Annotated in this window: 97 protein-coding genes and 8 pseudogenes (1 of these 105 only partly in view); 80 read left to right on the forward strand and 25 right to left on the reverse strand. The window is 23.8% G+C overall.

From position 1 onward, the window contains the following. The first annotated feature begins 4 nt into the window (after positions 1 to 4). The 8 genes from JNO41_RS00280 (at position 5) to JNO41_RS00315 (ending at position 9826) form a co-directional block, all read left to right on the forward strand. Positions 5 to 1099: an ABC transporter ATP-binding protein gene (locus JNO41_RS00280; protein WP_121463950.1), complete on the forward strand. Its 1095-nt coding sequence runs from the start codon at positions 5 to 7 to the stop codon at positions 1097 to 1099. A gap of 56 nt (positions 1100 to 1155) precedes the next feature. Further along, entirely contained in the window at positions 1156 to 2019 is an 864-nt protein-coding gene (locus tag JNO41_RS00285; RefSeq protein ID WP_432729545.1) for a carbohydrate ABC transporter permease, read from the forward strand. A 26-nt stretch (positions 2020 to 2045) separates the two neighbouring features. After that, the gene (locus JNO41_RS00290) at positions 2046 to 2957 is read left to right on the forward strand and encodes a carbohydrate ABC transporter permease (protein ID WP_121463952.1); all 912 of its coding nucleotides are present in this window, start codon (positions 2046 to 2048) and stop codon (positions 2955 to 2957) included. Next, entirely contained in the window at positions 2941 to 4452 is a 1512-nt protein-coding gene (locus JNO41_RS00295; protein ID WP_161554980.1) for an extracellular solute-binding protein, read from the forward strand. The genes JNO41_RS00290 and JNO41_RS00295 overlap by 17 nt, the downstream gene beginning before the upstream one ends. 122 nt (positions 4453 to 4574) lie before the next feature. Continuing rightward, positions 4575 to 5522 (forward strand): DHH family phosphoesterase, encoded by a 948-nt coding sequence (locus JNO41_RS00300; RefSeq protein ID WP_121463954.1) that lies wholly within the window; start codon positions 4575 to 4577, stop codon positions 5520 to 5522. 41 nt (positions 5523 to 5563) lie between these two features. Continuing rightward, complete coding sequence (gene mnmE / locus JNO41_RS00305) at positions 5564 to 6937, forward strand: tRNA uridine-5-carboxymethylaminomethyl(34) synthesis GTPase MnmE (protein ID WP_121463955.1); 1374 nt, start codon at positions 5564 to 5566, stop codon at positions 6935 to 6937. A gap of 126 nt (positions 6938 to 7063) precedes the next feature. Beyond that, on the forward strand, positions 7064 to 8995 hold the full coding sequence (gene thrS / locus JNO41_RS00310; RefSeq protein WP_121463956.1) for a threonine--tRNA ligase: 1932 nt from the start codon (positions 7064 to 7066) through the stop codon (positions 8993 to 8995). A 228-nt stretch (positions 8996 to 9223) separates the two neighbouring features. Next, positions 9224 to 9826: a nitroreductase family protein gene (locus JNO41_RS00315; RefSeq protein ID WP_121463957.1), complete on the forward strand. Its 603-nt coding sequence runs from the start codon at positions 9224 to 9226 to the stop codon at positions 9824 to 9826. A 113-nt stretch (positions 9827 to 9939) separates the two neighbouring features. On the opposite strand, the gene JNO41_RS00320 is transcribed toward JNO41_RS00315, so the two are convergent. The 7 genes and pseudogenes from JNO41_RS00320 to hrcA form a co-directional block, all read right to left on the reverse strand. Then, positions 9940 to 11631 carry an ABC transporter ATP-binding protein gene (locus JNO41_RS00320; protein WP_121463958.1) on the reverse strand — a complete coding sequence of 564 codons (1692 nt, stop codon included), beginning with the start codon at positions 11629 to 11631 and terminating at the stop codon, positions 9940 to 9942. 532 nt (positions 11632 to 12163) lie between these two features. Beyond that, positions 12164 to 14047, reverse strand: a complete 1884-nt coding sequence (locus JNO41_RS00325) for an ATP-binding cassette domain-containing protein (protein ID WP_432729549.1) — start codon at positions 14045 to 14047, stop codon at positions 12164 to 12166. Between the two features lie 393 nt (positions 14048 to 14440). Continuing rightward, positions 14441 to 15433: a lipoate--protein ligase gene (locus tag JNO41_RS00330; RefSeq protein ID WP_121463960.1), complete on the reverse strand. Its 993-nt coding sequence runs from the start codon at positions 15431 to 15433 to the stop codon at positions 14441 to 14443. A gap of 63 nt (positions 15434 to 15496) precedes the next feature. Beyond that, positions 15497 to 16615 (reverse strand): molecular chaperone DnaJ, encoded by a 1119-nt coding sequence (dnaJ, locus tag JNO41_RS00335; RefSeq protein ID WP_121463961.1) that lies wholly within the window; start codon positions 16613 to 16615, stop codon positions 15497 to 15499. A 98-nt stretch (positions 16616 to 16713) separates the two neighbouring features. Next, positions 16714 to 18608: pseudogene (gene dnaK / locus JNO41_RS00340) on the reverse strand (molecular chaperone DnaK). Beyond that, positions 18574 to 19389 (reverse strand): nucleotide exchange factor GrpE, encoded by an 816-nt coding sequence (locus tag JNO41_RS00345; RefSeq protein WP_121463963.1) that lies wholly within the window; start codon positions 19387 to 19389, stop codon positions 18574 to 18576. The pseudogene dnaK and the gene JNO41_RS00345 overlap by 35 nt, the downstream one beginning before the upstream one ends. Positions 19390 to 19412: 23 nt before the next feature. Further along, positions 19413 to 20441: a heat-inducible transcriptional repressor HrcA gene (gene hrcA, locus JNO41_RS00350; RefSeq protein ID WP_121463964.1), complete on the reverse strand. Its 1029-nt coding sequence runs from the start codon at positions 20439 to 20441 to the stop codon at positions 19413 to 19415. A 456-nt stretch (positions 20442 to 20897) separates the two neighbouring features. Here hrcA and JNO41_RS00355 point away from each other — a divergent pair, with 456 nt between their 5' ends. Continuing rightward, on the forward strand, positions 20898 to 23699 hold the full coding sequence (locus JNO41_RS00355; protein ID WP_161554981.1) for a trypsin-like peptidase domain-containing protein: 2802 nt from the start codon (positions 20898 to 20900) through the stop codon (positions 23697 to 23699). A gap of 595 nt (positions 23700 to 24294) precedes the next feature. Here the strand turns inward: JNO41_RS00355 and JNO41_RS00360 are convergent. From JNO41_RS00360 to JNO41_RS00400, 9 genes are all read right to left on the reverse strand, one after another. Further along, on the reverse strand, positions 24295 to 24669 hold the full coding sequence (locus JNO41_RS00360; protein WP_121463966.1) for a hypothetical protein: 375 nt from the start codon (positions 24667 to 24669) through the stop codon (positions 24295 to 24297). Between the two features lie 615 nt (positions 24670 to 25284). Next, complete coding sequence (locus JNO41_RS00365) at positions 25285 to 25578, reverse strand: hypothetical protein (RefSeq protein WP_121463967.1); 294 nt, start codon at positions 25576 to 25578, stop codon at positions 25285 to 25287. Between the two features lie 88 nt (positions 25579 to 25666). Further along, positions 25667 to 26620 (reverse strand): hypothetical protein, encoded by a 954-nt coding sequence (locus JNO41_RS00370; protein ID WP_121463968.1) that lies wholly within the window; start codon positions 26618 to 26620, stop codon positions 25667 to 25669. Beyond that, the gene (locus JNO41_RS00375) at positions 26613 to 26954 is read right to left on the reverse strand and encodes a hypothetical protein (protein WP_121463969.1); all 342 of its coding nucleotides are present in this window, start codon (positions 26952 to 26954) and stop codon (positions 26613 to 26615) included. Before JNO41_RS00375 ends, JNO41_RS00370 begins: the two co-directional genes overlap by 8 nt. Before the next feature lie 42 nt (positions 26955 to 26996). Beyond that, positions 26997 to 27443, reverse strand: coding sequence for a hypothetical protein (locus tag JNO41_RS00380; RefSeq protein WP_121463970.1), 447 nt, complete (start codon positions 27441 to 27443; stop codon positions 26997 to 26999). After that, entirely contained in the window at positions 27440 to 27724 is a 285-nt protein-coding gene (locus tag JNO41_RS00385; protein ID WP_121463971.1) for a hypothetical protein, read from the reverse strand. The genes JNO41_RS00380 and JNO41_RS00385 overlap by 4 nt, the downstream gene beginning before the upstream one ends. Positions 27725 to 27761: 37 nt before the next feature. Then, positions 27762 to 28016: a hypothetical protein gene (locus tag JNO41_RS00390; protein WP_121463972.1), complete on the reverse strand. Its 255-nt coding sequence runs from the start codon at positions 28014 to 28016 to the stop codon at positions 27762 to 27764. A 426-nt stretch (positions 28017 to 28442) separates the two neighbouring features. Next, the gene (locus JNO41_RS00395; protein ID WP_121463973.1) at positions 28443 to 28934 is read right to left on the reverse strand and encodes a hypothetical protein; all 492 of its coding nucleotides are present in this window, start codon (positions 28932 to 28934) and stop codon (positions 28443 to 28445) included. Then, a complete protein-coding gene (locus tag JNO41_RS00400) occupies positions 28925 to 29323 on the reverse strand; it encodes a Panacea domain-containing protein (protein WP_121463974.1) in 399 nt (132 codons plus the stop codon). The genes JNO41_RS00395 and JNO41_RS00400 overlap by 10 nt, the downstream gene beginning before the upstream one ends. 1513 nt (positions 29324 to 30836) lie before the next feature. Between JNO41_RS00400 and JNO41_RS00405 the strand changes: the two genes are divergently transcribed. The 4 genes from JNO41_RS00405 (at position 30837) to JNO41_RS00420 (ending at position 32839) form a co-directional block, all read left to right on the forward strand. Beyond that, the gene (locus JNO41_RS00405) at positions 30837 to 31412 is read left to right on the forward strand and encodes a hypothetical protein (RefSeq protein WP_121463975.1); all 576 of its coding nucleotides are present in this window, start codon (positions 30837 to 30839) and stop codon (positions 31410 to 31412) included. A gap of 116 nt (positions 31413 to 31528) precedes the next feature. Continuing rightward, entirely contained in the window at positions 31529 to 32119 is a 591-nt protein-coding gene (locus JNO41_RS00410; protein ID WP_121463976.1) for a hypothetical protein, read from the forward strand. A 327-nt stretch (positions 32120 to 32446) separates the two neighbouring features. Beyond that, positions 32447 to 32572 carry a hypothetical protein gene (locus JNO41_RS00415; RefSeq protein WP_268876789.1) on the forward strand — a complete coding sequence of 42 codons (126 nt, stop codon included), beginning with the start codon at positions 32447 to 32449 and terminating at the stop codon, positions 32570 to 32572. A gap of 9 nt (positions 32573 to 32581) precedes the next feature. Continuing rightward, on the forward strand, positions 32582 to 32839 hold the full coding sequence (locus JNO41_RS00420; RefSeq protein ID WP_121463977.1) for a hypothetical protein: 258 nt from the start codon (positions 32582 to 32584) through the stop codon (positions 32837 to 32839). A 307-nt stretch (positions 32840 to 33146) separates the two neighbouring features. Here JNO41_RS00420 and JNO41_RS00425 read toward each other — a convergent pair whose 3' ends face one another. Together JNO41_RS00425 and JNO41_RS00430 are read right to left on the reverse strand one after the other, a co-directional pair. After that, the gene (locus JNO41_RS00425) at positions 33147 to 33947 is read right to left on the reverse strand and encodes a DUF2963 domain-containing protein (RefSeq protein WP_121463978.1); all 801 of its coding nucleotides are present in this window, start codon (positions 33945 to 33947) and stop codon (positions 33147 to 33149) included. A 149-nt stretch (positions 33948 to 34096) separates the two neighbouring features. Beyond that, entirely contained in the window at positions 34097 to 34813 is a 717-nt protein-coding gene (locus JNO41_RS00430) for a hypothetical protein (protein ID WP_121463979.1), read from the reverse strand. Positions 34814 to 35812: 999 nt separating this feature from the next. Here JNO41_RS00430 and ychF point away from each other — a divergent pair. The 5 genes from ychF to holA all read left to right on the forward strand — a co-directional run bounded on the left by ychF (position 35813) and on the right by holA (position 42514). Further along, complete coding sequence (ychF, locus tag JNO41_RS00435) at positions 35813 to 36916, forward strand: redox-regulated ATPase YchF (protein WP_121463980.1); 1104 nt, start codon at positions 35813 to 35815, stop codon at positions 36914 to 36916. A 55-nt stretch (positions 36917 to 36971) separates the two neighbouring features. Next, positions 36972 to 39731: an isoleucine--tRNA ligase gene (gene ileS, locus JNO41_RS00440; RefSeq protein WP_236628344.1), complete on the forward strand. Its 2760-nt coding sequence runs from the start codon at positions 36972 to 36974 to the stop codon at positions 39729 to 39731. A gap of 134 nt (positions 39732 to 39865) precedes the next feature. Continuing rightward, complete coding sequence (locus JNO41_RS00445; RefSeq protein ID WP_432729557.1) at positions 39866 to 40546, forward strand: YitT family protein; 681 nt, start codon at positions 39866 to 39868, stop codon at positions 40544 to 40546. 39 nt (positions 40547 to 40585) lie between these two features. Next, positions 40586 to 41494, forward strand: coding sequence for a tyrosine recombinase (locus tag JNO41_RS00450; RefSeq protein WP_121463982.1), 909 nt, complete (start codon positions 40586 to 40588; stop codon positions 41492 to 41494). A 42-nt stretch (positions 41495 to 41536) separates the two neighbouring features. Continuing rightward, a complete protein-coding gene (holA, locus tag JNO41_RS00455) occupies positions 41537 to 42514 on the forward strand; it encodes a DNA polymerase III subunit delta (RefSeq protein ID WP_161554982.1) in 978 nt (325 codons plus the stop codon). Here the strand turns inward: holA and JNO41_RS00460 are convergent. The 7 genes and pseudogenes from JNO41_RS00460 to rpsF all read right to left on the reverse strand — a co-directional run bounded on the left by JNO41_RS00460 (position 42511) and on the right by rpsF (position 49302). Continuing rightward, positions 42511 to 43062, reverse strand: coding sequence for an L-threonylcarbamoyladenylate synthase (locus JNO41_RS00460; RefSeq protein WP_201736605.1), 552 nt, complete (start codon positions 43060 to 43062; stop codon positions 42511 to 42513). The two genes, holA and JNO41_RS00460, sit on opposite strands and share 4 nt — an antisense overlap. A 2-nt stretch (positions 43063 to 43064) precedes the next feature. Continuing rightward, positions 43065 to 44124, reverse strand: a pseudogene (locus tag JNO41_RS00465) (PCRF domain-containing protein). 50 nt (positions 44125 to 44174) lie between these two features. Continuing rightward, positions 44175 to 45521, reverse strand: coding sequence for a replicative DNA helicase (gene dnaB / locus JNO41_RS00470; protein ID WP_121463986.1), 1347 nt, complete (start codon positions 45519 to 45521; stop codon positions 44175 to 44177). Positions 45522 to 45546: 25 nt separating this feature from the next. Beyond that, positions 45547 to 48060: a 50S ribosomal protein L9 gene (rplI, locus tag JNO41_RS00475; protein WP_121463987.1), complete on the reverse strand. Its 2514-nt coding sequence runs from the start codon at positions 48058 to 48060 to the stop codon at positions 45547 to 45549. 204 nt (positions 48061 to 48264) lie between these two features. Continuing rightward, complete coding sequence (gene rpsR / locus JNO41_RS00480; RefSeq protein WP_121463988.1) at positions 48265 to 48504, reverse strand: 30S ribosomal protein S18; 240 nt, start codon at positions 48502 to 48504, stop codon at positions 48265 to 48267. A 64-nt stretch (positions 48505 to 48568) separates the two neighbouring features. Further along, a complete protein-coding gene (locus tag JNO41_RS00485; protein ID WP_121463989.1) occupies positions 48569 to 49015 on the reverse strand; it encodes a single-stranded DNA-binding protein in 447 nt (148 codons plus the stop codon). Further along, complete coding sequence (gene rpsF / locus JNO41_RS00490; RefSeq protein WP_121463990.1) at positions 49015 to 49302, reverse strand: 30S ribosomal protein S6; 288 nt, start codon at positions 49300 to 49302, stop codon at positions 49015 to 49017. Before rpsF ends, JNO41_RS00485 begins: the two co-directional genes overlap by 1 nt. A gap of 720 nt (positions 49303 to 50022) precedes the next feature. Between rpsF and JNO41_RS00495 the strand changes: the two genes are divergently transcribed. From JNO41_RS00495 to JNO41_RS00800, 62 genes and pseudogenes are all read left to right on the forward strand, one after another. Beyond that, a complete protein-coding gene (locus JNO41_RS00495) occupies positions 50023 to 50871 on the forward strand; it encodes a YitT family protein (protein WP_121463991.1) in 849 nt (282 codons plus the stop codon). A gap of 45 nt (positions 50872 to 50916) precedes the next feature. Continuing rightward, positions 50917 to 51639 carry a TrmH family RNA methyltransferase gene (locus JNO41_RS00500; RefSeq protein ID WP_121463992.1) on the forward strand — a complete coding sequence of 241 codons (723 nt, stop codon included), beginning with the start codon at positions 50917 to 50919 and terminating at the stop codon, positions 51637 to 51639. 526 nt (positions 51640 to 52165) lie between these two features. Continuing rightward, positions 52166 to 53449: an exodeoxyribonuclease VII large subunit gene (locus JNO41_RS00505; protein WP_121463993.1), complete on the forward strand. Its 1284-nt coding sequence runs from the start codon at positions 52166 to 52168 to the stop codon at positions 53447 to 53449. Between the two features lie 89 nt (positions 53450 to 53538). Beyond that, positions 53539 to 58083 carry an exonuclease domain-containing protein gene (locus JNO41_RS00510; RefSeq protein ID WP_121463994.1) on the forward strand — a complete coding sequence of 1515 codons (4545 nt, stop codon included), beginning with the start codon at positions 53539 to 53541 and terminating at the stop codon, positions 58081 to 58083. A 127-nt stretch (positions 58084 to 58210) separates the two neighbouring features. Continuing rightward, a pseudogene (locus tag JNO41_RS00515) lies at positions 58211 to 59553 on the forward strand (FAD-dependent oxidoreductase). 389 nt (positions 59554 to 59942) lie between these two features. Then, positions 59943 to 62455 (forward strand): annotated as a pseudogene (gene secA / locus JNO41_RS00520) (preprotein translocase subunit SecA). 31 nt (positions 62456 to 62486) lie between these two features. Further along, entirely contained in the window at positions 62487 to 63572 is a 1086-nt protein-coding gene (gene prfB, locus JNO41_RS00525) for a peptide chain release factor 2 (RefSeq protein WP_121463996.1), read from the forward strand. A gap of 106 nt (positions 63573 to 63678) precedes the next feature. Next, positions 63679 to 64410: a YitT family protein gene (locus JNO41_RS00530; protein WP_121463997.1), complete on the forward strand. Its 732-nt coding sequence runs from the start codon at positions 63679 to 63681 to the stop codon at positions 64408 to 64410. Between the two features lie 162 nt (positions 64411 to 64572). Next, positions 64573 to 66336, forward strand: coding sequence for a nitrilase-related carbon-nitrogen hydrolase (locus JNO41_RS00535; protein WP_121463998.1), 1764 nt, complete (start codon positions 64573 to 64575; stop codon positions 66334 to 66336). A gap of 12 nt (positions 66337 to 66348) precedes the next feature. After that, entirely contained in the window at positions 66349 to 67521 is a 1173-nt protein-coding gene (gene mnmA, locus JNO41_RS00540; protein ID WP_432729693.1) for a tRNA 2-thiouridine(34) synthase MnmA, read from the forward strand. Between the two features lie 61 nt (positions 67522 to 67582). Continuing rightward, on the forward strand, positions 67583 to 69313 hold the full coding sequence (locus tag JNO41_RS00545) for a RelA/SpoT family protein (RefSeq protein ID WP_121464000.1): 1731 nt from the start codon (positions 67583 to 67585) through the stop codon (positions 69311 to 69313). Positions 69314 to 69412: 99 nt separating this feature from the next. Further along, complete coding sequence (hisS, locus tag JNO41_RS00550) at positions 69413 to 70690, forward strand: histidine--tRNA ligase (protein WP_236628345.1); 1278 nt, start codon at positions 69413 to 69415, stop codon at positions 70688 to 70690. Position 70691: 1 nt separating this feature from the next. Continuing rightward, positions 70692 to 72437: an aspartate--tRNA ligase gene (gene aspS, locus JNO41_RS00555; RefSeq protein WP_121464001.1), complete on the forward strand. Its 1746-nt coding sequence runs from the start codon at positions 70692 to 70694 to the stop codon at positions 72435 to 72437. A 42-nt stretch (positions 72438 to 72479) separates the two neighbouring features. Next, entirely contained in the window at positions 72480 to 73748 is a 1269-nt protein-coding gene (gene tilS / locus JNO41_RS00560; protein WP_121464002.1) for a tRNA lysidine(34) synthetase TilS, read from the forward strand. 91 nt (positions 73749 to 73839) lie between these two features. After that, on the forward strand, positions 73840 to 74595 hold the full coding sequence (locus tag JNO41_RS00565; RefSeq protein ID WP_121464003.1) for a hypothetical protein: 756 nt from the start codon (positions 73840 to 73842) through the stop codon (positions 74593 to 74595). Positions 74596 to 74617: 22 nt separating this feature from the next. Next, a complete protein-coding gene (ylqF, locus tag JNO41_RS00570; protein WP_121464004.1) occupies positions 74618 to 75469 on the forward strand; it encodes a ribosome biogenesis GTPase YlqF in 852 nt (283 codons plus the stop codon). 55 nt (positions 75470 to 75524) lie between these two features. After that, a complete protein-coding gene (gene topA, locus JNO41_RS00575; RefSeq protein ID WP_121464005.1) occupies positions 75525 to 77477 on the forward strand; it encodes a type I DNA topoisomerase in 1953 nt (650 codons plus the stop codon). 93 nt (positions 77478 to 77570) lie between these two features. Next, positions 77571 to 78527, forward strand: coding sequence for a signal recognition particle-docking protein FtsY (gene ftsY / locus JNO41_RS00580; RefSeq protein ID WP_121464006.1), 957 nt, complete (start codon positions 77571 to 77573; stop codon positions 78525 to 78527). Positions 78528 to 78571: 44 nt separating this feature from the next. Next, a complete protein-coding gene (ffh, locus tag JNO41_RS00585; protein ID WP_121464007.1) occupies positions 78572 to 79921 on the forward strand; it encodes a signal recognition particle protein in 1350 nt (449 codons plus the stop codon). A gap of 49 nt (positions 79922 to 79970) precedes the next feature. Next, on the forward strand, positions 79971 to 80822 hold the full coding sequence (locus JNO41_RS00590) for a 5'-3' exonuclease (RefSeq protein WP_121464008.1): 852 nt from the start codon (positions 79971 to 79973) through the stop codon (positions 80820 to 80822). A 136-nt stretch (positions 80823 to 80958) separates the two neighbouring features. Continuing rightward, positions 80959 to 82605, forward strand: a complete 1647-nt coding sequence (locus JNO41_RS00595; RefSeq protein WP_121464009.1) for an AAA family ATPase — start codon at positions 80959 to 80961, stop codon at positions 82603 to 82605. 192 nt (positions 82606 to 82797) lie between these two features. After that, the gene (gene pduL / locus JNO41_RS00600) at positions 82798 to 83379 is read left to right on the forward strand and encodes a phosphate propanoyltransferase (protein WP_201736606.1); all 582 of its coding nucleotides are present in this window, start codon (positions 82798 to 82800) and stop codon (positions 83377 to 83379) included. Between the two features lie 167 nt (positions 83380 to 83546). Continuing rightward, positions 83547 to 84845 (forward strand): HD domain-containing protein, encoded by a 1299-nt coding sequence (locus tag JNO41_RS00605; protein ID WP_236628346.1) that lies wholly within the window; start codon positions 83547 to 83549, stop codon positions 84843 to 84845. 2 nt (positions 84846 to 84847) lie between these two features. Further along, complete coding sequence (gene rsmA, locus JNO41_RS00610; RefSeq protein WP_121464011.1) at positions 84848 to 85666, forward strand: 16S rRNA (adenine(1518)-N(6)/adenine(1519)-N(6))-dimethyltransferase RsmA; 819 nt, start codon at positions 84848 to 84850, stop codon at positions 85664 to 85666. A gap of 153 nt (positions 85667 to 85819) precedes the next feature. Continuing rightward, positions 85820 to 86083, forward strand: a pseudogene (gene spoVG, locus JNO41_RS00615) (septation regulator SpoVG); the annotation flags it as partial. A gap of 12 nt (positions 86084 to 86095) precedes the next feature. Then, a complete protein-coding gene (locus JNO41_RS00620; protein ID WP_121464256.1) occupies positions 86096 to 86446 on the forward strand; it encodes a SpoVG family protein in 351 nt (116 codons plus the stop codon). 100 nt (positions 86447 to 86546) lie between these two features. Further along, positions 86547 to 88496: a heavy metal translocating P-type ATPase gene (locus tag JNO41_RS00625; RefSeq protein WP_236628347.1), complete on the forward strand. Its 1950-nt coding sequence runs from the start codon at positions 86547 to 86549 to the stop codon at positions 88494 to 88496. Positions 88497 to 88737: 241 nt separating this feature from the next. Beyond that, a complete protein-coding gene (locus JNO41_RS00630; RefSeq protein ID WP_121464013.1) occupies positions 88738 to 89055 on the forward strand; it encodes a hypothetical protein in 318 nt (105 codons plus the stop codon). An 89-nt stretch (positions 89056 to 89144) separates the two neighbouring features. After that, complete coding sequence (locus JNO41_RS00635) at positions 89145 to 89750, forward strand: sigma-70 family RNA polymerase sigma factor (RefSeq protein WP_121463923.1); 606 nt, start codon at positions 89145 to 89147, stop codon at positions 89748 to 89750. 232 nt (positions 89751 to 89982) lie between these two features. Continuing rightward, positions 89983 to 90316: pseudogene (locus JNO41_RS00640) on the forward strand (single-stranded DNA-binding protein). A gap of 273 nt (positions 90317 to 90589) precedes the next feature. Next, a complete protein-coding gene (locus tag JNO41_RS00645; protein WP_121463818.1) occupies positions 90590 to 90859 on the forward strand; it encodes a DUF2963 domain-containing protein in 270 nt (89 codons plus the stop codon). Further along, positions 90843 to 91091, forward strand: coding sequence for a hypothetical protein (locus JNO41_RS00650; protein WP_201736622.1), 249 nt, complete (start codon positions 90843 to 90845; stop codon positions 91089 to 91091). Before JNO41_RS00645 ends, JNO41_RS00650 begins: the two co-directional genes overlap by 17 nt. A gap of 198 nt (positions 91092 to 91289) precedes the next feature. Then, positions 91290 to 91580, forward strand: coding sequence for an HU family DNA-binding protein (locus JNO41_RS00655; protein WP_121463924.1), 291 nt, complete (start codon positions 91290 to 91292; stop codon positions 91578 to 91580). A 29-nt stretch (positions 91581 to 91609) separates the two neighbouring features. Then, the gene (locus JNO41_RS00660) at positions 91610 to 91897 is read left to right on the forward strand and encodes a hypothetical protein (RefSeq protein ID WP_121463925.1); all 288 of its coding nucleotides are present in this window, start codon (positions 91610 to 91612) and stop codon (positions 91895 to 91897) included. 2 nt (positions 91898 to 91899) lie between these two features. After that, positions 91900 to 92520 carry a hypothetical protein gene (locus tag JNO41_RS00665; protein WP_121463926.1) on the forward strand — a complete coding sequence of 207 codons (621 nt, stop codon included), beginning with the start codon at positions 91900 to 91902 and terminating at the stop codon, positions 92518 to 92520. Between the two features lie 60 nt (positions 92521 to 92580). Beyond that, entirely contained in the window at positions 92581 to 92961 is a 381-nt protein-coding gene (locus JNO41_RS00670) for a hypothetical protein (protein WP_432729570.1), read from the forward strand. Between the two features lie 559 nt (positions 92962 to 93520). Then, positions 93521 to 95194, forward strand: coding sequence for a group II intron reverse transcriptase/maturase (ltrA, locus tag JNO41_RS00675; RefSeq protein ID WP_236628348.1), 1674 nt, complete (start codon positions 93521 to 93523; stop codon positions 95192 to 95194). A gap of 164 nt (positions 95195 to 95358) precedes the next feature. Further along, on the forward strand, positions 95359 to 96294 hold the full coding sequence (locus tag JNO41_RS00680; RefSeq protein ID WP_432729572.1) for an AAA family ATPase: 936 nt from the start codon (positions 95359 to 95361) through the stop codon (positions 96292 to 96294). Further along, complete coding sequence (locus tag JNO41_RS00685) at positions 96294 to 97916, forward strand: DNA double-strand break repair protein Rad50 (RefSeq protein ID WP_121464016.1); 1623 nt, start codon at positions 96294 to 96296, stop codon at positions 97914 to 97916. Before JNO41_RS00680 ends, JNO41_RS00685 begins: the two co-directional genes overlap by 1 nt. Positions 97917 to 98039: 123 nt before the next feature. Further along, positions 98040 to 99170, forward strand: a complete 1131-nt coding sequence (locus tag JNO41_RS00690) for a hypothetical protein (protein WP_121464017.1) — start codon at positions 98040 to 98042, stop codon at positions 99168 to 99170. 23 nt (positions 99171 to 99193) lie between these two features. Beyond that, positions 99194 to 99604, forward strand: a complete 411-nt coding sequence (locus JNO41_RS00695) for an SVM family protein (protein ID WP_121464018.1) — start codon at positions 99194 to 99196, stop codon at positions 99602 to 99604. Positions 99605 to 99677: 73 nt separating this feature from the next. Continuing rightward, positions 99678 to 99872: an SVM family protein gene (locus JNO41_RS00700; protein WP_236628349.1), complete on the forward strand. Its 195-nt coding sequence runs from the start codon at positions 99678 to 99680 to the stop codon at positions 99870 to 99872. Between the two features lie 194 nt (positions 99873 to 100066). Continuing rightward, positions 100067 to 100264, forward strand: coding sequence for an SVM family protein (locus JNO41_RS00705; RefSeq protein ID WP_236628350.1), 198 nt, complete (start codon positions 100067 to 100069; stop codon positions 100262 to 100264). Between the two features lie 3 nt (positions 100265 to 100267). Next, positions 100268 to 100483 carry a hypothetical protein gene (locus tag JNO41_RS00710; RefSeq protein WP_236628351.1) on the forward strand — a complete coding sequence of 72 codons (216 nt, stop codon included), beginning with the start codon at positions 100268 to 100270 and terminating at the stop codon, positions 100481 to 100483. Further along, the gene (locus JNO41_RS00715; RefSeq protein WP_236628352.1) at positions 100464 to 100628 is read left to right on the forward strand and encodes a hypothetical protein; all 165 of its coding nucleotides are present in this window, start codon (positions 100464 to 100466) and stop codon (positions 100626 to 100628) included. The genes JNO41_RS00710 and JNO41_RS00715 overlap by 20 nt, the downstream gene beginning before the upstream one ends. Before the next feature lie 53 nt (positions 100629 to 100681). Then, entirely contained in the window at positions 100682 to 101017 is a 336-nt protein-coding gene (locus JNO41_RS00720; RefSeq protein ID WP_121464019.1) for an SVM family protein, read from the forward strand. Positions 101018 to 101564: 547 nt separating this feature from the next. Next, entirely contained in the window at positions 101565 to 102203 is a 639-nt protein-coding gene (locus tag JNO41_RS00725) for a YqaJ viral recombinase family protein (protein WP_121463931.1), read from the forward strand. Between the two features lie 256 nt (positions 102204 to 102459). Then, complete coding sequence (locus JNO41_RS00730) at positions 102460 to 102804, forward strand: SVM family protein (protein WP_121463932.1); 345 nt, start codon at positions 102460 to 102462, stop codon at positions 102802 to 102804. Positions 102805 to 102955: 151 nt separating this feature from the next. After that, entirely contained in the window at positions 102956 to 103237 is a 282-nt protein-coding gene (locus JNO41_RS00735; RefSeq protein ID WP_121463933.1) for a hypothetical protein, read from the forward strand. Between the two features lie 125 nt (positions 103238 to 103362). Then, complete coding sequence (locus JNO41_RS00740) at positions 103363 to 104583, forward strand: hypothetical protein (RefSeq protein ID WP_121463934.1); 1221 nt, start codon at positions 103363 to 103365, stop codon at positions 104581 to 104583. 61 nt (positions 104584 to 104644) lie between these two features. Next, a complete protein-coding gene (locus tag JNO41_RS00745) occupies positions 104645 to 104926 on the forward strand; it encodes a hypothetical protein (protein WP_121463935.1) in 282 nt (93 codons plus the stop codon). 240 nt (positions 104927 to 105166) lie between these two features. After that, positions 105167 to 105808, forward strand: a complete 642-nt coding sequence (locus JNO41_RS00750) for a YqaJ viral recombinase family protein (RefSeq protein ID WP_121463828.1) — start codon at positions 105167 to 105169, stop codon at positions 105806 to 105808. A gap of 77 nt (positions 105809 to 105885) precedes the next feature. Next, a complete protein-coding gene (tmk, locus tag JNO41_RS00755) occupies positions 105886 to 106524 on the forward strand; it encodes a dTMP kinase (RefSeq protein WP_121463829.1) in 639 nt (212 codons plus the stop codon). Then, on the forward strand, positions 106508 to 106657 hold the full coding sequence (locus tag JNO41_RS00760; RefSeq protein WP_201736602.1) for a hypothetical protein: 150 nt from the start codon (positions 106508 to 106510) through the stop codon (positions 106655 to 106657). The genes tmk and JNO41_RS00760 overlap by 17 nt, the downstream gene beginning before the upstream one ends. A gap of 37 nt (positions 106658 to 106694) precedes the next feature. Beyond that, a complete protein-coding gene (locus JNO41_RS00765) occupies positions 106695 to 107318 on the forward strand; it encodes a hypothetical protein (RefSeq protein ID WP_121463830.1) in 624 nt (207 codons plus the stop codon). A 1-nt stretch (position 107319) separates the two neighbouring features. Then, positions 107320 to 108813, forward strand: coding sequence for a replicative DNA helicase (locus tag JNO41_RS00770; RefSeq protein WP_121463831.1), 1494 nt, complete (start codon positions 107320 to 107322; stop codon positions 108811 to 108813). Positions 108814 to 108824: 11 nt separating this feature from the next. After that, positions 108825 to 110149, forward strand: a pseudogene (locus tag JNO41_RS00775) (toprim domain-containing protein). Between the two features lie 139 nt (positions 110150 to 110288). Then, positions 110289 to 110663, forward strand: a complete 375-nt coding sequence (locus JNO41_RS00780; RefSeq protein ID WP_121463938.1) for a DUF2963 domain-containing protein — start codon at positions 110289 to 110291, stop codon at positions 110661 to 110663. A 22-nt stretch (positions 110664 to 110685) separates the two neighbouring features. Continuing rightward, positions 110686 to 111315 (forward strand): phase variable surface lipoprotein, encoded by a 630-nt coding sequence (locus JNO41_RS00785; protein ID WP_432729577.1) that lies wholly within the window; start codon positions 110686 to 110688, stop codon positions 111313 to 111315. Positions 111316 to 111730: 415 nt separating this feature from the next. Next, positions 111731 to 112671 (forward strand): annotated as a pseudogene (locus JNO41_RS00790) (IS3 family transposase). A 942-nt stretch (positions 112672 to 113613) separates the two neighbouring features. Further along, the gene (locus tag JNO41_RS00795; protein ID WP_121464021.1) at positions 113614 to 114105 is read left to right on the forward strand and encodes a hypothetical protein; all 492 of its coding nucleotides are present in this window, start codon (positions 113614 to 113616) and stop codon (positions 114103 to 114105) included. 822 nt (positions 114106 to 114927) lie between these two features. Further along, positions 114928 to 115343: the 5' portion of a hypothetical protein gene (locus JNO41_RS00800; protein WP_121464022.1), read on the forward strand. It continues 115 nt past the right edge of the window; 416 of the gene's 531 nt are visible here — the first part of the coding sequence; the start codon lies at positions 114928 to 114930; its stop codon lies beyond the right edge, outside the window.

A 115343-nucleotide genomic window follows, 5' to 3' on the forward strand; every position in this document is an offset into this window, starting at 1 on the left:
AATTATGGGAATAATATTAGATAACGTTTCTAAAGTGTTTATAAATAAACAAAATAAAAAAAAATCTTACGCAGTTGACAAAATTAAATTAGAAATCGCTACGGGAGAGTTAGTAAGTCTTTTAGGACCTTCAGGATGTGGAAAATCAACTATTCTTTATATGATTGCAGGATTATCAAAAGTTTCTGAAGGAAAAATTTTTTTTGATGATAAAGATGTTACCGATTTACCTCCTGAAAAAAGAGGAATTGGTTTGGTGTTTCAAAATTATGCATTATATCCGCATATGACAGTACTTCAAAATATTATCTTTCCTTTGCAAAATTTAAAATTTTCAGATGAACAAATTAAAAAAGAAGTCGAAAGAATTTCTGTTTTAGCTTCTATTGAAGACTATTTAGATAAAAAACCTTCTGAACTTTCTGGAGGACAACAACAAAGAGTATCATTAGCTAGAGCTTTAATTAAAAATCCTAAAATTTTATTATTAGATGAACCTTTATCTAATTTAGATACAAGACTTCGTTTAAAAATGAGAGAAGAAATTAGAAGAATTCAAAAAAAAACAAAGATTACAGCTATTTTTGTAACTCATGATCAAGAAGAAGCAATGTCTATTAGTGATAAAATTTATGTAATGAATAAAGGTGTTATTCAACAAAAAGATATTCCTAAAAAAATTTATGAAGATCCAGTTAATTTATTTGTAGCATCTTTTTTAGGTGTTCCACATATTTCTATTTTTAACGGACAAATTAAAGATGGTAAATTGATGATAGGCGATACAGTTCTTTTGGCTCATTCTCGATTTAATAATATGAATCAAGAAGTTCATGTTTCTGTAAGACCGGAAGGATATACTATAGAAAATAATGGTATTTTTGAAGTAGAAGGAATAGCTTTAGAAAATATCGGAAGAGAATTATTTTTATTAGCAAAACATCCTAATTCAGTTCATAAAACCTTTCAAATTATTATTCCTACTTATAAACAAAAATTATTAGATTTATCTAATGTTTATAAAAAAAAATTTCGCTTCAATATTGTTGAAAATAGATTTTTTATTTTTGATAAAAAAAGTGGTAATAGGATTTATTAAATGTTGAATATTATAAATCAAAAAAAAATAATCATTGGTTTTATTTAGCTCCTGCTTTGATTATTTTAACTATTTTTAGTTTTTATCCTTTAGTTAAAATTTTAATTATTTCTTTTACTCATTATGATAAATTTAGCGATACTTGCGATGTTCCTATAACTTTTAGTAATTATGTAAAAGTTTGCAAAGATGAAGAATTTCTTTATGCTTTGAAAAATACTTTAATATTAGTTTTTTTAGTAGTTCCGATTTCTATTTTTATTTCTTTAGTGATTGCTTTAACTTTAAATAATGTTAAAAATTATTTTTTTCAAAATACTTTTAAAACTTTTTTTTTCTTGCCCTTAATTTCTAATAATGTTGTTATGGGAATGATTTTTGGTATTTTCTTTTATTATAATTTTGGACTTATTTCTGATAAACCAAATGGTTTATTTAATTTGTTTATAGGAAAATTAGGTTTTGGTTCTGAACATGAATGGATTAATAGAACAGCACCATATAGTCATAAAATATTTGTTTTAATTTTATATAATATTTGGAATAGATTGTCGTTCAAAATTTTTGTTTTTATTTTAGCTTTGCAAGAAATTGATAAATCATATTATTCTGCGGCTAAAATGGATGGAGCTTCTAGATGGCGTATTTTTTCCAAAATAACTTTGCCTTTAATCGCGCCTGTCATTTTTTATCAATTTATTATAGAGATGTTAGCTGTTTTTAAAGAATATGAATCTGTTGTTGGTTTATTTGGGCATAATCATAATTATAAAATAAGAACAATAGTGGGTTATATTTATAATCAATTATCTAGTTCTACTTTAGAATCTTATTCCAAAGGGACAACAGCTGCTATTATATTATTTATTATTTCTATTTTATTTACAATAACAAGTTTTATTTTTTCTAAAAAAAAATAAGTTAATTTAAAGGCCATAGAAGTATAATGAATAGTATAAAAAAACCTTTATTAAATTTTTGGAATGATTTAGTAATTAGAATTAAAAAAATTGATTTTTTATCTCTTTTTAAATATTTATTTTTATTTTTAGTTACTTTTTTATTTATTTTACCTTTTTACTTGATGTTTGTTACATCTATAAAAACACCAACAGAAATTATGCAAGATAATGCATTATCATTACCTAAAAATGGATTTCATTTTATAGAAAATTACAAAGAAGCTTTTGTAGGGCAATTTAAATTTATGCCTTATTTTTGGAACACCTTTAGAGTTACTTTTTTATCTACTTTATTAGGAACTTTTTGTTCTATTTTGACAGCTTATGCTTTAAGTAATATTTTTCATTTTCGTTCTAAGTCTGTAATAATATTGTTGTTATATTTAGGGTTAATGACGACTAGCGAAACATTAACAATAATTAATTATAGAATTGTTTCTAATTTAGGTTGGGTTGATTATGGCAGAGGGCCGCAAGTAATATTTGGTACTGATTACGCTTTAATTATTCCTTATTTGATTAATATAGTTCATGTTATTCATTTATTAATAACTTTTAATAATATTCCTAAAGAATTATATTATAGCGCTAAAATAGATGGCACTAGTAATTGGAAGTATCTTTGGAAAATATTAGTTCCTATTACTAAATCTTCTATTATTGTGACTGTTATTTTTAGAATAGTAGCTGCTTGGAATGCTTATGCTTGGCCAGAATTAATGGGAGCTAAATTATTAACTAATATGGCAAGAAAAACTTTTGATAATGAAATAGGACAAAATATAAATATTCAAATGGCGGTTGCTTTTTTAATTAATATACCTTTGATTTTGATTTTTATTTTTTTTAGAAAATATATCGTCTCAGGAGAAAATAAAAGTGGTATCAAGGGATAAAATTAAAAATTTTTTATTTCTTTTCGGTTATTTTTTATTGTTATTTAATATTGCTTTTATTTTTAATATAATTGCTATTCGTAAAAAAAACAATTTAAAAGAAGAACCTTTTCAATTAACAATAGACGAATTCAAAGACGCTAAAGAATATTTCAAAAATTCTAAAAAAAAGGTTAAAATTACTTTTTGGCATAATTTATATGCGGAAGAAAGAAAAGTATTAAACAAGATTATTCAAGATTTTGAAAAAGATTATCCTGGTATCGAAGTTTTAGAAGATAATAAAGGAAATTGGGGACAAATATTTAAACATGTTTCTAACGCTTTAACTGTTGATAAACAACCTAATTTAGTTGTTTCTTATCCTGATCATGTGGGATTTTATCATAAATCTAATAAAGTACTTCCTTTAGATGCTTTTATAGATAAAGATGAAGATTTTAAAAACAATAAACAAAATGATTTTTTACCATATTATTTCGCACCGATTCAAATAGAAGACAAAATAAAACATTATTATTATTTACCTTTTTTAAAAACAACAGAAATTATGTTTTATAATAAAGATTTATTAAAATCTATCCATGATAAAATTCCTGAATTAATAAATGACAAAGGGGAAATAGCAAAAGATTCATTGTCATGGGTTCAAATGGATGAAATATCTAAAATATTAAAAGATTCAAATAAAAAAGATTTTATACCAATAGTTGTTGATAGCGAATCTAATTTATTTATAATTTCTACTCAACAAAAAGGAATAAATTACCCATTAACAAAAGAACAAACTCAAGATTTTTTACATAACTCTGAAGTTCAAGAATTACTGCAAGAATTTAAAACCAGATATGATAATAAACATTTAACTTTAGGAAAATTGACTGGCGAAGAAGATAAAGTTCCTGAACTTCTTATTAACAACAATATTGCTTTTTATATTACATCAACAAGAAGGTTAGACAATTTATGCATAGACAATGCTTTTATTCCTAAATTGGGTTATACAAATGTGCCTACTGTTAATTCTGAATCAAATAAAAATATTTTACAAGGTTCAAATGTTAATTTATTTTATTCTAAAAATAAAGACGAGATGTTAGCTTCTTGGTTTTTTTTAAAACATTTAACTTCTGAAGACGTTTATAAAGATTTTTTAAAAGAAAATAAATTTTTTAATATTACACGTGATAACAAAAAAACTGAAAATATTAATATAGAAACAATACAAAAAGAACAAACAGAAAAAAATAAAGAAGAAACAGAAGAATTAAAATCTCTAAGGAAAAATTTTTTTAAAGAATTTATTGTAAAGAATGCAGAAAAATCTGAAAATAATTTTTTTACTACTTCTATTTTTGAAAATTCGGATTTTTTTAGAAATATTATATCAGATTTATTTATAGAAGTTTTAACGATTGATAAAGATACAAATGACAAAGATGTACGAATTAAAGAATTATTGACAGAAGCTATAAACAGAATATTGACAAATTAAAAAAACATTTATATATCGATATTTTGTGATAAATATCACTTTTTTATTCGATTAAAATTATAAATTTTTTTAAAATCAAACCCGAACAATTATGAAATGTTATCAAAAAGGATTATATTAAAATGGAATTTATTAAAAAACAAATTGAACTTAATGATACAATTATTATTCATGGTCATAAAAAACCTGATGGAGATTGTTATGGTTCTCAATTCGGTTTGAAAGATATAATTATGACAACTTATCCAAATAAAAAGGTTTATGTTGTCGGAGAAGAAGAACCGAAATTATCTTTTTTAGGTATAAAAGATCAAATAACAGATGACACTTATAAAGAAGCTTTAGTATTTGTTGTCGATTGTGGACAAAGTTCAGTTATAAGTGATCTTAGATATAAATTAGGAAAAATGATTATTAGAATTGATCATCATTTATTTATAGAAAAAATTGGTGAATACGAATGGATAGATAGTAATTTTGCTTCTTGTTCAGAAATGATTTATCATTTTAAAGAATATCATAATTTAAAATTAACTAAAAAAGGAGCTTTACCTATATATACAGGTATAGTAACTGATACAGGTCATTTTCGTTTTGAAAGAGTAAATTCTAATACTTTCAAAATTGGAGCTAGTTTATTGGAATATGATTTGGATGTTTTCGAAATCGATCAAAAAATAAATTTTAAAAGTTTAGGTTTATTAAAATTTCAAGGTTATGTATGTAATAATTGTGTTGCTGAAGAAGGTTTAATTTATTTTAAATTTTCTGAACAAATAATTAAACAATTTAATATAAATATTGAACAAGCTTTTTCAATTTTGAATATGTTAAGTTATGTCGAAAATAATCCAGTATGGGCATTTATTTTAGAATTACCAAATGGTAGTTGGAAATTAAGCATTCGCACTCAAGGCCCAGAAATAAGCGATATTGCTCATCAATTTGGCGGCGGCGGCCATAAAAAAGCTTGCGGAGTTATTGTTGACACAATCGAAAAATTAAACGAAGTTGTTAAATTAATAAAAGATTCAATTAAAAAATTTAATTTAGAAAATAATAAAAAATAAGTTTATTTATTTATATTAAAATGAGGTAAAAAATCCAGATTATGTTTGATCATGATAATATTGCTGCTATTGCCACTCCTTTAGGAACTGGAAGTATTAGTGTTATAAGAGTTAGTGGATCTGGAGTTATAGAAAATATTAGTAAAATTTTTAAAAGTGTTAAAAAAAATTTTGATTTGTTAAAAGCGCCTTCGCATACTATTCATTATGGTTTTATTTTAGATAAAAATCAAAATATTTTAGATGAGGTTTTAATTTCTGTTTTTAAAAAACCTCATTCTTTTACTGGCGAAGATATTGTCGAAGTTCAGGGACATGGTGGTATTTTAATAACTCAGTTGTTATTAGAGAGAATTTTATCTTTAAATATTAGATTAGCTCAACCAGGAGAATTTAGTAAAAGGGCTTTTTTAAATGATAAAATAGATTTGATTCAAGCAGAATCAATTATGGATTTAATTTTCGCTCAAAACGAAAATGTCGTTAAATTATCCAATTTAGGTTTGCAAAAAAAAAATTCTCAATTAGTAGAGAATTTAAATAAGAAAATTATGAAAATAATAGGTCAAATAGAAGTTAATATTGATTATCCTGAATATTTAGATATTGAACAAATGACTAATGAAATTATTTTACCTCAAATTAAAGAATTGATTACTCAAATGGAAGAACTTTTAAATTTATATTTTAAAAATCGTTTTTTAAAAAACGGAATTAAAACTTTAATTATTGGGAAACCAAATGTAGGCAAATCTAGTTTATTAAATGTTTTGTTACAAGAAAAAAGAGCTATTGTTTCTGATATTGCAGGAACTACAAGAGATTATGTAGATGGATTTTTAAATATTAAAGGCGTTTCTTTATTTTTGATAGATACAGCAGGCGTCCATGAAACTAATGATCCGATAGAAAAAATAGGAGTCGAAAACACTAAAACACTTTTACAAAAAGCAGATTTAGTTTTATTATTATTAGATAAAAGTAATTATTTAGAAAAAGATGATGAAATATTACTTGAATTAACTAAAAAATATCCTAGAATTATAATAGGCAGTAAATCCGATTTACCTTCAAAAATTAATTTTGATAAAAATTTAAAAGAAATGGTTTCGATTTCTAATCATACCCAAGAAGGAATTGAAGATTTAAAAAATAATATTTTAAAGATTTTTCAATTAGATACAATTCAAGATAAAGATTTCAATTATTTATCTAACGCTAGACATATTAAACAAATAAATATTGCTTTAGAATCTTTGAGAAGTATTATTTTAGATATTGAAAAGAAAATACCTATCGATATACATACAATCAATTTAAAAGAAGCTTATGATGCTTTAAATAATATTTTAGGCAAAAATATTCCAGATGGATTACTAAACGAATTATTTTCTAATTTTTGTTTAGGAAAATAAAAATATTAAAATTAATAGTAAATACAATACTTGATAAAAATTTATTTTTGTATTTTATTTAATATTAATTTTATATATAATTTCCGTCATTTCCATAAAAATAAAAAAGGAATTATATAATTTAAAATGATTAATATCAAAATTAAAAACGGTTTAACTAGAACATTTGCGCAAGGAATTAATGTTTTAGAAATTATAGATCAAAATAAAATGAATTTTTCTCAAAAACCAATAGCAGCTTATTTTAATGAAAAATTAATTGATTTAAAAACAAAATTAAATACTGATGGCGATTTAGAAATTATAACTTCAGAACATCCAGAAAGTTTCAAAATTTTGAATTATAATACGGCTTTTTTAACATTACAAGCTATTAAAAAAATTTATCCTGAATCTCTTTTAGTTACGATCTCATCTCATAAAGAAGGTTTTTATTGTGAAGTAGATTTCAAAGATATTGTTTTTTCTCATAATGATTTATCTATAATAGAAAAAATGATGCAACAAATTTCTCAAGAAAAATTAAATATTATTAAAAAACAAATAACTCATAAAGAAGCATGTGATAAATTTACTTGCAATAAATATAAACTGTCAATATTAGAAAAAAATAAAGATAGTGAATTAATGAATATTTATTCTTGCCAAGATTTTGAAGATTTACATTTAGAAAATGTTCTTTTAACTAATACTCATATTATGAAAAATTTTAAATTATTAAAAATATCTGGTTCTTATTTTGAAGGCGATGTCCATAATTCTTCTTTAACGAGAATTTACGGAGTTTCTTTTTTTAATAAAAAAGATTTAAAAGAGCATTTAAATTTATTAGAAGAAAGAAAACAAAGAGATCATAAAAATATTAATAAAGAACAAAATTTTTTTATGTTATCTTCAGAAGTAGGTTTGGGCCTGCCTTTTTGGTTACCTAATGGGGCTACTGTAAGACGTATTATAGAAAGATATATTATTGATAAAGAGCTTAATTATGATTATCAACACGTTTATACTCCTATTTTAGCTAATACTAAATTATATCAACAATCTGGTCATTTGGAACTTTATAAAGAAAATATTTTTCCTATAATGGATCTTGCTAATAAAGAAAAATTAGTTTTACGTCCTATGAATTGTCCTCATCATATGATGATTTTTAAAAAACAATTACGTAGTTATAAAGAATTACCTTTTAAAATTGCAGAGTTAGGAATGATGCATCGTTATGAACATTCAGGAGCTGTTTCGGGTTTACAAAGAACAAGAGAAATGACTTTGAATGATGCTCATATTTTTGTTCATGAAGGGCAAATTAAAGAACAAATTACTCAAATTATTAGTTTTGTTTTAGAAGTTTATAAAGATTTTGATATTACAGAATATAGTTTTAATTTAAGCACAAGAGATGTTTTAAATAAAAATAAATATTTTGATAATGATTTAATGTGGCGCAAATCAGAATCTATTTTAAGAGAAATATTAGTAGAGAATAAGATTCCTTTTAAAGAAGTTCAAGGCGATGCTGCTTTTTATGGTCCTAAATTAGATATTCAAGTTTTAACTGCTTTAAAAAATGAAGAAACTTTATCAACTATTCAATTAGATTTTTTATTACCGCAAAATTTTAATTTAAGTTTTGTAGGTCCTGATAATAAAAAAGTTACTCCTATTGTAATTCATAGAGCTATTATTTCTACTTTAGAAAGATTTGTTTCTTATTTGATGGAAAAAAATAAAGGAGCTTTCCCTTTATGGCTTGCTCCTATACAAATTGTTTTAATCCCTGTGAATAATCAATTTCATTTAGAACATGTTCGAAAAATTAAAAATTTATTAATTAAAAATAATTTTAGAGTAGAATTAAATGATAAAGAATCAAGTTTAAGTTATAAAATAAAAGAAGCGCAAACAAGAAAAATCCCTTATCAAATAGTTATAGGCGATCAAGAAATCAAAAGTAATTTTATAACTTTTAGAAAATATCAAAGTAACAAACAAGAGACATTGTCTGTTGATGATTTTATTCAAATGTTAAATAAAATTATCATAGAAAAAAAATAAATTTTTCAATTAAATCTTTAATTTTTATTTGCAAAATATGTTAAAAAAATAAATTCCTCAATTATAAAAATATTTTTTCTATTTTATTAAATTGATGGAATTATTTTTTTTAAAAAAATTCGTTTTAATTAAATAATTTTGTAATTTAAATTGTTTTGCTTATTTCATTTTTTATTATTTGATGTTTTGATTTAAATAATAAAAAAAATATTTAAAGGAAAATATTTTATGCGTATTGAAACAGTTAGAATATTTCAAAAAAATCATAAAATAACTTATGATACATGGTTAAAAATTTTTGATGATATTCGTTATACCCCTTCTTCTTTTAATTTGCAACCTTGGCGTTTTTTTGTTTTCGAAAGTGAAGAAAATAAAAAAAAATTAAAAAAAGTTCTTCAAGGTAATACGATTCAATTAGAAACTAGTTCGGCTATAGTTTTAGTTTGTGGAAATTTAAATAAAAAAAATTCAGGAGAATATATTTATAGTCAAAAGGTATTAAATGGAGAAATGACTAACGAAACTAAAGAACTTATAATGAATAAAATGAATTATTATTTTGATAATGTAAGTTTTAATCGATTACAAAATGAAATTTTTTTAGAAGGCGGAATCGTTTCTCTTAATTTTGTTGTGACTCTTCAAAAATTTGGATATAATTCTTGTTTTATGGGTGGTTGTGATTTTGACAAAATAAACGCTCTTTTTGATATTCCTGATTTTTATATTCCTATGATTTTGATTGCCGTGGGTAAAGCCGAAAAAGATGTTATAAAAAATAAAAAAGCTTTTAAATTAGATCCTAAAGAATTTGTTTCTTTTTTATAATAAAAACAATAAATAATTGAGATGACATATATGTTTTTATTTCTTATTCTTAATTTTTTTCGCTTTATATATAAATAAAAAACCACTTAATAGTGGTTTTTTAAAATAACTATCTATTTATTTAAAATATCAATTGGTTTTTTAGTAGACCATTTGTAAATAATAAAAGATGTAAAAATAATTGTTAGAAAGAAAATAAAACTAAAATTTAAAAGAATAAAATATAAAACTCTTAAAATAGGGTGCCAAATTAAAAAAGGATAAACTATATTTCGTATACAATTAGCAACATAATTAGAATTATTTTTATCTAATAACGTTTGGCCTCGACTGATTTTGTCTGGATTAGTAAAAAAATCTCTTATATCTTCCACATGATCTGAAAAATAACTATTTATATCTTCGATGCTTATCTTTTCTATAGGGATAGAACCAAACAATAAAGAAGATCCGTTTGCGTAAAATAAAAAAAACGATGTTAAAACAAAAATGAAAAATGTTTGCACAATTGCGAAAATAAAACCTTCTGTCACAAAAATTTTGCCAACATTAATACCATTAGAACCTAAAGATCTTAAAATCCCTATTTTACGATTTTGTAGTTTAGCGCTCATATTAAAATAAAGCAAAATCATTATACCAGGGATGAATGTGATATAAAACAAAAAAAATTTATTAGTAAGTACATTAGTTATCCCAAGATACATTTGAGATGCCTCATATACTAGTTCCATGAATTCATTACTATATCTTGTTTCTGTGTTCCAATTCGATATTATTTCCATGTGGGTACTAATTCTGTTACTTTTATAAGCTAAAAAATAAAAACATATAACACTGAAAATAAGTGTCGCAAATATAGTGACTATAGTAACTAAACTTAAAAAGAATTTTTTATTTTTAAAACTATTTAAAGCATTTTTGAAAATAAACTTCAAAGGCAAACGGCTAGGAGAAGAAATAAAATCGTTTCTTTCTTGGATGATTTGGTTTGGATCAGTTGGTGAGAAATTATTTTTCAATTGAGATTTTTGATTTATTTGTTGTTGTAAATTATTTAACATTTCTTGAGTTAAAATTCGCTCTTTTTTTAAATAAATTTTTTCTTCTACTTTATTTTTAGTATTATTTGTACGTATTAAATCAGATATTATTTGGCCATCTTTTAATTCAATTATACGATCTGCGTATTTATAAGAATTTTCATTATCATGAGAAACAATAATTACTAATTTTTCTTTGGATAAATCTTTTAATAAATCAAAAACTTGACTAGCTGATTCACTATCAAGATTACCAGTAGGTTCATCTGCGAAAATAATATTAGGGTTTTTAACTAAGGCTCTTACAATTCCTACTCTTTGTCTTTGCCCTCCTGAAAGTCTATTGATTTTACGATTTAACAAGCTTTTATCTAAATCTACTTTTTCAAGTAAACTGTGAATTAAATTCATATCAGGTTTTTTATTTTGTAATTGAACAGTTAAAATAATATTTTCCAATACAGTCATGTCGTCCATTAAATTAAATTCTTGAAAAACAAAACCAATCATCCCATTACGATAGTTATCTAATAGTTTTTGATTAAATTTAGTAATATCAGTTTTAGCAACACTAATTTTTCCATTACTAGCAGTATCTATTCCAGTTAAGATATTAAACAAAGTAGATTTACCAGAACCTGATTTACCTACAATAAAACACATTCCTGTGTCAGGTAAGGTAAGTGAAATATTATGTAAAGCTGGCGCGATAAAATCATCTTTGGTAACATAACTTTTATTTAAATTATTTATTTGAAACATGTAATATTCATTTCCTTTTTTTATAAAAATAATTTTAGCTTATTTTAATAAATATAATTTGTTTTAATATAAAAAAATAATGGCGAAATATAAATGAATTTTTGAACAAAAATTTAGAAAGTTATTTTTTATTTAATATTTTTAAGTAAAAAAGAGGATTTTTCTTTACGTTTGATTAAGCGCTTAAATTTTATTTTGATATAAAATATAATTTTTTAAAATATTTTTAAAAAAATTTTTTTATTCATCTTATTTTTTTAATATGAACTATTTATATTATACATTTTTTTAAAAAAAGAATTAAATTTAATTATTTTTTTAAAAAAAATAATATTTTTGTAAAACGTACAAAAAATATTCTAAAAATAAGACTGTGTTTTTTTGTTATGGTATTTGCCCAAAAAAAATGTTTTTATCAAAATTACCATTGAAAGCAAATTCTCAAAGACTAATTATTCATAGTATATATTATTTTTTTCATTTTATATATAAATAAAAAAAACCACTATTAAGTGGTTTTTTGATAAAATAATTATTTATTATTTAAAATATCAATTGGTTTTTTAGTAGACCATTTGTAAATAATAAAAGATGTAAAAACAATTGTTAGAGAGAAAATAAAACTAAAATTTAAAAGAATAAAATATAAAACTCTTAAAATAGGACTCCAAATTAAAAAAGGACTAAATGTATTTCGCATAAAATTAATAACATAATTAGAATTATTTTTATCGAAAAAAATTTCACCCATATATTCTTTACGACCATATCTGTCATCATTATAATATGATTGTATATCAATTATTTTATTCAAAAAATTATTATTTACATCTGTGTCTGTTATCTTGTTTATATTGATAGAACCAAACATCAAAGAAGATACGTTTGCGTATAATAAAAAACACGATTTTAAAACAAAAACGAAGAATGTTTGTACAATCGCGAAAATAAAACCTTCTGCCGCGAAAATTTTGCCGACATTAACACCATTAGAACCTAAAGATCTTAAAATCCCCATTTTACGATTTTGTAGTTTAGCGCTCATATTAAAATAAAGTAAAATCATTATACCAGGGACGAATGTGATACAAAATAAAAACAATTTATTAGTAAGGACATTAATTACTTCGGTATATATCATAGATGAAAACGTTGTCGTACCTATGAAACTTTCGAATCTTTTAATTTGTTTATCATTCACATTTGCTTCTATATTAGGATATATTTCACGCAACTTTGTTCGAATTTGTTTCAATTTACATGCTTCAGATCTTTGATCTTCAACAGATTGAATTGTTTCTTCTTGTCCAGGATTCTGTGCTTTGTTTTTTATGGCTTGTCGGTCTATGCCTTTTTTTTCCGTTGTATTGTATATTTTTTCCATGTGTTTATCGAATCCGCTACTTTTATAAGCTAAAAAATAACCAAATATAGTACTGAAAATAAGTGTCGCAAATATAGTTACTATAGTAACTAAAATTAAAAAGAATTTTTTATTTTTAAAACTATTCAAAGCATTTTTAAAAATTAAATTGAAAGGCAAACGACTAGGAGCGGAAATAAAATCGTTTCTTTCTTGGATAATTTTATTTTGATCAGTTGGCGAGAAATTATTTTGCAATTGATAATTTGGATTTGTTTGTTGTTTTTGTAAAGTATTTAACATTTCTTGAGTTAAAGTTTGCCCTACTTTCCAAGATTTCCAAGAATTTTTTTCTTCTACTTTATTTTTAGTATTACGTTTACGCGTTGAATCAGATATTATTTTTCCGTCTTTCAGTTCAATGATACGATCTGCATATTTATAAGAATTTTCATTATCATGAGAAACAATAATTACTAATTTTTCTTTGGATAAATCTTTTAATAAATCAAAAACTTGACTAGCTGATTCACTATCAAGATTACCAGTAGGTTCATCTGCGAAAATAATATTAGGGTTTTTTATTAAAGCTCTTACAATTCCTACTCTTTGTCTCTGCCCTCCTGAAAGTTGATTTATTTTACGATTTAACAAGTTTTTATCTAAACCCACTTTGTCAAGTAAACTGTGAATTAAATTCATATCAGGTTTTTTATTTTGTAATTGAACAGTCAAAACAATATTTTCGAATATAGTCATGTCGTCCATTAAATTAAATTCTTGAAAAACAAAACCAATCATCCCATTACGATAGTTATCTAATAGTTTTTGATTAAATTTAGTAATATCAGTTTTAGCAACACTAATTTTACCATCACTAGCGGTATCTATTCCAGTTAAGATATTAAAAAAAGTAGATTTACCAGAACCTGATTTGCCTAAAATAAAACACATTCCTGTGTCAGGTAAGGTAAGCGAAATATTATGTAAAGCTGGCGCAACTAAACCGCCTTTAGTAACATAACTTTTCTTTAAATTATTTATTTGAAACATGTAACATTCATTTCCTTTTTTATAAAAATAATTTTTTATTATATTTGGAAGTTCCAAATATAATAAAATATAAAAAAATAATTTTAGCTTATTTGCATAAATATAATTTGTTTTAATATAAAAAAATAATGTCGAAATATAAATGAATTCTTTAATAAAAATTTAGAAAGTTATTTTTTATTTAATATTTTTTAAGTAAAAATGATTTTTTTCCTTAAATGAAGTTTCATTTTGATATAAAAGATAATTTTTGAAAATCTTTTTAAAAGAATTTTTTTATTTTTTAATATTAATTACTTATGTTATACATTTTTTTAAAAAATAATTAAATTTAATGATTTGTTTTAAAAAATGTATAAAAAACGAAATCTTTCAATTTTATAAAAATTTATTTTAATAAAGAATTCCTTCTTCTAATAAAGATAGCAAATCTTTATTAGAAGCATCGATAATATAATTTTTGATATCAATGTTTTTCAAAAGTTCTTGCAAACTTTTTTTGTTATAGGAAACATTGACAAATTTTTCTAAAAATTCTGATAAATTATTTTCTTTATGAAAAAAATCTCCTTTAAAAATTATTTTTGATATTTTACCTTTGTTTAAAGATAAGAAAATTTCTAAATTACCCCAATTAAAACGTTTTTGTAATTTTTTGTCATATGCAGGATGTTCTCCGAAAATCCATTCTTTAGAAGAATATTTTTTTGCCATTTGTTCAATTTTATATATTTCATCTAAAGTTAAATTGTATTCTTCATTTGTTAAATAATTATTTAGATAATCCATTAATTCTTGTTGAGACATGCCGTTTAAATGTTCTTTTAAATTAGTAACTCTTGAAGAAACACTGGTGATTCCTTTAGAAATTAGTTTTTCATTGTTAGGGGTAATACACCTTACCATGGTATCAATATCACAATCATATAGTAAAGTTCCATGCATTACCATACCGTTTTTATTTTGCATAAAGGCATTGCCCGAAACTTTTTTTTCATTTAAAAGAATATCATTTCTACCGCTAAAATATAAATTAATTCCTAATTTACCAAAAGCTTCAATAATCTTGCCTAAATACTCTTTGAAATTAAAATTTTTATCTTTTTTGGCAGTAATAATACTAAAAAGAGGCGTTTGAGGATCGTTATAAACACATCCTCCGCCTGTCGGCCTTCTAAATAATTGAATTTGATTTTTTGTAGTAAAATCTAAATTTACTTCATTTTCAATAATTTGATTTTTTCCTATAACTACGCCTTGGATTTGCCATTGGAAAAAAAAACAAAATTCGTCTTTTTTTAAAAGATTATTCAAAATATATTCTTCTAAAGCGAAATAAAAATAAGGTTTAAAATCTTTTAATCTATTATATTTTACTAAAATCATCGATTTATCCTTTCAAGATACAAAAAAAGATTTTAAAAAAGAAAAAAGTAAGTTTTATTTATCTTAAAAAAACCAAGATTTATTTTTTTTGATATTTTCGTTAAATGTATCTAATTCTTTAATTTGTTCAATAAGTTTTTTTTGATGACTAGATAATTTAGTAGGAGTTTTAATTTTGACAATAACAAAATGATCTCCTTTACGAAAATTGGAATGTAAATAAGGAATACCTTTATTTTTTAATTTAAATTTAGTATGAGTTTGTGTTCCTTCTGGTATTTTTAATTCGACATCGCCATAAATAGTGGGAATATTTAATTCTTTTCCTAAGATAGCATCATAAAAATTAATCCAAACAGTGGAAATAATATTTTGTTTTTCTCTTTCAAAAAATTCATGAGGCTGAATTTTAAAAGTTACATATAAATCACTGTTTTTAGAATTTAAGTGCCCTCCGTGTCCTTGTTGGTCGAGTTTCATTGTCATTCCATCTTCTACTCCAGCAGGAATATCAATGTTTATTGTTTTAACATTTGAAACTCTTTTAGAACATTTACAAGATGAACATTTTTTAGTAATTATTCTACCTTCGCCTCTACAATAAGAACATACTTGTTGGGTACCAATATTTCCTAAAAAAGTTCTTTGATATTTTGTAATATGTCCTGTTCCGTTACAATAATTACAAATTCGAACATCTTCTTTATTTTGCGCCCCTGTTCCATTACATTGTTTACAATCTTCTTCGAAATTTATTTTAATTTCCTTTTTTCCGCCTAAACATGCTTCTAAAAAATCAATAACACATTCTACGTATTTATCTTGAACATTATTTGTATTTTTTTGTTTATTAGTTCGATTTTCTCCGAAAAAACTTCCAAAAATATCATCAAAATTGCCAAAATCGGAACTACTAAAACCTTGGTTGAAACCTTGAAACCCACTATTATTAAAATTACTATAATCTTGGTGACCAAAACGATCATAATCACTTCTTTTTTGCGCGTTACTTAATATTTGATAAGCTTCTTGAACTTCTTTAAATTTTTCAGCAGCATTATCTTCTTTAGATACATCAGGATGATATTTTTTAACAAGTTTACGATAAGATTTTTTAATTTCTGTATCACTCGCATTTTTAGAAACTTCTAAAACATCATAATAATCCCTTTTAGATTTCATAATAAAAACTCCTATAGTTTTATATTAGATTTTATAGTTAATAAAGAAACCAAAAAAAGATTAATTTCTTTTTTTGGTTTGTATTCTGTCAAAGGAAATTATTTTTTCTCTTTAAATTCAGCGTCTACTACTTCATCTGGGTCAGAATTTTTGTCATTTTCTGGTTTATAATTATCATTATCAGAATTTTCTTTTGATTTTTCTTGAGCTTTTTGATAAGCTTTGACAGCTATTGACTGAGATTCTTTTTCTAAAAGACTCATTTTTTCTTTAATAATTGCGATATCTTCTGTTTTTAAAGCTTCTTCTAAATCTTTAATTTGTCCTTCGATTTTATTTTTTTCTTCCGGTTGAATTTCATCTTTTAAAGTGTCTAAAGATTTTTTAGTTTGGAAGATTAAGTTATTAGCTTCGTTTAAAGTATCAATTTTTCTCTTTTGATTTTATCAGCTTCTGCATTTTCTTCTGCTTCTTTAATCATTCTTTTGATTTCTTCTTCTGATAGAGAACCACTACCTGAAATAGTAATTTTTTGTTCTTTGTTAGTTCCTAAATTTTTAGCTTTAACGGAAACAATACCATTAACGTCAATATCAAAAGTCACTTCTATTTGTGGAATTCCTCTTTGTGCAGCTTGGATTTCATCTAAACGGAAATTACCTAAAGTTTTGTTTTCTCTTGCTAAAGGTCTTTCGCCTTGTAAAACATGAATATCAACTGAAGTTTGATTATCTTCTGCAGTAGAAAATACTTGTTTAGCTGTTGTCGGAATTGTTGTATTTCTTTCAATTAATTTAGTAAAAACATTTCCTAAAGTTTCAATTCCTAATGAAAGCGGAGTCACATCTAAAAGAACGATATCTTTAACATCTCCTGATAAAATACCACCTTGAATAGAAGCGCCCATCGCAACTACTTCGTCAGGGTTAATACTTTTATTTAAAGTATTTTTATTTAATTCTTTTTTAACTAATTCTTGAACAGCTGGAATTCTAGTTGAACCGCCTACTAATAAAACTTGATGAATTTCTCCTGGAGTCATATCAGCATCTTTCAAAGCACGTTTTAAAGGAATTAAACAACGATCAACTAAATCTTGAGTTAATTCATTAAATTTAGCTCTTGTTAGATTATATTCAAAATGAATAGATTCGCCTACAGAATTTCCTTGTTCGTGTCTTTGAATCATTGTTAAAAATGGTAAAGAAATTTGAGCAGACATAGCATTACTTAATTCTTTTTTAGCATTTTCTGCAGCACTTTTTAATCTTTGCATTACAGATTTATCTTTACTTAAATCTACTAAATGTTCTTTTTTGATTTCTTTTAGTAAAAATTCAATGATTTTGTTATCAAAATCATCTCCACCCAAAAGATTATCTCCAGCAGTTGATAAAACAGAAAAATTACCTTCTGCTAAATTTAAAATAGAAACGTCGAAAGTTCCTCCGCCTAAGTCAAAAACTAAGATATTTTGTTCTTTTTCATTTTGTTTATCAATACCATAAGCTAAAGCGGCAGCTGTTGGTTCATTAATAATTCTTTTTACTTCTAAACCAGCAATTTTTCCAGCATCTTTTGTAGCTTGTCTTTGAGCATCATTAAAGTAAGCAGGCACAGTAATAATTGCATTTGTTACTTCCGCCCCTAAATAATCTTCAGCTTGTTTTTTTAAATTTCTTAAAATCATTGCACTTATTTCTTGAGGTGTATATTTTTTATCTTTAATATTAACTGTAAAATTTTTTTCTCCCATATGTCTTTTAATAGACAATATAGTATTTGGGTTAGTTAACATTTGTCTTTTAGCAACTTCACCTACTAAAATTTCATCATTTCTGAAAGCTACAATTGAAGGCGTAGTTCTTCCGCCTTCTGAATTGATAATAACTTTAGCTTCTTTCCCTTCCATAACAGAAACACAAGAATTAGTTGTTCCTAAGTCAATTCCAATAATTTTATTTGTTTTCATTTGAATTATCACTCCATTCATTGATTTTTACCATTGCTGGTTTAATAACTAAATCTTTGTATAAAAAACCTTTTTCTATAACTGCTAAGTTAATTCCATTTGGCTTATTTTTATCTGATATTTTTTCGATCGCATGATGAAATTCAGGATTAAATTTTTCGCCTAAAGCTTTAATTTCTTGAACGCCATCTTTATGTAAAATATCTTTTGTTTGTTTAAAAATCATTTTAAAACCTAATAAAAAATTTTTTAATAAAGGTTCTTCAGTAGTCATCTCTAAAGCTTTTTCTAATTGTTCTAAAGGGACTAACATTTCAGTAATTAAATTCATAGAAGCGTACTTCAAAGAATGAATTTTTTCTTTTTGAATTCTTTTTTGAAAATTTTCTAAATCTGCTTGATATTTCAATTTATCATTATCATATTTGTTAGTGATTTCCGATAAATTTTCTTGTAATTGTTTTTTTTCTATTTTTAATTTTTCAATTTCTTCTTCATTGTTAACTGATGTAGAACAATCATTAGTGCATTTTTGGCTATCTTCATCTTTTTTAAAAGGACATTTATTATTTTCTTTGCAACAGGAATTGTTTTTGCATGAGTCTTCTTGCTCACAAGTTCCTTCTTCTTTTTTACAATTATCTTGTGAACAACTTTCTTTTTCACAATTGCCTTTTGGACAATGTTTTTTTTGGCAATCTTCTTGTTTACAAGTTTCTTTTGCACAATTGTTTATATTCTCGTTTTTGTGATTTTTATCACAAGGACAGTTTTGGCAATTTTTATCTTTTTTTTCATTCATTTTATATCAAATAAAACTCCTTTTTATTTATTTTTTTCATATAAATGAGATATATGAGCTGATAAATATTCTAAAATAGGTATAATTTCTGAATATTTAATTACATTAGAGCCTAAAACAGCTATAAATCCTTTTTCATTTTCGTTAATATTGTAAGGAATAGAAACAAAAATAAATTTTTTATAAGGAATTAATCTAATTTGATTAGCTAATTTGCAAATTACTTCTTTCGAATCGTAAAAAAAATTATTTAATTTTTTTGTATTTAAAATTTCGCATATATCTTTAATATTTGTGATTTCTTGTTCCGTTTGAGAAGTTAAAAAATTAGAAATACCATAAAAAGAAGTATTATTATTATAAAATTTATAAAAAGCTTCTAAAAAAAATTGTATTAATTTTTCTTGATATTTAATATGTTTTTTGATTTGCTCTTGGCAAAGATCACTTTGGATAATTTTTAAAGCTTCGTTTAAATATTTATTGATTAATAAATTATTAAAAATGTCTACAATTATCTTTAAATCTTCCGCTTTAAATTCTTTATCTTCATCTAAAAAAATATTTTGATGTTGCAAATGACCTTTATTTGTAAGAACAAAAATAACTGCTTGTTGAGGATTAACAAAAATCAAATCAATTTTTTTAATTTTACTTGTTTTTAAAATATCAGGTTTGATATCTATAATAGCATGATTTGTCAAATTACATAATAATTTTAAAACTTCTTGAATAATTTTTTCTTTATTTGAATTTTTTTTTTGGATTATTTTTTCAAACAAAGTTAAAATTTCTTTATTTTCTGGCTTGCGAGTCATTAAATTATTAAGATAAAAAACATAACCTTTTAAAGAAGGAATTCTACCGCTAGATTTATGATTTTTTATTAAATAACCTTTTTCTTCTAATTGCAACATATCATAACGAATAGTAGCACTGGAAAATTTTAAATAAGGCACTTTAGATAAAAATTCAGAACCTATGGGTTTAACTTCTTTAGAGTAATTTTCGATAACAGCCTTTAAAATTAATCTTTTTCGATTCGAAAGCAATGCTCACACCTCTAGTGTCGATCAATTCTAGCACTCATTTATAATGACTGCTAATATTATTATATTATTTTTTTTATAAATGTCAATAATAAAAATTAATATTTTTACAAAAATAAATAAAAATTTTTTGAATATGCTTGTATTGATAAATAGAGATTTTTTTATTTTTTTGAAAGTAACTTTTATTATTGTCGATCTATTCTAGCACTCATTTATAATGACTGCTAATATTATTATATTATTTTTTTTATAAATGTCAATAATAAAAATTAATATTTTTGACAAAAAATAAATAAAAGTTATTTTAATTAATATATTATTAATAAGTAGAGAGTTTTGTAATTTTTAAATTGGTTATTAATTTATTTACTTGTTTATGATTGTAAAAACATATTATTGTATAGATTTTAAAAATTTAAAACAATAATTTAGAAAATGGAAAAGCACTTGAAAAATATGGATAGTATCGTTTTATCTTTTATAAATAAAAAAAGATTTATATTATTTTTTTTAATATTTCTGTTATTTTTATTTTTTTATTATAAATATTTATTTATTAAATATCAAAATCAAATTATTCAAAATGATTATAAAAAAAATCAAATTACATTTAATTTAAAAGATAAAGTTTTAGAAGAAAAGATTCAAATGATAGGAGACATGCAAAAAAAAATCCAAAATATCTTTGATTTTGAAAAAGATAAGCCATCCTTTATTTTGAAACCTCATCGTTTTAACAAAGGAGATGTAGTATATGCTTTTACTTTAGATATTTCGTCTCATATGGAACCTTTTCAAGAAGGTATTGTAAGTAAAAATTATGCTTTAAGTGATAATGAGTATTTACCTATTTCTATTAAAGGCGGAAATAATAAAATATTTTTTAATACTAAAGGAGAATTTATAGGTATTTCCGTGCCAAATCAAGATCCAAATATTATAATTAACCATATAATAACATCTAATTCTATTTTTTATTTTTTTAAATGTCAATTGAATTTAGAACAATCAGATTTATCTTCTGAAAAAGATATTGATATCAAAAATAAATATTATTTTTTGTTAGAAGTAGATAATAAGAAATATAAAATTTTTTTAAATCAAGAAGGATGGTTTTTAGGTTTTTATAATAGCTCATCTAAAATTGATTCTAAAAAAAATTTTTTAGATTATATTTTTGATAAGATAGCGTTAGATAAATGTCAAAATAATCAAGTGAATATCGAAAAGTCGAATTTACAACAAAAAAATAATTTAGAAAATACAAAATTAAATTATCCTTTCGATGAGGACATCCAAAATTTAAATAAAATTACTTTTTTGATTCAAGTCGGAAGTTTGATGCAAAATAAATTTTTAAGTTTAGGATCTGGTTTTATTTTTTGTGTTAAAGAAATAATGGAAAATAATGAAATATTTTATGATTATTATGTTTTAACTAATAGGCATGTATTGAAACAAGCTTCAAAATATTCATCAATAAAAATTGAACTTTTTAATATTTATTTTCAACAAGAGGCGGAAATGTTTGGTTTTATAAATAATCAAGATGTATATGATGATATAGCTATTTTGACTTTTAGAGATAAAAATACAAAAAAATTTGAAGAAATAAAAACAATTTTAGATAAAGTTTTACCTAAGAAAAAAATAAATGTTTATCAAGGAGAAGTTGTTTATAGTATGGGTTCTCAAATTACTCAAATTAAATCAAAAAAACTAACTTTTGATAATTTCAATACTCTTTCGCAAGATAAGGATTTATTTTTAAAACCAAATATTATTTGGGGGTTTAATTTATTAAAAAAAGGTAATATTGTTGATTATAATGAAAAAGAAATTTCTTTTGATATCCAAATTGATTCAGGTAATAGCGGAGGTCCTGTTTTTAATACTCATGGGGAAATTATAGGCATAAACAAAAGCGTTATTATAAGTGATTATGTGCCAGATAGAATTTCTCAATGTCTTAATATTGAGCATGTTAAACAAATATGTAATCGAATAATTGAATTGCATAAAAAAAATCCAATTAAAAAATTTTTTAAAATTTTACCAGAAGATTATGATTATTTAGAAAATGAATTAAATTCATTTCCTCCTTTTAATCAAAATCCAAATTTTTTAATAAAGAATAAAAATAATATTACTATTACAATCGAAGAATTATTAAATTATTTTCGAAATAAAAAAATAAAATCAATTATTTCTGAGTTAATAAAAGAAGAAAAAGAAATACAATTAAATATTAAGTTAGTAGTTATGTTTTATAAAAAAGAACAAATATTTTCTTTAAATCCTAAAAAAGAGCAAATAAAAATAATTTATAATGAACAAAAAAATAATATTATTTTTGAAAAAAAGGGCCCAAATAATTTAAATGAAATTAAAATTTATAATTTCGATGATATTCAATTAAAAGAACAACATGAACCCTTTATATCTTTAGAATTAGTTTATCCTCATGAATCAAATAATGATAATATGGAAATAAATGAAAAACGTAAATTTGATAATTTAAAGAAAATAAAAAATTCTTTAATTTTTTGGGATCAAAATGAAGAAATTAGCGGTAATGGGATTGTTTTTCAAAAAAAATCTTTACCAAATAATAATTTTTTATATTTTGTTTTATCTACTTATACAAATAATAAGAATAAATTATTATCGTTAATTGAACCGATTAAAAATATTTTTTCTAATGAAATCGAAATAACTATTTTTAATAATGATAATTATCAAAAAGAAAAAGGCCAAATTAACAGTTTTTTATTAGGACGTAATAATTTGATTTTAATAACTTTTGTATCTTCCAATAATTACGATATTATTCCGGCCAGATCTTCTAAAAATTTAAATTTAGGAGAAGAAATATTTTTTTTAACAAATAACTATAATGATAATTATTTTCCACAAATGTTTAAAGGTGTTGTAAGTTATAAAACAAATGATTTTGTCTTGTGTGATTCCGTATTTGATTTAAGGAATAAAAATAAAATTGCTAATCCTAAATTTAATTTTTTATATTTTGATAATGAAGGTAATTTTATAGGAGTTAATAATATTTTGGAAGAATCTAATAAATTACCACATAATTTTATTAAAGTTGCTTTATTAAAAGAAAAAGATATATTTGATTTTTTAAAAATATACAAATTAAAAGAAAATTTGACTTTAATTTTTTCTTGTTTATTTGTTCTTATTGTTATATTTATTGTTATTATTTATTCGAATTATCCTATAAAAAGAAAATTTTGATAATATTACACTTTCAAAAATATTGTTTGGTTGCCGCAAATTTATTTTTGATGTAAAAAAAATATATTAATAATAATTTAAAAGATATTCTAAATGATAAATTAATTTTTGAAAATCTTTTTTAGGATATTTATTTGGAAATTTATGTTTATAAATAGTACATAGGAATTACAACAATAAAATTGATTGTAATTATTAATTTCAGAGATGGATTATTTTTGTCCTTTTGCAAAGCACCAATGTAGAATTTATTATTATTTATTGAATGGCCTCAATAGTTTAAATGTTTAAAACACATTAAATGATTAAACTTTGAAAATTTTATTGATTTTGTAGCTATATTGATCAAATTGTCCATTTATCACGTATAATTACTTTTTGATATTTATAATAAATACTTGGAACATAAATTTCATTATTTACTGCTCTTCACTACTCTTTACTCTTCACTGCTTTTCACTGCTTTATTAAAATAAGACCTTTTGAAAATTACTAATTTGAAAAACCAAATTATTTATTTGAAAAAATAAATAGTTTGGTTTTTTTCTTTTATATAGGAAAAGGTAGAGCTTTGGTAATTTAAGTTTTTCAAATTTTAGTAATTTTGAAAAAGGCTTAAATTAATAAAGCAGTAAATTATTGCGTTTTTGTCGTTTTGTACGTCCCATAAAAGACGTTTAGCTTTTTTTACATAATTAGAAGCTTTTTTTGCTGGTTCCGAAATTTTTTCGTTAACTTCATTTTCAATTTTTTTAATTAATTTTGAATTTTTAGATTCAAAGTTTATTTCAGCGTTATATCCTAAATTATCTAATTCTTGTTCTACTGCTTCAAGAACACTAATAACTCCGTGTTTACGTTCACTAAGTTCATATTCATCTAATGAATAATCAACAGTACTGAAATATTGTGCTTCGTCAACAACAACGTTATCTTGTTTAGTCATTTTTTGATTTTTTTTATTTTGCATTGTGTTTCTCCTTTCTCATTTTTGATTTTTAAATTGTTAATTGTACTCAACAATTTAAAGAGAATATACATTTTCTTTAATTATGAAATAGGTAGAAAATTGGAGGGCTTAGATGGTTTTGCGAATAAAACCGAAAATAACAAAGAAAGCGCTAACTTTAAATTATTTTGTTCTAAATTTAAATCCATTTTTTTTAATTTAAAATATGCCGTACGCAAATTAAATTAAAAAAAACTTTGAAATGGATACCCTCTTTAAATTGTTGAATTAAGGTAAAAAAAACATTAATCTTGATTTTATGGGTGTTTTTATCTTTTTAGTTCTATTTTAGTTCTATTTTAGTTCTATTTTCTTTCAAAAAACATACTTTTTATATAAATTTTTATATATTTTCTATATAAATTTATATATTTTCAATAAAAATTCTTATTTTTTTATATAAATTCTTATTTTTTTAATAAAAATTCATATTTTTTTATATAAATTCTTATTTTTTTTAAAAAAATAATATAATATTCCTATTTTTTTTGATATTTAAGGTGTTATCATAAAAAATTTATTAAATATCATCCAAAATAGAAACATTATTTTTATTTTTTTATACAATACTAAAAATTAAGTTCTTTTTGTAGTATCTTTTGTGTCTTTTGTTTCAGTTGTGTTTGTATTTTTAGCTTCTAAGTCATTTAATCTTTTAAGTAATGCTTCTTGTACGTGTACGTTTTTATCTTTGTCAGGGTTAATTTTGTTAACGATGACATTTGTAGATTTGTCGTGGTCTTGGAATGGTAATTCGTTATTACGATACATTGCGATTAAACCAAAAATTGCGTAAACAGTACAAATAGCCAAGCCGACAGCCTTTAAAATTTCTTTTGTTGCTCTTTGAATTGCATTGTTATTAGCCATTTTATTTTATTTCCTTTCATGATTTATACATGACTTGGTTTTAGCTTTGTATCGGATTGTCTAGCCGATAAAATATTTAAAAATTCATTTAATGAATACTTAAAAATTCTTTTTTAATTTTGCTCGTACAATAAACCGAACATAAATTTTTAATTTGATTAATAATTTTAATTCCTTTGAAATTTTGCGAAATATCATTAAATGTAAAATGTTTTAATAAAGTTTCTAAATTTAAATTGCTACTAAAAAAAGTATTTAATTTATTTTCGCAACGATAAACTAAAATAGGCCCTAAAATTTCATCCCTAAAATAAATTGTTAAATGTTCCGCGCCGATATCATCTAAGAAAAGAACCGGAGTATTTTTTACAATATTTATTTTTGTTTCTATATCTTGGTCGTACCAATGTTGGGGAAATTGCCTAACAAAATCCGGCATATATAAAAATATAAAATCTTTTTCTTTTTGTAAATACCAATTTATAAAACCTTTCATCAAAAAAGTTTTATAAGTATTTAATGCTCCGTAAAGATAAATGCCGTTTTTTTCTTTAAACTGGTTAACTTTTCCCCATTGTTCCTTAGAAAATTCAATTTTAGATAAAATCGTATTAAAAAAATCTTTATCAATTTTTTTTATTTCTTCTAAATTTAAATTTTGATTAAATAAATTATGTACTGTCATAATATTTTCTTCATAAAGAGGCTTTTTAGTATCTTGATAAACAATTTGAATATAAGGTTTGGTTTTTAAAATCATTTTATGTTCGAATTCATCTATGTTCTTTTTATTTTTAAAATAATTTAACATCGTTTCTATATCTTTTGTATCGTAATCAACGCCAAATTTTAAATCTTTTGTCGTGGGGTCTTCTTGAATTTGTTTGATTATGCTTGTATCTATCATGGCGAAGCTTTTTTTATCTTCTTCTTGTTTATATTCGGTTTCTTTTCTTTGAAGCCGTTTTAATTCTTTTTGTTCCCATTCTCTTTTTTGTTCTTCTTCAATTATTTTTTTGATATTTTTTATGGCTTCATACATTGCTAAATAAAGACTTCGTTTCTTCTTCAACCATTTTTTCATGAGCGGTTAATTTTTTTTCAATTATTTTTTTAGAATATAAAATTTTATTAGTTGCATCAAAAATAAAATCTTTATTAAGGTTGATATCTTGTTTGATTTCAAAAGGAGGATTAGAAATTTTTTTAAAAATTTGATTGAAGTTGGGAACGTCGGAAGGATTCAAATATAAAACGCTGTTTTCTAAATTCAAATTGGTTTTTCCTTTTTCATTAGATAATAAAAGGACTCTAAAATAATTGTTAGTTAAATAATCCGTGATTTCTTTTAAATCATATTTATTTTTTTTAAACATATTTAATTTCTCCTTTACTATTTACTGCTTTGAATTAATATTTTATTCAAAATGATATTTAATAACTTCAAATTGTCTTATTTCTATACCATTTTTTAATACAGTAGCTGGATACATTGTTATTTCTTTTTTATCAGTTAAAAATTTTAATAATTTATTAAAATAAAAATCACAATCAATACAGCCATAATTTACATACCCAGTAATGATTTTGTAAATTTTCGCTATATCATCTTTTATTTTGAAATCATTAAATATTCTGTATGTGTCAAAAAGGTCATATACTTTGCATAAACACAGCGCATATGTTTTTAAATCATCTCCGACTACGACGTTTTCGGCGTTTTCAAGATTTAATGTAGTTTTGTATATTTTTTCTTTCAGTTTATTTAAAAAACTTAACTGTATTTCGCTTGTAAGTTTAAAATTTTCATTTGAATATTTTTTGTTGTTTATTTCTAATGCTTTATTTGTTTTGGCTACATTCATTTTTGTATTCTCTCAATCTTTTTTTTTAATCCTTGTATTTCATTTCTTAAATGAATATTTTTTATTTGTAATATCATGTTGTGTGCATTTACATCATTATTTTTGTTTTTTAATTTCAAATTACATTTTGATAAAATGAAATTTTGTGTTTTTAATCCGTTATTAGATTTTTTTAAATTGTCGCGTTCTTTTTTGATATTATTAACTTCTTCGTCGCGTTGTTTTGCGTATTTTTCTAAATCATTAACGAATGCATGGGCTAGCAATTCCGTATATATCATTTTTTTAAACTCCTAAATTTTCTTATTTCAAAAATATTTAATATTTCCTTTGATTCCCATGTATAGACAACAATTGAATACGTCTATTAATTTTTTTTATATTCGCTTGTCTCATAGCTAAAATTGTTTTTGTTGCTGTTCTTATGATTTCGCCGTTTTCCTCGTTTTTTTCTAATTTGATTATTAATGATTCTAAATGCGATATTACATTAGCTGTATCATTTATTTCAATTTTTAATCTAGCATTTTCAGTTAACGGTTTAAATGCGTCGTGTTTATCTTTATTTTCCATTTGATTTAAAACCTCTTTATTTTTGTTAATTTATTTTTGTAAAATTTTTTGTCTTAAAAAATATTTTTTTTATTTTGGAATTTCTTTGTTATAAAAAAATATTTTGTGTTGAACGCTTTCAAAATTTTAAACTCTTTTTTTCTTGTTCGGTTTTTTTCCTATATAAAAGAAAAAAAACCAAACTATTTATTTTTTCAAATAAATAATTTGGTTTCTCAAATTAGTAATTTTCAAAAGGTCTTATTTTACTAAAGCAGTAAAAAGCAGTAAAGAGCAGTTAAAAAGCGCTACCGTTTCGGCGGTTTAAGTTTTTAAATCAAAAAAGAAATAAAAATAATTTCAAGTTTTTGAAATTTAAAATTTGTATCTTTTTTTTAATAAATAAAAATTTATTGTAAGTTTTTATAATATACAAAACTTAAAAATTTAATTATTCCAATATTTAAAATATTGTTTTTTTATTTTATATTTGTTGTGTGTTAAATATTTATCTATTTCGTCGAATTCATATTTATTAATTTTTAAAAAATTATAAATATATTTAAGAGCTGTTTTGTTTAAATATTGGGTTGAATCTAAAATACTAAATTGACGAAAAGGATCATAAACACAAAGATAAAAAAATTTCTTCTTTTTTTCTTGTTCAATGAATCCAATAATACGCTGACATTTATCAATGTTTAATTTAATAAAATTTACTTCTTCTATTAAATGATGTTTATCTTTATTTAGAAACATTTTAATTTGTGTTGGATTTATAAAATGGCTCTCATTTTCAAAATTTTTATTTTTCAATGTTTCATTAAAAGATTCGATTATTTTATCCCAATCCAAAGATAAATGTTTAGATTCATGAATAATAATATCAATTTTTACTTTATTATCATCTAAATAATCGCTGACTTTTTTTATTTCCATTGAAAATGTTCGCCTTTTTCTTCGTAAAATTTCAAGATTCTTTTATCAGTAATTGGATTTAATGACCAGTCTTTAAAAAGAAAACTTCTTGTCCAAGGAGAATCGACTTCGTGCGTTAGCATAACTAAACGATTAGCAGTATAAGAACCATATTTTTTTAAAATATTATCCATAATTTGAATTTGTTGCGGTTTAAAACAAGATATATTAAAATTTTCAATAATTTTTAAATCTTTAGGAATTTTTTTTGTATATTCTAATGTTTTTAAATATAATTTTGGAGAACAAGGGCCATATTCCCAAGCTTCCCAATCGTTTTTAAAAAAAGGTTTTTTAAATTTGATTAAATGTTGACAATAAGCGAAAAAAACTAATTTTTGTAATTTCATTTTAGTATAATCTTTTTTATTTTGATTTCTAATTTATATATTGAGCTACATCTAAAATATTAATTTGTTGTTTTTCTTTTTTTATCATTTTAATTCACCTCTATTTTTATTTTACTTATATTTTGTATTTTATTAGATGATAATTTAAAATTTGATTAAGTTGTTTACCCATAAAGAACAGTAATAACTATGAGCGAGAGAAGAGGGGCTATTTTTTGTTTTTATATACAAAAAAATAATATTTAAGCATCTGGTTTTTCGATTTCGCAATTGCGATCTAACCATTTTTTTGCCAAAGTAGCCGCTAATGTATAAGAGTGATAATAAGATGATGATGATAATGGAGCTTCTAACTACGTTATATTTTTGTTTCGTTGTTGTTTGTTCTTCTTTTGTTTCTTTTTTCATATTTTTTTCTTGCTTTTTCATTTGATGTTTTTAAAGGTTTATTCCGCGTAATTTACCAATGATAATTATTAAAGATTTTATTTCTTTTATCTTTTCGTTGTTTATATTAAATTTTGAAATTTTTTAAAGTTTGCATAATAGTTAAATTTAATTAAAAAAAATAATAAAAAAAGATTATCAAATATTGATAATCTTTTAAATATTTTTAATGATTTCTAGAGTATTTTAAAAAAAGTTCCGCTTTTTGAATATGCTCGTTTTTTGAAGCCAATGGTTCAACATTAAATATAAGTTTGAATGAATTTGATACTTATTGTAGTACTACACTTCTTCCTCATAAACCTGATTATATGAAATAAATCTAAATTATTAAATTAAAAGAAATTATTTTTTTTAAAAATTTTATAATTATAAAAAAATATATATAATAAAAATATGATTAAAAAAGGACCAAAAGTTATGAAAAATATTAGAAAAAAATAATAAATTATAAAAAAACATTTATTTTTTCAACAATTACATTAATTCTTTTAATTTCTATTTCAATTTATTGCTTAATAAGCGAAAAAGAAAAAATAAGTAATCAATCAAGTTGTAGAAAATAAACAAATTACATGGAATCAGAATCCAAAAACTGAAGAAGAATATAATATAGCCCTACAAGAATGGAAAAATCAATGTCATTTCAAATCTAAGAATACATTTACTGGAAAGGAAATAGGTAATTTATTAGGAACTTCAAATCAAACTTTATATTGTTTTTATGATGCTACAATATTTCAAAAAAATAATAAAAAAACTGTCTATTCTTATTATGATAAAAATGAAAATTTTTATGTAATTCAATATTCTTTTAAAAATAATTATTGGTCTAATATTTATACTTTTGAAAATCTTCCTTCTATTGAAAAAATAAAAATTTCTGATCTAGATAAAGTTGAATTTAATGGTTATTTGGACACTACACCACCACCAGTTAAACTATCTCATATGAAATAATTTAAACAAAAAGAAGTTATTTATCAATTTCTTTTTTTTGCTTTAAAAATTTTGTAATTATAAAAAAATATATAACAAAAATATAATTTAAAAAGGATAAAAAGTTATGAAAAATATTAAAAAGAAAATAACAAATTATAAAAAAACATTTATTTTTTTAACAATTATATTATTTTGTTTAATTTCTCTTTCAATTTATTGTTTAACAAATAAAAAAGAAATTAAAATTATAGAAAACAAACATATTACATGGAATCAAACTCCATCAAATGAAGAAGAATATAATGAATCTTTACAACGATGGAAAAATCAATGTATATTTAAACAAGGAAACGAATATACTGGTGATGAAGTCAGAAATAAATTAGGTAAATCATGGAAAACTTTATATTGTTTAGATGGCGGTAATATAATAAAAGGGAATCTAAAAGAAGGGCATCTAAAAGTAGAATATAAGGTTTCCAGTTTGAAGGAAAATAATTATAATTTAGATTATTGTTATTTTTATAATTTATATAACGATGTTATGAATTTTAAAAGACCAATGGTAAGTTCGGATAATTCTATTTTTTTTAAAGATCCTTCTCCTATAAGATTAATTTTTACTTACGGATCGTTAATTAAATTTGACACCTATTGCGACACCACTCCTCCTCCGACTAAACCATCTCATATGAGATAATATAATTTTTATCAAAAAGAACTTATTCATTTAAGTTCTTTTTTATTTAAAAAGCGTTTAAATTCAAAAAAAAAAAAAAAGATATAATTAAAATAAATCAAAAAAAGGAAAAAAATATGCAAAATATCAAAAAATTAATTACAAATTATAAAAAAACATTTATTTTTTTAACAATTACATTAATTTTTTTGATCTCTGTTTCAATTTATTACTTAATAAGAGAAAAAGAAAAAATAAGTAATCAAGTTGTAGAAAATAAACAAATTACATGGAATCAGAATCCAAAAACTGAAGAAGAGTATAATATAGCATTAGAACAATGGAAAAACCAATGTTGTTTTCAATCAGGATCCACATATGTTGCTAGCACAATTGTAAGTAAATTAGGTAGCCCAAGTAAAACGGGTAAATTAACTAGGGAATTATATTGTTTAGATAGCGGTAATATATGGGTGCCGTCTCTTACAGTTGCATATGTTAATGCTATACCCGAAGAACAATTTAAATTAGATTATTGTTATTTTAAGAATTGGACTCTTGACGTTATTAATTTTACAAGAAAAGGTACTCCTTACGATAATTCCTTTTGTGGTTTTGGTGGAAACTCTCCCGCTTGCAGGTTAGTTTTTGATTCGGGATGGTCAATCAAATTTGACACCTATTGCGACACCACTCCTCCTCCGACTAAACCATCTCATATGAGATAATATAATTTTTATCAAAAAGAACTTATTCATTTAAGTTCTTTTTTATTTAAAAAGCGTTTAAATTCCAAAAAAAAAAAAAAAGATATAATAAAATATATCGGAAAGGTATATAAAAAAAATGAATTTAAAAAACACCAAAATAAATTAATTGTTATTGGCACTGTCGTTGTTGTATTCATCATTGGCTTAATTTGTGTTCTTTATAACAAACACACTGATGACGCTTCATCTCCATCTACTAAACCAAAACACGAAAATGCTCAACTTACTGAAAAAACAGATTCAAATGAAAAAATAAAAAGTTATGATCAATTACGATCAGAAAAATTGAAAAGATTAGAACAAGAAAAAAAACTTTTGTTGCTTGACATCGAAAACATAAAACCTAAAATTAAAAAGGCAAAAGACGAATTTATGGAAACTAAAAAACAATTAGAAGAAGTTAAACAATAGTTAAATGAATTGCAACCAGAAAAATACATTTCAGAAATATCTGGAAAAGGCGTAGAAGGAATAAATCAATCCGTTCGAGAAATGAACTCTTTATTAACACAAGCGCCTATTCAAAAGAGAAAATCATTGTTAGAGATGAAATTTATGCTTGATGAAAGTAGTTATAATAGTCTTAATCGAGAACTTGAATGCTTAACAAATTCGCTTGCTTTTGTTGAAAAACAAATCCAATTTCCTGATGAAATATTTTTTTTTAACGATTTTTAATAATTTGAAATAAATTATCAAGTAAAAAAACTTATTCATTTAAGTTCTTTTTTATTTAAAAATTAAACTTTAATCTTAAAGAATTAGATTAACTTATTTTTTTTTTTTTTACAAAAACAAATATCAGAAAGAGAAAAAATATTATTAATCGGTACAGTCTAAAATAAACGTAATAATCAAAATTACCCCTAAAATCAAACTCAAAAACTAAAATTTGAGTTTGATTTTTTTTCATAATGGTTAAATTAAATTTAGGTGATTTTTCATCAGAGTATTATCTTTTGTTTTTTTATAGGTTTATATACGGTTATTTTTTTATTGATCCATCAGGATTGAAATGAGTTGTTTTGCTGATGTTGCCAGACGATTCGTATTCGTTGATGAAGTTTATTGTTTTACCGTCTGATTGGAAATCAGTATATTTTATTAGATTTCCATTGCTTGGATTGTATTCATAGTCTCCTTTTTTTGTTTTACCGTCTGATTGGTAATAAGTTAACTTAATTGCATTTCCATTAGATGGATTGTATTCATAGATATAATTTATTTTGTTTACGTTGGGTTGGTAATGAGTATATTTAATTTGTTTGCTAGTAGATGGATCAAATTCAGTGATGCATTTTATTGTTTCGCCGTCCGATTGATACTCAATTTTTAAATGTTTATTTTTTAAAGTCTTAATTAATTCTGTTAGTTGATTTAAAGTATTTTGAGTGGTTGTTAAAGTTTGTTCTTTGGTGTTTAAGTTATCTTGAATTGTTTTGAATGCTTGTTCTTTTGTTTTTAAATCGTTTTGAACAGTTTCTAACGCTTTTTCTTTTGTACTTAGATCATTTTTAATTGTTTCTAATTCTTGTTTTTGTTGATTTAATGCATTTTTAGTTTTAGTTAACGCATCTTCATTTTTTTGTTTTTGTTCTTCGAGTGTTTGTTGGTCTTTAATTGCCGTTTTAATGTTTATATCCGGATCCTGGTTGTCTTCTGAAACATGTGTTTTTTTAGTTTTTGGTGTGATTGGTTTGAAGAAACACCAGTAGATTAATGCACATCCACATATGATTAAGATTGTGTAAAGACAAAGATAAATTTTTTTTGTTTGTGGTTTCATATGTTATTTTAGTTCCTTTCTTTTTTAACTATAATAAAATCCTTTTTTATAATATTTTTTGATCCAATTTATATTTATATAAATATTTTTATTAAATTAAATTTTTTTAAAAAAAAAGACTTTTTAAGGTCTTTTTTATTTAGAATTTTTTATTTAGAAATTTTTTGTTTTCGCCAAACAAAAAAACCAACAGATGTAATTATCATAAGTATTATTATCGTCCATAACCATTTATTTTTAAAAAAAGAGGTATTTTCTGGATTGGATTCTGTAACTGTTTCGGAATTGTTAGTTGTATTATGATTTGTATTTTCTTTTTTTTCGACAGTAAAAGAAACTTTTATTTCTCCTGTGTTATTATTAGATTTAATTATAGCTTCAGTTTGGGTCGGATCATTATCTATTTTTAAAGAATGTGATTCTGTTAAATCTTTATTTAATGTTTTTATTTTCGTTATAACTTCATCTTTAGTAGGTTTTTGACCTGTTGTTTCTATTTTTCCTAAGTTTGTAGTTGTTAAAAATTTAGATAATGGTGTTTGTGTTTTTTTGACAGTAAAATAAACTTTCACTTCTCCCGTGTGCTCATTAGATTTAACTATAGCTTCAGTTTCGGTTGGGTCATTATCTATTTTTAAAGATTTTGATTCTTTTAAATCGTTATTTAATTCTTTTATTTTCACTATAATTTCATCTTTAGTAGGTTTTTGACCTGTTGTTTCTATTTGCCCTAAGTTTGTAGTTGTTAAAAATTTAGATAATTCTTTTTCTGCGAAAATCAATGAGGTATTAGAAATTAATAAAATAATTGAAATAAACAAAAAGAATAAATGTTTTAAATTTATTTTATTTTCAATTTTTTGCATTTTTGTTATATTTTAAACCTTTCATTAAAACGTATTTTTAAATAATATATTAAATTAAATATTTATTATTTTAAATAAAAAGTTTTTTATAATCAAATGAAAAAATAATGTAATTTATTTCTGTTTTCTTAATTTTCATTATTTTTGATAAATAATAATGTCAATTATATTTTTTTATTTATGTCTTTAATTAATATGTAGGCAAATACAATTTTTACTTTCTTTAATAATATCAATCAATCCATTAAAAGGTGTTTTTTTTGTTCTTGAAAAAAATCATCAATTTTTTTAGTAAATCATTTGTATTTATATATTTTATTATGAAAATTAAATTTTATTATAATTACAATTTTATTATATTTTTTAAATTAAATAATTTTATTTTTTTAAAATAAAATGAAGTTTTGATTTCATAAAGTTTATGTTTTTTAAATAATATATTAAAAAACAAAATAATGTGGAAAAGCTCAAACTTAAAAAACCTAATAAAAAATATTTATTTTTGATTACCATATTCATATTCGCACCTTTTTATATTTATTTTTAATATGTTTAAAATATAAATTAATAATAAATTAAACTAAAAATAAAATAAAAAAATAATTTGAATAATTTTTAAGAAGTAATTCTTAAATATTTATTTAATTTATTATAATAATAAATTAAATAAATTTAACAAATTTTATTAATTTTAAATATTTTTAATAAATTTAAGGATTCGCAAATATAAAATTATTCAAAATATTTTTTATAAAGATAAATATTAAATGAAATTTCAAAAAATATCATAAATATAATTAAAAAAAATATTTTTTAAAGTAAAATATGTATATATATTATATATTTGAAGTTATCTAAATTATTTTGAAACTAGTTTTAAAAATATTGAAATATCCTATAAATCGATTATTTATGTTTATTTTTTTAAAAAAATAATAAACAAAATTAATAAGATTAAAAAATATATTTATAAATTAAAAAAGGTTAATAATTAAAATTATGAAAGTCGGAATTGTAGGTTTGCCAAATGTAGGGAAATCAACTTTATTTAACGCTATAACAAATATGAAAGTTTTAGAAGCTAATTATCCTTTTGCTACCATCCAACCTAATGTCGGTGTTGTAGGTGTTCAAGATGAACGTCTTGATTTTTTAGCTAATTTGTCGCAATCTCAAAAAATTATAACAACTCAAATTCAATTTATAGACATCGCAGGTTTAGTAAAAAATGCTTCGAAAGGAGAAGGTTTAGGAAATCAGTTTTTAACACATATTAGAGATGTGGATGCTATTTGTCATGTAGTTAAATGTTTTGTAGATCCAAATATTATTCATGTTAATGATAAAGTAGATCCTATTGAAGACAGTTCTATTATTGAAACAGAATTAATTCTTTCTGATTTAGAACAAATCGAAAAACGTTTATCTAAAATTAATAAACAAAAAAAATCTTCTTTAAATAAAGAAGTTTTAGAGGAAGAAGAAATATTAAATAAATTAAAATCCTATTTAGAAAAAGATATTAATATTTCTCAAATTAGTTGGAATAAGGAAGAATTAAAAATAATTAAAAATTTTAATTTATTATCTTTAAAACCTATGATTTATATTGGTAATTTTCAAGAAAAAGATTTATCAGATTTAACAAATAATAATTTTTTTAAACACATGTTCATTCATAGTCAAACAAAAATAAGAGAATTTATTCCTGTTTGTATTTTGTTCGAAAAAGAATTATCTCTTTTGAATAAAGCGGAACAAAAAAATTTTTTATCTATGTACAATTTAAAAAATAGTGCTTTGCAAGAAATTATTCAAAAAAGTTATAAACTATTAGGTTTAAACACTTACTTTACTTCAGGAAAACAAGAAACAAAAGCATGGCCTTTTTTCAAAGGGATGACTGCTCCAGAATGCGGCGGTATAATTCATAGTGATTTTCAAAGAGGTTTTATTAAAGCGGAAGTTTGTAATTACGCAGATTTAGTTAATACTCCTAATTTTATCAAAGTTAAAGAAAATGGCAAATTAAGATTAGAAGGAAAAAATTATTTAGTTCAAGATGGAGATATTATTACTTTTCATTTTAATGTTTCTAAATAAAAAATAATAAAATATTTATAATTTTTTATATAATTTTACATTCAAGGAGAATATTATGATAAATAAAGATTATAAAGAAACTTTGTTAATGCCTTTGACAAATTTTCCTATGAAAGCTAATTTAAGCCAAAAAGAAATTGATATACAAAGTAAATGGACAAATATTAGATTATATGACAAAGTTTTAGAAAAAAATAAAAATAATCTTTCTTTTTTTCTTCATGATGGTCCTCCTTATGCTAATGGAAATATTCATATTGGACACGCTTTAAATAAAATTTTAAAAGATTTTATTGTACGTTTTAAAACGATGCAAGGTTTTTATGCTCCTTATGTTCCAGGATGGGATTGCCACGGCCTTCCTATTGAAACGGTTATATTAAAAAAATATTCTAAAGATAAATTATCTTCTAAAAAAGATTTTTTAAATAAATGCCAAGAAGTAGCTATAGATTTTATAGAAAAACAGAAAAAAAGTTTTCAAAGATTAGGTGTTTTAGGTCAATGGAACAAACCTTATTTAACTTTAAATAATTCTTTTGTAGCTGACCAAATTAATATTTTTGGTAAAATGATTTCTAAAAAATTAATTTTTAAAAAATTAAAACCTATTTATTGGTCTCCTTTTTTACAATCTGTTTTGGCTGAATCAGAAATAGAATATAAAAATCATCAAACACTTTCTATTTTTATTCTTTTCCCGCTTGTAAAATCAAATATACAAGAAGATATTTTTCAAGATGCTAAATTATTAGTTTGGACAACAACTCCTTGGACTTTACCAGCCAATGTAGCTATTTGTGCGCATCCTAATAAAGATTATCATTTAATAAAAATTAATAATGATAAATATATTATAGGCGTTTCGGTTTTAAATAATTTAAAAGAAAAATTTGATTGGCCAAAGGTAGAAATAATAAAAACTTTTAAAGGTAGTTTTTTAAATAATTTTGTATATGAAAATAAACTTTTCAATAAACAAAATAAAGTTGTTTTAGATACTTTTGTTTCGGATAAAGAAGGAACAGGTTTAGTTCATATAGCTCCAGGGCACGGTCATGATGATTTTTTATTAAGCGAAAAGTATAAATTAGATATTTTATTGAGCATTGATAAAAAAGGTTTAATGACTGAAATTTCAGGAAAATATCAAGGTCTTTTTTATGAAAAAGCTAATTATATTATTGTTTCAGATTTAAAAGAAAATAATCTTTTAATTAGTTCAACAATATTAAATCATTCTTATCCTCATGATGAAAGAACAAAAAAACCAGTTGTTTTTTTAGCTATTCCTCAGTGGTTTTTAAATATTGAAAAAATTAAAGAACAATTATTATCTGAAATTCAAAAAATTAAATGGATTCCTCAATGGGGCCAAATTAAAATACATAATATGATTAAAGATAGAAATGATTGGGTGATAAGTCGCCAAAGAAGTTGGGGTGTTCCAATTCCTATTTTTTATACAGAAGATGAACAGCCAATTTTAGATGAATTTTTAATTCAACATGTTTCTGATTTAATAAGAAAAAATGGCAAAGAAATTTGGTTCGAATGGGAAGCTTCAAAATTATTACCTCCTAATTATCAAAACAAAAAAAGCCCTAACAATATTTTCCGTAAAGAAACAGACATTATAGATGTTTGGTTTGATTCAGGAACTTCTTATAGCACTTTTCAAAAATCAAATAATGATTTAATACCTGCTGATGTTTATTTAGAAGGCGCAGATCAATATCGTGGTTGGTTTAATTCTTCTTTAATTACTTCTGTAGCTGCTTTTCAAAAAGCACCTTATAAAACAGTTATTACACATGGTTTTGTTTTAGACGGAAAAGGACAAAAAATGAGTAAATCATTAAATAATGTCGTTGATCCTTTGCAAATTATAAAACAAAAAGGAGCCGATATTTTAAGATTATGGGTAGCTAATATTAGTTATAATGTAGATGTTAGATTAGATGATACTATCTTAAAGCAAATAGAAGACAAATATAAAAAAATCAGAAATACTTTTCGTTTTATGTTAGGTAATTTAAATAACTTTGATCCTTCTAAAGAATGTTATATTTCTTTCGAAAAAAGAACTTTATTTCATCAATTATTTATTTTAGAATTTCAAGATATTTTTCTTAAGATAATAGAATATTACGAAAATTATAATTTTGACCAAATTTTAAGTTTATTATATCCGTTTATTTCAAATAGAATGAGCGCTTTTTATCTAGATTTTACCAAAGATATTTTGTATATCGAAAAAGAAAATAATTGGGAAAGAAATGTAATTCAATCTACTATATACGATCTTTTAATGTCTTTTTTAAAAATTTTAACTCCTATTATTCCTCATACTACTTCGGAAATATATCAAAATTTATCTTTTGTTCCAAAAGAAGATATTTATTTAGAATCGATTCCTCAAAACAAAGAATTAAAAGAATGGATATCTTTTTATTCTCAAAAGATAGATATAGAACACAAACAAATTTATTATAAATTATTTTTTTCTTTTAGAGAACAAGTTTTAAAACAATTAGAAGAAGCAAGAATAAATAAAATTATTAATAAATCTTTACAAGCTAAATTAATTTTAAAATTACCATTAAAATATATTGATATGATTAATGTTTTAGAAATTAAAGATAAATTGCATCAATTATTAATTGTGTCGCAATTAGAAATAATAAAATCCGAAATTTTTGAGATTAAAATCATGCCAGCCTTAGGAAATACTTGCCCTAGATGTTGGAACGTTATAGAAAATAAAGATTTAGAACAATTATGTAATCGTTGTTTAAATTTTTTTAAAGAATAAAATAATTAGAATACGGAAAATATAAAATTAATATAATGAAAAAAAGTCAAAATATTTCAAAAACGAATATAAATAATGATGATAAATTTTTAACAAAATGTAATATTACAATTCTTCTTATTTCGTTGTTTTTAATGTTTTTATATACTTTTGTTGATGTTATTTTGATGAGCGGCGATTATAATATTAAGTTGTATACTACAGGTATTCATGGCATCGGAGATGCTATTGCTAAAATTTTAAAAGATGTTGTGGGCATTAAAAATGAATCTTTTAATGGATGGTTTGCGGCTTGTTTTTTTGCTGTTGTGAATTTATTTTTATTTATTTTTATTTCTTTCCCCAAATTAGATTTTAAATTTAGTTTGAATTCTTTGATTAATGTTATTGGTTTTTTTGTTTTTTTATTTATATTGACTTCTTTAATAAATAATTCTAACGGACAGCTGCATAATTGGAGTCATTGTTTTGGTTGGATACCAAAAGAATCTGGTATTTGGAAGTCTTTATTAAGGGTTGTAATTGTATCTGTTTGTTCGGCATTTGCTATCGGTATGTGCATTAATATTGGTAGTTCCACAGGCGGCATAGATATTATTGCGAAATATTTAGTTATTTATAAAAATAGAACTATATCCACATCAATTAATGTATTGAACTTTTCTATAGCTGTTGTTTCTGTTACTTTTTTATCTATTTGGAATGGCAGTCTCGATTTAATGTCTTTATTATTAACCTTTATTAAATTAGCTATAAATTCATTTGTTATATATATTACTTTGAATAAAATAAATTTAAAATTTATTAGAAAATAATAAAATTTTTGATATTAGAGAAAGTTTATAATTATAATAATGAAAAATCTTTTGTTAGAATTTAAATTATATATCGAACATGAATTATTATTGTCTTTAAACACTATTGAAGCTTATGTAAATGATATAAATCAATATTTAAATTTTATGATAATAAATTTAAATATTAAAGATCCTAATCAAATCACTCAAAAAGATATTTCTCTTTTTTTAGAAAATATTGTTAATTTTTATAATATAAGCAGCAAAAGTTTAGCTCGAAAAATTGTTGTTATTAAAAAATTTCATTATTTTTTATTTTTAGAAAAAAAAATAAAATATAATGTTACTCTTATTTTGAAAATTCCTAAAATAGAAAAAAAATTACCTTTAGTTTTGTCTTTAAAAGAAGTTTTTTTGTTTTTAAAATGTGTTTCTGATAAAAATAGCTTGAATTCTTTAAGAAATCAAGCTATTTTTGAATTAATGTATGGTTCAGGATTAAGGATATCAGAAATTTTAAATTTAACTTTGTCTAATTTATATTTAGAAGAATCTTATATTATTATTATAGGGAAAGGGAATAAAGAAAGAATAGTCCCTGTTACAGAATATTCTGCTAAAAAATTAAAAAAATATTTACAAAAAGGACGTTCTTCTTTGTTAAAAAAGAAAACAAGTTTATTTGTTTTTTTAAATCAAAAAGGAGCACGTTTATCAAGACAAGGATGTTATAAAATTTTTAAAAAAATAGCTCAAAAAGCTAATTTAAGAAACGAATGTTCCCCTCATACATTAAGGCATTCTTTTGCTACTCATTTATTAGAAAACGGAATAGATTTGAGGACTTTGCAAAATATTTTAGGACATGAAGATATTTCAACTACTCAAATTTATACTCATATTAGTCAAAAATATTTAAAAAAAACATATTTTAAATATCATCCTAGAGCTATCGATAATTTTTAAATAAATATTTTATTAAAAAAATTTATTATTAAGAGGTTTATTGTGAAAATCAATTCTTTAAATTTATTTATTTATGAACAAAAATTTTTTTTGGAGAAAATTAAAAATAATTTAAAGAGTTTATGTTATGAAAAGAATTATAATTTTTTGTTTTATTCTATTCAAAAAGATAATTATCCCGAAATAGCTCAAAATATTGATAAAGAATTGTATACTAGTTGTTTTTTTTATGTTAAAAAAGTACTTTTTATTGAAAATATTTCTTTTTTATTTTCAAAAAAAAATATAAATTTAAATTTTTTGTTAAATTTTTTTAAAGACCCAGAAAATAATATTATTATTTATTTAGTTGAAGAAAAAGATAATAATTTTCCTCTAGATATACAAGAAAAAATAAATAATTATTTTATTATTGAAAAACAAAATAAATTATCATATCAAAATTTGATTAATCATACTCAAAAACTTTTTGAAGAAGATGGGTTTGTTGTAACTTCTAAAATTATTTCTTTTTTAATTCAAAAAACTCAAAATAATTTATTGTTATTACAAGAAGAAATACAAAAAATTAAATTATATTATTTATCATGTTCAAATAAAAATATTGAAAATATAGAAATAATTAAACAATTAGTCGTTTCTACAGACGATAGTGTATTTTTATTTATCAATTCCATTATAAATAATTCGAAAATGAAAGATAATTTTGATTTATTAGATAATTTGATAAATCATAAATATAATTCTATGTTTATTATTTATCAAATTTTACAAAAATTACAAGAAATGATTTTAATTCAACATTTGATAAATGAAAAAAAAAGAGAGGTTGAAATATCCACTCTTTTACAATATTCTTTACCCAAAACTTTTAATTTAATTAAAGAAATTAAATTATTATCCATGGACAAAATAGAAAATTTATTTTTAATTCTTTTTAAAATATATTATAAAGTTAAACAAGGATTGATAGAACCAGAAAAAGCTTTAAGATATCTTTGGATAAATCAAAATATTTAATCTAAAATTTTATTTATCATTGATAAAGAAATAGATCCTTTTCTTACCAAAAACCATTTAGGAGAAGTGATATCTATAACAGTAGAACTTATATTTAATGATATTTCCTTATTAGGATAAATACAATCAACTTTATTTTGATATTGTTTTTTAATCTCTAAATAATTATTTAGAGGTGGATGACCACTTTTATTAACAGAAGTGGTTTTTAAAGGTCCTTTTTCATTTAAAATTTGTAAAGTTAGAGGATGATTTGGTATTCGAATTCCTATTGTTTTTTCTTTTGTTTTATCATAATATTTTTTTGTGGTCGGTACGATAATAGTTAATGGGCCAGGCCAAAAAGCAATAGCTAATTTTTTAACTTTGTTATCTATCATTGCTATTTCTTCTATTTGTTCTAAAGAAAAAAACAATACACTTATTGGTTTATTGTTGTCTCTTTTTTTAATAGTATAAATTTTTTTTAAACTTTCCTGATCGTATATAGGACAACCTAATCCATAAACAGTATCTGTAGGAAAAATAATTATTTTGGATTTCAACATATTTATATTTTTTCTTCGATAATTTTTTTTTCTAATTCGTTATTTGTAGGTTCGATAATTAAATCTATTTTACCTTCCATAAAAAAATCTAATTTTTGTAAAGTCAAATTGATGCGATGATCAGTAATTCTATTTTGAGCGTAATTATAAGTTCTTATTTTAGCGCTACGATCCCCCTTGCCAATTAAATTTTTTTTAATATTGTTTTGTTGTTGTTGTTGTTCTGATATTAACTGATTAGAAATTTTATTTTTTAATAGTTGAAAGGCTTTTTCTTTATTTTGATGTTGACTTTTAGCTATTTGGCAAGCTACACTATCACCAGTAGGTAAATAAGTTAAACGAACAGCTGATTTGGTGGTATTTACTGATTGCCCTCCTGGACCACTTGAATTAAATGTATCTACTCTGATATCATTCCAATTTAAATCTATTTTTTTTTCTTCTTTGTCGGGAGATACTAAAATTTTAATTGTAGATGTATGAATTCTTCCACGTTTTTCTGTTTCAGGCACTCTTTGTACTCTATGTACTCCTGATTCATTTTTTAAAAAAGAATAAACATTATCTCCGTAAATAATCATTTCAACCGAAGAAATACCATTTTTAGGACTAGTTACTAAATTAAGGACATCTGTTCTCCATTTTTTACTTTCGGCATATTTAACATAAGCACGGAATAAATCAGCCACAAAAAGATTTGATTCGCTTCCGCCAGCTGCCGCTTTAATTTCGATAATAGCATTTTTGCTATTATCTTTTTTTTAAATGATAATATTTTTTGTAATTGATTTAATTTTTCTGTTATTTTAATTTCTAAATTTTTTTGTTCTTCTTTAAATAAAACAATAAATTCATTTTCTTCTTTTGTTATGTTGTTTTTAGCAATTAATTTTGTAATTTCGTTTTTTCTTTTTCTAAAATAAGATATGTATCATAAATGGAAACAATTTTGTTTAATTCGTTTATTTCTTTTAAAATTTCTATATTATTTACATCTTTCAACATTTTTTTTTGCAACAGTAAATATTTTTCTTTTATTATTTTAAGTTTTTTTAGCATTTTATTTATAACTCCTGTGTTAAACGAAAATAAATCAATATTTATGAATTTTATTCTATTTCAAAAAAAGAAAGACAATTTAAATTAAAATTAAATTTTTTAGTTCCTGTGGCTCCTTGTCTATTTTTAGCGATAATTAATTCTGTATAACCTAAATCGGATAATTCGTTTTGTGCACCTTTATTATAATAATTAGGACGATATAAAAACATAACGATATCAGCATCTTGTTCAATACTTCCAGAATCTCTTAAATCAGATAAAATAGGTCTTTTGTCTTCTCTTTTCTCAACTTCACGTGATAATTGAGACAAAGCCAGAACAGGAATTTTCAATTCACGTGCCATTTGTTTTAAACTTTTAGAAATATCAGCGATTTCTTCTTGACGATTATAAAAAGATTTAAAGTTTTGTTTATTAACTTTACCGATTAATTGTAAATAATCAATAATAATACAATCTAATTTATTTTGATTTTTGAGTTTACGACATTGAGCTCTAATGTCTAAAATATTAGCGCTTGAAGAATCATCGAAATAAATATTTAAATTTTGTAAGTTTGTAGAACTGGCTTTTAATAAATTAACTTCTTGTTCATTTAATATTCCTAATTGAATTTTTTTATGCAAAATTTTGCTTTCGGAACTTAATATTCTTGTTCCTAATTGTTCATTAGACATTTCTAAACTAAAAATAGCAATTGAAGCTTTATTATTTTTTTTAGCTATATTAAGAGCTAAATTAGACATAAAAGTACTTTTGCCCATTGAAGGTCTAGCGGCTAAAATAATAAGTTCTTCTGATTTAAAACCTAAAGTAATATCGTCTAAATTACTATAACCAGTGCTTAAACCGATAAGTTTATGTTCTCTTTTGTTATAAATAGTTTTATGTTCAATTTCTTTTAATAATGTTTTGATTTCGAGAAGATTGTTAGTTTTTTTCTTTTTGGAAATTTGAAAAAATTTTTCTTCAGTAATATTTAAATAATTAGAAAAATCAATATCATGATTACTAACACCTTCATTATAAATTGCTGAAGCGGCAGTAATTATTTCTCTTTTTAGAGCGGCATCACGAACAAAATCGATATAACTATCTAAATGATAAATAGAAGGAATACTATCAGTTAATTGTAATAAATATTTTTGCCCTCCTGTCAAAGTTTGTTTTTGATTTTTGAGAATACTAAAAATAGATACATAATCGATATCTTTGTTTTCTTTAGATAAAGTTTTCATAGCTTCAAAAATATATTGATGTTCAATGTTGAAAAAATCTTCTGTGTCTAATCTATCCATTGTAGTTAAAATTTTTTTAGGATCTAACAAAATAATTCCCAAAATAGATTGTTCTGCTTCTAGATAAAAAGGTAGTTTTATATTTTTTTCATTCATATTTTTTCTTTTTAATAAAAAGTAATTATTTTTTTTCTATATCTTGGATATTTATGATAAAAGAAGCTATAATTTCTGGAGTCAAAACAACATTAGCTTTATATTTTCCAAGTGAATTAATTTCACTTTCTAAAACAATTTGTTTTTTATTTATTAATATGTTGTATTTGTTATGAAATTCTTCTATAATTTGATTTAAAGTTATTTTGCCATACATTTTTCCTTGAGGACCTATTTTAACTGTTATATCAATGTTTTTATCGTCAATATCTTTTTTTACTTGTTGCATTAATAATTTATATTTTTTATTTTGTTCTTCTTTCGAAATTTTTTCTTGTTTTAGTTTTTTGATATTTTGGTCATTAGCTAAAATTGCTTTTTGTTCTTTAATTAAAAAATTACCATAACCAGAATTTATTTGAATAATATCATTTTTTTGGCCTTTATTTTTAATATCTTCTAATAAAATAATTTTCATATTTTTTAAACTTTCTTTATATTCTAAAAACAATATATTTTTTAATTGAAGGACGATGTCATCTATGTTATCGCTTTCGATTTGCGTAGCAGCACTGTTAATATGACCGCCGCCTCCTATTTGTTCCATAATTATATGGACATTTATTTCGCCATAAGAACGAGCACTTATTCCTATTTTATTATCTTTTAATTTAGAAATTGTAAAAGCAGCGTCGATTTTTTGAATATTTAACACATTTTCAGATATTTTAGCTAAAAAAGAACGATCATTACAAATTTTATTATTTTTGACAATTGCGAATCTATCCATATAAATTTCCATTTTAGAAATTAAATCATTCATTTCTAGAATTTGATTCAATTCTTCTCTTAGCCAAAATTTAACTTTAGAACTATCAGCTCCTAAATAAATTAATTGTGCAGCTGCTTCTAAAGTTCTTGAATTAGTACGAGAAGTGAAATAATTAGTATCTATTACCATTCCGCCATACATTAAACTAGCTTCAAAAGGGGTAATGTTAATATTATATTTGAAAAAATTAATAAGTTCTATCAAAATTTCTACAGTAGAAGAAGCTGTAGAATTAACATATGAAAATTTATTATTAATGATATCTTCGGTCGCTCTATGATGATCAAAAATAATTACATTGGAAGTTAAATTTAATAATTCAGGGCTGTTCACAATATCACGATTTTGAGTATCCACAATAACCAAAAGAGAATTTTCATCTATCATTTTCATTGCTTTTTCCGTTGTGATAATGAGATTGGTTAAATTTTTTTCTTCTTTATGTAAATCTTGATAAATAAATTTAAAATTAGAATCTGTTTTGGATTCATCGATAATTAAATAATGTTCATAATTTTTATTAATAGCCGACGCGATTTTATAAAAGATTATCATTGAACCTAAAGAATCTAAATCAGGATGAACATGCCCCATAATAAAACAACTTTGATGTTTCAAAATAAAATCTTCGATTATTTCAGAATTAATACGAGCTGATATTTTAGAATCAGTTCCTAAAGATGTAGTAGTCGCGCCAAAATATTGAAGTTTTTGATTCTCTATGTTAACAACTACTTGATCTCCTCCTCTTTTTTGAGCTAATTCTAAAGCATTCTGAGCATAATTAGACAGCTGATTATAAGATAAATTATAACAAGCGACACCCATAGACAAAGTAATTTTTAATTTATATTTATTAGATATATTACGAATTGTTTTTAAAATAGAAAATTTATCGGCGATTATATTTTCTAATTGATGATAATTTAATAAAATTAAAAATTTATCATCTGTTAATTGCTTTAAATAACTTTCATAAATTTCAAAAAAATCTGATAAAGAGCTTAAATATTCTACTTTAATTTGAGATTGTTCCGACAAATCTAATTTTTTAAAAGAATTATCTAAATTATCGAAAGATAAAAAAATAAGAGTAGGGGTTTTTTGATTATAAAGTGTTTGGATTTGTTCTCTTTCGGTAACATTGAAAAGATAAAATACATTAAATTCTTTTTTATATATGCAATCAAAATCTTCTTTTCCTATATGCAAAACGATTTTATCATTAGAAGAATTTAATAAGTCTGCCATAGAAGAATTAACATCTTTTAAAACAGTATTTAAAACAGGATTTTTTAAAATATTGTTAGCATAATTATTAATCCATTGAATTTTATGAAAAATATTATCTATTATAATAATCCCGATAGGCAATTCATTAAAAACTTCTTCCCCTACTTGATTAACATAATAAGATAAATGAGCCCATAAATTTAAACGATTTTTTAATCTTTTAATTTCCATTAAATAATGAACATTGAAATAAATACAAATAACAATAAAAAGAATTATTATTTTTCCTACAACGCTTATAAATAAGTTTAAAACAGTTGATTTTATTTCTTGAAAAGTATCGTTTGGTTTTTCTATAATTGATTTAATATTTTCACTATCATATATGATAGTGAAAATAAAAAAAATAATTAAAAAAATTATTAATATATTTTTTTTATATTTAAAAAATATTTCTCGAATTTTTTTATACATAATTGTTATAAAAACTCGTTTCTTATATTAATTTTTGGATTTTATGATTTAATTTTTTTAAAAAAATGAATCAAATGTTATTTTAATAAATGTTAATATTTTGTTACATTTGTTATTAAATAAAAAAGAAAACAAGCTATGATATTTAAAAATATAAAAGCTTGTTTTGTTATATCTATATGGGAATTATTTTGATAATTTTAATTAAATGTTTTTGTCATTTTGCTTTTTGATAGCCATATGACGAGATATTTTTATAGCTTTAGCTAAACGTTTTTGCCATTTAACTGAAGTTCCTGTAATTATACTTGGTAAAATTTTTCCTCTATTAGTCATAAATTTACTTAATAATTCGATATCTTTGAAATCGATTTTAGTAAATTTATTTTCAGTAAAAAAACAAACTTTACGACGTTTTTTAAAATATTTTTTGATTCTTTGCATTTTCTTATTTATAACTCCTTTTTTATATGTATTTTTATATATGCATATGTTTTATGATTTAAATTTAAAAAGGTACATTCTCATCATCAATAAATAATGTTTTATTGTCTTGGTTTTCATTTGTGTTTTGATTATAATTATCTTCTTTTTGAAAATTAGAATTATTATTAGAAACCTCAGAATCAGAATTATTTTTTTTAGGTTCTAAAAATTGAATTGAATCGCATCTTACTTCTGTAAAAAATTGTTTTTGATTATTATTTTCGGAAACATTAATTCTGATACTACCTTCGACGCCTAACATAGAACCTTTGGTAATATATTTAGCTAAATTTTCTGCTTGTTTATTCCAAACTGTACAGTTAATAAAATCAGCTTCTCTTTCGCCTGATTTATTATTAAAATTTCTATTTACCGCCAAAATAAATCTTACTAAAGGGACATCACCATTAATAAAACGTAATTCAGGATCTTTAGTGATTCTTCCTACTAAAATTACTTTATTTATCATTATTTATCTTCCACTTTTAATATAATGTAACGAATAACTTCTTCTGTGATATTCATAACTCGGTTAAATTCTTTGACCATATCATTATTAGCTTGCACTAATAAACTATTATAAAATCCTTGATTAAATTTTTTAATAGGGTAGTCTAGTTCTTTTAATTCTGCTTTTTGATATTCCAAAATTTGACCTTCTTTTTCAAAAATACTATTAATATTTTTATTAACAGTATCAATTTGTTTTTCGTTCAAAACAGGACTCAAAATATACATTATTTCATATTTTCTCATTTTTTAAAACACTCCTTATGGCCTTTTGTTCTTATTTCTGTCGAATAAGAAAAGGAAATTTTTATTATATTCAATAATTCCAAAATTAAAATAAAATTTATTTTATTAATATTAAAAATTTAGACTTTAATTTGCTAATTTTCATAATTAATTAATTTATCGAGATTATCTGATTTTTATTTAACAAATAATAGAATAAAAATAAAATTTTATTAACAATAATAAATTATTATATATATTTTATATTTTAACAAAATTTAAATAAATTATATTAAATAATATAAAAATTATTTAATATAATTTGAAAATTAGATTTTATGTGTGTTGTTATTAATGTTTAAATGAACTTTTTTGATATAATAATAATTGTAAATACTAAATGGAACTTATCTTTTTTTTCGATTGTATATTTGTTTAATTTTACCATAAAATTAAAATTTTTTTTAAATAATTAATATTTTTATTATTTTATAAAGATAAATTGTTTAAAAAGAATTTTATTATAAAAAACTATTATTCTTTTTAAAAACTTTTTAATAGATTTTAAATGAAACAATTTTAATATTGTAGAAAAATTATTATCATACATTTTACAATTTAATATAAACAAATTAATATAAAATGTTCTTTTTATTATTTATAATATGCAATTCTAAATCTATATTAAATAATTTTTTTTCGTATGGAATCGATAAATAACAGAAAGCGGGAAATATTAATATGAAACAGAATAAGGCGAAACATAATAAAAAAGCTCAATTTGTCTTTTTTTTATTTATAATTTTATCATTTATTATGTCGATTTTAAGTTTTTTAACATATTCTACTTCATTCAATGACAATTGTGTTTTACAACAAATGCAAATTTATATCGGAATGTTATTATTGATCTCAGTAATTTATTTTTTTGTTTTGCCTGAAAAATTTATTATAGGCGGATTAGAAAGTAATCTAATTTTTTTAGATAAAATATTTTTTTTTGATAAAAAAACTCAAAAACAAAAATATTTTTTTAGTCAAAATAATAAAATTAGTATTATAAGAATTTTAATTTTATTATTCGCTGTTTTTAATTTATGGAAAGGAATACCACATTCTAAAGAGATTTTAATTTCATCTATAATATTTAGTTTTTCATTTTCTTTTATACTCAAAATGTTTGATCATTATAATATTAAGCAAAATTTGATTCTTAGGAAATTTCCTGAATTTATTCAAAAAAATATCTTTTTGAGATTATTTGTATCTTCTATAATAACTAGTTTAACTTTGGGTATAACTTGTGGCGCTATTTTCAAAAATCATTATAGTACAGCAGGAACTGATGTTATTTTTATGTTTGTTAGTCATCGTTATGAATGGTCTTTACCAAGAATATTATTTGTTATAGATGGTTCAGCTATTTTATTATCTTTTATAATGGATTTATTGAGAAAAAGAAATAATAAAAAAAATATTAATAATACAAAAAATTCTAGTAATACAAGAAATGTTTTTATTAAATATTTTTTCTCTATCTTGATTTTTTTAATAACTATATCTATTATGGATTTTATAATGACTAAATAAATTTAAATTTCAAGAAATTATTTTTCAAAGTTAAGAGAGAAAATAATGATTTCATCTAAAGAAAATATTAAATTTAAAAAATTAAAAAAACTTTCTTGGAAAAAATATCGTGATTTTTTTCAAGAATTTTTAGTTTTCGGTGAACATTTAGTTCAAGAAGCTTTGGTTAATAAAGCTGTTATAGAAGTTTACACAATCGATCCAAATCGACAAGGGATTTTAATTTCGGAACAATTAATGAAAGAGTTAAATAATAATAAAATTCTTTATTCTGTGTGTGCTCTTTGCAAAATAAATAATAAACCTTTAAAAAGTGATCAAATATTAGTTATGGATGATATTCAAGATCCAGGAAACGCAGGAACTTTATTGAGAAGCGCTTGCGCCTTTGGTTTTAAACATATTTTTAGTAGTGAAAAAACAGTAGATTTTTATAATGAAAAAACTATAAGATCCAGCCAAGGAGCAATATTTCATTTATTTTTAGAAAGAGGAAATATATTAAAATTTTTGGAATCAACTAAAAATGATAATTATACTATTTTTAGCGCTTCTGTAAATAAACAAAATATAAATTTAGATGATAAGTCTTTTTTTACACAAAAAAATAAAAAAATTTTAATATTAGGAAATGAAGGAGCAGGTATTTCTTTTTCAGTTCAAGAAAAATCTGAATATTTTGTTCATATTGATATTAATGATATCGAAAGTCTTAATGTTGGGGCCGCAGGAAGTATTTTAATGTATCTTTTAAGGTGTAAAATATAAGGATACGCGAAAAGACAAAAGGTGAGACTCCTATTAAAAAAACCTAAAATTAAATTAAAAATACATAAAAGATTATCAATATTTGATAGTCTTTTTTTATTAGTTTTTTAATAGAGTTGAATTTTAAAAATTAAACTTTTATAAAATTAAAATTGTTTAAATTACCTATGACAGTATGTTACTGTTTTTTCAAAATGTTAATTTATTTCAAAATATGTAATTACCAATTACATATTTTGAAATAAAAATATATAATAATAATAAAAACATAAAGATTAAAAAAAGATAAATAAATAAAAACATCATTTTTAAAAGATTTTATAAAGTTATCTTTATATTTAAATAAAAATGAGTTTAAGGAAAGAATCGCAATTTTGGTTAGAAATTTTATTTTTTTGTGTTAGTGTTAAAACATAAAAGAAATAATTTGAATTTTTAAAACTTCATAATTTTTGAAAATTCTAATTTATTGAAACGTTATGGCTACAAATAAAATAATTATAAAGCATAATCAAAGGAGTTTAAAATGACAATTTTCTCTTTTCTACGTTCAGTTTTTTTTGATAATAAAAAAAATAGTTCTCTATATTTTACAAAAAAACAATTAAATGCTAATGATTTGCTAGAAATCAATGATTTACTGGCGAGAACTGATGATCTTTATAATAACAAAAAAACACCTTTCAAATTAATTAATGGTGTTATTAAAGAAAGCAAAAATCACATTTATTTACATAGCGTCAAAGACATAAATAAAAAGATTATAATAGAACAAATAGAAAATATTGATCCTAAAATGTTTAATCAAGATGTTATTGTTGAAGGTCAATTAATTCGGAAAAATGTTTTTAAAAACAAATATTTTGTATTAAAAATAAATAATTGGTTGTTAAAAAAAGATATTAATAAGTATAATTTGCAAACACAAGTTCAAATTAGTAAAATAATGAAAATAGGTATATTGGTTTCTGAAAATAGCTCAGTTTATTCAGATATCCAGGGTATATTAAAAGAAAAAAATTATAAATCATATAAAACATATTACGCTCGAATGGAAAAAGATAAAGCTATTCTTGAAATTATAAAAACAATTAAACAGATAAATGATGAAAATGAAGTAGATGTTATAATTCTTAGTCGTGGTGGAGGAGAACTTAAAGAAATTAATAGAGTATTTAACAATAAATGTATTATAGAAAATATTAAAAATTCGAAAATACCTATTATAACGGGAATAGGTCATGCTGCGAATATAACTTTTTCAGATTTGGTTGCTTTTGATTATGGTATTACTCCGACGTCAAGTATTTTAAAAATTTTCGCATTTATCGAAAAATCTAATAATTATTTATATCAACAAAACACTCTTGAAACTTATTTCCCTTTTATCTTTAAAGTTCATTATAAAAATAAGCAAATGAATAATATAAAAAAAATAATAGGAGTGATAGATAAAAATAAATTTCCAAATTTACAATTAAATAAATTATTTTACAATCTAAAAACAAATTACAACGAAGAAAAAAATGTTCTTTATTATAATTCGGAAGATAATGAATATATAAAATTTTTTTTAATTCGAACCAGATTAAACATGAATTATAAAAACGAACAAATGAACTATATAAAAAAAATAATAGAGGCAATAGATATAGATGAGTTGCAAACTGTACAATTTCATAAATTGTTGTCTGATTATAAAACTAATTATAACCAAGAAAAAAATATTATTTATTACAATTCAACAGATACTGAGTATATAAAATTTTTTTTAATAAATATCGATAATAAAGAAGAATTGTCTTTGTAAATTTTAATTAAATATGGAAAGCTCATTTTTAAACTAATTATATTTATACTTATATAAATTTTAAAAATTATTGATAAGAGCAAAAATAAATGTCTTCAAATCTTATATTAAATAAACTTATAGATGAGTTTAATAAAGAAAATCAAACTACTTATAAATTTGTTCAAACAATGGTTTGCGCAAAAAAAATAAAATGGGTTTTAAATTTTTCAGGAGAAAAAAATTTATCTAATATTTCTTGTTTAAATGATTTTGAACAATTAATTGAACAATTTATTAATAAAGAAACAAATGAATTAATTAAAGATTTAAAAATTGTTATTCATTTTTCGTTTACGAATCTTGATAATGTTCAAGATGAATCTTTATGGAAAAACATTTTTCAGTATCTTTTGAATAAAATAATTAAGAACCAATATAAAGAAGGTTTATTTTCTATTTTAAATTTTCAAAACGGATACAATTCAGCTATTGAAATTTTAGAAATCGATTTTGAAAAAAAAATATGTCATATAAAAATTACATTTAATGAATATTCTTTCAAATGTAATGAAGAAGAATTAAAAGTTCTAATCCAAGAATTAGATCAATTATTAAAAAAAGGATATGGTTCGGATTTGAGCTTAAATATTAAAGAAAGCAAATTTCCAGATGCACCTGAAGAAAAAAATAATGATAAAGTTTTTTTAACATTTGATGAGATTCCTAAATCATATGAACAAGTTAAAGATTTACAACCGAAAAGGTTTTGGATAAAAGGTTATATACAGCAAGTCACTAAAAAAGAAACTAAAAATAAACAAATTTTATTTTCTTTTTATTTAGTCGATCCGAAAACAAAAAAAGATTCTATATTGTATAGAATCTTTGCGAAACCTAAATCTGAAGAATATCAAAAAATGGAAAAAGATTTTCAAGAAGGAGTTTTAGTTGAAATTTGTTCTTCTTTAAATAAAAATTATGATTTAAGATATAAAGAAGATTTTAATTTTAGACTCGAAACTGAATATCAAATTGTAAATTCTACACCTTTCTTTTTGGAGAGAATAGATGATTATCCAGGAAAAAAAAGAATTGAATTTCATTTACATACAAAGATGTCAAATTTAGATGCTACAAATAGCGCTAAAGATTATATTGATACAGCCATAAGATGGGGGCATGCAGCGATCGCTGTTACAGATCATCATGGTCTTTATGCTTATCCTGAAATCGATAATTGTTCTAAGCAAAAACCTATCAAACCTATTTTAGGAGTTGAAACAGATTTTATTGAAGAAAAACCTATTTTTGTTACTAATCAAGAGGAATATCCTGAATTCGAAGATTTTGTTTTAAAAAAACATAATTATGTTGTTCTCGATATAGAAACTACTGGTTTTTCACAACGTAGAGATAAAATTATCGAAATATCAGCTGTTAAAATAGAGAACGGTCAAATGACAGATAAGATTTTTGATGAATTAGTCAATCCAGAAACTAAATTAAATAAAACTATTATAAAGCTTACAGGAATTCAAGATGAAGATTTAGAAAATAAACCTACTATTGAAAAAATTTTGCCTAAATTTTTAGAATTTATTAAAGGTTATGTTTTAGTTGCGCATAATTTGGCTTTTGATATAGGGTTTATCAAGGAAAAAGCTAAAAATTTAAAAATTCCTTTTATTGAACAACCTTGTATAGATACTTTACGTGTAAGCCAAAGATATTTTGAAAAATATTTGAAATATTTTTCTTTAAAGAGAGTTGCTAAATGTTTTAAAGTTAAAGCAGAATTAGAAGGTAGTCACCACAGAGCTTTATACGACTCTACCATAACAGCCCTTGTTTTAATAGAGATGTTTAAAAGATTAGAAGAACGAGAAATTTTTTATTTTTATGATTTAAGAGGTCGTATGGATGGCAAATTTGAAATATCTTATCATATTAATATTTTAGCTAAAAATAAAATAGGTTATAAAAATTTATTTCGTTTAGTAAGCCATTCTTTAACTAAAGATTTTTATAGAAAACCTAGATTATTAAAGTCTAATTTAGAAAAATATAGAGAAGGTTTATTAGTAGGAAGCGGTTGTAGTGAAGGCAATGTTTTTAAAACAGCTTTAAATAAAAATGATAAAGAGTTAAGCGAAGTTATTTCTTTTTATGATTATATAGAAGTTCAACCGATAGACAGTTATAAACATATTATTTATGATTTGGCCGGCGATAATACAGAAAAAGGAAAAATTATTATTCAAGAAATAATTTTAAAAATTATTAATGAAGCTCAAAAACAAAATAAAATTGTTATTGCTACTGGCGATGTTCATTATTTAAATCCTTGTGATAAAATTTATAGAGAAATTTATATTAACGCTAAATTAGTGGGCGGCGGATTACATAATTTATTAAAATATTCGACTCAACATTTACCCGACAATTATTTTTTAACTACTCAAGAAATGTTAGACGCTTTTAATTTTATTGAAGATCAACAATTAAAAGAAGATTTAGTGATTAATAATACTCATCTTTTAAATGATCAAATTGATAAAATTAGAATTTTTCCTAAAAAACTTTTTTCCTTAAAAGATGATAATTTTGCCAAAAATTTAAATATTCCAAGTATTAAAATTGAGATGAAAAATTTAATTGAGAATAAATTACAAAAATTATATGGAAAAAAATTACATCCTTTTATTCAACAAAGGATGGTCAAAGAATTAAAAAGTATTATTGGCGATTATAAAGATAAAAATATTAATCAAAATATTACTCCTATATATTTTTTAGCTTATTTATTAACTAAAAAATCAATAGAAAGTGGTTATCCAGTGGGTTCACGTGGTTCAATTGGGTCTTCATTTATAGCTACTCTTTTAGGAATAACTGAAGTTAACCCCTTAAAACCACATTATCTTTGCCCTCAATGTCAATATACCGTTTTTCCTCAAATGACTCAAGAACAAAAAGAAAGTGAAGAATATAAAGAATATATTCAAAATCAAGGTTCTGATTTGAATGATTATTCCGAGATAACAGATATTTTATCTGGTTATGATTTACCGGATAGAAACTGTCCTTTTTGTTCTGTTAAATTTGTAAAAGATGGCCAAGATATTCCTTTCGAAACTTTTTTAGGTTTCGAAGGTAATAAGACACCCGATATAGATTTAAATTTTGCGGGTGATTATCAACCTATAGCTCATGAATATATGAGAGAATTGTTAGGACATGATTGTGTTTTTAGAGCTGGAACGATTCAAACAGTAGCTAAACAAACTGCCTTTGGTTATGTTAAAGGTTTTATCAAAGCAAAAGAATTAGAAGATAAAATTAGAAATTGTGAAGTCGCTAGAATGTCGAATATAATCGAAGGAGTAAAACGTTCTACAGGACAACATCCTGGCGGCATTGTTGTTGTTCCACGTGATATTTCTGTTTATGAAGTTACTCCAATTCAATTTCCTGCTAATGATATAGAATCTAATTGGAAAACTACTCATTTTGATTATCATTCTTTTGAAAACAACTTATTTAAGATGGATATTTTAGGACACGATGATCCTATTTTGATTAAATTTTTTATGGATTATGTTCAAAAAAATCAGAATGAATTTAGTTTTAAATCTTATCAAAATATTCCAGTTGATGATCCCGATGTTTATAAATTATTTTCTAATGAATATATTGATAAAGGTCAGAAAATAGCAACTATTGCTATTCCAGAATTTGGTACTACATTTGTTCAAAAAATGTTAAAAGATATTTATAAAGAAAATAAAAAAATTAATTTTGGTATTTTAGTTAAAGTGTCAGGTCTTTCTCACGGAACTGATGTTTGGATGCAAAATGCTCAAGATGTTTTAGAAAAAAGAGGAGATTTTGATTATTTAAAAAAATCAGGTTTAAACATTTCCTTTAATGATATTATTGGTTGTCGTGATGATATTATGTTATATTTGATTCGTAAAAATGTTGATCCTTTAAAAGCTTTTGAAATTATGGAATTAGTTCGTAAAGGCAAACAACATTCTAAACCTGTCGAATGGACAGAAATGATCGAATCAATTCAAAAAGAAAAAGGTATTCATAAATGGTATTTCGAATCTTTAGGAAAAATTAAATATCTTTTTCCGAAAGCACATGCTGCCGCTTATGTTTTAATGGCTGTGAGAATCGCATGGTTTAAAGTTCATCATCCTCTTTTATTTTACAGTGGTGTTTTATCTACAAGATTAGATCAATTTGATTATGATTTAATGTTAAAAACGCCGAATGAAATTGATGCAAAAATTAGTATTTTAGTAGGTAAAAATATAACACAAAAAAACACAGCTAAAGAACAAAGTTTAATTAACACTTTAAATATTGCTTTAGAAATGCTTCGCAGAGGTTTTAAATTTTTGCCAATTGATTTAAATAAATCCGAAGCTTTTGAATTTGTAATGTATAATAATGATTCTTTAATTATGCCTTTTATCGCGATAGATGGTTTAGGTGAAAAAGCAGCCACTCATATAGTCGAAGAAAGAAAAGAAAAATTATTTACACAATCAGATTTTAAAAAAAGAGCTAAATTAAATAAAACTATTTCTAAAAAAATAATAGAAGAGTTAAAATTAGTAGAAAAATTACCATTAGAATGATCAAAAACTAAAACAATATATAATATTATATAAATTTAGTTATAATTATATTGATTATAAATTTTTTTGATTTTTACTGTTTTGTAATAAAACAAGATCATTAAGGCGGTTTAAAGTAAAATATATAATGAAAGTAATCGTGATTGGTTGTAATCATTCTGGGACAGCTGCAGTTAGAACAATGTTGAATAAAAATGAAGATATTAAAGTAAATATTTACGAAAAAAACGATAATGTTTCTTTTTTATCTTGTGGTATAGCTTTATATATTGGTGGCGTAGTTAAAGATAGAAAAGGTTTATTTTATTCTAGCGCTGAAGAATTAAATAATTTAGGAGCTAATGTAAAATTGAAACATGAAGTTGTTAAAATTGATTTAAATAAAAAAATATTTTAGTTCGAAATTTAGAAAATGGTAATGAATTTTTCGATGATTTCGATAAATTAGTTCTTTCGACTGGGTCTTGGCCTGTAATCCCTAAGATAAAAGGAATCGAATCTCAAAATGTTTTATTATCTAAAAATTTAGAACATGCTAATCGTATTATTGAGTACGCTAAAAAAGTTAATAAAATAACAGTTGTCGGAGCAGGTTATATTGGAGTAGAATTGGCTGAAGCTTTTTGTAGACAAAACAAAGAAGTAACTTTGATAGATATTGAGAATAGAATAATGCCTAAATATTTAGATAAAGAATTCACTTCAATAGCTGAAGAGAGTTTAAGACAGCATAATGTTAAATTAGCTTTAAATCAAAAAGTAGTTGAATTCAAAACTAAAGGCGATCTAGTTACTCATGTTCAAACTGATAAAGATTGTTATGAAACAGAAATGGTTATTACATGTATCAGTTTTAGACCATATACAGATTTAGTCAAAGATGTTTTAGAATTAGATTCTAATAATTCTTTAAAAGTTAATGAATATTTGCAAACTTCACATCCTGATGTTTATGGTTGTGGCGATTGTATAAATATTATATATACTCCGTTAGCAAATAAAAGTATGTATATTCCTTTAGCTACTAACGCTGTAAGAACAGGTACTATTGTAGGATTGAATATTGAAAAAAATGTTTATAAATATTTAGGAACTCAAGGAACTAGTTGTATTCAAATTAATGATTTAAGTATTTCTTCGACAGGATTGAATGAACATTCCGCTAAATTATTAGGGATTGAGTATGATACAATTACTATAAAAGATGCTAATAGACCTGAGTTTATGCCTGAATATGATTCAGTATTATTAAAAATTTTATTTGAAAAAACAACAGGTGTTATTTTAGGAGGTCAAATTTTATCTACCACTGATTTAACTGAAAAAATGAATACTTTAAGCGTTTGTATCGAACAAAAAAATACTATTGATACTTTAGCTTTTAAAGATTTTTCTTTTCATCCGTATTTTAGCAAACCATGGAGTTTGTTAAATTTGGTAGGAATCAAATATTTAGAATCCTCAAAATGAATATAAGCGGTAATAATAAAAACTATGTTTACTAATAAACATAGTTTTTATTATTTATTGAAATTATTTTTTTATTCAATTTTTTTATTCATTTATATATTTTGTATAATAATATTATAATTTATAATTTTATTTTAATAAGAAAAGTTTTTAATTTTAAATTTATAAATTACTAAAGATAATGATTTTTTAAATTTATAAAAATATTTGAATTTCATTATTTTTATAAATTTAAAATTATATTTTTTTAAAAATTTTTGGAAAAATATTAAAATTAGAAAATCTTTTGCTTCCTAATATATGAATAAGCAAAAGATAACAAATTTAATATTATTTTTTTCTTGAATAAATTTGAAATTTTTTCAGAAAGGTTTGAACATAAAATAATGATTTTTAATTTTGTCAAAAAATTTTTTAACTCCTCTAATAAATACTTAAAAAAAGCTCAATTGTTAGTTAATAAAATGAGTAATTTTAGTGAGGGGTTTGCTAAATTAAATGATGATGATTTTCCTAAAGAAACCGAACGATTAAAAAAAATGTATCAAGCGGGAACTTCTTTAAATGATTTATTACCAGAAGCTTTTGCTTTAACGAAAGAAGCTTGTACTAGAGTTACAGGATTAACTCCTTATAATGTGCAGCTTTTAGGAGCGGTCATTTTATATCAAGGACAAATTGCTGAGATGAAAACAGGCGAAGGTAAAACTTTAACCTCAGTTATGCCCGCTTATTTAAATGCTTTAAGTGGGGAAGGTGTTCATATTGTTACTGTCAATGAATATTTAGCATGTCGTGAATCTGAAGGTGAAATAGGAGATGTATTTCGTTTTTTAGGATTAACTGTTGGGTTAAATATTAAAGACAAAAATATCGAAGAAAAAAATTAGCTTATAAATGTGATATTCTTTATTCTACTAACAGCGAATTAGGTTTCGATTATTTAAGAGATAATATTCAAAATGAAATCGAAAATTTATTGATGACAAGAGAATATAATTACGCTATTATTGATGAGGTAGATTCGATTTTAATTGATGAAGCCAGAACGCCTTTAATTATTTCCAGTCCTGCGAAACAAGGAATTAAATTTTATAGAGATGCAAATCGTTTTGCTAAAACTTTAAAAGAAAATGGTTATATAATTGATTTAGAATCTAAAACAATTGAATTATCTGAAGAAGGAATCGCTAAAGCTGAAACTTTTTTCCAAATTAAAAACTTATATAGCGGTAATAATTATTCTTTGTTGCATTGTATTAAAAACGCTTTAAAAGCTGTTTTTATTATGAATAAAAATAAAGATTATTTAGTAGATAATAATAAAGTTTTAATTATTGATCAATTTACAGGAAGAGTTTTGCAAGGTCGTCAGTTTAGTGATGGTTTGCATCAAGCTTTAGAAGCAAAAGAAGGTTGTAGCATCGAAGGAGAAACAGAAATTAACGCAACTATTACTTATCAAAATTTCTTTCGTATTTATAAAAAAATATCTGGTATGACAGGAACAGCTAAAACAGAAGAAAAAGAATTTATTAGTATTTATAATATGAGAGTTATTGAAATTCCGACTAATAAATTAATGATTAGAAAAGATATGCCTGATTTTGTTTTTGCCACTTTAGATCAAAAATGGGAATCTTTAATTCAAGATATAGAAGAAAGATATAAAAATAAACAACCCGTTTTAATAGGAACCGTTACAGTAGAAGTCTCTGAACAAATTTCAATAAATTTAAAAAAAAGAAAAATTCCTCATGAAATTTTAAATGCCAAAAATCATTTAAAAGAAGCAGAGATTATTGCTAAAGCTGGTCAAAAAGGTTCTATTACTATTGCTACTAATATGGCAGGTCGTGGTACTGATATTCGTTTAGGAGAAGGAGTAGTAGAATTAGGTGGGTTAGCTGTTTTAGGAACTGAAAGACATGAATCAAGAAGAATTGATAACCAATTAAGAGGTCGTGCTGGTCGTCAAGGAGACCCTGGTTATTCAAGATTTTTTGTTTCAGCAGAAGATGAATTAGTTCAACGTTTTGGTGGTCAACGAATTCAAAAAATGATAATGCTTTTAAACAAAACCCAAGATAATCAAGGGCAAAATAAACCTATTTCTTATAAATTTTTTACTAAATTTTTCACTAATATACAAAAGAAAATTGAATCTTCTAATTTTGATTATCGTAAATTTATTTTACAATTTGATTCTGTTTTAGATGTACAAAGAAAAATTATTTATACACAAAGAAGAGAAATTTTGATGTTAGATAATATAGAAGATTTAGTTATTAATATAATACATAAAACAGTAAATAAAAAAATTAAATATTTTTTATCAAATAAAATAGGAAAAATAGAATATCAAAATTTACTTGATTTTATTGATTATCTAGAAAAATTATTTTTACCTCAAGGTATTCTTAAATTAGAAGAATTACAACAAATAAAAGAAAATAAAAATAATTTTGAAAAAGAAATAATTGAATTAGTTCATGAAAAAATTAAAAATATTTTAGAACAACATAAACAAAACTTGATTATTGATGGTCAGGATTATTATTTCCAAACTTTAAGATTTATTATGCTTCAAAATATTGATAATCACTTTAAGCGTCATATGTCAGATATGAATATGTTGAGCAAAAGTATTAATTTTTTAAGTTACGGACAACAAAATGTTTTAACAGTTTATCAAGATACAGGATGCACTTTTTTTAATGAAATGATGGAAAATATTTGTTTTGAAACAACGCGTATTATTTTAAAATTCTTCTGTTCAAAAGAAGATTTTTTAGAAAGAAAACAACAAGAGCAAATTTTAAGTAAAAATAATTTAAAAAAAGACATTATTAATAGAAAAAACAGAAGAAAACATAAATCTGTTAAAACACCATGGAATTAGAATATTTTTTACAAGGATTATTTAATATATAATGGACAAGTATGAAATCAATAAAACTTTAGAAAATTTAAAAACGATTTTATCAGATTTAGAATATAAAATTAATTTAAAAGAAAAAAAAGAAAAAATCGAAGAAATTAATAAATCGATGGCAGACGCTTCTTTTTGGGAAAAAAGTGATAATGCTACCAAAATAACTAAACAATTTTCTAAATTACAAGAACAAGTTAATTCTTTTTCGAAATTAAAAAAAAATTTAAATGACTTAATTGTTTTGTTAGATTTAACAGAAGAAAATGATAGTGATTTTTTAATTTTGACTGAAGATTTGAAAAAAATAAAAAAAGATATTAAAAATTTTGAAATTAATATTTTATTAAATAAACCTTATGACGAAAATAATGCTATTTTGATTTTACACCCTGGTGCAGGAGGCACAGAATCTCAAGATTGGTGCGAAATGTTATTTCGAATGTATCAAAGATATGCTCAAAGAAAAAACTTTCAAACTAAAATTTTATATTTACAACAAGGTTCAGAAATCGGTTTAAAAGCAGTTAGTTTATTGATTAAAGGTAATTATGCTTACGGATATTTAAAAGCCGAAAGAGGAGTTCATAGATTAGTGAGAGTATCCCCTTTCGATTCCAATTTACGTAGACATACTTCTTTTGTATCTTGTGAAGTTTTACCTGAAATAAACGAAGAAATTGAAATTAATATTAAAGATGAAGATTTAAGAATTGATGTTTTTCGTAGTAGCGGAGCTGGTGGACAACACGTTAATACAACTGATTCGGCTGTGAGAATAACTCATTTACCTACTAATATAGTGGTAAACTGTCAAAACGAAAGAAGCCAAATCAAAAATAGAGAAACAGCCTTACAAATTTTAAAAACTAAATTATTAAATTTAGCTCTTATGAAACAAAAAGAAAATGAAAATAATTTAAAAGAAGACCAAAAAGATATTAGTTGGGGCAACCAAATTCGAAGTTATGTTTTTCATCCTTATCAAATGGTAAAAGATCATCGTACTAATCATGAATTTTTTCAAATTGAATTAGTTATGAATGGTTATTTAGATGAATTTATCAATGCTTTTTTAAAACAATAAAAATAATTATAATTTTATAAAATTTTTATTTAAAAAAAGTTATAATTGAAAATTTAATTTTATATAAATTCTTAATATTAAGGCGATTTGGTTTAATATATAAAATATGATAAATCATAAAAAAATTTCTGGTAATGTTTTTTATAAATGGTTTTGGATTATATTAAATGATTTTTTATTGGCTTTTGCTATTTATTTTTTTATTTTAGGTCCGAAATTGAATAATGGCGGTTTAGATGGGTTATCTTTATTAACAGCACAAATTATTAAATTTGTTTCAGTTAATAAATTTTTATTAGAATCAAATAGTTTTGATTTATGGATATTTATTTTTGTTCTTTTTTATAATTTTGTAACTATTTTATTAAGTTATAAATTTTTTGGCAAAGATTTTTGTAAAAAAACAATTTTTTTAGCTTTTTTTTTAACTGGTTGTTTTTTTCTTTTAAATCATTTTATAGGAACAGATCAAAGAAAATTCTTTTTATCAAGAATTTTTGTTGACCTAAATGAAAATGATTTTAAATCATTTATAATATCTGCTCTTTTAGGCGGCCTTTTGATCGGTTATACATTGAGTAATATTCGTAATTTAGGCTATAACACTGGAGGAATGGATATTGTCCAAAAAATTTTAAAAGATATTTGTGGTATAAATTTTATTTTAGTTTTATTGTTTACTGATGGAATGATTGTTTTTTGCTCTTCTTTAATCGAAAACAAACACGGCTTAAAATTTTTTTTTGGTAGATTATTTTGTTCTTTTTTGTCTTTAATTATTGTTGGTTTTGTAATTGAAAAAAGAGATGTTCTTACAAAAAATGAAAAAACATTATAATATTTTCATAAATATTTTATATAATTTGTTTCTTTAAAATATCAAGAAGATATTTTGGATATTTTTGCACAATACTATAAAAATTTATTGAAAAATTATGTATACAATTTACATTTATAAAAATTAAAATGAAAAAACACAATTAGAAAGGTTTTTCAATAAATGTATAAAAACAGTTCTATCAAAATAGAAATGTCAAGTCCTGATTTATATGTTGGTAATTCCTTTAAAAATGCTAAAAGTATTATTGAAGTTTTAAATAAAAGCAAAGCAAGTGTGGTTTTATTTCCAGAATTATGTTTAAGCGGTTATTCAGCAGGAGATTTATTTTTCGAAACTACTTTTTTAGAAGAGAATATAAATTCTCTTAATTTTCTTATTAATAATAATTCTTTCAAAGGTGTTTATTTAATTGGGATGCCTTTTTTATTCAAAGAAGTTATTTTTAATGTAGCTGTGGTTATTCAAAATAAAAAAATTTTAGGTATTGTTCCTAAACAAATGATACCTAATTATAAAGAATTTAGTGAAAAAAGATGGTTCCAATCAGGTAAACATATAGATACTAAAATAATTAATTTTTTAGGACAAAAAGTTCCTATCGGAAATATTTTATTTGTTAATAAACAATTTGATATTATTTTTGGTGTTGAAATTTGTCAAGATTTATGGACTATCGAATCACCTAGTGATTTAATGGTTTTGAATGGAGCGCATTTGATTTTTAATTTATCTTCTTCTACAGAACATTTTGAAAAAGATCGACTTCGTAAATTAGCGGTTTTAAATCATTCACGTAAACAAATAGGTGGATATTTTTACACTAGCAGCGGTATAACAGAATCTTCAGTGGATACTCTTTTTTCTAATCATAAAATTGCAGCTGTTTTAGGAAAAATTATTGGCGAAAAAAATTTAACAAGTTCAGATATTAGTTTGGTAGTAGATGTTTTTATAGATGCTATTAAATATCAAAGACGAATCGATACAACTTATGCAGAACAAAAAATTGGAAAAGAGTTTTCTTTTATGAAATCTTATTTCGAAGTTGAAGAAGTAGATTTTTATGAATTTGAAAAAAATTTTAATTCCAGGCCTTTTTTGGATGATAACAAAGAAGAATTAGAAAAACAATTGAAGTTATCCAATGTTATTCAAGTATTATCTTTGAAAACAAAAATGTCTTCTATATTTAATTCTAAAATCGTATTAGAAATGAAAAACAGATTAAATGAAATTTTGATTCTTTTAGTAGTTGTTCAATACTTTCGCGATAATAAAAAGAATTTACAATATTTAGAAATTATTATCAAAGAGTTAAATTATTCTGATGATCCGCATATTTTATTTTTTACGAAAAAATTATTAAAAAATTTAGGCATAACTAATGTTAAAATTATTAAAGAAAACGAAGTTTCATACTTAGAACAACTTTTCAATGATGGATTTAATAAATTGATTTTAGAAAGCGATAATTTATCAGATTTGGCCGTTGGAAGCATAAATTATAGTTTCCGTTCAGATAATGTTTTTTTATATAATTTAAATTTAGGAATACCTAATACTTTAATGTCCGAATTAATTATTTTTCATTTTAAAGAAAATAAAATATTTATTGAAGATGATATCAAAAATTTCTATTTATATAAAATAGAAAAATTTTTAAATTTTCAAGTTATTGTAGAAGATTTTATTTTATATCATCATTTGAATAATAGTTTTCGAAAAGAAAAGATAGCTTTTTTAATAGAAAAAACTTTTTTGTTAACTTATCAAGAAAGTTTGTTGTTAGTCACACGATATATGAAAAATTTTTATCAAAATCAATATAAAAGAAATACAATGTCTCCTGGGCCTAAAATTTTATCTTATAGTCTTTCTTATCGTACAGAATTAAAAATTCCCATTCACATGGAAAGAGAATAGTTTAAATAAAAAATATTTAAAAATTTAAAGGTCAAATATGAAAAAAAAGTAATAATTGGTTTATCTGGCGGAGTCGATAGTAGTGTAGCTGCTTTTCTTTTAAAGAAAGCAGGTTATGAAGTCGAAGGTGTTTTTATGCGTAATTGGGATAGTAGCTTGAATTATGATATAGAAGGTAATCCTTTTGTTAATAATAATATTTGCCCTCAAGAACAAGATTTCAGTGATGCTTTGAAAGTCGCTGAACAATTGGATATTAAATGTCATAAGGTTGATTTTTCAGAGGATTATTGGAATCAAGTTTTTACTTCTTTTTTAAACAGTTTAAAAGCGAATTTAACTCCTAATCCGGATGTTTTATGCAATAATAAGATTAAATTTGATACTTTTGTTAAATATGTTGAACAATTTAATCCAGATTATATTGCTATGGGACATTATGCTAGGATTATTTATAAAAACAAAGAAATTATTTTAGCTAAAGCTTTTGATCGTGATAAAGATCAAACTTATTTTTTATCTCAATTAAAGACAGAACAATTAAAAAAAGTTCTGTTTCCTTTAGGCGAGTTAACTAAGAAACAAGTGAGAGAAATTGCCGTGAAGGAAAATCTAATTACTGCTAAAAAAAAAGATTCTACAGGTATTTGTTTTATTGGCGAAAGAAATTTTTTTGTTTTTTTAAATAATTACTTAAATACTAATAAAGGTCCTATAAAAGATATGAATGGTGTCTTTTTGAAAGAACACGAAGGTGTTATTAAGTATACTATCGGTCAAAGAAAAAGATTAAATTTAAAGGTCACAAAAGAAAACCAATCTCCTTGGTTTGTTGTTGGAAAAGATTTAAAGAATAATATTCTTTATGTAGATCAAAATGCCGAAAGTCCTTATTTATATAGCGATTCTGCTTTAATTATTGATGTTGTTTGGAGAAATTGCGAGGGTTATATTTATAAAAAAAATGCTAGAATGGAAATAGAAGCTAAATTTCGTTATCGTCAACCTAATCAAGAAGTGGAAATTATATTTTTAAATGAAAATACAATTAAGATTTATTATCCGCAAAAAATTAAATTAGTTACTCCTGGCCAAGTTTGTTCTTTTTATAAAGGAGATTTTTGTTTAGGCGCTGGCATAATAAAAACAGTCTATTCTCAAAACAAAAAAATGTTATATGTTTAAACTTTATTTTTCTAAATACTTTATAATAATAAAAAAATAGAGAAAGCATAGGTTTATTTATATGGAAGACCAATTAATTCAAAAATTAGAAAATGAGGAAGAGATTTATAAAGAATTAATGGTTCAAATTAATTCATATATTACTGATAAAGATATTTTAAAGCAAATACACAAAGCTTATTTATTAGCTCAACGTAAACATAAAAAACAAAAAAGAGAAACAGGCGAAGATTTTATTATTCATCCTATTCGTGTTGCTCAAATTTTAGCAGATTTAAAAAGTGAACCTAATACTTTGATGGCAGGATTATTACATGATGTTTTAGAAGATACTAATTTAACTTTTGATGAATTAAAATTGGCTGTAGGCGAAGACATTGCTCATATAGTCGAAAGAACAACTAAATTAACTAAAATTGTTTTTAATCAACGTCAAAGACAAATTGAGAATCAACAAAAAATGTTTTTAGCTATGGCTAATGATATTCGTGTTGTCCTTGTTAAGCTGTCTGATAGACTTCATAATATGCAAACTTTAAAAATAATGAGACCTGACAAAAGATTAAGAATTTCAGAAGAAACTTTAACTATTTATGTTCCTTTGGCTCATCGTTTAGGTTTATTTAAAATTAAATCAGAATTAGAAGATTTATCTTTTCGTTATATTAATCCTGAGCAGTATTATCGCATTTCTCGTTTGATTAATATGAAGAAAAATGAAAGAGAAAAATCTATTCAAAAAATTATTGATAATATTCAAACTTTATTTGTTCAATCTAATATTAAAAATTTTTCTATTAGCGGTAGAAGTAAAAATATTTATAGCATTTATAAAAAAATGAAACAAAGAAAAGTAAGTTTTGAAGAGATTTTTGATTTATTAGCGATTCGTATTATTGTAGATGAAGTAGACGCATGTTATCGTTGTTTAGGCATTATTCATTCGAATTATTCTCCTTTACCTTTAAGATTTAAAGATTATATTGCTATTCCAAAACCTAATTTATATCAATCTTTGCATAATACTGTTTTATCTAAGGATGGAACTTTATTTGAGGTCCAAATCAGAACTAGACAGATGGACGAAATTGCCGAAAAAGGCATTGCGGCTCATTGGGGTTATAAAGAAAATAAAATTTATTCTAAACAAGATAAACAATTAGAAATTGCTAAAAAATTAAGATGGTATCAAGAATTAATAAAAATAACAAAAGATTCAGATAATGATTTACATAAAAATTCTCAAAATTTTGTAGATTCTATTAAGAATGATATTTTAACAGAAAATGTTTATGTTTTCACTCCTAAACAAGAAGTTTATGAATTGCCAAAAGGCTCTACTACGATTGATTTCGCTTTTTTTATTCATTCTTCTATTGGTTATAGAATGACAGGAGCCATTGTTAATGGTAAAATTGTTCCTTTAGAATATATATTAAAAAATGGCGATATTATTTCTATTAGAACTAATAAAAATATTTTTCGCGTGAATAAAAAGTGGTTAAATATAGTTAAAACTTCTTATGTTAAAAAATTAATCAAAAAATTCTTTAATAAAGAAAACATAGAATTAGTGAAAAACGGGAAAGAAATTTTAGACAAAGAATTATATAATCATAAAATAGATTTTGTTATTGATAAAAATTTTTTAGTTGAAAATTTTAAGAAACAATATATTCAAAATATTAATGAATTATATATCGCTATCGCTAATAAAAAAATTAATTGTCATTTAGTTATTACTAAAATTAATTCTTTTTTAGCAATGAAAAAAAGATTTCAAAAAAAATAAAAATTTTAAATTAATTAATGTTCAATTAAATAGAAAAAATTGATGTCAAGTTTATATCAATTACTTGATGTTTGATAAATTTATAGAGGATCCAATTAAATGAAATTAATTATGAAAAAAATTAAAGGGACCCATGATTTAACATTTGATGAAGTTAAAAAATGGACTATTGTAGAAAATAAAATTAAAAAATATTTAAATAAATATAATTTTAATGAAATAAGAACTCCTATTTTGGAATATAGTGAAGTTTTTAAACGTTCCGCTCAATATTCTGATATGGTTTTAAAGGAAATGTTTCAATTTATAGATAAAAAAGGAAGAAAAATCGCTTTAAGACCAGAAGGGACGGCTTCTATTGTTAGGAGTTATGTCGAAAATAAACTTTATCATTTGAATGAATTAAATAAATTTTATTATTATGGTCCTTTTTTTCGTTATGAACGGCCTCAAAAAGGACGTTATCGCCAATTTCATCAAATAGGCGTGGAAGTTATTGGTATTCAAAATTTTTTGTCAGAAGTAGAAGTATTTTTTTTGATAAATGATCTTTTGGATATGTTAAATTTAAAAGAGGCTAAAATTATTATTAATAGTTTGGGAGATTTAGAATCTCGAAAACGTTTTTTAAATGATTTTGCCCCTTATATTGAAAAAAACAAAGATCAATTATGCGATTTATGTTTAAAAAGAATAAAACAAAATGTTATAAGAATTTTTGATTGTAAAGAATGTTCTTCGAAAATTTTTTTAAAAAAAGCACCCGTTATTTTTGATTATTTAACTAACGAAGCTAAAGTTAAATTTCAAATAATTTTAGATATTTTACAAAAAGCTAAAATTAATTTTGAAACTGATTTTCGATTAGTTAGAGGTTTAGATTATTATACTGATATTGTTTTCGAAATTTCTTTTTTTTCTGATGTTGATCAACAAAATTATATTTTAGGTGGCGGCGGTAATTATAATGAACTTGTGAAAGAATTTAGCGGCCATCGAATTAATAGTATGGGTTTTGCGATCGGTATGGAACGTTTGATGAACGTTTTAGAAGAAAATATGTTTTTTCAAAATTATCAAAAAGAATGTTTAGATGTTTATTTATTTTCTTTAGATAAAGAAATTATGTTAGATACTTTATTTTTATCGAGAACTATAAAAAAAAATAATATAAAATCGGAAATGAATTATAAAGTGTTTAATTTTCAAAAACAATTACGCAAAATATTAGATTTAAAACCTAAATTTATTATTTTTATAGGAAAAAAAGAAATCGAAAATAATAAATTTAATATTAAAAATGTTTTTAATCACAAAACAGAAATTATAGATAAAAAAGAAATCATTAATTTTTTAAAAGAAGGATTATGCTTATAATATGAAAACAAAATATATTTTTTCTAATAATGAAATAACATTAAAACAGAATGGTCAGAAAGTTTTAATTAAAGGGTGGATCGCTAGAAAAAGAAATATAGGAAAGAAAATATTTTTAATTTTAAGAGATTTTTCAGGAATTGTACAATTGGTGATTAATCATGATCATCATCAATATGATCAAATAGCTTCTTTTAAAGTAGAAACTGTAGTCGAAGTTATAGGATTAGTTCGTGAAAGAATAAATAAAAATTTTAAAATAAAAACTGGCGAAATTGAAATTTTAATTGAAAAATGTCATCTTTTATCTGAGGCTCAAAATTTACCTTTAAATGTTTTTGAACAAACAAATGCTTTAGAAGAACAACGTTTAAAATATCGTTATTTAGATTTGAGAAAAGAAGAACAAAAAAAATATTTAATCAAACGTCATCAAATTACTCAAAATATACGAAAAACGCTTTTAGATAATGATTTTTTAGAATTAGAAACTCCTATTTTATCTAAATCTATTCCTGAAGGAGCTAGAGATTATTTAGTTCCTTCGCGAATCCATCCTTATAATTTTTATGCTTTACCTCAATCTCCTCAAATTTTTAAACAATTGTATATGTTATCTGGTTTTGAAAGATATTTTCAAATAGCGCGTTGTTTTCGAGATGAAGATTTGAGATCTGATAGACAACCTGAATTTACTCAAGTAGATATTGAAACGGCTTTTTTTGACCAAGAAGAAATTATGACTTTAGTAGAAGAAATTATGAAAAATCTTTTTCAGGATATTCTTAAAAAAGAATTAAAAACTCCTTTACAAAAGATAACTTATGATAAAGCTTTGAATTTATATGGAACAGATAAACCTGATTTAAGATTCGATTTATTAATTGAAGATTTAACATCTTATTTTGATTTGACTCAATTAAATGCAAATAATATTAAATCTATAATTAAAGGTATTAAATTGAATATTTCTGATTTTAAAAAATTTTTTTCAAGAAAAAAATTGGATGAATATAAAAAATTAATTAAAAAAAATTTCTCTTTGGATTTGCATTTTATTCAAAAACAAGATAGTTTATTAAAAGGTTATTTAAATAATTGTATTAAAGATGTTTCTTTTTTAGAAGAACAAGAAATTTGTTTTTTTATTTTATTTAATAAAGAGCAGAGAGTTACCGAAGATAATTTGTTAAAAGCTTTAGGTTTTTTAAGAAATGAATTAGCTAAAAATTTAGATTTATATGTATCGCATAAAGAATCTTTATTATGGGTTGTTGATTTTCCTTTATTAGAATTTAATGAAGTAGACAATAGATATTATTCTATGCATCATCCCTTTACTTCACCTATTGATGTTCAACAATTATATGAGACACCTGATAAAGTAAAAGCACAAACTTATGATTTGGTTTGGAATGGTTATGAAATTGGCGGAGGTTCTTTAAGAAATTATCAATCTCAAGTTCAAGAATTTATTTTTAATAAATTAGGTTTTAAAAAAGAAGAGATTGAACAAAATTTTGGTTTTTTCAATGAAGCTTTGAAATACGGTGCACCTCCTCATGGCGGCGTCGCTTTAGGGTTAGATCGTTTAGTGATGTTATTTACTAAAACAAACAATATCAAAGATGTAATTGCTTTCCCTAAAACTCAAAGCGGCCAAGATTTAATGATGCAAAGCCCCAATTTAGTTGATGAAAAACAATTAAATGTGTTAAAATTAAAAAAATTAGAAACAAAAATATAAAATAATAAAAATATCTTAAAATATTCAAAAGGAATTTAAATTATGATTTTTTCTTCTTTATGTTTCAAATTAGATAAACAAAATATTTATATTATTTCTGTAAGTGGTGGTGTTGATTCTATGGTCTTGTTAGATTATTTATATCATTTACAGTATAATTTAGTTGTGGTTCATTTTAATCATTTGAAACGAAAAGAATCATTAGAAGATAAAATTTTAGTTGAAAAATATTGTTTTTCAAATAAAATTCCTTTTTATTATTTCGAATTACAAATAGTAGGAAAAAATTTTCAAAATGAAGCTAGAATACTTAGAAAAGAAAAATTAAAACAAATTGCCGAAAAATATAAGACTTTTTATTTAATAACGGCTCATCATTTAGATGATTTAGCTGAAAATATTTTATTCAAAATTTCCCGAGGCAGTTCTTTTTTAGGATATAGTGGCATGCAAGCATCTTATTTTCATGATGGTTTTTATTTTTTAAAACCTTTTTTGTACACTCCAAAAAAAAAAATTTTGGATTATGCTTCTGATAAAAAAATATCTTTTTTAGAAGATTATACTAATTCTTTGAATATGTACACTAGAAATAAAATAAGAAATCAAGTTATACCTTTTTTCAAAGAGATAAATAATTTTTTGAAAAATATTCAAAAGTTTCATTTTCAAATGTCGGAAATTAATAATTTGATAAGAAAACAAACTTATTTTTTTTTAGATAAAAGAATAGATAAAACTTTTTTTAATTTACAATCTTTTTTAAAACTAGATATTGTTATTCAAAAAGATGTTATTTTATTTTTATTGGAAGAAAAAAAAATTGATAAAAATTTTTCTTTGATTAATAATATTGTAAAAGGTTTACAAAATAATAATAAACCTAATATGCAATGGGATTTTTTATCTAAAGAATGTATATTAGTTAAACAATATTATAAATTTTTTTGGAAACAGAGAAACTCCGAAGTTATTTCTAAAAATTTTAAACCTTCCATACATTATGCTTCTGATAAAAATTTTTTATCTTTTTGTTTTGCGACGCAAAAGATATTTTATGATCAAAATTGTCTTCAACCACCTTTTTTGGTGAGAACTAAAAAAATAGGTGATATTTTAAAATTTTCTTTTGGAACTCAAAAATTAAAAAAATTTTTTATTAATTCTAAAATACCTTTACATGAAAGGAAAAAGATTTGGTTAGTAACGGATCAACAAAATATTATTATTTGGATTCCTAATTTATATTTAAATTCTACACTTGGAAGAGATAAATTTCTTTATTTGGGTTTAAAGAAAGAAAATAATTGATTTATTATTATATGTTTATTTTTGCAAAATTTCTTTTTTTATTTTAAAATTAATAAAAAGAATTTTTATTTTTGTAATTAAGGAGTTTTTAATGGATTGGAATTTGCCGAATTGGTTTAATTGTGATAATTTTCGATTTTTTATTTCTTTTTTTGCAGGTTTAATTTCGGGATTTATATTTTTTTCTTTAGTATATTTATTTTCTATTTTAAGAAATTTTAATAAAAACATTTATCAAACAGAAAATAAAAATGATAAATTATCAAATGAAGATATGAATGAATTAATTAAGGAGAAACAAGCAATTTTTAAACAAGATATCAAAAAGAAACCAGATGATTATATTTCTTCTTTATTATTCAATTGTAAAAATTTAATTTTAGAAGTATCTTCTACTTTTTATCCTAAGTCTGAATTTCCCTATTTAGAACTGAATATTAAAGAAAGTTTAGCTTTAATTCAGTATGTTCATGATAGACTAGATAGTTTATTTAATAAAAAAATTATATTTTATTTTAAAAAAATGACTTTGAAACAAATTTTTGTTTTAAAACAAAAATTAGTAGATAAAAAGTATGTACAGAAATATCGTAAAACTCGTAAAATTTATAATATTTTTTCAAATACCTTAAATTTATTAAATCCTTTTCACTGGGTTAAAACAACTTTTATGAAAATTTTTTATGATAAAATTATTATTAAAATAGGATGTTCTATTATTACAATTATGGGAGAAGAAATTTATCAAGTTTATAGTAAAAAAATATTTGAAACTCAAAATATAGATGATATTTTAAATGAATTAGAAAAAGACATTATAAATACTAAAGAGGAATTATTAAAATAAAATAGGCAACGGTATTGTTTCGATGATTGATATTCAATGGTTCCCTGGACATATGTCCAAAACTTTAAAAAATATTAGAAATAATTTAAAATTTGTTGATTGCATTTTAATTCTTTTAGATGCAAGAATTCCTTTTTCTAGTATGAATTTTGAACTTTTAAAACTTTTAAATAATAAACCTTTTTTAATTTTGTTAAATAAAAGTTCACTTGCTGATTTAGATAAAAATAGGTTTTTTCTTGATTTTTTTCATCAAAAAAAATTTTTACATACTTTGAATATCGACGCTAAACAAAAAATTAATATTAATAAGATATATCCAAAAATTAGAGAAATTTTTCAATGTAAAGGAATAAAAATAAAAAAATTTCTAAAATTTATGATTGTAGGTGTTCCTAATGTAGGAAAATCCACTTTAGTTAATTGTTTAGCAGGTAAAAAGGTAATGAAAACAGCTAATTTTCCAGGAGTTACTAAACAAATACAATGGATTAATTTAGAAAATAATATGAAATTATTAGACACACCAGGAGTTTTATGGCCTAAATTTAATTATAAGGAAATAGGATATTCTTTAGCTATTTGCGGTTGTATTAAAGAAACTCTTTTCATAAAAAAAGCAATTATCGATTATTTTTTAAAATACTTACAAATAAATTATTCTCATTATCTAAAAAAACTTTTTAAATTTACTGATTTAGATTTAGAACAAGAAATTTCATTTCAATTTTTGATGACCAAAACACATAATAATATTTCTGATGTTGATTATTTGAAACAAGAAAATAATTTATTATTGATGATTTTTAAAAAAATCCAAAGTAATAAAATGCCAAAAGTTAATTATGATCTTACTTTAAAAACTTTTTTATAGATATATAAAGTAAAATAAAAACAGATATGTCAAAACAAGAAAGTTGATTTGTGTTATGGAAAAAAAAGTTGTTATTTTAGAATCTCCTTCTAAAGCCAAAACTATTAGTAGTTATTTAGGCGATGATTTTTTAGTTTTATCTTCGAAAGGACATATTAGAGATTTAGCTTTGTCAGGTTCAGGACGTTTAGGAGTCGATATTAAAAATAATTTTCATCCTGATTATATTATTATTGATAAACAACAACAAACAGTTCAAGACTTGATTCGAAAAACAAAAAATAAAAAAGTTTTTTTAGCTATGGATCCTGATAGAGAAGGCGAAGCGATAGCTTGGCATTTATCACAAGTTTTGAATTTAGATAAAAAAGATAAAAATAGAATTTTATTTAACGAAATCACTAAAAGTGTTATTCAAAAAGCATTCACAGTTCCTTCTGTTATTAATGAAAAATTAGTAGATTCCCAAGAAACAAGAAGAATTTTAGATAGAATTATTGGTTTTAAACTATCAGGTTTAGTAAAGAAAGTTAATGCTAAATCAGCAGGAAGAGTTCAATCAGTTGCTTTAAAATTAATTGTCGGATTAGAAGAAGAACGTAAAAAATTTGTTCCAGAAGAATATAATTTAATTAGAGTTCATTTTGATAATTTTCAAGCTAATTTAGTAATTATACCTAAGGATCATAAAATTAAAGAAGAAGAAGCGTTTCAAATTTTTAATAAAATTAAAGATAAAAAATTTTTATTAGAAAGTATTCAAAATAAAAAAGTTATTAAAAAACCTCCTAAACCTTTTATTACATCTACATTACAACAAGATGCTTTTCAAAATCTTTCTATGGGAGCCAAAAATACTATGATTACAGCTCAAAAACTTTATGAAGGTGTTGAAATAGATAATTTAAGGGTCGGGTTAATAACTTATATGAGAACAGATTCTTTTAGGATTTCTGATGAATTTAGTACAACAATACAATCTTTTATTAAAAAACAATATGGTAAAGAATTTTTAGGAAGTGCTCAAACATCAAAATATAATAAAAATAAAAATATTAGTGACGCCCATGAAGCTATTAGAGTGACTGATATTACAAGAACTCCTGATAGTTTAACTAAATATTTAACTAAATATGAATTTTATTTATATAATATGATTTATGAACGTACTTTAGCTAGTTTTATGTCAGAAGCTGTTATCAATAAAAATCAATTTTGTTTTAAAGTAGATAAATATAATTTTTTAGCCGAAGCTAATGAAATGGTTTTTGAAGGCTATTATAAAGCTTTACAAACTTCTTTTAAAAATGTTTTTTTACCTCTGTTAGAAATCAATAAAGAATATAGTTACAAAGAGATTGAAATAATTAAAAAAATGACCACTCCACCTTCTCGTTTTACAGAAGCTTCTTTAATTAAAGAATTAGAACATTTAAAAATAGGAAGACCTTCTACTTACGCTTCGATTATAGAGATATTAAAAAAAAGATCTTATGTTATAATTGACGATAAAAAAATGGTTTGTACTGAATTAGGAGTTTTAACTAAAGAAACTTTAGATAAATTTTTTTCTTCTATAATTAATGTAGAATATACAGCACAAATGGAAAAAAAATTAGATGAAATTTCTTCTGGTAAAGTTGATAAATTAAATTTATTAAAAGAATTTTATAATGATTTTATAGAACTTTATGATATGGCTAATCAAAAAATAGAAAAGCCTAAACCTATTGTTACTGAAGAAAAATGTGATTTATGTGGCTCTTTTTTGGTAAAGAGACAAGGTAAATATGGTGATTTTTTAGGGTGCGGCGCTTATCCAAAATGCAAAAAAATTATAAGTTTGAAGACTAAAAAAGAAGAAGTTGTTGAAACAGAAGAAAAATGTGATTTATGTGGCGCTTTTTTAGTAAAAAGAAAAGGTAGATATGGAGATTTTTTAGGTTGTAGTTCTTATCCAAAATGTAAAAAAATTGTCAGTTTAAACCAAAATTTAAAAAAAAGATAAATAAAATAATTTAATAATTACAATTTGTTAAATATTTTTTTATTATAATTTGGTGATTTGTTTTTTCAAAAAATATATCAAAAAGGTGTTTGTATGTTTAATTTTTTAAAAAAATTATTTAAAAAAAATCCTAAAAAAGAATTTTTTTTAGGAATTAAAAAATTAGAATATGATTTTATTCAATGGTCTGATGCTGTTTTAAAAACAGAAAATATTGATTTAACTTTATTAGATGATTTAGAAATTTTATTTATTAAATCAGATATCGGATTTAAAACTTCTTCTTTTTTAATTACGCAAATTAAACAAAGAATTAAAGAAAATCAAATTTCAAAATCTTCTGAATTATTATCTTTAATTAAAAATGAGATACTTTCTTTTTATCAAAAAGGCGACGACGTCCTAAAACAAGAAGAACTTTTATCGGAAAAAGATGAAACACAAATTTTTTTATTTGTTGGTGTTAATGGAGTAGGTAAAACAACGACTATTGGAAAGTTAGCTGCTCAATATAACAAACAAAATAAGAAAGTTTTATTAGTAGCTGGAGATACTTTTAGAACAGGCGCTATAGAACAATTGAAGATATGGGGATCAAAAACTAATAACGAAGTTTTTTATAAAGAAAATAGTAATTCTACTTCAAGTGTATTTTTCGAAGCTTTGACTTATGCCAAAAATAGAGATTTTGATATAATTTTATGTGATACCTCTGGAAGATTAGAAAACAAAGTTAATTTAATGAAAGAATTAGAAAAAGTTAAAAAAGTTATTAAAAAAATATATCCTAAAGCTCCTCATAAAACTTTTTTAATTTTAGATGCTATGATTGGGCAGAACGGATTAAAACAAGTAGAATTATTTAATAAAACAGTTTCTTTAAGCGATATTATTTTAACTAAATTTGATGGAATTGCTAAAGGCGGATTAATTTTAACTATTAAACATATTTATAATTTGCCAACTAAATATATAGGCATTGGCGAAAAAGTAGATGATTTAATATTGTTCGATATTAATCAGTATATTGATGCTTTATTTGGTAAGTAGTTTTTTAAGATTAACATTAATAAGAAGAGGATTATAAAAATAAAATGAGTTTTTTAAGTGATGGTTTTTCTAAAATCATAAATAAAATCAGAGGAAAAAAATTTATTAGTTCTCAAGATATTGAAACGATAATGAAAGAAATTCGTGTATCTTTACTTGAAGCCGATGTAAGTTACGAAGTTATCACTGAATTTAATGAATTAATAAAGCAAAAAACTTTAGGTCAAGAAGTTCTTAAAGGAATTAAGCCTCAAGAACAAGTTATTAAAATTATAAAAGATATTTTGACAATTATTTTAGGTCATAAAAATACTGCTTTAAGTTTAGATAAAAAATTAAATATTATTCTTTTGATGGGATTACAAGGCAGCGGAAAAACTACAACTGCTGGCAAATTATCTTTTTGGATTAAAAAGAAAATGCAAAAAAAAGTTTTATTAATTGCCGCTGATATGTATAGATTTGGAGCTGTAGAACAGTTGAAATCTATTGGTGAAAAGACAGGTATTGAAGTTTTTACTCAAAAAGATGAAAAAGTTTTGGATATTGTCAACAATGGTATAAAATATGCTGAACAAAATAATTTTGATACAGTTATTGTCGATACAGCGGGACGTTTGACTATTGATAATGAAATGATAGAAGAAATAAAAAATATTAAGAAAAAAGTTAATCCTTCTGATGTATTAATTGTAGCCGATGCTCTTTTAGGTCAACAGTCTGTGAATATAGCTAAGAGTTTTCATGAACAAATAGGAGCTACAGGTATTATTTTAACCAAAATGGATTCTGATACTAAAGGTGGAGCTGCTTTATCAATGAAGTATATCACTAATTTACCTATTAAATTTACTTCTTCTTCGGAAAAACATAACGATGATAATTTCGAAATTTTTTATCCAGAACGCATGGCTTCTAGAATATTAGATATGGGTGATATTTTAACTTTAATTGATAATGTAGAAGATAAAATAAATACAAAACAAGACAAAGAAGTTTTAGATAGAATTTTACAAGAAGATTATAATTATAATGATTTAATAAAACAACTTAAGTTGTTAAAAAAATTAGGTTCTATGAATAAAATGTTAAGTTTTATTCCAGGGATCAATTCTAAAATCAAAAAAATGCCTTTTTTAGAAAGTGATGTTATTCAAAAATTTCGATCTATTATTCAAAGTATGACCAAAGAAGAAAGATTGAAACCTAAATTAATTGAAAATAATAATAGAAGAAGAACTAGAATCGTTAAAGGTTCAGGAAGTGAACCAGCCGACATTAGTCATTTAATAGAATTTATTAAAAAACAAAAACAAATATCTAAACAAATGAAGAATTTAGATTTAAATGATGTAAACAATCCTGAAGACTTATTGAGTAAATTTTTAAATTAAAAATGATTTTTTTGTTTATAAATATTTGTTTTGGAGATTAAATAAAAACATGCGTAAATTAGTTTTAGTAGATGGTAATTCTTTAGTTTTTAGAGCTTATTACGCTACTTATTATAAACAACAAAAATTAATGCAAAATAAAGAAGGACAAGATGTAAATGCATTAATAGTTTTTATAAATATGTTTAGAAAAATTTTGGAGCAAACTGAAGATTATATTTGTGTCGCTTTTGATTCTAAACATAAAACATATAGACATAAACTTTACGAAGGATATAAACAAAGTCGTGTTAAAACTCCTGAATCTTTGATTCATCAAATTCCTTTAATTAAAGAATATTTAACTTTGTCAGGAATACATCATTGTTCACAAGATGGTTACGAAGCGGACGATATTATCGGAACTATCGCAAAACAAGCAGGAAGAAATAATATTTCTGTTCTTATTTTTTCTAGTGATAAAGATTTACTTCAATTAGTAGATTCTAATATTACAGTTTGTTTAATCAAACAAGGTTTAAAAAATGTTATTTATTATGATTTTCAAACATTAGAGAAAGAATTCGGTTTGAGTCCTAATCAAATAATTGATTTCAAAAGTATAACAGGAGATAATTCGGATAATATTAAAGGAGTTCCTTCGATAGGACCTAAAACAGCTTTGAAATTATTGGATCAATTTGATAATTTAGAAAATATTTTTGATAATTTAAATAATTTAAATTTAAAAATAAAATCTAAATTAATTCAATTCAAAAAAGAAGTTTTCTTAAATCGCCATTTAGTTACTATTAATAAATTAGTTCCTTTATCGTTTGATTATACTCAAACTCAAATTCAAAAAAAACCATTTTCTGTATTACAAAATTTTTTGCAAAAATATAAATTAAAACAAAATTAAATCTTTTAAAAATATAAAAAAATTTTAATTTAATTCAAAATTTTTTTATATTTTTGAATTAAATGATTATTAAATATAAGTTGTTTTAAAAATATATTTTTATTTCCAAAATAAAATATAAAAAGAGAGATATACAATGAATTGGGAATCACAAATATTCGAAAATCCTCAAGGTAATAGATCGACACCGCCGCCATTATTACCTAAAAAGAAAAAAAAATTGAAATATTATTTATCAATAGTTCAAATAATTGTTAATATTATTTTTTATGTTGTAATGATTTTCTTTTTGTATTTGGGTATTCGTACAATGACAAATAAAAATGGCGATTTGTTAATCGATCAAGATAAAAAATGGGCCGAAGATAAAATAATTAAAGAAAATCATCTTACAATTGAAAATGATTTTCGAAGTTATGAGCCTGTCAAACAACAAATGTTGGAATTAATACAAAATATTAAAGACGCAAATAAAGATATTCCTAGAGGATTTTTGTTACATGGTCCTCCTGGAACAGGTAAGACTTATTTAGCTAATTGTTTAGCTGGTTCTTTGAAACAAAATGCATCTTTTTATGTTGTTAATGGTTCTGAATTTGTAGAAAAATATGTAGGTGTAGGAGCTGCTCGTATTAGAAAACTGTTTAAAACAGCTAGAGAGACGGCTATGAATAAGGGTCAAAAGTATTTTTTTATTTTTATTGATGAAATAGATTCTATAGGTAGAAAAAGAAGTTCGGAAGGAAGTTCATCTATCGAAACAGAAAACAGTTTGAACGCTTTATTATCAGAAATTGATGGTTTTCATTCTGGTGATGGAAAAATTAAAAATTCTCCTTATGGAATTGTTTTTGGCTCTACCAACAGAAAAGATTTGTTAGATGAAGCTTTGATTAGAGAAGGACGTTTAGGTAATCATATTTATTTAGGATATCCTAATCATTCTGATATTAAAGAACTTCTTGAATATTTTTTTAGTAAAAATAAAGATAAAACATTTTTACCTCTATCCGAAGACAAAATAACTTTATCTAAATTTTTATCAAAAACTCATTTTACTGCTGCACAAATTAATTCTTTGATAAAAGAAGTAAAAAAATTAGCTAATGAAAAAGATCATAAGGGCAAAACTATAGTAACAATAGATAATTTTTATGATGCTTGGGACGAAGTAGTTTTAGGACCCAAAAATAAAGTTATTGAAAGCAATTCAGATAAAAATAGAATTATTCAACATGAATTAGGTCACGCTGTTGTATCTAAAGCTTTTAATTTTAATGTAAATCGTATTAATGTCGAGTCGAGAGGTGATAAAGGTGGTTATACATTATCTTTTCCTAAGGAAGATAGAAATTTATTAACTCGTGATGATTTTTTGCAAAAAATTATTATATTGTTCGGCGGAAGAGCAGCCGAATCAATTTTTTATAAATCTGTTAGTATAGGTTCTTCTGATGATTTACAAAAAGCTAAAATAATTGCTTCCGAAATGATAGATAAATTTGGAATGTTAAATCCTGAAGGTTTACCAAATAATGAAAATCAAAAAGTAATAGTCAAAGATAAAGAAACAATAATTTTTGATATTATTAATAAATCTTACTGTACAGCTCAGAAAATTATTGAAAATTATAATACAGACACATATTATAAGGACACATGGAAAAATTTAAATTCTTTCTTCACAGAACCTCACGATCAACTTAAAAATAAAATGAATAATGAACAATTCGAACGTTCAGGATTATTTTATATTTGGCCAAATGATCAGAATTTAATTTAAATTATTGATTTTATTTACATTATTATATAATTTAAATATGATAATGATTTTTTGATTATTTGTATACAATTGAATAAAAACAATTATTATGAAAATTTGTAATATTTTTTTATTAAATTAATAATATTAATTAAATCATTCGAATTAAAAAAAACAAAAATAAATTAAATAGAAATTAGGATATATGAAATTATGAATTTAATACCAATAGGCATCTCAGGAAGACATGCACATTTATCTCAAGAAACACTTGATATTTTATTTGGTTCCAAAAATTATAAATTAACTTTTTATAAAAATTTAAAACAAAAAGGGCAATTTGCCGCTGAAGAAAAAATTGATGTTATGAGTTCATCAGGACAAATTTTAAAAAATGTGCGTATTTTAGGTCCTGTAAGAAAATTAGATCAAGTAGAAATAAGCCAAAGTGACAGCTTAAGAATTAAAATACAAGTTCCTGTTAGATCTTCAGGAGATATTAAAGGTTCTGCTCCAGCTATTTTGATAGGGCCTAAGGGCAAAGTCGAAATTAAAGAAGGCGTCATTATAGCTGATAGACATATTCATTTTTCGCCACAAGAAGCTAAGGAATTTAATGTTGTAGATAAACAAGTAGTTAATATTAAAATTGATGGTATTAAATCAGGTATTTTAGGAAATGTTTTATGTCGTGTAGATGAAAGTTTTTCATTAGAATGTCATTTAGATACTGATGATGCAAGCGCTTTTTTGTTAAAAACAGGGGATTCAGCGCAATTGATTTTAAAAATTTAAATTATTTAAATATTTTTCTTTAATAAATAAAAATAAAATGTATTTTTTAAAATTTTTATTATAATATATATAATAAGCGATTGGTTTATATATTCAATTTGGTTAAAGTTTTAGATTTGAATAAGATAATAATTAAGATTATTTATCAGAAAGAAGTTTATTAGATATTGACTAATAATACAAATAATATAGCATCTAAAGAATACAAACCGCCTCAAGAATTACAAAAACCCGAAGTTTTTAATGATGCTATTTATGGTTACATATATATTGATTATGATTTTGTAGAACAATTAATTAATACTTTTCCTATGCAAAGATTGAGGAGAATTAAACAATTGAGTTTTGTCCATATTGTTTTCAGTTGCGGTGAACATTCTCGTTTTATTCATAGTTTAGGAGTTTATGAATTAGCTAGAAGATTTTTAGACAAAAATAATAATGTTTTAAAAGACATATTTAATCATAGAGATAAAATGCTTTTATTAACTGCGGCTTTATTACATGATGTAGGTCATGGTTCTTATTCTCATGTTTTTGAGGAAATTTTTAAAACTTGTCATGAAAAAAAAAGTGCAGAAATAATCGAAAAACATTTTCAGATTGTTGATATTTTAGATAAACTTGATCCTGATTTTAAATATGATGTCGCTTCTATAATCAAAAAAGAAAATAAATTTCAGTTGATTGAACAACTTTTAACAAGTCAATTAGATTTCGATCGTTTAGATTATTTAAAAAGAGATGCTTTTTTTGTTGGGGTAAGTTATGGTTATATTGATTCTGAACGTTTAATTCGGAGTATAGAAATAGATGAAATAAATAAAAAGATTGTGTTCCAAAAAAAAAATATTTCTGTTATAGAAAATTATTTAATTAGTCGTTATCATATGTATTCTATAGTATATAATCATTCTAAAGTATTAGGATTTTCGGTTATTTTTAGAAACATTTTTAAAAGACTTCTTTATTTATTAGAGGAAAATTATAAATTCGAAATAGATTGCAAAAATAATTCTAATAATATTCTTTCTATTTTAAGAAAATTTCAGAAAAACCCTGATGATATTCAAGCTTATTTGAATATTGATGATTTTTATACAAACACTTTAATCTTTTATTTAAAAGATGAAAAAGATAAAATTTTATCTGATTTATGTTTTGATTTTTTAAATCGTAAGATTTGGAGTTACTTAGATAATAATTATGAAAATAAAAAAAAAATTGAAAAAATTAATAATTATTATGGCCGAAACAAAGAATATTATACTTATGATACAGATATCCCCTTTTGTATTTATAAAAATGATGACGAGAATATTGGTGAAAGTATTTTAATTTATACAAAAGATAAAACACTAACTAAAGTTTTTAGCGAAGAATCGCCTATTATTAATGATGTTGTTTTAAATAAGAAATCGCAAAAAAAACAAAAAAAATTAAAATTTTTTTATAGAGAATATTAATAATGAAACAAAAGCATATATTTAAAAAAAAATATGGACAAAATTTTTTAAATGATGTGAATTTATTAAAAAATATTATCCAAAAAGCTGATTTAGAAAATAAAAATGTTGTTGAAATTGGCCCCGGTAAAGGCACTTTAACTCGTTTAATATTGCCTAAAGCTAAAAAGGTTTTGGCCTATGAAATTGATTCTGATTTAAAGATTTTTTTAGATTTTGATGAAGAATCTAAAATTAATATTATTTATGATGATGTTTTAACACGCGATTTATTAGAAGATTTTGTGAAATATTTTCAAAAAGAAGAAATAGTTTTGATCGGCAATTTGCCTTATTCTATTGCTACTCCTCTTTTATTTAAGATTTTATTTATACCTCAAATCCGAACTTTTACTATTATGATTCAAAAAGAAGTAGGTTTAAGGATTATATCTAAGGAAAAAGAAAAAAATTATAATGCTTTAAGTGTTTTAGTACAATCTTTAACTTGTATTACTAAAATAAAAGTAATAAAAAAAAATATGTTTTTTCCGCAACCTAAAGTTGATGGTATTGTTTTGAGATTTGATAAATTAGATTTAAATAATGAAGAAAAAGAATTTATCGAAAAAGATTTTTATCGATTTGTTAAAGCTTCTTTTCAACAAAAAAGAAAAAATTTACTTAACAACTTAAGTAAAAATTTTGATATTGATAAAAATGAAATTTTAAATTTTTTTCAAAAACATAATATTTCTAAAAATATTAGAGCCGAAGAAATTAGTATTTCAAGATTTAAAGAAATAACAATTCTTTTTTTAAAATTTTTTAATTTTAAATAGAAATTAAAGAATTAAAAAATATAAAGTTATATAAAATATTAAAATAAAGATGTTATTTTTTAATAAATATGTTAACATACTTTATAGTGTTACAATTATATTTAATTAAATATAAAATAAGATAAATTATTAATAAGGGAAATATATATTAAAATGCAAGTTACTTACGTAAGAATAAATTTATATACTAATAAAAATAGATTAAAAGCTGTCGCTTCTATTACATTGGATAATTGTTTTGTAGTTCATAATATTAAAGTTATAGAAGGAGAAAAAGGTCTTTTTATCGCAATGCCAAGTACAAAAAATTCTAAAGGAATTTATGTAGATATTGCGCATCCTATAAATAGAGAAACAAGACAAATGATCGAAGAGAAAGTTAAAAACACTTTCCAAGAAATGGTTGATAAAGAAGAAAGTAAAATGGAAATGGGAACATTCGAAAATGAAGATAGCCAAAGCAATCTTCAAGTTACAAATGTTAAAGTGAATTTATATCCTAACAGTAAAACTAGATTAAGAGGAAAAGCATCTATTACATTAAATGATTGTTTTGTGGTTCATGGTATTAAAATTATCGAAGGCGAAAGAAGCTTATTTATCGCAATGCCAAGTACAAAAAATTCTAAAGGCGTTTATATAGATATCGCTCACCCAATTACTCAAGAAACAAGACAGATGATCGAAGAAGAATGTAAAAAAGTTTTCCAAGAAGTAACAGAAAACAATTCACAATTAGAAGGTAATGGACCAATAGAGGATGATATTCTATCAGTTTGATAAAATTAAAAATAAATTTTTAAAAAACAAAATTGTTTTTAAGATAGTGATTTTATAAATTCTTTAGAAAGATAATATTATAATTATATGGGATAGTACTTTGAAAGAAAAAGAATTTGAAAGTCATAAAAAATTTATTTATTTATTTTTTATAGGTCTTTTATTTTATTTTTTATTTTTTCTTCCGTTAGATTTTGGAATTTCTTTTGGAATGGATGACTCAAAATTAATATTTTTCAAAATATTTTTAACAATTTTGATTTTATTTTTAACTGGATATCCAGTTATTAAAGAAGGTTTTGTTAAAACTTACGAACAAACCAAGAAAAATCGAAAATTAACTTTTAATGTTCATATTTTAATGATTTTAGTTTCTTTTTTATCTTTTGTTATGGAAAAATATAATGAATCTATTTTATTGATTATTATTTTTGGAGGAGCTCAATTTTTAGAAGAATATGTTGAAAATAAAAATCAAAAGGATATAAAAAAACTTTTAGATATAAAACCCAAAAAAGCTAAATTATTAAAAAAAAATAATGATTACGAATTGATAGATGTTTCTGATTTACAAATAGGCGATCGAGTTGTGGTTTTGAACGGTGAGCAAATACCTTCTGATGGCGTTATTGTATCAGGTCAGTCTTCCATAGACGAATCAACTATTACAGGCGAAAGTATTCCTTTAGAAAAAAAAGAAGGCGATAAAGTTTTTGGTAGTAATTTGAATTTAAGTAATACTTTGATAGTTGAAATTACTCAAACAGAAGATAAAACTATTTTTTCTGAAATAATCCGATTAACTGAAAAAATTCAAAGTAATGTTTCTAAAAAAGCTTCTTTCATTAATAAAATAGCTCCTGTATATATTAAATCAATTATTTTTGCTATTTTAGGGTTTATTGTTATATCCGGAATATACAATTATTTTTGTTATACAGATATAAAGTTTAGAAAAATTTTATTGAAAAGTATGATTTTTTTAACTGTCGCTGCTCCATGTGCTTTAGCTGTCGCTGATATACCAGCTACTCTTTCAGCTATTTCTAATTTAGCTAAAAAAGGAGTTTTATTAAAAAACGGAAAATCTTTAGGTATTTTATCTGAGGTTAAAACTATTGTTTTTGATAAAACAGGTACTTTAACACAAGGAAAAATTGAAGTTAAAGCGATTTTTTTTAATTCAGAAATATTAGAAAACGAAAGAAAACAATATTTAGATATTTTATGGACGATGGAAAAAGATTCTAATCATCCAATATCTTTTGCAATACAAAAATATTTTAAAGAAAATTTTGATTTAAATTTTTCTTTAAAATTACAAACTACTAATTTAATTGGAGTTGGAGTTGAAGCTTTCGATCAAAAAGATAATCATTATAAAATAGCTAAATATAATATTTTTGAAAATGTTCCTACCGAAATAGAAGAAAAAACTCAAGAATTTTTGAATCAAGGCCAAACAGTTATTTATTTTAGTCATAATGATAAAATTATTATTATTCTTGCTATCATTGATATAGTTCGTGATGAATCTAAAGAAATGATTGAGTATTTTAATAAAAATAATGTAAATACTACTATGCTGACAGGCGATAATAAACAAGTAGCGGAAGCTATTTCTTTTGATTTGAATTTGAATTATGTTTTTTCTAATTGTTTGCCAGAAGATAAAGTTAAATATATTAACGAAATGAAAGAACAAAAACATGTTGTTGCTATGGTTGGTGATGGAGTTAATGATTCTCCTGCTTTAGCTGCTTCTGATATTTCAATAACTTTACAAGAGGGTAGCGATGTTGTTATTGATATCGCAGATATTGTTTTAGTTAAAAATGATTTAAGAAAAATAATATATGCGCATAAGATTTCTAAAAAATTAAATAGAGTGGTATGGCAAAATATTATATTCGCTTTTTCTATTATAATAGTATTTTGTTTAATTAATATTTCCCGTGAATTACCTTTGCCTATAGCAGTTATTGCTCATGAAGGAAGTACTTTATTAGTTATTTTTAATTGTTTAAGATTAAGAAATGATATCGAATAAACAAATAATTAAATATTTAATTATAAATATAGCTCAGTTATTTATTAACTGAGTTTTTTTTAGAATTAATTTAACTAATCGCCAAATTGACATTAGAAAAAATTGTTATAATAATGCTAACATTTATGCATCATTTTACCATATGCACTAGATGCATCTAATAATTATCATTCATTATACTTTCCAAAAGGCTATCGTTTTTATGGTTCAAATACTCTTTCTTACAATGATTTAATCAATCATGAAACTCAATCTAATTCTTTTATATGCTTTTAAATTCAAACAAAAACATAAAGTAATTGAAATGATAAATTTACCTAAATCATTAACTCCAAGTTATGATATTGTGAAATATGTTAATATACAAATTGGTAATACTTATAATCAAAAATGTTCAAATAATAATACTCGTTTTGAATGCGAAACTACTGATTATAAATACATCATTAACTGTCCATTAAAAGAAACTAAAACTATTGATTTACCTAAATCTCTAAATTCAATGAAAGTGAACTGTTCCAAAAGTTTAGACACTTTTTATTTTTTAAAAAATCTTTAAGACTAACTATTAAGTTAGTCTTTTTTTGTGTTTCAAGACTAAAAAAAATTTCATATCTTTTCTAAAAACGTTTTTTAGAAAGGCATTAAATGTTAAAGAGACAAGAATTATTTAAAGATTTTTTAAAAAATAAAAAGAATTTAACAATTCGTTATCAACTAATCGATTTACATTTGCCATTAGTAAATAAATTAGTTAAGCAATTTAAATATTATCCGCGTGTCCTTCAAAAAGAGGATTTATACCAAGAAGGGATTTTAGGATTAATCAAAGCCCTCAATAATTACGAAGATTTAGGTTATAACTTCATTTCTTACGCAACTCCAACTATCAAATCGGAAATCAGAGAATTAATAAGAAAAAGTCATTCTCCTTCAATTCCTCAAAAAACTCATAAAACTAATAATCCTTCTTTTCAAGAAGAAAAACATACATGGCATTGTCAAATTCTTAACCCTCATCAATTATGGTTAAAACAAGTTAATCATGAAATTTTTTTAAAAAAAATGAAAGTTAAGTTAAGCAAAACCGAATTCAAAATTATCCATTTAAGTTTTGGTGTTCCTTTAGGGAATATCAATGAAGATTATCAAAGATGTTATACCAACACCGAAATTGCTGAAAAACTTAATTTATCTTTAAAACAAGTAAAAAACATTAAAAACATCACTATCAAAAAATTAAAAAAACGTTAACCTTTCTCGTCCGTAATGACTTTAAACTAGTTATTCAAAACAATAAAAAAATAAAAACCAGATTACTTTCAAAGTAATCTTTTTTTGTATCAAAGCCCAACATAAAATTTTTGAAACAACAGTAATAAACGATTCCAACATCAACAAATCAGATAGTCTTAAATACATTTGTTTTCAAAAATTTTATCTATAAATAAATAAAAAATATATCAAAAAGAAGGAAAAATAAAATATGTTAAATAAAGTTCAATTAATTGGTCGTATCACTCATGATCTTGACAAACAATATACTTAAGGTTAACAATGAACAAGTCCCTAAAATAGATTTTCAATTAGCGGTTAACCAAAACAAAGACAAAGTACAATATATTCCTTGTGTGGTTTTTAGAACCCAAGCTGACAACATGAAAAAATACTTACATAAAGGATCTAAAATTTATCTAGAAGGGACATTATCTGTCCAAAAATACACCAACAACGAAGGTCAAAAGAAAACAAATACAAAAGTAATCGTACATAATGTCATCTTTTTAGACAATAAACCTCAAGAAACTTTACCTTTTTAAAACAATAAATTCATAAAACTCAATAATAATCAAATAAACTTAATAAAGACCTGAGCGTTAACTCAGGTCTTTTATTTTAAATCATTTAATTATTTTTAGTCAAAAAAATCTAAAAAATAATTAATGCAATTTAAAATTAAAATTAAAAAATTTATGATTTTTGATATATTAATAATTTATACATTTAACAAAAACCATCCAGTTCAAAAGTAATAGGTGATAAAAGAAAAAAATTTTTTTTATTATTTAAAAAAAAGGAGTTAATAAGGTCAAATGACTAAAAAAATAACATATCTAGCCGACGGCAAATATATTCATCATTATATTCACGAATTTAATGACAAAGGTCAAAAAATTAAAGAAATAACATATCAACCCGACGGCGAAACTATTCATTATATTTCCGAATTTAATGACAAAGGTCAAATGATTAAAGAAATATTTTATTGTATCGACGGCGAAACTATTGATTGTATTGAAGAATTTAATGACAAAGGTCGAATAATTAAAAAAATAATATATCGATATGAAAACAAAAATTAATTATTTTGATAATATCATTTGTTTATTGATGGGGATGATAATCGCCATTTTCGTATATATTCAATTTATAGAAAAAACACCTGCTAATTCTAATATAGAAAATATACCTTCAAATTCTAATTTCCAAGAACCGATTACTATTTTCAAAGATAAAATTATTGAAAAAGAGATTATTAAAGAAATTGAAAAACCTGTTATTCAAGACCAAGACATTAAAAGGTTCAAATTTTAGAAAAACTATAAAAAAATAAAAACAACAACTACCCATAATCTCACCAATAAAAACATCAATCAAGAAATCATTATTAAAAATTATGAGTAGAATTAAAATTTTTACCATCGTTTCACATCATTAAATTTTAAGCGAAACTCTATTTTAATTTAAATAACAATAATTTTCAAAAAAAATCAAAAAAGGAGAAACCCAAAAATGACTAAAAAAGAATTAATTAAAAAAATCGCTTTATCCAACAAAACTTCTGCAACTAAAACAGAAGAATTTTATAACTCATTTGAGAACGCTCTAATTGAAGCTATCACATCCAACGAAGAAGTAATTTTATCCCCTCAAATTGGTAAATTCAAATTAAAAGCAAGAAAAGCATATGTAGGTAAAAACCCCAAAACAGGAAAAAAACTAGAAATACCTGCAAAAACGGTAGTAACTTTCAAATTATCTAAAACCATTAAAGATAAAGTGAAAGATTTAAAATTAGAATAAACAAATATCAAACAAAAGGAGAAAAAAATATGAATAAAATCATTAAGAAAAAACCAAAATCTAATACTAACGAAACAAATCACAACCAAAAAATAAAAACAATGACTAACCCTAAACAAGAAAATATAACTATTGTCCCAACAAAAAAATGCAATTTATTAAAAAAAATCACTCACACAACTATGTTTATTTTATATTTTATGGCAATTACTTTCTATTTTATGGTTATTTACTATGAAAATAAAATTCCTTGGTTTACTACAGGAATCAATAATTTTATCAACTTAATTAAATCAATAATCCCAGGAGGAAAATAATTATGAAATCACAAACAAAAAAACAAACAAAAAATAAAATTTTTACCATTTTAGTAGTTTTTATTAGTTTATTTTTTACCATCGTTTCAATTACTGCTTTACAAAATTACTTCGCCCGACAAAGAAAAGAAAAAATTTCATTGTTAGATAAATTCCCTTTGTTTAATGTTGAACGAACTAAAGGAAATAACGAGGATAAAATTCTTATACCTCTTCCTATACCAAACTTCAAACCAAGCAAATATCAACATTTAATCGAAATGGAACATAAAGCTGTACTTAACACAAATGGAGTAGAAATGGATCCTTTATATTTAAAAATAACTTCTTCATATGATACTAAAACAACTTTTGAAAATCCGACAAATTTTTTTAATTTATCAATGAAAGTTAATAATAATGAATATGATGAATCTCAACGTCCTTTAACGGCTTTAAAAGAAGGAAATGGAACTATAACAATCCAAATCGGTATCGAACAAAAAGAAATTATTAAAGAAACTATCGATGGAAAAAAACCTGAATTAGACTTAATTTTTGATTACGAATTAGTTGATTCTAAAGGCAATTCTTTCAGTGGCGGCAATCAAACTATTAAAACCTCAATTGTTCAAACAGCTTAATTGATTAATAAAGACCAAGTTTTTCTTGGTCTTTTTTTTATGAGAAAGGAAAATAACCGAATGAAAAAGCAAATCGAACAAAAACCACTTTCAAAACATTTAATGATAACCATCATTATCTTATTTTTTTGTTTTTCTCTAGGAACTTATGTTTGGATTCATCACCAAACTTTAATCGAAACAGAAAAACAAATAACAGAGCATCAACAAGTAATCAAAACACTTCAAAAGCAAAATGTAGATGTAACCAAAAAAATAGAACAACAAAATGTAGATATAACCAAAAAAATAGAACAACAAAATAAGCAAGAATCACAAACTTTATTAGAAAACCGATCCTCTGCAATATCAAACTTTGAAGAAGATAAAAATCAATTCCAACCTACTAATCCCCAAAAAGGGCGCCAAAGATGCCTAAATATCGTGTTATCTAACCAATAACCAATGCCGATAAACATTGAATGGATTGGAGCGGTCTCTTAAACGAAAGAATAAGAGATTACAGCAGCTCCAAAAAGCGGGTTGAGACGAAGTAGCTAGTCAAGAGGGCGCCGCAACCAAATTGTCCTACGGATAAGCCTGAAATGGCCTAAGATGGAAAGTCAAGATGTAATGGATTAACCTGCCTCGCAAGCTAATAGAGCCGAGCAGTCCAGAGTCTATCAGGATATATTTTTGGTCCTGGATAGTTTATCAACAAAGAAAACCTGGAATCAACCATAAACCACATCGTGGAATGGGTACATCACCTAAAGGACAAAGGTAGATATTTAGAGTAACTTGGAGAATCCTAAAACTAAGCAATTAAAATTGCAACTCAAGGAATAAAAGCCTTGAGGGTCAAGGATAAAGAGACCTTACAGTAGTCGGAGAAGCAAAACATAAATTGAAATATTTATGACAATCGCCCTCCCAGGGAGCTTAGGAAAGCTAAGCACAAGGCGAAAAAGGTTAGTAATTTATTATCTATTCAAGACAACCGAGAAAGGAGTTGATGTCTATGTCAACAATTAATTCAAAAAATGAATTTAAGCTCTCTCGGACCTTGAAAAGAATTCAAATCAAAGCTTTAAACAATCAAACTTTAAAAAAGGAACTCCAACATGGAATGAATAACCTGCTGAACACTCAAATAGCGTTTAACCAGGTAGCATCCAACACTGGGGCGGGAACAAGTGGGATTGACAATAAAACCATTGACGCCATCAGTCTAAAAAAGATGGAAAAATATCATATGGAGTACGTCAATAACCGCTATGAACCTAAACCAATAAGAAGAGTTAACATTCCTAAAAAGAACGGTAAAACCAGACCGTTGGGAATTCCAATTATCCAAGATAGAATAACTCAAAAAGCCATGGAACAACTTCTTACTCCATATTATGAGAACATTTTCTCAGAATGGAGTTTTGGTTTTAGACCCAAGAAATCCTGTTTAGACGCAATTAAACGCATTAAACAGAGATTCCAAGGAATAGACTATCTAATTAAAATTGATATAAAAGGCTACTTTGATACTATCGATCACGATATTCTCCTAAAAATGTTGAATAAACACATTAGGAAGAATAAAGCGTTAACCACAATTACAAAATGGTTAAAAGCGGACGTGAAAGAAAAAGGAATGACTTATAATACCTCGAAAGGTTCGCCACAAGGGGGAATCATATCACCCTTACTAGCGAATGTATATTTACACTACATAGACCAGAAAATGGAAAACCTCATCAAGGAAGGCATCCCCCAAAGGAGGACAAACTCCGAATATGCAAGATTACGCTATAAAGGGAGCCGAAATATCAACGTAGATCGTCGTATAAACCTAAACCCAAACCCAAGAGTGGAATACATCCGCTATGCAGACGACTTCATTATTGGGATAAAAGGAGAACGTGATAAAGCTGATAAAATTAAACAACTCATCACTAAATGGCTGGAAGAAGACTTGAACCTGGAAATTAGCAAAGATAAAACAAAAATTATCAAAGCCAATAAAGGAACAAAATTTCTGTCCTACATGATAAAGATATACCCAACCAACCAAAACCGATTAAAGAAAACCGCTAAGAATTCTCTAAACGGGAAAGTCCAAATCCAAATACCTAAGATAACCTCAAAGGAATATGGAAAAGAACATGGGTGGTTAAAAGGAAAGGAAATCATGCATGATAAAGGGTTAATAAGTAGGGATGAATTAGAAATAATTCGTACCTATAAGGCAATAATAAATGGAATTATCCAATATTTTTGTTTAGCCAATAATCTCGCTCAATTAACGTACCTGGCGTATATCGCGGAATACACTTGTTTAAAGACACTTGCAGGGAAAAAGAAAACTTCCATTGCAAGGGTCCGAAAGAAATACCAATTGGGGAAAACCTGGGAAATCGAATATGATAACCAAGGAAAGCTCAAAAAGGAAACATGGCTAACCTACGACTGGAACAGGATGAAAGGGATGAGGAAATTTAAAGGAAAACCTGATAAAAATCCTAACCCTAACTTCCTAAAAGGTCGCACGTCTCTCATCAAAAGGCTACAAGCCCAAAAATGTGAGATATGCCATAAAAAGGATGTCAAGTTGGAAATCCACCACACCAAAACAGTTCGCGATGCGAATTGGAGAAGTGTGAGGGATAAAAAAAACGATCGTACTGTGCAAAAAATGCCATAGAAGACGAACAAACCAACAAATACGAGACATCAAAATTTTCAAAAATCATAGGACAACAAAACAGATTTGAATAAATAACTAATTAGCAGTAATGCAAAGTTAGTCCCTTAACAGGGATAAATTATGGAAAGCGGTGTGCTTGGAAACTTGCTCGCACCGTTTGGATGGGGGCAGATTGTAGTAAATCTAACAGAAAAACAAATCCTGTTAGTGAGGCGCAATTTATCTATCCATATTTTCTAACTTTTGATAAATTAATTGGGTTTAAACAAGAATTAAAAGCAGTCAAAGGTTTTATTGATTATCTTAAAAACCAAGAAAACTATCAAGGAATCGGCGACGTAGAGCCTCCATTAGGTATCTTGTTATACGGAGTTCCAGGAACAGGAAAAACAACTTTAGCAAGAGCCTTAGCCAAAGAAACCAAATTACCATTCTTTGAAGTAAGTAGTTCTTTATTTTCACAAAAATATAAAGGATTAGCTCCGCAAATGGTCAAAGATTTATTTGAAGCAGCTAGAAAAGAAGCTGCAAAAAACAATGGCGCCATTATCTTTTTAGATGAATGCGAAACTATTTTTACAGATTTAGGTACCTTAGAAGCAGGGTCTGAAATTGCCAATGTGGTTAACCAATTCAAAACTGAAATGACATCATTTGAAAACAACCCTGAAAAACCTATTTTCATTATCGGCGCGACCAACCACGAGGACCAAATCGATGAAGCCATCAAATCAAGATTCACTTACAACATCGAAGTAAAACCTGGTAACAAAGCTGAACGTCAACAATTTTTAGAATTCTTAATTAAAAAACGTAAAAACCCTTATAGCGACGAAGCTAAAAAATACTTATTTGAAGTGATTAATGAATCTTTAGAAAGATTACCACATCATCAACAATTTTTAAAAGCTAATCGTACTTTAGAAAATATTTTAAAAACAGCGGTAACCGTCTTCGCTCAAAATAGAGGAACTGGTGAAAATAAAAGAAATGAAATCAATCAAGAAGATTTAAAACAAGCTTATCAAATGATCGTTTCCCAAAACATCGAAACATTAGATCAAATCGAAAATCAAAAGAAAGGAGAAACTAAATAATGTTAACACCACTAAATTTAATTAAAGGTTTTATTAACTTTAGAGCCTATTATACTTGGGCCATTACGGCCATCTCTATTTTTAGTATTTTCTTTTTCTTCAAAAGAAAATACGACAACACACATAACAACTACAGCACTACTTGGAAAGGCTATTTAGTTTATTTTTTAATTATTTTATTTCTTTTTAGTTTTATTTATTTATCTTTTTTCAAAACACTACCATCATCTAAATATGTCGGCCAATTAATTGGGGAAATTGATAAAGCAATTGACAAATACGATGAAACCATTAATAACTACAAAGGCCTTAAAAAAGACTGGGAAACCGAATTAAAAAAATGTGAAGATGAATTAAAAACATTATATGAAAAACAAGAAATTACTCAAGAACAAAAAGAAAAAATTAAAAAAATTTTAGAGCAAAACGAAGGAAAAATTAAAGAAATAAAAGACCAATTAAAAGATACTACAGACAATATCGCTATTTTAAAAGGACAACTTTTACAATTAGAACAAGATAAAGAAACTAAAGAAAAAGAAATTAAACAAAAACAAGAAGAAGAAAAATTAGCATCCCCTGATGATAAAATTAGATTACAAGCTCAAATTTCTAAATTACAAGACGAACGAAATGAAATAATGCATCAAATAACTCAAGTTTCACTCCAAATCGCCAATTTAGAAGCTGATCAAACAATGTACACAGACATGTTATCCAACGCCATCAGAGTAAGAGATACCATACAACGCCATTATGACGAATTGTCAACGGATAAACAACGAATTTTTGGCAAAATCAAAACTGTGGAAGAACGTAAAGCTGAAATCCAAAAAAACATCGATGAAATTGATGTTAAAATAATAACTATCGACATAGAAAGAAAACAATTAGAAATTTTACGACAAGGCGCAGACGCATCCAAAATCGCTCTTGATGACTGGGATAAAAAACACGAATTTAGTTTTGGCAACCTTCGAGACGCCCTTTTCCAAGGTGCCGAATTATATATGGATGCTTTTGGTGGGCGCGGTTTCTTAAAAGCAGTAGCAGGCGGAATTACTAAAAAAGCCGCTGGAACTATCGCGAAAAGCGGATTAATAATTCACGAAACTCATCGAGTAATTAATTTAGCCAAAGACCTATTTGTTAATGAAAATGGAACACCTAAAATGATTTCCAAAGAAACTTATGACTCTATTTGTTCTCGTATTGACCGCGATAAAGACAAACTTGATGCCGATTATAAAGACTATGAAGCAAAAAAACAAGAATACAAAATTTGTCAAAAAACACAAAATTTAATTAACGAAACAGGAGAAGAAAGTGCCCAAATAGATAAAATTCACCAACAAGGCCAATCTATAATCACTGAATACATCAAAATCACCGATGAATTAACCAAAAAACTAAATGAAGTTTCAGGCGATATCGTAAGAGAGTTAGTATTTAAACACTCTGATTTAGAACAACAACTAGAAGACAAAAACGTAGAAATCGAAAATACGAAAGAAGAACTAAAACAAAAAAATCCTAGTTATGCTCACTCCCAAAAACGCTACGAAGAAAAACAAAAAGAAAAACAATATGCTAAATTTTTTAAACCAATTACTAATAAATAATCATTAAATTTAACCTAATAACTTTTTTATTGGATATTTAAAATATAAAAATGTATAATAGTGATAATATTCATATTTTAATATTTAATAATAATTACTATTATTAGAAAGGAAATGAAATTTATGAATAATAATAATTTTTTAAAAAAACATTTAATAACTATCGTAGTTATTACTGGGATAATATTAGCAATTATAATTACTTATGGTAAAAAAGATAATAATATTCTAACACCTCCAACAACTTCAAAAATTATTGATAATTTAGAATCTTCAACAAAAAATAAAATCGCAGAAAAACAACAATTAATAAAAAAATTAGAAGAAGATTTTATGATTTTAAAAAAAAATTTTGAAATTAAAAAAAATGATAGTAATAAATATTATGATTCCACTAATGAATTACAATATTTAGAATCTGATCTAAACATGTTTTATAATTATTATTTAAAGGATTTAAAAGATTCGTTTACTTTCCCTAAAATATTTAATGGTATAAATATAACTAAATATCGTATAGAAGATATCATTAAAAAAAATTATTATGAAAATGAATTTAATCAAATTCAAGAAAAAATAACAGCATTTAAATATAAAATAAAACAAATAATTCCTAAATTTAAAATTACTCAAGATCATTATGATAAAGTTAAAGTTTATATCACATCAAAAACTGATGACAAATCTTTATTACCCAAAGAAATTTCCCCAGAAGAAAAAATAGAAATTGATCAAATTAGAGAAATGTGGAAACAATATTTAAATTTTCAAAACCAAGACCAAGCAAACATTGATAAATATCAAGAAGAATGTGATAATTTTCATCTCAAAATTCAAGAAATTAAAGATAAATTTCCTTCATTAGAATCAACCAATTTTGATTTACAACAAAAAATTGACGATAAACAAAAAAAAATTAATGTAAAACAAGAAGACCAAAAACAATTCAAATATTTGCCAAATCAACCTGAATCAATTAGAACAACGAGAAAAAACAACTATGATAGTTTGCAAGCCGAAATTTCTAAATTACAAGACGAACGAAATGAAATAATGCATCAAATAACTCAAGTTTCACTCCAAATCGCCAATTTAGAAGCTGATCAAACAATGTACGAAAATATGTTATCTCGTGCCATCAAATTAAGAGATTCAATACAGTGTGATTATGATGAAACCTCCACAAATCGTCTATTCGGCTCCCCCCTTTCCGAACTTCAAAAACTCTACGAAATCACCCCATCCGAGGGATAAAAAATTAAAGGAGTTATGAATTAATGTTTAAATTAAAAAAACATTTATTTTTATTTCAAATAATTTTATTTATTTTTTTAGGATTATTATTTGTCATTGACAATAATAAACAAGTAATGGCAGCTCCTAATGAAGAGTTTGTTGGTAATATGAGAATCGTTAATGTAACTTTTTCAAATATTAATATTATTAAAAATTTTCAACCATTTTCACAATATTTTGATTTTACACTAACTGGTCCACGTTATAATGGAAACATAGCAGAATTTGCAATGATATGGAAAATTAAAAATCCACCTCATAATTTATTAGGTGTTTTTTTTGATAATAGTACAAGAGATGATGAAGATGATAAATATACTTTAGAAGAATTAAAACAAATGGGTAATGGAGCTGAAAGTATGTATATTTTTTGGCAATATGAACAAAAATAATTTTTCTGAATTAATAAAAGGAGTTAAAATAATGTTAAATTACAAAATCAATTTAAAATAATAAGGTATTTGTTTGTTTATTTTCTTGGGATTATTATTTATTATTAAAAATAAACAAGTGATGGCGATGAATAATAGTCATGTTTCGCCAAATAACGGACATGATAATAATCATATTAATCTTGAATTACAATTTAGTATTTTACGAGATTTAAATTTGCAACAAAATAGAATAATTCAACAAATTTTTAATGCTAGAAATAAATAACTCTTCTGAAGAAGTTATTAGCCATTTTATGAGGCAAAATGTTGAATTAAGTAGTCGTATCGCTGTTCAACAAATTATTGTTCCAATGCGATGCCACAACAAAACAATCCAAATCAATCAAATAATCCTAAAAGACTTTAAATAATTTAAAGCATATTTTATTGTTATTATCAATATTAAATGAGAATTAATTAATGTTTAAAATCAAAAATAATTTATTATTATCGAATATATTTTTATTTATTTTATTAGAATTATTATTCATCATTAATAATTATCAAGTTATGGCAATGGATAATAACGATATATCTGAAAATAATTCAATTGTTGATAATAATAATGAATATAATACTTTTAGAAACTTATTATTAAATCAAGGAAGAATATCTTAATAATTGATTAATGCTCTTTTTAATCATAGTCCAGAAACAGAAATTAATGTTTTATTACGTCAATTACAACAAATACATCAACAAATAATAATTTATCAACAAAGACAACTAAATAATCAGGAACGAATGTTAAGAAATTTTGATAATAACACAACAAGAATTCAATTAGAAAGAGAATATTTATCGTTAACACAAAAGGATGATAACAGCTATCAATAATACGCCACTTTATGCTTCAGAAGAACAAATAAATAATTTAAGAAATATTCAATCAGAAATAGACCAAAATCAAAGACAAATTAATATTATAATACAACAAACCCAACTAAACCCAAATCAACCAAATAATTCTAGAAGATGTTAAATAATTTAAAATGTATTTATTATTATCATCAATATCAAAGGAGTTTTAAAATAATGTTAAAATTTAAACATAATTTATTTTTCTTGAATATTTTTCTATTTATAATTTTAGGAATGTTCTTAATTACTAATAATTTTCATCAAATAATGGCTGCGTCTAAAAACAATGGAAAAGATATAATTTCATCCAAGGAAGAAGCAAAAAATAATGTAAAAAAATATTACGAATTATATAATACTCTTGAAAATTATTCAGAAGAAGAAAGAAATAAAATTATTCAAATGTTATCAAATCCAGAAATAATAAAAACATTAGAAGAAAAAATTAAAGAAACTAAAACTCAAGAAAAAGGTTCTTTTTCCAAAAAACCTGATAATTTAAAAAAATAATTTAAAATTAAATCTTATTAATTAATTAAGGCCTTTTCAAAGGGTCTTTTTTTTATTTAACAACACACACAACTTGGAAAGGAAACAAAAAACTATGTTAATAAAAAAAATCTTTCAATCTCTACCTAGTAATCTCATTTTTTTCGTCATCACCTTACTTTCATTTATTCCAATTATCACCATTTATTATGTCATTAAATTCTACCTTTTAACCATTAAACTAAGCATTAACCAACTAAAACAAGGAATAGTGGTTCAATTTTATCAATATTTAACCACGAAGCAACCCAATCATGTGGAAATTAATCAATACTTAGTTAACTAAGTTAAACAACAACCTTAAAACTATAAGTGATTATTTCTTTACTTATCAAAATCAATGGTTAAACTTAGGTTTATTAACAATTATTTTATTATTTCTTCCCCATTTTTTATATCTAATTGATTTTCTTTTTAAATGTCTTTATCATATAATTAAATTTATTTATTATTTAGGAAAATATCTTTTTTCATTATTAAAAAAAATTTTTAAGAAAGGTAAATAACCATGCAAATCAAACTATCACAACGTACCAAAGAATGGTATCAACACCGCAAACAATATATTAACGCTTCCGAAATTGCTTCCATTACGGGGTTAGACCCTTTTCGTTCCATGGAACAGTTAGTTCATGATAAACTCTTTGGTACCACTTTTACCACTAATCAATATACTCTCCATGGCCAAAAAATGGAACCTATCGCGCGACAGTTTTTCATACAAAAAACCAATTTAATTTTCGAAGACACCATTTTCACTGATGATCAAGTTAACCTTTTTTCCGCATCTTTAGATGGATACAACAAACAACATCAAGCTGTTTTAGAAATTAAATGTCCTTTTGTTAATGAAAACCAAGAAGTCTCATCCGCTTGGACTAGTTTTTTAACCAATCCTCATTTAGAAAATATTCCTCAATACTACTGGGCCCAAGTTCAATGTCAACTTTATTGTAGTCAAGCTAAATTTGCTTACTTTTTGGTTTATTTTAACGACCAAAACTATCATGTGGTACGAATTTATCAAGACAATAACTTCATTAATAAAATGATTGCAGATGGTAAAAAATATTTAGAATTACTACACAAATCCAAACAAGAATTATCACAAACAACTTATTTAAAACGATTAAGTAAATTTAAATAATAATTAAAACTCTAAGACCTTCAAATTGAAGGTCTTTTTTTATGCCCAAATTTCAAACCAAATTGGTTCCTTAGAAAGTAAACAAATAATGTACGAAGGAATGTTATCTGGTACCATCAAATTAAGAGATTCAATACAGTGTGATTATGATGAAACCTCCACAAATCGTCTATTCGGCTCCCCCCCTTTCCGAACTTCAAAAACTCTACGAAATCACCCCATCCGAGGGATAAAAAATTAAAGGAGTTATGAATTAATGTTTAAATTAAAAAAACATTTATTTTTATTTCAAATAATTTTATTTATTTTTTTAGGATTATTATTTGTCATTGACAATAATAAACAAGTAATGGCCATAGATACTAACAATAATAATTTAGTTTGGCAAAACATCACTAGAAATAACAACAAGATGCGCGAATACACAACAGAAAGAAACAATATAATTGAATATATACTGATGACCGACGAACAATTACAACCCCAACGTCTCCAAAATTTAATAATGCTTCGAGATAATTACAACGAATTAATTCGTAATTTAGAACAACAAAACAATTTATTTTATCACATTATCAATAATAATAATCGCAATCATTAACATATATCCACATATAAGATTCTCTCTATGAGAATCTTTTTTTGTTGTAATTTATACAAAGATATTTGATAATTCAAGTAGTCAATAAATAAATAAAAATAAATAACAAAAAGTAAAAGAAAACAAACATAAACTAAAGGAGTGGGTAAAAATGCAAGCGCAAGATTATTTAGGCATAGTTGCTATTATAGTTGATATCTGTATTCCATTAGTTTGGTTATATTTAGGACATAAGTTTCTAAAAAATCAACAAATAAATCAACAAGAATATGAAAAACGACAACAACAAGAAAAACAAGAATACGAAAAAAAACATCAAGATCATTCATACGCAAAGTATTTTATTTTACACAATTTTATAATAAAATCCACATCTAAGGAGGTGTCACCAAATTATGCGTTCAACCAAAATTCCCTTTATTTAAATATTTAAAATATTTAATAATTATTTTAATAACAATTTTTATTTCATTTTATATTTTTGCGCAACCATATTTTCACTGTCACCACAAGTTCCCTATAAAACTAGCTGAATACGAAGCCATTAAACAAGAATGGTTGACAACTCAACCAAAACTCAAACGTTATGATATCAGAGTTTCATCAAGGAAAGATATTCCTAAAATTTTGGAATATTTTGAAATTAAAATGGAAACGACAAACATATCGATAACACCTTCATATAACCGTAGTGCCGACAAATACATTGATTTGTATTTAAAAAAACCACCAGAAGGTCTCTTAGGTGTTTATTTTAAATCAAGATTTAATCCTTTTAATGAAGAATATCCCGTTAAAGACAATGAATATACCTTAGAAGACCTTTTAAAATACGAAATCGCCATTGAAGAAGCTTTTGTCTTTTGGGACGCTAATGTAATTCTTAACGAAATAGAACCTGAAATCAATTTAATAGAAACCAATATTTTTGCCGACCAAATCCAAAACAAAGAAAAAATCATTAATGATTTTTTAATTAAAAATAATGTTATCAAAGAACCAATAACCATTAAATTAGGCTGTTATAACGCTACCCCTAATACTGGTTTAGTTTTACTTTTGCCGAAAAAAACCTTAAATAATCTCAATAAAACTGAAATAGATGCTATTTATTTTGACGATGGTATTAGAATTTTAAGTGTTTCTCCCCAAACCAAAATTACTTCAGAAAGTATAGAAGATTTACTACAACTTTCCAATGGTGCTAAAAACATCTATCTTTTTACTTTTGATATCTACAAAAAAATAATAAAAATTGACCTTCCCGACTCTGAAAACCCTTATGAAGCTATTCGCAATTGGAAAAGAGATAATAACTTTTATAATTTCGAAGGAAAATATAACCAACGCCTAATGCGATTTCACGCAGACATTGAAGTGAAAAAAGAATCTATTATTGATAAAAAATTTGATCTATCAACTGACGTTACAATAATAGAACATATTTTTGAAACTAAAAATACAATTTATTACATCATCTGCCAAGATTTATCATTTAAACTTAATTTGTTAGACAACTATCACACTCAATATTTAAATTGGCTAAAACAATGTTATATCCAATATAACGGTTATTATACAGTTAATGAAGTCCGAAGTAAAATCGGTCGTTCTAACAAAACCCTTTATGATGAAAACGGCAACACCCATTATTATACATATCAAGAGGGTTGGATCTATGATAATTGGCAGATTGACGGTGTAGAATGTGTTGATAAAAGATATTATCAATTTTTAGATACTACTCCGCCACCCAAAAAACCCAAAGAATTAAATTAATTTTTAATTCTTTTTTTATTACAAAAATTTAAATTCAAAAAAAAGAAAGAAGGCAAAACTAATGAAAGATCAAATTAAAAAATTAGAAAAACAAATTAAAAATAAAAAGGAAATAAAAATGACAAACCAAAAAAAAGAATTTAATATATTTGATATCGCTAAATATCTTTTAGACAATTGTCTTCAAAAATATGGGAGCGGTATTACACAAATACAAAAATTATTATATTATGTGCAAGGAGAATATTTAATTCGTTATTACAAACCATTATTTAATGAAGAAATTCAATTTTATCAATATTTAACCACGAAGAATTCAAATTATCATGTGGAATCTATTTAATACTTGGTTAACTAAGTTAAATAATATTCTTCATAAAATAAGTAGTTATTTTCTTATTTATCAAAATCAATGGTTAAACTTGGGTTTATTAATAATTATTTTATTATTTATCCCTCATTTATTATATTTAATTGATTTTATCATTAAAACTATTTATTACCTTTTCCGTTTATTTTATTATTTAGGTAAATATTTGATATTATTAATTAAAAAAATATTCAAGAAAGAAGAAAAATAAAAATGCAAATTAGTAATTTAAACCAAAGGACGAGAGCGTGGTACCAACACCGCAAAAAATACATCAACGCCTCCGAAATCGCCTCCATTACGGGATTAGATCCCTTTCGTTCCATGGAACAATTAGTCCATGATAAACTCTTTGGCACGACTTTTACTTCCAATCAATATACTCTTCATGGACAAAAAATGGAGCCAATCGCACGTCAATTTTTTATTAACAAGACTAATCTAATTTTTGAAGATACTATTTTTACTGACGATCAGGTTAATCTTTTTTCTGCTTCTTTAGATGGTTACAACGAACAAAACAAAATCGTTTTAGAAATAAAATGTCCTTTTGTGAATGAAAATCAAGCAATATCATCCACTTGGACTCAGTTTTTAACTCATCCTCAACTCGAACATATCCCTCAATACTACTGGGCCCAAGTCCAATGTCAACTTTATTGTTCCCAAGCAACATTTGCCTACTTTTTAGTTTATTTTAATGATAATGATTATCATGTAGTCAGAATTTACTTAGACAATAATTTTATTACCAAAATGATTCAAGATAGTCAAAAATACTTAACTCTTTTAACCAAAGCCAAAAACGAATTAGAAAAAACCACTTATTTAAAACAATTAAGCAAAATCAAATAATTAATTCATACTTTTAGACCTTCAAATTGAAGGTCTTTTTTTTATACCCAAATTGAAAATTAAAGGAGAAATCAATCATGAAATTAATCGTTTTCGAAGGACTTGACGGGAGTGGAAAAACTTCTCTTATTCACGCCCTTCAACCCCAATTAAAAACCCCTCATCAACTGTATCAAGGTTTAGGGAGTAGTTCACTTGGGAAGGAAATTAGAGATTTATTTTTAAATTTTCAACAAGTAGATTATATCACTCGTTTTTATTTAAGTCTGGCTAATATGTCTCAAATCCAAGCGGAATTAATTGTTCCTCAATTAAAAAATAACCAATTAATTATCTTAGACCGTTGGTTACCATCTACTTATGCTTATCAATTATTTCCCTTTTCTAAGGAAAAGAAACAACTTTTACCTTTAAAAAAGATCTTTAAGATAAATCATGAAACTATCTTAAAAAAACCTGATTTATTAATTTATTTAGACATTGACCCTCTTATCGGAAGAACCAGAAAGAAAAATCAAAAAAACCATCAAAGAGATCTCATTGAAAGACAATCATTAACTTATTTTCAAAATGTTCGCCAAGGATATGATCATTATATCACTCATTATACTAGTGGAGTTAATAAATTAATTTTAAACGGAAGTGATTCTATCAAATCTAATGTCAAACAAATTATTAAACAAATAGGAGTACTATCAAATGGCGATCATAACTAAAAAGACCTGCCAAAATGGCAATACTTACATCTATTTTTCTAATGGAAAAATCAAAACCATTCATAAAGATGGCATCATTACCTGGAAAACAAAAAGAATTTTTAAAACTAAAAAAACCAACAAAAGACCTTAATTTAAAGGTTTTTTTTATTTAAAGAAAGGAATATCAAATGTTAAATAACCAAGATTTTTTTAATATTCAACAATTTAATACTAATATCCAAACTGTGGAAATCTTAAAATGTTTTTTTAAAAAAACTACCTTTAATCTTTCTGTTGACAAGTATATGAAAACCAATTACCAACAATTAAACCATTATTTTAACCAAAATAACATCAACTCTCAAAGTCAAAAAGTCATTTGTGGTAAAATCAATGAATATTTAATTTTATTATACTTAAACAATAAAGGAATCACTAATTTATACCCTCAAGTAAATTTATTTTTTATCCCTGACATTAAATTTGATTTAGTTTTATTTACTAAAAAGAAAAGAATCATCGCTTTTAATTTTAAAACATGTCTTCGTGAACGCTATAAACAAGCCATGATAGAGGCCCAACAACTCAAAAAATTAGATACTCGTTTTGAGTTTTATTTATTAATCAACAACGAACCAGAAACTCAAAGACTAAACAATAAAATCAACCAAGGAAAAATCCAAGGCATTAATCAAGTAATTAACTTATTTTCCAATTCAGCCAACAATTTCTTACAAAACTTAATTACCCGTCAATTCATCCCTTTTTCTAACATCAACATCATTAAAAAAATAAAAAAGGATTTAATATAAAATGTTAACCAACGAACAAAAAGCGTTAAAACAAATCATTTCCTATATGAACCAAAATAAAGCTGAACAATTAAGTTTTTATTTTCAGCTCATTGATCCACAATCTTTTTTAGATAAACAACATACAAAAATCTTTCAGGCCTTAAAATATTTAACTTTAGGAAAAATAACTAATCATCCCTTTGATAAAATAAAGTCTCAAAATGAGATAATCGAAGAATTACTCACCTATCTTCAAACCTATTTCCCCCAAGATAACTTTACTAAAGAATCATTATCTTTTTTAAGTGATGATTTTAGTAAGGAAAATAACCTTAATTTCTTAGATAACTTAAAACATACCTATACCCAAGAAAAACTGTTCCGACAACTCTTAAAATTTATTAGTCCTTCTTTTGAAAATCAAGATCCTTACACTAAAAACTTATATTACCAAGAAATCTTTGATAAATTAAGAAAATTTATGACTTTGATTCCTCACAAATCAGACCAAACCTTATTAACTTTAAATCAAATGTCCTCTTGTCATCCTGAGTTTTTTAAAACCGATCAACAATCCAAACAAAAAATCCAAGAAGAATATTACCGCTTATCAAAAACTTTCCGAGGCTTAAATCAAGCCACAAAAGGATTTAAAAAAAGTCAAATCATCACCATTGGGGGCTATACTGGATTAGGTAAAACCACTTTTGTCTACAATCTTCTTTTAGATATCGCCAAAACCAAACATCAAGAAACTAAACATTATCCCCATATGTTAGTTTTTTCTTATGAAATGACCTTAGAAGAAAATTTAAGTCGATTATTAGCCCACCAAACTCAAATTCCTCTAGATGTTATTTTAGATAAAAATTTGAAAGATTTAAACATCACACTACTCAAATACACGGAAAGGATGAAACAAGCCAAACAATTTTTTGTTAACATTAATTTATCGTTTAGTTATGACAAAAGTAAAAACATTGATTATATCATTGATTTAGTTTATCGCCTTCATTTAGAAAAAAAAGTTGAAATGATTGTCATCGATCATCTTCAAATTACAAAAGCCACAAATCATTTAGAAAATGACCGTCTAGCCATTGACGAAATTATGACTAAACTCAAACAATTAGCCATGGAATTAAACATCGTTATTATCATTCTCTCACAATTTTCGAGAGATACTTATAGCCATTACCAAGGAAAATCCCCTGAAATCACCGCTTTAAAAGGAAGTGGTGGTATCGAAACCAACTCCGACATCGTCTTAATGATGTCTGAATTCCAACCCAAACTATCCAAAGACCAAGAAAAACCTTTGAATATCTATAATCAAAATTGTAATCAATTATATTTAGCATCAAAAAACAATGAATCTCAAAAAATCATTGAATTATCTATTAAAAAGAATCGAAGTGGTACTAAAAAAAACTTAGTTTATCACTTTGAAATGACCACCCAAACCTTTCAAGAAATAGGTTATATCTTACCTTATCTATTAGAAAATTATTAAGGAATTTATCAATGAATTATCAAGAAAAAATAAAACACATCCAAATTCATTTCCCCATGTCAGTTTTATTAAAAAAATTAAATATCATACCACCAAACTTCAACCCCAAATATCGTTTCCCTTGTCCCATTCATCAAGGAAACAATCCTACTTGTTGTCATTTCACTTCTACTAACAAAATTCATTGTTGGAAATGTGGTCGAGATTACGATCTGATTGATGTTTATATGACTATCCGTCAAATTAAATCTTTTTCTAAAGCGATTCAAAGAATAGAAGGATTTATGAATTCTTTCGAATTTAAAACCTTAATCCAACAAGAAAAAGAAACAACGCAAACAACTACTAACCCTTTTCAACAACCATATCATCCAATTAAACCAAAACAACCAGTTGACGAACAGGAAATTAATATCAAAAAGAAACAATTATTTAAAAAAATCTCACCCTTATTCAACCAAATTAGAGATTATTATCATTATTTATTAACCATTAATCGCAACAACGAAAGCCAACCAGGAATAGAATATTTAACTCAAAAAAGAAAACTCACTGTAGAAACTATTAAAGAATTTAAACTAGGCTATGCCCCATTATCTGATAAACCTTTATCTTTTCGGTTAGTAAATTACTGTCAAAAGAAAAATATTAATATCGATAAATTATTAGAATATGGTTTTATCAAAGAAAAAACTAATCAACAAAGAAAAAAATATTATCATGATACTTTCCATGGTTCAATTATTATCCCCATTGAAAATGGTTATCATCAAACTTTTCATTTTTATCAAAACCATTTTCGCGAAGTTTCTTACTTTCAACCAAAATATCAATCATTAAATAATTTTAGTAAAACACCGACCTTTCATTTTAGTTATCGTTTTTTTGAAGCGTTACCTTTTATCAAACAAACAAAAACCATTATCATTCATGAAGGTTTTTTTGATGTCATTAGTTGTTGGCAAAATAGTATTAAAAACGTGGTCGGTCTCATTTGTGTCACTCAATTACTTTCTCAATCTCAACTAGAAATTCTCAAAAAAGAAAATATCAAAGTCATTATCGCCTTAGATAACGACGAGACAGGCCGAAAACGAAGTGAAGCCTTAGGAGAACAACTTAAAGAAGCAAACTTTTATACGAAATTAGACACATTTTACCTCCTTACGACCAAACTTGTAAAGATGTCGATGATTTATTACGTCAATACGGAAAAGAAGCATATCAAAAATGTTTTTTAGACCCATACATTACTTATGAAGAGGCCAAAAATAAAATCATCGTCGATTTAGCGGTTCATTTCTTTGGCGAAGACAAAGTAGAAGTAATTAATTAAATTATTATTTTGTTACACCAATATATAACATCTATACATATAAATACATTAACACACTCTCATAAAAGTATATATAAACCTAAATTCAACTATTTAGGGTTTTTATTTTTATAACAAACAATCAAAAAGGAGAAAACAAATGAAAACAATTATAGAAAAATTTATTAATAATGGCAGGAAAAAATTTATTGGTGAATACGATAAAGAAACTGAAACAGCCATTAAACAAATTCATTATCAACCTGATGGAACATCTATTAAATGTGTATATGAATACGATAAAAATAATAAAAAGCCATTTAAAAAAACTTATTACCGATCTGACGAAAAAATTCTTAAAAGTGTATATGAATACGATAAAGCCACAGGTAAACTAGTTAAATATACTTATTATCAATTTGATGGTAAAACTATTAATTTTGTAACTGAATACAATAAAAATACTGGTAACAAGGTTAAAAAAACTCATTATCAATCAGACGGAAAAACTATTAGAAAAATAACTGAATACTAAATAACCCAAAAGGAGAAAAAAGATGAAAAAAGATACCAATCAAGAAATTAGAATCGGAGGTTGGAACACAAAAACCACCCCTAACGACTTAACCCAAATTAAAAACTTTTTAAAAATATTAAAAGAAGATTTAATCAATCTCACTATTATTGCTCATTCTAAAAAGAAAAATACCTACCAAGAAGCTAATTACCGTCCGAAAAACCAAACTCTCTTTGTCGATCCTCAAATCTTAGAAGAAATGAAAAAAACAAAAATAACCTTAATTAATGATAATTTCTCTTCTAGTAATAGGTGTAAACTATTACTTTCTGATTTAACCCCGCTTAAAAGCCAAAATAACCCCCTTAAACACCTATTTAATATCTTCCAAATCAATTATAAAAATGAATTTAAAAATATCATCAAAGAATTAATCGGGAAAATTGATGTCAACCAATTAAAAACTTTACAATTATATCAATTAGACCCTCAAAAACTAGATAAATACCATAAACCCATGAAAACTAACTATAAAAAAGGGTTAAACATTATTTATTATCGAAAAGAAGACTTAAAATATATTCAATTCTTTTTAACAAAAGATAAACAAGGATATCGGGTGAAAAAACTACATCCTATGTATAAATATTTAATAAAAAAAGAAAACTAACAACTTTATAATACTTTATAACACTTTACTAACAGTTTTATAACAGTTTTATAACAGTTTACTAACAGTTTGTCTTTAAAAATAATCTATATAAAGACTAACTTATTCAACCAGTGATATTTTATATTTTATATTGATATATAATAATGATATCGATATTTGATATTATCGCATTATCATTTTTAATATCATTATTATTTATCGATATCATAAAAACCTCTTTTTTAAGTAATTTTATTTTTTTAATTTATTTCAATCATTAAATCAAATTTAATTTTTAAATTAATTGCCTTACCAAGTATTTATTTATTATATATATGAAAAAAAAGATGAAAGCGCTGAAGAGCTTATTTATCCAATAAAAAATCTTTTAGAGTTATAATAATTGATGTATTTGAAAATAATTGGTATTAAGATGCAAAAATTAAAACAAAAAATTAAATTATTACAAAAAATTATTGAAAAAATTAAAAAAATTGATAAAAAAATGGTTTTTCATTTAGTCAACCAATTCAATCAAACTCTTAATTTAACCACTATTTTAAAAACAATTCAAATTAAAAGAAGTACTTATTATTATTGGTTGAAAATGAAAAATAAACTAAAAGAAAAAGAAGAAAAATACCTGTTACAACAAAAAAGAATTAAAGCTTTATGTCTCCATTATCAATATTTTTACGGCCATCGAAAAATCACTGATTTATACCAAAAAACCTTTAATGAATTTATCACCAAGAAAAAAGTTTACACCATCATGAAAAAAAATAACATTAATTGTTGTTTAAGAATTAAAAAAAATTTTACTTATCGTAATTTAAAAAATAATCTCCAAATAATTCCTAATTTAATCAATCAAGATTTTATGGCCACCAAACCCCTCCAAAAACTCTTTACTGATATCACTTATTTCAAAACTAATCAAGGTTTTCTTTATTTTTCTTGTATTATTGACTCTTTTAACAACCAAATAATCGCTTCACATGTTTCGAACCAACAAAATAAAAATTTAGTTTTAAATACTATTAAAAAAATTACCTTTATTAAAAGAACCTTGTATTATTCATTCCGATCAAGGCAAAGTTTATCAATCACTCAAAATTCAAAAAAACTTTAACGAAAAAAGGTTTTTTAATCAGCATGTCAAGAAAAGCCACCCCTCGTGATAACGCCGTCATTGAAAACTTTTTCGGCCAAATGAAAAGTATTTTACAACATCAACATCCATTTTTATTTCAAAAATCTCCTGATAAAATGAAAAAATTAATTAATCATTTTCCGAAATTTTGGAATACTAAATGGATTTTAACTAAATTAAACAATTCAACTCCATCTCAATATATTCAAAATTTGAGATAAATTTTTAGTTGATGTAAAATAAAATAATATAACCTTGTAAAAGGTTATTTTAGTGCGCCTTTTTTTAAGAAAAATAATATAATTAATAATAAAAGTTAATTTTTTTTCATTTTGTTGGAGAGTTTTTCACTTTTTTTACCTAACTATATAGTGTAAGGGTACAATATTTAAAAAAATATCTTTTGAAATTAAAGAATTATTAAAAAAAGTTTAGACACTTTTTAATTCAACAAAATATTTCTTTAGTTTGAAAAGATATGAAATTATCTATTAATTTTTTAGTCTTAAAGAGTTATTTTAAAATAAAAAGTGTCTAAACTTTTGGAACAGTCCAGGTAATAACATTGGATGGAATTATCTCAATGATATATGGTCAAATAATAATACTTGTTTCAAATGTGAAACTTACGACTATAAATACATCATGAACTGTCCTTTCGGCAAAGTCAAACAAGACAAACAAAAAAAATAAGAAAATGATTATAACACAGTCCCACAACATTAGAAAAACTATTGTTTGTTTAAATCTAGAGAAACATGGAGTGGTAAGAGAATAGATGGCTTATTTCAATATTTAGATAAAAATTTATATTAGTTTGTGCGATACTACAATATTTCAACCAGACGACAATAAGACTATCAGTCCCTATTAGTATGTGAATAAAAATAATTATGTAATCCATTATTATGGAGAATATAATTATTTCAATAATACCTATGCTTTTAAAAATCTTTCTATTGGCGATGAAATGAAATTTTCTGATAAAACGAAAGTTAAATTTAATGGTTATTGTGGCCGCCGCAACCACCTCTAACTAAACCATTTCATATGCAATAATCAAAACAAAAAGAACTTATTCATTTAAGTTCTTTTTTTATTTTAAAAGTGTTTAAATTTCAAAAAAAGTTATAATTAAAATAAATAAAAAAGGATAAAAAATTATGCAAAATATCAAAAAAAACACAAATTATAAAAAAAATATTTATATTACATTAATGATTTTAATTTCTATTTTAATTTATTGTTTAATTAATAAAAATAAAAAAATTAATATAGTTAATAAACAAATAACATGGAATCTAAATCCATCAACGGAAAAAGAATATAATATAGCCTTAAAACAATGGGAAAATCAGTGTTATTTTAAAAAAGGAAACGAATATATCGGTAGTGAAATTAAAAATAAAATAGGAAACAATAATAAAACTTTACATTGTTTGCGAGGAAATATAACGAGAGGTAGTGATGGGATAAACGGAGAACAAACTCGAGAAGTTAATTCAGAGTTGAAATATGAATATATAAAACATTATTTTTCTTCTGATATTATGCGTTTTACCAATACAATTGAGTTTCCTATCTATTTTGATGATAAATGGTTAATAAAATTTGACACCTATTGCGACACTACGCCTCCACCAGTTAAACCATAATCTATGAAATAAGGGCGCAAATATACGATATAATGTCGCAATTTAGCCAATTGCCATGCTCGTAACGAACATATTCAAAAAGACGTATCTTTATTAAAATATTCTAGAAATTATTAAAAATATTTAAAAGATTATCAACATTTGATAATCTTTTTTTTATTATTTTTTTAAATTAAATTTAATTATTATTGTTAATCAATATCATAAAAATAAAATAATAAGAAAATTTAATTTTCTTATTATTTTTAAATGCCTAAATTTCGTTTTAAAACAATAAAATTATTTAAAATGTATGTTATTTAGGTCATTTCACTTTTGGTCTTTTTTTGTTTTTTTGGGATATAGTATAGTGTAGGAGTTAATTAGTTTTTTAATTAACCAATAACTAAATAATATTTTTTTTATTTTAAATAATCTTTTAAAGGAATTAATTTCAAAATTAATCTTTTAATATTTTTTCTCTATTTTAAAAAGTACCACATTGTGAATAAGTCCACCTTTTTTTGCCTTTTGGTGAAATATCAATAAAAAATTTTCCAAAATCAATTAAACTTTTTAATTATCAACAAAAATTTTAGTATAATTTTTAATTATGGGTTTATTATTGATTATAAATATAATATTATATATTTGATTTATTTCAAATTTATTTCGAAAATAATTAATAATCAAAATATAAAAAAACTTATATTAAAAAAATAGTTATTTTTTTGATAATAAATAAGTTATTAGCACAAGATAAAATTAAAAAAATATATTTTTGAATAATTATTTAATTTTTTTAATATTTTTTAAAAAAATAAAAAGAAATGATTTTAGAAAATGAGAATATTACCTTATGAACTTTATCCATATAGTTCGGATTTATCTTTATGTGCTCTCAGAAAAGAGTTTGGGATGTATGATTATTTTTTAAATAATCAAAAAAATAATAAATCTATGGAACTTTTTTTAAAAAAAGGACGAAATTATTTTAATTTATCTATTTATCAATGGATTCAAGAAATGAAAAAAAGAAAACATTATGTCAATAGTTTTCATTTTTTTTATGCATTGAATAATAAATATCAAATTATAGAAACAGATTTATTTTTAATTTTAGAATGTTGTATCCAATGGGAAATAAAATCTTTTGTCCCTTATAATACTAATTTGACTTGGTATCAAATTTTTATTAAGATTACCAAATTAAGAAAAGTTAATATCGAACAATTAGATTTGACACTTTATAATCAACT

The organism is 'Prunus avium' virescence phytoplasma, assembly GCF_050916135.1.
GTDB classification, from domain to species: Bacteria; Bacillota_I; Bacilli_A; order Acholeplasmatales; family Acholeplasmataceae; genus Phytoplasma; species Phytoplasma ziziphi.

Coding starts and splice junctions, on each gene's coding strand:
- JNO41_RS00330 (WP_121463960.1), bottom strand. CDS start 15,433: ATGATTTTAGTAAAATATAATAGATTAAAAGATTTTAAACCTTATTTT.
- JNO41_RS00630 (WP_121464013.1), top strand. CDS start 88,738: ATGAAACTCAATCTAATTCTTTTATATGCTTTTAAATTCAAACAAAAA.
- JNO41_RS00730 (WP_121463932.1), top strand. CDS start 102,460: ATGTTTAAATTAAAAAAACATTTATTTTTATTTCAAATAATTTTATTT.
- JNO41_RS00495 (WP_121463991.1), top strand. CDS start 50,023: ATGAAACAGAATAAGGCGAAACATAATAAAAAAGCTCAATTTGTCTTT.
- JNO41_RS00370 (WP_121463968.1), bottom strand. CDS start 26,620: ATGTATGAAGCCATAAAAAATATCAAAAAAATAATTGAAGAAGAACAA.
- JNO41_RS00635 (WP_121463923.1), top strand. CDS start 89,145: ATGTTAAAGAGACAAGAATTATTTAAAGATTTTTTAAAAAATAAAAAG.
- JNO41_RS00735 (WP_121463933.1), top strand. CDS start 102,956: ATGCAAGCGCAAGATTATTTAGGCATAGTTGCTATTATAGTTGATATC.
- JNO41_RS00715 (WP_236628352.1), top strand. CDS start 100,464: ATGATAACAGCTATCAATAATACGCCACTTTATGCTTCAGAAGAACAA.
- mnmE (WP_121463955.1), top strand. CDS start 5,564: ATGTTTGATCATGATAATATTGCTGCTATTGCCACTCCTTTAGGAACT.
- ileS (WP_236628344.1), top strand. CDS start 36,972: ATGATAAATAAAGATTATAAAGAAACTTTGTTAATGCCTTTGACAAAT.
- ychF (WP_121463980.1), top strand. CDS start 35,813: ATGAAAGTCGGAATTGTAGGTTTGCCAAATGTAGGGAAATCAACTTTA.
- hisS (WP_236628345.1), top strand. CDS start 69,413: ATGAAATTAATTATGAAAAAAATTAAAGGGACCCATGATTTAACATTT.
- aspS (WP_121464001.1), top strand. CDS start 70,692: ATGAAAACAAAATATATTTTTTCTAATAATGAAATAACATTAAAACAG.
- JNO41_RS00375 (WP_121463969.1), bottom strand. CDS start 26,954: ATGTTTAAAAAAAATAAATATGATTTAAAAGAAATCACGGATTATTTA.
- prfB (WP_121463996.1), top strand. CDS start 62,487: ATGGACAAGTATGAAATCAATAAAACTTTAGAAAATTTAAAAACGATT.
- JNO41_RS00680 (WP_432729572.1), top strand. CDS start 95,359: ATGGGGGCAGATTGTAGTAAATCTAACAGAAAAACAAATCCTGTTAGT.
- JNO41_RS00595 (WP_121464009.1), top strand. CDS start 80,959: ATGAATTGGGAATCACAAATATTCGAAAATCCTCAAGGTAATAGATCG.
- JNO41_RS00315 (WP_121463957.1), top strand. CDS start 9,224: ATGCGTATTGAAACAGTTAGAATATTTCAAAAAAATCATAAAATAACT.
- JNO41_RS00405 (WP_121463975.1), top strand. CDS start 30,837: ATGAAAAATATTAAAAAGAAAATAACAAATTATAAAAAAACATTTATT.
- rpsF (WP_121463990.1), bottom strand. CDS start 49,302: ATGAGAAAATATGAAATAATGTATATTTTGAGTCCTGTTTTGAACGAA.
- JNO41_RS00665 (WP_121463926.1), top strand. CDS start 91,900: ATGAAATCACAAACAAAAAAACAAACAAAAAATAAAATTTTTACCATT.
- JNO41_RS00620 (WP_121464256.1), top strand. CDS start 86,096: ATGGGAACATTCGAAAATGAAGATAGCCAAAGCAATCTTCAAGTTACA.
- JNO41_RS00430 (WP_121463979.1), bottom strand. CDS start 34,813: ATGCAAAAAATTGAAAATAAAATAAATTTAAAACATTTATTCTTTTTG.
- JNO41_RS00505 (WP_121463993.1), top strand. CDS start 52,166: ATGACAATTTTCTCTTTTCTACGTTCAGTTTTTTTTGATAATAAAAAA.
- JNO41_RS00395 (WP_121463973.1), bottom strand. CDS start 28,934: ATGGAAATAAAAAAAGTCAGCGATTATTTAGATGATAATAAAGTAAAA.
- topA (WP_121464005.1), top strand. CDS start 75,525: ATGGAAAAAAAAGTTGTTATTTTAGAATCTCCTTCTAAAGCCAAAACT.
- ylqF (WP_121464004.1), top strand. CDS start 74,618: ATGATTGATATTCAATGGTTCCCTGGACATATGTCCAAAACTTTAAAA.
- JNO41_RS00655 (WP_121463924.1), top strand. CDS start 91,290: ATGACTAAAAAAGAATTAATTAAAAAAATCGCTTTATCCAACAAAACT.
- JNO41_RS00290 (WP_121463952.1), top strand. CDS start 2,046: ATGAATAGTATAAAAAAACCTTTATTAAATTTTTGGAATGATTTAGTA.
- dnaJ (WP_121463961.1), bottom strand. CDS start 16,615: ATGAAATCTAAAAGGGATTATTATGATGTTTTAGAAGTTTCTAAAAAT.
- ffh (WP_121464007.1), top strand. CDS start 78,572: ATGAGTTTTTTAAGTGATGGTTTTTCTAAAATCATAAATAAAATCAGA.
- JNO41_RS00400 (WP_121463974.1), bottom strand. CDS start 29,323: ATGAAATTACAAAAATTAGTTTTTTTCGCTTATTGTCAACATTTAATC.
- JNO41_RS00695 (WP_121464018.1), top strand. CDS start 99,194: ATGTTTAAATTAAAAAAACATTTATTTTTATTTCAAATAATTTTATTT.
- JNO41_RS00725 (WP_121463931.1), top strand. CDS start 101,565: ATGCAAATCAAACTATCACAACGTACCAAAGAATGGTATCAACACCGC.
- JNO41_RS00670 (WP_432729570.1), top strand. CDS start 92,581: ATGAAAAAGCAAATCGAACAAAAACCACTTTCAAAACATTTAATGATA.
- thrS (WP_121463956.1), top strand. CDS start 7,064: ATGATTAATATCAAAATTAAAAACGGTTTAACTAGAACATTTGCGCAA.
- JNO41_RS00545 (WP_121464000.1), top strand. CDS start 67,583: ATGGAAGACCAATTAATTCAAAAATTAGAAAATGAGGAAGAGATTTAT.
- JNO41_RS00450 (WP_121463982.1), top strand. CDS start 40,586: ATGAAAAATCTTTTGTTAGAATTTAAATTATATATCGAACATGAATTA.
- JNO41_RS00565 (WP_121464003.1), top strand. CDS start 73,840: ATGGATTGGAATTTGCCGAATTGGTTTAATTGTGATAATTTTCGATTT.
- JNO41_RS00685 (WP_121464016.1), top strand. CDS start 96,294: ATGTTAACACCACTAAATTTAATTAAAGGTTTTATTAACTTTAGAGCC.
- JNO41_RS00765 (WP_121463830.1), top strand. CDS start 106,695: ATGTTAAATAACCAAGATTTTTTTAATATTCAACAATTTAATACTAAT.
- JNO41_RS00410 (WP_121463976.1), top strand. CDS start 31,529: ATGCAAAATATCAAAAAATTAATTACAAATTATAAAAAAACATTTATT.
- JNO41_RS00425 (WP_121463978.1), bottom strand. CDS start 33,947: ATGAAACCACAAACAAAAAAAATTTATCTTTGTCTTTACACAATCTTA.
- JNO41_RS00650 (WP_201736622.1), top strand. CDS start 90,843: ATGAAAACAAAAATTAATTATTTTGATAATATCATTTGTTTATTGATG.
- JNO41_RS00355 (WP_161554981.1), top strand. CDS start 20,898: ATGGATAGTATCGTTTTATCTTTTATAAATAAAAAAAGATTTATATTA.
- JNO41_RS00745 (WP_121463935.1), top strand. CDS start 104,645: ATGAAAGATCAAATTAAAAAATTAGAAAAACAAATTAAAAATAAAAAG.
- JNO41_RS00530 (WP_121463997.1), top strand. CDS start 63,679: ATGATAAATCATAAAAAAATTTCTGGTAATGTTTTTTATAAATGGTTT.
- pduL (WP_201736606.1), top strand. CDS start 82,798: ATGAATTTAATACCAATAGGCATCTCAGGAAGACATGCACATTTATCT.
- JNO41_RS00720 (WP_121464019.1), top strand. CDS start 100,682: ATGTTAAAATTTAAACATAATTTATTTTTCTTGAATATTTTTCTATTT.
- JNO41_RS00320 (WP_121463958.1), bottom strand. CDS start 11,631: ATGTTTCAAATAAATAATTTAAATAAAAGTTATGTTACCAAAGATGAT.
- JNO41_RS00500 (WP_121463992.1), top strand. CDS start 50,917: ATGATTTCATCTAAAGAAAATATTAAATTTAAAAAATTAAAAAAACTT.
- JNO41_RS00770 (WP_121463831.1), top strand. CDS start 107,320: ATGTTAACCAACGAACAAAAAGCGTTAAAACAAATCATTTCCTATATG.
- JNO41_RS00785 (WP_432729577.1), top strand. CDS start 110,686: ATGAAAAAAGATACCAATCAAGAAATTAGAATCGGAGGTTGGAACACA.
- JNO41_RS00780 (WP_121463938.1), top strand. CDS start 110,289: ATGAAAACAATTATAGAAAAATTTATTAATAATGGCAGGAAAAAATTT.
- JNO41_RS00510 (WP_121463994.1), top strand. CDS start 53,539: ATGTCTTCAAATCTTATATTAAATAAACTTATAGATGAGTTTAATAAA.
- tmk (WP_121463829.1), top strand. CDS start 105,886: ATGAAATTAATCGTTTTCGAAGGACTTGACGGGAGTGGAAAAACTTCT.
- JNO41_RS00460 (WP_201736605.1), bottom strand. CDS start 43,062: ATGTTGAAATCCAAAATAATTATTTTTCCTACAGATACTGTTTATGGA.
- JNO41_RS00760 (WP_201736602.1), top strand. CDS start 106,508: ATGGCGATCATAACTAAAAAGACCTGCCAAAATGGCAATACTTACATC.
- ltrA (WP_236628348.1), top strand. CDS start 93,521: ATGTCAACAATTAATTCAAAAAATGAATTTAAGCTCTCTCGGACCTTG.
- JNO41_RS00485 (WP_121463989.1), bottom strand. CDS start 49,015: ATGATAAATAAAGTAATTTTAGTAGGAAGAATCACTAAAGATCCTGAA.
- ftsY (WP_121464006.1), top strand. CDS start 77,571: ATGTTTAATTTTTTAAAAAAATTATTTAAAAAAAATCCTAAAAAAGAA.
- JNO41_RS00590 (WP_121464008.1), top strand. CDS start 79,971: ATGCGTAAATTAGTTTTAGTAGATGGTAATTCTTTAGTTTTTAGAGCT.
- JNO41_RS00690 (WP_121464017.1), top strand. CDS start 98,040: ATGAATAATAATAATTTTTTAAAAAAACATTTAATAACTATCGTAGTT.
- rplI (WP_121463987.1), bottom strand. CDS start 48,060: ATGTATAAAAAAATTCGAGAAATATTTTTTAAATATAAAAAAAATATA.
- JNO41_RS00705 (WP_236628350.1), top strand. CDS start 100,067: ATGTTTAAAATCAAAAATAATTTATTATTATCGAATATATTTTTATTT.
- JNO41_RS00445 (WP_432729557.1), top strand. CDS start 39,866: ATGTTTTTATATACTTTTGTTGATGTTATTTTGATGAGCGGCGATTAT.
- JNO41_RS00750 (WP_121463828.1), top strand. CDS start 105,167: ATGCAAATTAGTAATTTAAACCAAAGGACGAGAGCGTGGTACCAACAC.
- JNO41_RS00535 (WP_121463998.1), top strand. CDS start 64,573: ATGTATAAAAACAGTTCTATCAAAATAGAAATGTCAAGTCCTGATTTA.
- rpsR (WP_121463988.1), bottom strand. CDS start 48,504: ATGCAAAGAATCAAAAAATATTTTAAAAAACGTCGTAAAGTTTGTTTT.
- tilS (WP_121464002.1), top strand. CDS start 72,480: ATGATTTTTTCTTCTTTATGTTTCAAATTAGATAAACAAAATATTTAT.
- JNO41_RS00360 (WP_121463966.1), bottom strand. CDS start 24,669: ATGCAAAATAAAAAAAATCAAAAAATGACTAAACAAGATAACGTTGTT.
- JNO41_RS00280 (WP_121463950.1), top strand. CDS start 5: ATGGGAATAATATTAGATAACGTTTCTAAAGTGTTTATAAATAAACAA.
- JNO41_RS00645 (WP_121463818.1), top strand. CDS start 90,590: ATGACTAAAAAAATAACATATCTAGCCGACGGCAAATATATTCATCAT.
- JNO41_RS00380 (WP_121463970.1), bottom strand. CDS start 27,443: ATGAATGTAGCCAAAACAAATAAAGCATTAGAAATAAACAACAAAAAA.
- dnaB (WP_121463986.1), bottom strand. CDS start 45,521: ATGAATGAAAAAAATATAAAACTACCTTTTTATCTAGAAGCAGAACAA.
- JNO41_RS00390 (WP_121463972.1), bottom strand. CDS start 28,016: ATGGAAAATAAAGATAAACACGACGCATTTAAACCGTTAACTGAAAAT.
- JNO41_RS00795 (WP_121464021.1), top strand. CDS start 113,614: ATGCAAAATATCAAAAAAAACACAAATTATAAAAAAAATATTTATATT.
- JNO41_RS00345 (WP_121463963.1), bottom strand. CDS start 19,389: ATGAATGAAAAAAAAGATAAAAATTGCCAAAACTGTCCTTGTGATAAA.
- JNO41_RS00660 (WP_121463925.1), top strand. CDS start 91,610: ATGAATAAAATCATTAAGAAAAAACCAAAATCTAATACTAACGAAACA.
- JNO41_RS00325 (WP_432729549.1), bottom strand. CDS start 14,047: ATGTTTCAAATAAATAATTTAAAGAAAAGTTATGTTACTAAAGGCGGT.
- JNO41_RS00385 (WP_121463971.1), bottom strand. CDS start 27,724: ATGATATATACGGAATTGCTAGCCCATGCATTCGTTAATGATTTAGAA.
- rsmA (WP_121464011.1), top strand. CDS start 84,848: ATGAAACAAAAGCATATATTTAAAAAAAAATATGGACAAAATTTTTTA.
- JNO41_RS00365 (WP_121463967.1), bottom strand. CDS start 25,578: ATGGCTAATAACAATGCAATTCAAAGAGCAACAAAAGAAATTTTAAAG.
- JNO41_RS00300 (WP_121463954.1), top strand. CDS start 4,575: ATGGAATTTATTAAAAAACAAATTGAACTTAATGATACAATTATTATT.